This window comes from Alphaproteobacteria bacterium (assembly GCA_033344895.1).
Lineage (GTDB): Bacteria > Pseudomonadota > Alphaproteobacteria > UBA8366 > Aestuariispiraceae > Pacificispira.
This window is the reverse complement of the sequence record JAWPMN010000001.1, coordinates 3,157,558-3,271,649: the sequence shown is the minus strand read 5'-3', so window position 1 is coordinate 3,271,649 and position 114,092 is coordinate 3,157,558. Positions and strand designations below refer to the sequence as shown.

At 62.2% G+C, this 114,092-nt stretch carries 111 protein-coding genes and 1 tRNA gene (1 of these 112 running past the window's edge); 41 read left to right on the top strand and 71 right to left on the bottom strand.

The window, feature by feature from the left end:
- The first annotated feature begins 44 nt into the window (after window positions 1–44).
- Window positions 45–1,016: a class I SAM-dependent methyltransferase gene (locus tag R8L07_15725; protein MDW3206986.1), complete on the top strand. Its 972-nt coding sequence runs from the start codon at window positions 45–47 to the stop codon at window positions 1,014–1,016.
- 10 nt (window positions 1,017–1,026) lie between these two features.
- On the opposite strand, the gene amrS is transcribed toward R8L07_15725, so the two are convergent.
- Window positions 1,027–2,169: an AmmeMemoRadiSam system radical SAM enzyme gene (gene amrS, locus R8L07_15720; GenBank protein MDW3206985.1), complete on the bottom strand. Its 1,143-nt coding sequence runs from the start codon at window positions 2,167–2,169 to the stop codon at window positions 1,027–1,029.
- A 78-nt stretch (window positions 2,170–2,247) separates the two neighbouring features.
- On the opposite strand from amrS, the gene amrB reads away from it, so the two are divergent.
- The 5 genes from amrB (at window position 2,248) to R8L07_15695 (ending at window position 7,592) form a co-directional block, all read left to right on the top strand.
- Window positions 2,248–3,051, top strand: a complete 804-nt coding sequence (gene amrB, locus R8L07_15715) for an AmmeMemoRadiSam system protein B (GenBank protein ID MDW3206984.1) — start codon at window positions 2,248–2,250, stop codon at window positions 3,049–3,051.
- A complete protein-coding gene (gene amrA / locus R8L07_15710; GenBank protein MDW3206983.1) occupies window positions 3,051–3,617 on the top strand; it encodes an AmmeMemoRadiSam system protein A in 567 nt (188 codons plus the stop codon). Before amrB ends, amrA begins: the two co-directional genes overlap by 1 nt.
- 93 nt (window positions 3,618–3,710) lie before the next feature.
- The gene (locus R8L07_15705) at window positions 3,711–6,065 is read left to right on the top strand and encodes a xanthine dehydrogenase family protein molybdopterin-binding subunit (protein ID MDW3206982.1); all 2,355 of its coding nucleotides are present in this window, start codon (window positions 3,711–3,713) and stop codon (window positions 6,063–6,065) included.
- Between the two features lie 8 nt (window positions 6,066–6,073).
- Window positions 6,074–6,862: a 3'(2'),5'-bisphosphate nucleotidase CysQ gene (gene cysQ, locus R8L07_15700; protein MDW3206981.1), complete on the top strand. Its 789-nt coding sequence runs from the start codon at window positions 6,074–6,076 to the stop codon at window positions 6,860–6,862.
- A 211-nt stretch (window positions 6,863–7,073) separates the two neighbouring features.
- Entirely contained in the window at window positions 7,074–7,592 is a 519-nt protein-coding gene (locus tag R8L07_15695; protein ID MDW3206980.1) for a nucleoside 2-deoxyribosyltransferase, read from the top strand.
- On the opposite strand, the gene R8L07_15690 is transcribed toward R8L07_15695, so the two are convergent.
- Together R8L07_15690 and R8L07_15685 are read right to left on the bottom strand one after the other, a co-directional pair.
- Window positions 7,593–8,375: a class II aldolase/adducin family protein gene (locus R8L07_15690; GenBank protein MDW3206979.1), complete on the bottom strand. Its 783-nt coding sequence runs from the start codon at window positions 8,373–8,375 to the stop codon at window positions 7,593–7,595.
- A gap of 30 nt (window positions 8,376–8,405) precedes the next feature.
- Window positions 8,406–9,236, bottom strand: a complete 831-nt coding sequence (locus R8L07_15685) for a phytanoyl-CoA dioxygenase family protein (GenBank protein MDW3206978.1) — start codon at window positions 9,234–9,236, stop codon at window positions 8,406–8,408.
- Between the two features lie 80 nt (window positions 9,237–9,316).
- On the opposite strand from R8L07_15685, the gene R8L07_15680 reads away from it, so the two are divergent.
- Genes R8L07_15680 through R8L07_15670 form a run of 3 tightly spaced genes read left to right on the top strand, consistent with a single transcriptional unit; the run spans window position 9,317 to window position 12,065 of the window.
- Entirely contained in the window at window positions 9,317–11,113 is a 1,797-nt protein-coding gene (locus tag R8L07_15680) for an adenylate/guanylate cyclase domain-containing protein (protein MDW3206977.1), read from the top strand.
- A complete protein-coding gene (locus R8L07_15675) occupies window positions 11,110–11,322 on the top strand; it encodes a DUF2007 domain-containing protein (GenBank protein MDW3206976.1) in 213 nt (70 codons plus the stop codon). Before R8L07_15680 ends, R8L07_15675 begins: the two co-directional genes overlap by 4 nt.
- Entirely contained in the window at window positions 11,319–12,065 is a 747-nt protein-coding gene (locus R8L07_15670; GenBank protein ID MDW3206975.1) for a methyltransferase, read from the top strand. The genes R8L07_15675 and R8L07_15670 overlap by 4 nt, the downstream gene beginning before the upstream one ends.
- A gap of 23 nt (window positions 12,066–12,088) precedes the next feature.
- Here R8L07_15670 and speB read toward each other — a convergent pair whose 3' ends face one another.
- Window positions 12,089–13,054 carry an agmatinase gene (speB, locus tag R8L07_15665; protein MDW3206974.1) on the bottom strand — a complete coding sequence of 322 codons (966 nt, stop codon included), beginning with the start codon at window positions 13,052–13,054 and terminating at the stop codon, window positions 12,089–12,091.
- 50 nt (window positions 13,055–13,104) lie between these two features.
- Window positions 13,105–13,527, bottom strand: coding sequence for a helix-turn-helix domain-containing protein (locus tag R8L07_15660; GenBank protein ID MDW3206973.1), 423 nt, complete (start codon window positions 13,525–13,527; stop codon window positions 13,105–13,107).
- A 94-nt stretch (window positions 13,528–13,621) separates the two neighbouring features.
- Here R8L07_15660 and R8L07_15655 point away from each other — a divergent pair, with 94 nt between their 5' ends.
- Window positions 13,622–13,909 carry a hypothetical protein gene (locus R8L07_15655; GenBank protein MDW3206972.1) on the top strand — a complete coding sequence of 96 codons (288 nt, stop codon included), beginning with the start codon at window positions 13,622–13,624 and terminating at the stop codon, window positions 13,907–13,909.
- Between the two features lie 4 nt (window positions 13,910–13,913).
- On the opposite strand, the gene R8L07_15650 is transcribed toward R8L07_15655, so the two are convergent.
- The 8 genes from R8L07_15650 to rpoZ form a co-directional block, all read right to left on the bottom strand.
- Entirely contained in the window at window positions 13,914–14,672 is a 759-nt protein-coding gene (locus R8L07_15650; GenBank protein MDW3206971.1) for an RNA methyltransferase, read from the bottom strand.
- Window positions 14,669–15,583, bottom strand: coding sequence for a GTPase Era (gene era, locus R8L07_15645; protein ID MDW3206970.1), 915 nt, complete (start codon window positions 15,581–15,583; stop codon window positions 14,669–14,671). Before era ends, R8L07_15650 begins: the two co-directional genes overlap by 4 nt.
- Window positions 15,576–16,271 carry a ribonuclease III gene (rnc, locus tag R8L07_15640; GenBank protein ID MDW3206969.1) on the bottom strand — a complete coding sequence of 232 codons (696 nt, stop codon included), beginning with the start codon at window positions 16,269–16,271 and terminating at the stop codon, window positions 15,576–15,578. The genes era and rnc overlap by 8 nt, the downstream gene beginning before the upstream one ends.
- Window positions 16,258–17,040 carry a signal peptidase I gene (lepB, locus tag R8L07_15635; GenBank protein MDW3206968.1) on the bottom strand — a complete coding sequence of 261 codons (783 nt, stop codon included), beginning with the start codon at window positions 17,038–17,040 and terminating at the stop codon, window positions 16,258–16,260. Before lepB ends, rnc begins: the two co-directional genes overlap by 14 nt.
- 101 nt (window positions 17,041–17,141) lie before the next feature.
- A complete protein-coding gene (gene acpS / locus R8L07_15630) occupies window positions 17,142–17,579 on the bottom strand; it encodes a holo-ACP synthase (GenBank protein ID MDW3206967.1) in 438 nt (145 codons plus the stop codon).
- Window positions 17,576–18,088, bottom strand: a complete 513-nt coding sequence (locus R8L07_15625; protein ID MDW3206966.1) for a DUF2062 domain-containing protein — start codon at window positions 18,086–18,088, stop codon at window positions 17,576–17,578. Before R8L07_15625 ends, acpS begins: the two co-directional genes overlap by 4 nt.
- A 71-nt stretch (window positions 18,089–18,159) precedes the next feature.
- Complete coding sequence (locus R8L07_15620; GenBank protein ID MDW3206965.1) at window positions 18,160–20,322, bottom strand: bifunctional (p)ppGpp synthetase/guanosine-3',5'-bis(diphosphate) 3'-pyrophosphohydrolase; 2,163 nt, start codon at window positions 20,320–20,322, stop codon at window positions 18,160–18,162.
- A gap of 191 nt (window positions 20,323–20,513) precedes the next feature.
- Window positions 20,514–20,909 carry a DNA-directed RNA polymerase subunit omega gene (gene rpoZ / locus R8L07_15615; GenBank protein MDW3206964.1) on the bottom strand — a complete coding sequence of 132 codons (396 nt, stop codon included), beginning with the start codon at window positions 20,907–20,909 and terminating at the stop codon, window positions 20,514–20,516.
- A 365-nt stretch (window positions 20,910–21,274) separates the two neighbouring features.
- Between rpoZ and R8L07_15610 the strand changes: the two genes are divergently transcribed.
- The 3 genes from R8L07_15610 to R8L07_15600 are packed head-to-tail and all read left to right on the top strand — an operon-like array spanning window position 21,275 to window position 23,545.
- Complete coding sequence (locus R8L07_15610; GenBank protein ID MDW3206963.1) at window positions 21,275–21,970, top strand: NYN domain-containing protein; 696 nt, start codon at window positions 21,275–21,277, stop codon at window positions 21,968–21,970.
- A gap of 17 nt (window positions 21,971–21,987) precedes the next feature.
- Window positions 21,988–22,647, top strand: a complete 660-nt coding sequence (locus R8L07_15605) for a uracil-DNA glycosylase (GenBank protein ID MDW3206962.1) — start codon at window positions 21,988–21,990, stop codon at window positions 22,645–22,647.
- Between the two features lie 25 nt (window positions 22,648–22,672).
- The gene (locus R8L07_15600; protein ID MDW3206961.1) at window positions 22,673–23,545 is read left to right on the top strand and encodes an S-methyl-5'-thioadenosine phosphorylase; all 873 of its coding nucleotides are present in this window, start codon (window positions 22,673–22,675) and stop codon (window positions 23,543–23,545) included.
- Here the strand turns inward: R8L07_15600 and R8L07_15595 are convergent, their stop codons facing one another.
- From R8L07_15595 to R8L07_15525, 15 genes are all read right to left on the bottom strand, one after another.
- Complete coding sequence (locus R8L07_15595) at window positions 23,546–25,306, bottom strand: monovalent cation:proton antiporter-2 (CPA2) family protein (protein ID MDW3206960.1); 1,761 nt, start codon at window positions 25,304–25,306, stop codon at window positions 23,546–23,548.
- 127 nt (window positions 25,307–25,433) lie between these two features.
- Window positions 25,434–26,519 (bottom strand): S-methyl-5-thioribose-1-phosphate isomerase, encoded by a 1,086-nt coding sequence (gene mtnA / locus R8L07_15590; GenBank protein ID MDW3206959.1) that lies wholly within the window; start codon window positions 26,517–26,519, stop codon window positions 25,434–25,436.
- A 3-nt stretch (window positions 26,520–26,522) separates the two neighbouring features.
- The gene (locus R8L07_15585; GenBank protein ID MDW3206958.1) at window positions 26,523–27,194 is read right to left on the bottom strand and encodes a class II aldolase/adducin family protein; all 672 of its coding nucleotides are present in this window, start codon (window positions 27,192–27,194) and stop codon (window positions 26,523–26,525) included.
- The gene (gene cimA, locus R8L07_15580) at window positions 27,191–28,780 is read right to left on the bottom strand and encodes a citramalate synthase (GenBank protein ID MDW3206957.1); all 1,590 of its coding nucleotides are present in this window, start codon (window positions 28,778–28,780) and stop codon (window positions 27,191–27,193) included. The genes R8L07_15585 and cimA overlap by 4 nt, the downstream gene beginning before the upstream one ends.
- Before the next feature lie 44 nt (window positions 28,781–28,824).
- Entirely contained in the window at window positions 28,825–30,192 is a 1,368-nt protein-coding gene (cysS, locus tag R8L07_15575; GenBank protein MDW3206956.1) for a cysteine--tRNA ligase, read from the bottom strand.
- Window positions 30,193–30,638: 446 nt separating this feature from the next.
- The gene (locus R8L07_15570) at window positions 30,639–31,340 is read right to left on the bottom strand and encodes an ABC transporter ATP-binding protein (protein MDW3206955.1); all 702 of its coding nucleotides are present in this window, start codon (window positions 31,338–31,340) and stop codon (window positions 30,639–30,641) included.
- Window positions 31,341–31,342: 2 nt separating this feature from the next.
- A complete protein-coding gene (locus tag R8L07_15565; GenBank protein MDW3206954.1) occupies window positions 31,343–32,092 on the bottom strand; it encodes an ABC transporter ATP-binding protein in 750 nt (249 codons plus the stop codon).
- Window positions 32,092–33,066 carry a branched-chain amino acid ABC transporter permease gene (locus tag R8L07_15560; GenBank protein MDW3206953.1) on the bottom strand — a complete coding sequence of 325 codons (975 nt, stop codon included), beginning with the start codon at window positions 33,064–33,066 and terminating at the stop codon, window positions 32,092–32,094. Before R8L07_15560 ends, R8L07_15565 begins: the two co-directional genes overlap by 1 nt.
- Window positions 33,067–33,089: 23 nt before the next feature.
- Window positions 33,090–34,013, bottom strand: coding sequence for a branched-chain amino acid ABC transporter permease (locus R8L07_15555; protein ID MDW3206952.1), 924 nt, complete (start codon window positions 34,011–34,013; stop codon window positions 33,090–33,092).
- 164 nt (window positions 34,014–34,177) lie between these two features.
- The gene (locus tag R8L07_15550; protein MDW3206951.1) at window positions 34,178–35,371 is read right to left on the bottom strand and encodes an ABC transporter substrate-binding protein; all 1,194 of its coding nucleotides are present in this window, start codon (window positions 35,369–35,371) and stop codon (window positions 34,178–34,180) included.
- A 294-nt stretch (window positions 35,372–35,665) separates the two neighbouring features.
- On the bottom strand, window positions 35,666–36,364 hold the full coding sequence (locus R8L07_15545) for a fumarylacetoacetate hydrolase family protein (protein ID MDW3206950.1): 699 nt from the start codon (window positions 36,362–36,364) through the stop codon (window positions 35,666–35,668).
- A 61-nt stretch (window positions 36,365–36,425) separates the two neighbouring features.
- Complete coding sequence (locus tag R8L07_15540; protein ID MDW3206949.1) at window positions 36,426–36,779, bottom strand: ArsC family reductase; 354 nt, start codon at window positions 36,777–36,779, stop codon at window positions 36,426–36,428.
- Between the two features lie 20 nt (window positions 36,780–36,799).
- Window positions 36,800–37,834 carry a gentisate 1,2-dioxygenase gene (gtdA, locus tag R8L07_15535; protein MDW3206948.1) on the bottom strand — a complete coding sequence of 345 codons (1,035 nt, stop codon included), beginning with the start codon at window positions 37,832–37,834 and terminating at the stop codon, window positions 36,800–36,802.
- A gap of 27 nt (window positions 37,835–37,861) precedes the next feature.
- Window positions 37,862–39,439 carry a benzoate-CoA ligase family protein gene (locus R8L07_15530; protein MDW3206947.1) on the bottom strand — a complete coding sequence of 526 codons (1,578 nt, stop codon included), beginning with the start codon at window positions 39,437–39,439 and terminating at the stop codon, window positions 37,862–37,864.
- A complete protein-coding gene (locus tag R8L07_15525) occupies window positions 39,436–40,575 on the bottom strand; it encodes an FAD-dependent monooxygenase (GenBank protein MDW3206946.1) in 1,140 nt (379 codons plus the stop codon). The genes R8L07_15530 and R8L07_15525 overlap by 4 nt, the downstream gene beginning before the upstream one ends.
- Window positions 40,576–40,674: 99 nt before the next feature.
- Here R8L07_15525 and R8L07_15520 point away from each other — a divergent pair, with 99 nt between their 5' ends.
- Window positions 40,675–41,433, top strand: a complete 759-nt coding sequence (locus tag R8L07_15520; protein ID MDW3206945.1) for an IclR family transcriptional regulator — start codon at window positions 40,675–40,677, stop codon at window positions 41,431–41,433.
- Here the strand turns inward: R8L07_15520 and R8L07_15515 are convergent.
- Both R8L07_15515 and R8L07_15510 read right to left on the bottom strand, forming a co-directional pair.
- A complete protein-coding gene (locus R8L07_15515) occupies window positions 41,430–41,864 on the bottom strand; it encodes a CBS domain-containing protein (GenBank protein ID MDW3206944.1) in 435 nt (144 codons plus the stop codon). The two genes, R8L07_15520 and R8L07_15515, sit on opposite strands and share 4 nt — an antisense overlap.
- Window positions 41,865–42,054: 190 nt before the next feature.
- Window positions 42,055–42,612, bottom strand: a complete 558-nt coding sequence (locus R8L07_15510; GenBank protein ID MDW3206943.1) for a DUF924 family protein — start codon at window positions 42,610–42,612, stop codon at window positions 42,055–42,057.
- 190 nt (window positions 42,613–42,802) lie between these two features.
- On the opposite strand from R8L07_15510, the gene R8L07_15505 reads away from it, so the two are divergent.
- The 3 genes from R8L07_15505 (at window position 42,803) to R8L07_15495 (ending at window position 44,056) form a co-directional block, all read left to right on the top strand.
- Window positions 42,803–42,879 (top strand) — tRNA-Pro (locus R8L07_15505).
- Between the two features lie 58 nt (window positions 42,880–42,937).
- A complete protein-coding gene (locus tag R8L07_15500) occupies window positions 42,938–43,120 on the top strand; it encodes a hypothetical protein (protein MDW3206942.1) in 183 nt (60 codons plus the stop codon).
- Between the two features lie 171 nt (window positions 43,121–43,291).
- On the top strand, window positions 43,292–44,056 hold the full coding sequence (locus tag R8L07_15495) for an AAA family ATPase (GenBank protein ID MDW3206941.1): 765 nt from the start codon (window positions 43,292–43,294) through the stop codon (window positions 44,054–44,056).
- Window positions 44,057–44,123: 67 nt separating this feature from the next.
- Here R8L07_15495 and R8L07_15490 read toward each other — a convergent pair whose 3' ends face one another.
- From R8L07_15490 to pdxY, 5 genes are all read right to left on the bottom strand, one after another.
- Window positions 44,124–45,557, bottom strand: coding sequence for an alanine/glycine:cation symporter family protein (locus R8L07_15490; GenBank protein MDW3206940.1), 1,434 nt, complete (start codon window positions 45,555–45,557; stop codon window positions 44,124–44,126).
- A gap of 137 nt (window positions 45,558–45,694) precedes the next feature.
- Window positions 45,695–46,201: a PAS domain-containing protein gene (locus R8L07_15485; GenBank protein MDW3206939.1), complete on the bottom strand. Its 507-nt coding sequence runs from the start codon at window positions 46,199–46,201 to the stop codon at window positions 45,695–45,697.
- Between the two features lie 55 nt (window positions 46,202–46,256).
- Window positions 46,257–47,495: an amidohydrolase family protein gene (locus R8L07_15480; protein ID MDW3206938.1), complete on the bottom strand. Its 1,239-nt coding sequence runs from the start codon at window positions 47,493–47,495 to the stop codon at window positions 46,257–46,259.
- Between the two features lie 101 nt (window positions 47,496–47,596).
- Window positions 47,597–49,141, bottom strand: a complete 1,545-nt coding sequence (locus R8L07_15475; protein ID MDW3206937.1) for a trimethylamine methyltransferase family protein — start codon at window positions 49,139–49,141, stop codon at window positions 47,597–47,599.
- Window positions 49,142–49,305: 164 nt separating this feature from the next.
- On the bottom strand, window positions 49,306–50,163 hold the full coding sequence (gene pdxY / locus R8L07_15470) for a pyridoxal kinase PdxY (GenBank protein MDW3206936.1): 858 nt from the start codon (window positions 50,161–50,163) through the stop codon (window positions 49,306–49,308).
- Window positions 50,164–50,332: 169 nt separating this feature from the next.
- Here pdxY and R8L07_15465 point away from each other — a divergent pair, with 169 nt between their 5' ends.
- The 4 genes from R8L07_15465 to R8L07_15450 all read left to right on the top strand — a co-directional run bounded on the left by R8L07_15465 (window position 50,333) and on the right by R8L07_15450 (window position 55,403).
- Window positions 50,333–51,250: a DMT family transporter gene (locus tag R8L07_15465; protein MDW3206935.1), complete on the top strand. Its 918-nt coding sequence runs from the start codon at window positions 50,333–50,335 to the stop codon at window positions 51,248–51,250.
- 72 nt (window positions 51,251–51,322) lie between these two features.
- Window positions 51,323–52,216 (top strand): CoA ester lyase, encoded by an 894-nt coding sequence (locus tag R8L07_15460; protein MDW3206934.1) that lies wholly within the window; start codon window positions 51,323–51,325, stop codon window positions 52,214–52,216.
- 115 nt (window positions 52,217–52,331) lie between these two features.
- Window positions 52,332–54,332 carry a peptidoglycan-binding protein gene (locus tag R8L07_15455; GenBank protein ID MDW3206933.1) on the top strand — a complete coding sequence of 667 codons (2,001 nt, stop codon included), beginning with the start codon at window positions 52,332–52,334 and terminating at the stop codon, window positions 54,330–54,332.
- 24 nt (window positions 54,333–54,356) lie between these two features.
- Complete coding sequence (locus R8L07_15450) at window positions 54,357–55,403, top strand: MaoC family dehydratase (protein MDW3206932.1); 1,047 nt, start codon at window positions 54,357–54,359, stop codon at window positions 55,401–55,403.
- A 216-nt stretch (window positions 55,404–55,619) separates the two neighbouring features.
- On the opposite strand, the gene R8L07_15445 is transcribed toward R8L07_15450, so the two are convergent.
- Window positions 55,620–55,895: a hypothetical protein gene (locus R8L07_15445; protein ID MDW3206931.1), complete on the bottom strand. Its 276-nt coding sequence runs from the start codon at window positions 55,893–55,895 to the stop codon at window positions 55,620–55,622.
- A 46-nt stretch (window positions 55,896–55,941) separates the two neighbouring features.
- Window positions 55,942–56,262 (bottom strand): hypothetical protein, encoded by a 321-nt coding sequence (locus R8L07_15440; GenBank protein ID MDW3206930.1) that lies wholly within the window; start codon window positions 56,260–56,262, stop codon window positions 55,942–55,944.
- Window positions 56,263–56,953: 691 nt separating this feature from the next.
- Here R8L07_15440 and R8L07_15435 point away from each other — a divergent pair.
- Complete coding sequence (locus R8L07_15435; protein MDW3206929.1) at window positions 56,954–58,450, top strand: CoA-acylating methylmalonate-semialdehyde dehydrogenase; 1,497 nt, start codon at window positions 56,954–56,956, stop codon at window positions 58,448–58,450.
- A 59-nt stretch (window positions 58,451–58,509) separates the two neighbouring features.
- Here R8L07_15435 and R8L07_15430 read toward each other — a convergent pair whose 3' ends face one another.
- Together R8L07_15430 and R8L07_15425 are read right to left on the bottom strand one after the other, a co-directional pair.
- Window positions 58,510–59,196, bottom strand: a complete 687-nt coding sequence (locus tag R8L07_15430) for a putative 2OG-Fe(II) oxygenase (GenBank protein ID MDW3206928.1) — start codon at window positions 59,194–59,196, stop codon at window positions 58,510–58,512.
- Between the two features lie 117 nt (window positions 59,197–59,313).
- Window positions 59,314–60,081 carry an SDR family oxidoreductase gene (locus R8L07_15425; protein ID MDW3206927.1) on the bottom strand — a complete coding sequence of 256 codons (768 nt, stop codon included), beginning with the start codon at window positions 60,079–60,081 and terminating at the stop codon, window positions 59,314–59,316.
- 96 nt (window positions 60,082–60,177) lie between these two features.
- On the opposite strand from R8L07_15425, the gene R8L07_15420 reads away from it, so the two are divergent.
- Window positions 60,178–61,095 (top strand): DUF1835 domain-containing protein, encoded by a 918-nt coding sequence (locus R8L07_15420; GenBank protein MDW3206926.1) that lies wholly within the window; start codon window positions 60,178–60,180, stop codon window positions 61,093–61,095.
- Here the strand turns inward: R8L07_15420 and parA are convergent.
- The gene (gene parA, locus R8L07_15415) at window positions 61,092–61,727 is read right to left on the bottom strand and encodes a ParA family partition ATPase (GenBank protein MDW3206925.1); all 636 of its coding nucleotides are present in this window, start codon (window positions 61,725–61,727) and stop codon (window positions 61,092–61,094) included. The genes R8L07_15420 and parA overlap by 4 nt on opposite strands.
- A 147-nt stretch (window positions 61,728–61,874) precedes the next feature.
- Here parA and R8L07_15410 point away from each other — a divergent pair, with 147 nt between their 5' ends.
- The 5 genes from R8L07_15410 (at window position 61,875) to R8L07_15390 (ending at window position 65,146) form a co-directional block, all read left to right on the top strand.
- A complete protein-coding gene (locus R8L07_15410) occupies window positions 61,875–62,834 on the top strand; it encodes an L-threonylcarbamoyladenylate synthase (GenBank protein ID MDW3206924.1) in 960 nt (319 codons plus the stop codon).
- A 97-nt stretch (window positions 62,835–62,931) separates the two neighbouring features.
- Window positions 62,932–63,486, top strand: a complete 555-nt coding sequence (locus R8L07_15405; protein MDW3206923.1) for an EF-hand domain-containing protein — start codon at window positions 62,932–62,934, stop codon at window positions 63,484–63,486.
- Window positions 63,487–63,523: 37 nt separating this feature from the next.
- Window positions 63,524–64,183 carry a sigma-70 family RNA polymerase sigma factor gene (locus R8L07_15400; GenBank protein ID MDW3206922.1) on the top strand — a complete coding sequence of 220 codons (660 nt, stop codon included), beginning with the start codon at window positions 63,524–63,526 and terminating at the stop codon, window positions 64,181–64,183.
- 46 nt (window positions 64,184–64,229) lie between these two features.
- Window positions 64,230–64,682, top strand: coding sequence for a hypothetical protein (locus tag R8L07_15395; protein MDW3206921.1), 453 nt, complete (start codon window positions 64,230–64,232; stop codon window positions 64,680–64,682).
- Entirely contained in the window at window positions 64,679–65,146 is a 468-nt protein-coding gene (locus tag R8L07_15390; protein ID MDW3206920.1) for a periplasmic heavy metal sensor, read from the top strand. The genes R8L07_15395 and R8L07_15390 overlap by 4 nt, the downstream gene beginning before the upstream one ends.
- A 5-nt stretch (window positions 65,147–65,151) precedes the next feature.
- Here R8L07_15390 and R8L07_15385 read toward each other — a convergent pair whose 3' ends face one another.
- From R8L07_15385 to ffh, 9 genes are all read right to left on the bottom strand, one after another.
- Window positions 65,152–65,511 carry a VOC family protein gene (locus tag R8L07_15385; protein MDW3206919.1) on the bottom strand — a complete coding sequence of 120 codons (360 nt, stop codon included), beginning with the start codon at window positions 65,509–65,511 and terminating at the stop codon, window positions 65,152–65,154.
- Between the two features lie 147 nt (window positions 65,512–65,658).
- Window positions 65,659–66,279, bottom strand: coding sequence for a 3-isopropylmalate dehydratase small subunit (gene leuD, locus R8L07_15380; GenBank protein MDW3206918.1), 621 nt, complete (start codon window positions 66,277–66,279; stop codon window positions 65,659–65,661).
- Window positions 66,280–66,297: 18 nt separating this feature from the next.
- Window positions 66,298–66,468: a hypothetical protein gene (locus R8L07_15375; protein MDW3206917.1), complete on the bottom strand. Its 171-nt coding sequence runs from the start codon at window positions 66,466–66,468 to the stop codon at window positions 66,298–66,300.
- Entirely contained in the window at window positions 66,465–67,871 is a 1,407-nt protein-coding gene (gene leuC, locus R8L07_15370) for a 3-isopropylmalate dehydratase large subunit (protein MDW3206916.1), read from the bottom strand. Before leuC ends, R8L07_15375 begins: the two co-directional genes overlap by 4 nt.
- Before the next feature lie 395 nt (window positions 67,872–68,266).
- Window positions 68,267–68,677 carry a 50S ribosomal protein L19 gene (gene rplS, locus R8L07_15365; protein ID MDW3206915.1) on the bottom strand — a complete coding sequence of 137 codons (411 nt, stop codon included), beginning with the start codon at window positions 68,675–68,677 and terminating at the stop codon, window positions 68,267–68,269.
- A 33-nt stretch (window positions 68,678–68,710) separates the two neighbouring features.
- A complete protein-coding gene (trmD, locus tag R8L07_15360; protein ID MDW3206914.1) occupies window positions 68,711–69,421 on the bottom strand; it encodes a tRNA (guanosine(37)-N1)-methyltransferase TrmD in 711 nt (236 codons plus the stop codon).
- Between the two features lie 4 nt (window positions 69,422–69,425).
- Window positions 69,426–69,971 (bottom strand): ribosome maturation factor RimM, encoded by a 546-nt coding sequence (rimM, locus tag R8L07_15355; GenBank protein ID MDW3206913.1) that lies wholly within the window; start codon window positions 69,969–69,971, stop codon window positions 69,426–69,428.
- A 27-nt stretch (window positions 69,972–69,998) separates the two neighbouring features.
- Window positions 69,999–70,448 carry a 30S ribosomal protein S16 gene (gene rpsP, locus R8L07_15350; GenBank protein ID MDW3206912.1) on the bottom strand — a complete coding sequence of 150 codons (450 nt, stop codon included), beginning with the start codon at window positions 70,446–70,448 and terminating at the stop codon, window positions 69,999–70,001.
- Window positions 70,449–70,514: 66 nt separating this feature from the next.
- Window positions 70,515–71,990, bottom strand: coding sequence for a signal recognition particle protein (gene ffh, locus R8L07_15345; protein MDW3206911.1), 1,476 nt, complete (start codon window positions 71,988–71,990; stop codon window positions 70,515–70,517).
- A gap of 327 nt (window positions 71,991–72,317) precedes the next feature.
- Between ffh and R8L07_15340 the strand changes: the two genes are divergently transcribed.
- The 4 genes from R8L07_15340 to ftsY all read left to right on the top strand — a co-directional run bounded on the left by R8L07_15340 (window position 72,318) and on the right by ftsY (window position 75,859).
- Entirely contained in the window at window positions 72,318–72,707 is a 390-nt protein-coding gene (locus tag R8L07_15340; protein MDW3206910.1) for a helix-turn-helix transcriptional regulator, read from the top strand.
- 128 nt (window positions 72,708–72,835) lie between these two features.
- A complete protein-coding gene (gene dapF / locus R8L07_15335) occupies window positions 72,836–73,639 on the top strand; it encodes a diaminopimelate epimerase (GenBank protein MDW3206909.1) in 804 nt (267 codons plus the stop codon).
- Window positions 73,636–74,892 carry a tRNA (N(6)-L-threonylcarbamoyladenosine(37)-C(2))-methylthiotransferase MtaB gene (gene mtaB, locus R8L07_15330; protein MDW3206908.1) on the top strand — a complete coding sequence of 419 codons (1,257 nt, stop codon included), beginning with the start codon at window positions 73,636–73,638 and terminating at the stop codon, window positions 74,890–74,892. The genes dapF and mtaB overlap by 4 nt, the downstream gene beginning before the upstream one ends.
- A 43-nt stretch (window positions 74,893–74,935) precedes the next feature.
- A complete protein-coding gene (ftsY, locus tag R8L07_15325) occupies window positions 74,936–75,859 on the top strand; it encodes a signal recognition particle-docking protein FtsY (GenBank protein ID MDW3206907.1) in 924 nt (307 codons plus the stop codon).
- Between the two features lie 17 nt (window positions 75,860–75,876).
- Here ftsY and R8L07_15320 read toward each other — a convergent pair whose 3' ends face one another.
- Window positions 75,877–76,353 carry a GNAT family N-acetyltransferase gene (locus R8L07_15320; protein MDW3206906.1) on the bottom strand — a complete coding sequence of 159 codons (477 nt, stop codon included), beginning with the start codon at window positions 76,351–76,353 and terminating at the stop codon, window positions 75,877–75,879.
- 152 nt (window positions 76,354–76,505) lie between these two features.
- Here R8L07_15320 and R8L07_15315 point away from each other — a divergent pair, with 152 nt between their 5' ends.
- On the top strand, window positions 76,506–78,260 hold the full coding sequence (locus tag R8L07_15315) for a methyl-accepting chemotaxis protein (protein ID MDW3206905.1): 1,755 nt from the start codon (window positions 76,506–76,508) through the stop codon (window positions 78,258–78,260).
- Between the two features lie 93 nt (window positions 78,261–78,353).
- On the opposite strand, the gene ilvC is transcribed toward R8L07_15315, so the two are convergent.
- The 10 genes from ilvC to R8L07_15265 form a co-directional block, all read right to left on the bottom strand.
- Complete coding sequence (ilvC, locus tag R8L07_15310; protein MDW3206904.1) at window positions 78,354–79,373, bottom strand: ketol-acid reductoisomerase; 1,020 nt, start codon at window positions 79,371–79,373, stop codon at window positions 78,354–78,356.
- Between the two features lie 163 nt (window positions 79,374–79,536).
- On the bottom strand, window positions 79,537–80,604 hold the full coding sequence (locus tag R8L07_15305; protein ID MDW3206903.1) for a response regulator: 1,068 nt from the start codon (window positions 80,602–80,604) through the stop codon (window positions 79,537–79,539).
- 134 nt (window positions 80,605–80,738) lie between these two features.
- A complete protein-coding gene (locus tag R8L07_15300) occupies window positions 80,739–80,927 on the bottom strand; it encodes a hypothetical protein (GenBank protein ID MDW3206902.1) in 189 nt (62 codons plus the stop codon).
- A 127-nt stretch (window positions 80,928–81,054) separates the two neighbouring features.
- The gene (locus R8L07_15295; protein ID MDW3206901.1) at window positions 81,055–82,047 is read right to left on the bottom strand and encodes an MDR family oxidoreductase; all 993 of its coding nucleotides are present in this window, start codon (window positions 82,045–82,047) and stop codon (window positions 81,055–81,057) included.
- Window positions 82,048–82,084: 37 nt separating this feature from the next.
- Window positions 82,085–83,194: a dimethylsulfoniopropionate demethylase gene (locus R8L07_15290; GenBank protein MDW3206900.1), complete on the bottom strand. Its 1,110-nt coding sequence runs from the start codon at window positions 83,192–83,194 to the stop codon at window positions 82,085–82,087.
- A 95-nt stretch (window positions 83,195–83,289) separates the two neighbouring features.
- Window positions 83,290–85,434 (bottom strand): HlyD family efflux transporter periplasmic adaptor subunit, encoded by a 2,145-nt coding sequence (locus tag R8L07_15285; protein MDW3206899.1) that lies wholly within the window; start codon window positions 85,432–85,434, stop codon window positions 83,290–83,292.
- A gap of 3 nt (window positions 85,435–85,437) precedes the next feature.
- On the bottom strand, window positions 85,438–86,817 hold the full coding sequence (locus R8L07_15280) for an HlyD family efflux transporter periplasmic adaptor subunit (GenBank protein MDW3206898.1): 1,380 nt from the start codon (window positions 86,815–86,817) through the stop codon (window positions 85,438–85,440).
- 60 nt (window positions 86,818–86,877) lie between these two features.
- The gene (locus R8L07_15275; GenBank protein MDW3206897.1) at window positions 86,878–87,642 is read right to left on the bottom strand and encodes an HlyD family efflux transporter periplasmic adaptor subunit; all 765 of its coding nucleotides are present in this window, start codon (window positions 87,640–87,642) and stop codon (window positions 86,878–86,880) included.
- Window positions 87,642–89,126 (bottom strand): TolC family protein, encoded by a 1,485-nt coding sequence (locus tag R8L07_15270; protein MDW3206896.1) that lies wholly within the window; start codon window positions 89,124–89,126, stop codon window positions 87,642–87,644. Before R8L07_15270 ends, R8L07_15275 begins: the two co-directional genes overlap by 1 nt.
- Before the next feature lie 156 nt (window positions 89,127–89,282).
- Complete coding sequence (locus tag R8L07_15265; protein ID MDW3206895.1) at window positions 89,283–96,449, bottom strand: DUF4347 domain-containing protein; 7,167 nt, start codon at window positions 96,447–96,449, stop codon at window positions 89,283–89,285.
- Window positions 96,450–96,988: 539 nt separating this feature from the next.
- Between R8L07_15265 and R8L07_15260 the strand changes: the two genes are divergently transcribed.
- From R8L07_15260 to R8L07_15245, 4 genes are all read left to right on the top strand, one after another.
- Entirely contained in the window at window positions 96,989–97,384 is a 396-nt protein-coding gene (locus R8L07_15260; GenBank protein MDW3206894.1) for a hypothetical protein, read from the top strand.
- 79 nt (window positions 97,385–97,463) lie between these two features.
- Window positions 97,464–98,084, top strand: coding sequence for a tail fiber protein (locus tag R8L07_15255; protein MDW3206893.1), 621 nt, complete (start codon window positions 97,464–97,466; stop codon window positions 98,082–98,084).
- Window positions 98,085–98,152: 68 nt separating this feature from the next.
- Window positions 98,153–98,773, top strand: a complete 621-nt coding sequence (locus R8L07_15250) for a tail fiber protein (GenBank protein ID MDW3206892.1) — start codon at window positions 98,153–98,155, stop codon at window positions 98,771–98,773.
- Between the two features lie 123 nt (window positions 98,774–98,896).
- A complete protein-coding gene (locus R8L07_15245) occupies window positions 98,897–99,232 on the top strand; it encodes a hypothetical protein (protein MDW3206891.1) in 336 nt (111 codons plus the stop codon).
- Between the two features lie 24 nt (window positions 99,233–99,256).
- Here R8L07_15245 and R8L07_15240 read toward each other — a convergent pair whose 3' ends face one another.
- From R8L07_15240 to R8L07_15210, 7 genes are all read right to left on the bottom strand, one after another.
- Window positions 99,257–99,805, bottom strand: coding sequence for a GNAT family N-acetyltransferase (locus R8L07_15240; protein ID MDW3206890.1), 549 nt, complete (start codon window positions 99,803–99,805; stop codon window positions 99,257–99,259).
- Window positions 99,806–99,913: 108 nt separating this feature from the next.
- The gene (locus R8L07_15235; GenBank protein ID MDW3206889.1) at window positions 99,914–101,245 is read right to left on the bottom strand and encodes a pitrilysin family protein; all 1,332 of its coding nucleotides are present in this window, start codon (window positions 101,243–101,245) and stop codon (window positions 99,914–99,916) included.
- Complete coding sequence (locus R8L07_15230) at window positions 101,242–102,600, bottom strand: pitrilysin family protein (protein MDW3206888.1); 1,359 nt, start codon at window positions 102,598–102,600, stop codon at window positions 101,242–101,244. Before R8L07_15230 ends, R8L07_15235 begins: the two co-directional genes overlap by 4 nt.
- A gap of 128 nt (window positions 102,601–102,728) precedes the next feature.
- On the bottom strand, window positions 102,729–103,328 hold the full coding sequence (locus R8L07_15225) for a DUF3035 domain-containing protein (GenBank protein MDW3206887.1): 600 nt from the start codon (window positions 103,326–103,328) through the stop codon (window positions 102,729–102,731).
- Between the two features lie 76 nt (window positions 103,329–103,404).
- Complete coding sequence (gene lspA / locus R8L07_15220; GenBank protein MDW3206886.1) at window positions 103,405–103,878, bottom strand: signal peptidase II; 474 nt, start codon at window positions 103,876–103,878, stop codon at window positions 103,405–103,407.
- A 1-nt stretch (window position 103,879) separates the two neighbouring features.
- Window positions 103,880–106,762: an isoleucine--tRNA ligase gene (ileS, locus tag R8L07_15215; protein ID MDW3206885.1), complete on the bottom strand. Its 2,883-nt coding sequence runs from the start codon at window positions 106,760–106,762 to the stop codon at window positions 103,880–103,882.
- Between the two features lie 315 nt (window positions 106,763–107,077).
- Window positions 107,078–107,959 carry a LysR substrate-binding domain-containing protein gene (locus tag R8L07_15210; protein MDW3206884.1) on the bottom strand — a complete coding sequence of 294 codons (882 nt, stop codon included), beginning with the start codon at window positions 107,957–107,959 and terminating at the stop codon, window positions 107,078–107,080.
- A gap of 194 nt (window positions 107,960–108,153) precedes the next feature.
- On the opposite strand from R8L07_15210, the gene R8L07_15205 reads away from it, so the two are divergent.
- Window positions 108,154–108,480, top strand: a complete 327-nt coding sequence (locus R8L07_15205; protein MDW3206883.1) for a hypothetical protein — start codon at window positions 108,154–108,156, stop codon at window positions 108,478–108,480.
- Between the two features lie 15 nt (window positions 108,481–108,495).
- On the opposite strand, the gene R8L07_15200 is transcribed toward R8L07_15205, so the two are convergent.
- On the bottom strand, window positions 108,496–109,503 hold the full coding sequence (locus R8L07_15200) for a succinylglutamate desuccinylase/aspartoacylase family protein (GenBank protein ID MDW3206882.1): 1,008 nt from the start codon (window positions 109,501–109,503) through the stop codon (window positions 108,496–108,498).
- On the bottom strand, window positions 109,500–110,105 hold the full coding sequence (locus tag R8L07_15195; protein MDW3206881.1) for a peroxidase-related enzyme: 606 nt from the start codon (window positions 110,103–110,105) through the stop codon (window positions 109,500–109,502). The genes R8L07_15200 and R8L07_15195 overlap by 4 nt, the downstream gene beginning before the upstream one ends.
- A gap of 156 nt (window positions 110,106–110,261) precedes the next feature.
- Between R8L07_15195 and R8L07_15190 the strand changes: the two genes are divergently transcribed.
- The gene (locus R8L07_15190) at window positions 110,262–110,813 is read left to right on the top strand and encodes a PAS domain-containing protein (GenBank protein MDW3206880.1); all 552 of its coding nucleotides are present in this window, start codon (window positions 110,262–110,264) and stop codon (window positions 110,811–110,813) included.
- An 81-nt stretch (window positions 110,814–110,894) separates the two neighbouring features.
- Complete coding sequence (locus R8L07_15185) at window positions 110,895–111,437, top strand: PAS domain-containing protein (GenBank protein MDW3206879.1); 543 nt, start codon at window positions 110,895–110,897, stop codon at window positions 111,435–111,437.
- Window positions 111,438–111,450: 13 nt separating this feature from the next.
- Here the strand turns inward: R8L07_15185 and betA are convergent, their stop codons facing one another.
- Entirely contained in the window at window positions 111,451–113,148 is a 1,698-nt protein-coding gene (gene betA, locus R8L07_15180) for a choline dehydrogenase (protein ID MDW3206878.1), read from the bottom strand.
- Window positions 113,149–113,285: 137 nt separating this feature from the next.
- Here betA and R8L07_15175 point away from each other — a divergent pair, with 137 nt between their 5' ends.
- Complete coding sequence (locus R8L07_15175) at window positions 113,286–113,678, top strand: DUF1761 domain-containing protein (protein MDW3206877.1); 393 nt, start codon at window positions 113,286–113,288, stop codon at window positions 113,676–113,678.
- A gap of 1 nt (window position 113,679) precedes the next feature.
- Here the strand turns inward: R8L07_15175 and hmgA are convergent, their stop codons facing one another.
- Window positions 113,680–114,092, bottom strand: the 3' portion of a protein-coding gene (gene hmgA, locus R8L07_15170) for a homogentisate 1,2-dioxygenase (GenBank protein ID MDW3206876.1). It continues 889 nt past the right edge of the window; 413 of the gene's 1,302 nt are visible here — the last part of the coding sequence; its start codon lies off the right edge, out of view — the gene reads right to left on this strand; the stop codon is at window positions 113,680–113,682.

Sequence of the window (114,092 nt, the reverse complement as noted above, 5' to 3'; positions counted from 1 at the left end):
CACTGCATGGTTATGCGGGTTGGGCATGGTGGGGAACCCTCGCGGTGAATGCGATCTTGACAAAGAAGCGTACGGAAGACGGCTACATACCCTTTCACATTCGGTTTCAGGCCTGGTGGGAGGGTGAGGACCCGAATGCGCTGCTCATACGGAAATACGGCAACACGCCCGACAATCCTTTAGCCATTCAGGTGGATGACGAAGCGGAGGAAGACGAGTCCGGCCGAACCTGGCCAAAGGGACGCGTCAGCTTCTGTAGGCGCCTCTGGGAACTGGACGAAAAGGACGAAGTCGTTCATCCGGGCGGCGCTGATTATACGTCCTGGCTGATGAAGCCGATGAATCTGAACCATGAGATGAGCAGCATCGACCTTTCGGCCGGGCTGGGCGGCGGCACGCGCAAGACCGCGAAAAACCTCAGCACCTATATCGATGGCTATGAGGCCGATCCGGAACTCGCCGACCTGGCGCAGGCCCTGTCGGTTCAGCACGGCATGGAGCGGCGGGCACCGGTCAGACTGTACGATCCCGAACAACTGGATTTGCCCGAACGGCGGTTCAGCGGCGTCCTGTGCCGCGAACGTGCCTATCGGTTCCGCCGCAAGGATCTGTTCCTGCAGACCGCCTTCAACAGCCTGCGACCGCGCGGCCACTTCATCCTGACGGATTACGTGGTGGTCAACGAGTCGGACGCGGACCATCCTACCATCGGGGCTTGGATGTCCCGGGAGCCGGGTGAGTTCAACCTCTGGACCGCCGAGGACTACCGCAAGTTCATGGTCAATCTGGGCATGGACATGCGCATCACCGAGGATGAGACGGAGCAGTACCGTGCCATGCTGCTGCAGGCCTGGTCCCGCTTCGTCGCCGGCCTGTCCAAGCAGGACCTGACCCGCGACTTCATCAACGACATGATGCGCGAGGCGGAATACTGGCTGATGCTGATCCGGGCCCTGGAATCCGGCAAGCTGCGCTATTACCGCTATCACGCGATCCGCGGGATCGAGAGCGCCTGACGGCTCCACGTCATTGCTGCTGCGTCCGGGCCGCCTGCCATTTCCGGGCGAATTCGGCGAGGCGAACCGGCTTGCGCTGCCGCCCCCAGCTGCCCGGCTTCGGTTCGAACCGTCCGGCGATGGGCGTGCTGCAGGACGTGCAATGGCCGCCCTGCCCCACCTTCCAATCCGTCAATTGATGCCAGTCCCGGCCGATCACCTTGGTGCCGCAGCCGGGACAATAGGTCGACCCGGTCGGCTCATGATGGATGTTGCCGGTATAGACATAGTTCAGCCCGGCCTGCCGTCCGATGCGATGGGCCCGCAGCAGCGTCTCCGGCGGCGTGCGCGGTTTGTCCGTCATCTTGTAGTCGGGGTGGAAAGCCGTGAAATGCAGCGGCACATCCGGTCCCAGCGCCTCGTAAACCCATTGCGTCAACGCCTCCAGTTCCTCGTCCCCATCGTTCTCGCCGGGGATCAGCAGGGTCGTCAGTTCGACCCAGGCGTCGCGTTCCTTCACCAGATAGACCGCCGTTTCCTTCACCGATTCCAGCGACGCGGTGCAGAGCTTGCGATAGAATTCCTCGGTAAAGGCCTTCAGGTCCAGATTGACCGCGTCCATCCGCCGGAAGAAGTCCTCCCGCGCCCCTTCCTTCACATAGCCCGCAGTCACCGCGACATTGGCGATACCCGCCGCATGGCAGGCCTCCGCGACATCGGTCGCATATTCCAGAAAGATCACCGGGTCGTTATAGGTATAGGCAACGGACCGGCAGCCGGTCTGCCGCGCCGCCTCCGCAATCGCGCCGGGCGGCGACTGGTCCATCAGCCGGTCCATCTTTCGACTCTTGGAAATGTCCCAGTTCTGACAGAACTTGCAGGTCAGATTGCACCCCGCCGTCCCGAAACTGAGGACAGGCGTGCCCGGCAGGAAATGGTTCAGCGGCTTCTTTTCGATAGGGTCAATACAGTATCCGGACGCCCGGCCATAGGTCGTCAGGACCAGTGCATCCCCGCGCCGAGCCCGGACGAAACACAGGCCGCGCTGCCCCTCATGCAACTTGCATTCGCGCGGGCACACTTCGCAGCGGATACGCCCGTCCTCCAGCACCGCCCAATGCCGGGCCGGCACGCCTTCAATGACATCCTGTTCCAGTGTGACGCCTTCGGTCATGGGAACGCGGGCTCCTTCTATCCGTAGGACGACTGCGTTACACTAGCAGAAGATATGGTTTGAAGGGACGAAGGATTCATGGCCCTGATCCGACCGCCCGCCGTGGCGGGCATGTTCTATCCCAACGATCCGCGCGGACTCACCGGGGCGGTGGCGGAATTCGTGAATGCCGCCGTCAACGCGGCGGGGATCGGCAAGGATACGCCGGCGCCGAAGGCCATCATCGCGCCGCATGCGGGCTACAAGTATTCCGGGGCCTGCGCGGGCGAGGCCTATGCCCGCCTGATGCCGGACCGCAGTCGGATATCCCGCATCATTCTCATGGGGCCATGCCACCGGGTTGCTGTGCGCGGACTGGCGACCACGACGGCGGATTACTGGAAGACACCGATCGGCGCGGTGGAGATCGACCGGGCGGCCCTGGACGGTCTGTCCGACCTGCCACAGGTCCTGGCCCATGACGGCGCCCACCAGCAGGAACACAGCCTGGAAGTCCATGTGCCCTTCCTGCAGATCTGCTTCCCGCATATGAAACTGGTTCCCTTCGCGGTCGGACAGGCATCGGCGGAGGATGTCGCGGAAGTGCTGGCGCGGCTGTGGGGCGGGGACGAGACGCGGATCGTGATCTCCACCGATCTCAGCCATTTCCTGGATTACGATGCCTGCAATGCACTGGACGCGCAGACCGCCGAGGCGGTGGAGCGCTTCGACCACGCCGCGATCGGCCGCGACCAGGCCTGCGGCCGCATCCCGATGTCGGGCCTGCTGCATCTTGCGAAGGAACGTGACATGAGCATTGAGCGTGTCGGCCTGTGCAATTCCGGCGACACGGCGGGCGACAAATCCCGGGTCGTCGGCTATGGCAGTTGGGTGCTGCGCTGATGAACACGGCGGAGATTGCGGAGAAGCACGGGCCGCTGCTGCTGGATTTCGTGAAGCGAACCCTGGCCCATGGCGTGACCCAGGGGAAACCGCCTGATGTGACGGTCGACAGCTTTCCCGAAGAGTTGCGGGACCCGGGGGCGACCTTCATCACCATTGAGAAGCGCGGCAAGTTGCGCGGCTGTATCGGGTCGCTGCAGGCGCACCGCCCGCTGGTCGCCGATCTGGTGGAAAACGCCTTCAAGGCCGGGTTCAAGGACCCCCGCTTCCCGCCCCTGACCCGCGAGGAGATGGGCCAGATCAGTTGGTCGATCTCCCTGTTGAGCGAGCCGGAGCAGATGCTGATCCGGGACGAGGCGGACCTGCTGCGCCAACTGGTGCCGAAGGTCGACGGGCTGATCATCGCCGACAAGGGACGGCGGGCGACCTTCCTGCCCCAGGTCTGGGATCAGTTGCCTGATCCCGTGACATTCCTGTCCCACCTGAAACGCAAGGCGGGTCTGCCGCCGGACCATTGGTCGCCGGACTTCACCGCATCGCGCTACCGGGTCGTGAAGGTCGGTTAAAGCACCTGCGCCGGGGCGTGAATTGACCCCTGCGCAGCGGGCACTATGATCTGGTGCAACCCACCGTACCCATCCCGTAAACGAGGGCTATTTATGACGAAGTTCGGTATCGGACAGGCCGTACGACGCACGGAAGATTTGCAGCTATTGACCGGCGCCGGCCAGTACACGGCGGATGTCGACTGGCCGCAACAGACCTATGCGGTGGCCGTGCGCTCTCCATATGCCCATGCCCGTATTCTTTCGATGGATACGGCGGACGCCGAGGCGGCGCCGGGCGTTCTGGCGGTGATCACCGGGGCGCAGATGCGCGCCGACGGCGTTGGACCGATGGCCAGCAACATCGTCGTGACCCAGCCCGACGGATCGCAGATGGTCGACCCGCCGCGCTATGCCCTGGCGGAAGGCAAGGTGCGCCATGTCGGCGACCCGGTCGCCTTCGTCGTAGCGGAAACCCTGGACAAGGCGCGCGACGCGGCCGAACTGGTGATGGTCGATTACGAAGACCTTCCCGCCGTCACGGATACCGACCTGGCCGACGCCGATGGCGCGCCGCTGGTCTATGACGAGGCACCGAACAACCGCTGCTTCACCTGGGAGTTCGGTGACGAGGCCAAGGCCGATGACGGCATGGCCAGGGCCGCGCACACGGTCCGGCTGAAGCTGATCAACAACCGCATCGTCGTGAATTCCATGGAGCCGCGCGCCGCCTTGGCCGCCTATGAGGGCGACGCGGAGACCGGGCGCTATGTCCTGCACACCCCGACTCAGGGTGTCCATTCTGTGCAGCGCCAGCTGGCCCAGGACGTGTTCGGCGTCGAAAAGTCCCGTATGCGCATCCTGACCGGCCATGTCGGCGGCGGATTCGGCATGAAGATCTTCCTGTATCCGGAACAGGTCTGCGCCCTCTATGCCGCGCGCAAGATCGGCCGCCCGGTAAAATGGGTCGCCGAGCGGTCCTATGACGGGTTCACGACCGACAAACAGGGCCGCGACCATGTCAGCGACATCGAACTGGGGCTGGACGCGGATTACAGGATCACCGGTCTGAAGATCACGCTGAAGGCAGCGATGGGGGCCTATATCTCCGGGTTCCAGGCCTTCATTCCGACCATGGCCAGCGCCAAGATGTATTCCGGCGTCTATGCCATCCCGGCGGTGCATCTGCGTGTCCACGGCCTGTTCACCAACACGACGCCGGTCGACGCCTATCGCGGTGCCGGACGGCCGGAGGCGGCCTATCTGCTGGAACGCCTGATGGACAAGGCGGCGCTGGATCTGGGTCTCAACCCGGTCGACCTGCGCATGCGCAATTACATTCAGCCGGATGCCATGCCCTTCCCGACCGCGACCGGCCCGACCTATGATTCCGGGGACTTTCCGCGCCTGACAAACATTGCGCTGGATCGCGCCGACCGCGGCGGGTTCGAAGCCCGCCGCGCCGAAGCGGAAGCGCGCGGCAAACTGCGCGGCATGGGCATGGCCTATTACATCGAATGCTGCGGTGCCGGACCGGGTGAGCAGGCGGATATCCGCGTCGACGATGCCGGCCGGGTCACCCTCTATATCGGCACGCAGGATAACGGTCAGGGCCACCAGACCGCCTACAAGCAGATCGTGTCGGACCGCCTCGGGCTCGATCTCGACCGGATCACCGTGGTCCAGGGCGATACGGATCTGGTGGAACGTGGCGGTGGCACCGGCGGATCCCGCTCCATCCCTGAAGGGGGCGTGGCGGTGCGCAATGCCGCGGACGGTGTCGTCGACAAGGGCAAGGTCATCGCCGCCGGCATTCTGGAAGCCGCGCCGGGCGATATCGAATTCGCCGACGGGCACTTCACCATTGTCGGCACGGACCGGCAGGTCGGTTTCGAGGACGTCGCCCGCGCCGCCCACGATCCGTCACGCCTGCCACCGGATATCGAACCCGGCCTGGATGTGAAGGTCCGCCACAAGGCGGAAGTCCAGACCTATCCCAACGGCTGCCATGTCTGCGAATTGGAAATCGATCCGGATACCGGCGATCTGGAGATCGTGAATTATGTCGTGGTCGATGATTTCGGCACCGTGGTGAACCCGCTCATGCTGGCCGGACAGGTCCATGGCGGAATCGCCCAAGGGCTGGGACAGTCGCTGCTTGAGGAAACCGTCTACGACAAGGAATCCGGTCAGCTTCTGTCCGGGTCCTTCATGGATTATTGCATGCCGCGCGCGGACGACATCCCGACCATCGATTTCAGCTATGTCGACGACATCCCCTGCACGACGAATCCGCTGGGAATCAAGGGCGCCGGTGAGGCCGGAGCCATCGGTGCGCCGCCCGCATCCATCAATGCCATCGTCGATGCATTGAAAAAGTTCGGCATTCATCATATCGACATGCCCGCAACGAGGCACAAGATCTGGGCCGCCATCCAGGCAGCCCGGCAACAGCAAGCTGCGGAGTGATCCATCCCGTGACCCTGATTTCCGATCCCGCCCAACTTCTGCCCGCCATCGAAAAGGCCGCGCGCGACGCCGGGGCCCGGATCATGCAGATCTATGCCACCGATTTCGAGGCACGGACAAAGGACGATGCCTCCCCCGTGACGGAGGCCGACGAGGCGGCGGAAGCCCTGATCCTGCCGATGTTGAAGGCTTTGACGCCGGACATCCCGATCGTCGCGGAGGAAGCGGCTGCGGCAGGCGATGTCCCCGATGTCGGCGACGGCCCGTTTTGGCTGGTAGACCCGCTGGACGGGACCAAGGAGTTCCTGAAACGGAATGGCGAATTCACGGTCAACATCGCTCTGATCCAGGACCGCGAACCTCTGGTCGGCGTGGTGTTCCTGCCGGCGAAGGGCGTGATGTATTCCGGCATTCGCGGTGAAGGCGCCTGGCGGACGCTGGAAGACGGCGCCCGCAGCGCGATTGCGGTGCGGCAGCCGCCCGAGGAAGGGCTGACGGTCATCGGCAGTCGCAGCCATGGCGACCCGGCGGAGATGGAAGCTTTCCTCAAGGGCCGAACCGTCGCCGAAACCCTGTCCGCCGGCAGTTCGCTGAAATTCTGCCTCGTCGCGGAAGGGAAGGCGGATGTCTATCCACGTCTGGGCCGTACCATGGAGTGGGACGTCGCGGCAGGTCATGCCGTGCTGGCCGCCGCCGGCGGCATCGTCACCCTGACCGACGGCACGCCCTTCGGCTATGCCAAGAACGCGATTTTCGAGAACCCGCATTTCGTGGCATGGGGCGGCGCCCGGCCGTGATGCGGACCGCCCCGCGCGCCGGCGACAGCAACACTCATCGGGTGTCGGCGGTAGAGCGGGGAGTTGAGAAGGTTCCTGCTTTCGCAGGAACACGGTGGCGGATAAAGCCAGTTGCGTGCTCCTGCGAAAGCTGGAGCCTTCGTAACGCCGGCTCGCTGGGTGACCTATCAAGTGTTTCTGTTTTCATTGGCACACGGTGTGAGATAAAGCGATGACCCGCGTCTATCTGGCCGGACCCGACGTTTTCCACCCCGACGCCGTCGCTCTGGGTCGCCGCAAGAAGGCGATCTGCGCCGAGTTTGGCCTGACCGGGGTCTATCCGCTCGACAACGAACTGCCATTGGACGGCCTTCCGCCGCATGCGCAGGGCATGGCTATCTATCATGCCAATATCGCACTGATGCAGGGATGCGACGCCGCGATCGCCAACATGACCCCTTTCCGCGGACCGTCCTGCGATGCCGGGACCGCCTTCGAGATCGGCTATATGCGGGCGCTGGGCCGCCCCGTCTTCGCCTACAGCAACGTCGCGGCAACCTTTACCGAACGATCAACCGGCCTGGACGGGTACACGGTCGAGCGCTTCGACATGACCGACAATCTGATGCTGGACGGCGCTGTGGTGGACAGCGGTTCCCGGCCGGTCGCCGGACAGGCCGAGGATGCGTTCACAGATCTGTCCGTGTTCCGACGTTGCGTCGAAAGCCTGCGCGACGCCCTGGACCGATAATCAATCGCGGAAGCTGGGGTCCTTGCGGTCCAGCATACGCAGATAGGCCGGCCATTCCGGCAATTCCCTGGCCCGCATGCCCTCGATCCCGTCGTCCCATTGCTTGGCGGTGTGCTCACAGACTTCATGCGGCGGCATGTTGATCTTGCCGCCGGACTGCATGACCTGCAATTGGACACGACAGGCCTGCTCCAGATAGTAGAGCCGCGTGAAGGCGTGGCTGACGGTCTGCCCCAGCGTGAGCAGCCCGTGGTTGCGCAGGATCATCGCCCAGGAATCTCCCAGATCGGCGACCAGCCGGTCCCGCTCTGACAGGTCCAGCGCAATGCCTTCATAATCGTGATAGGCAAGCCGGTTGTAGAACTGAAAGCCGCCCTGCGTCATCGGCAGGAACCCGTCCTCCAGACAGGACACGGCAGTGCCCGCGTCGGAATGGGTATGCAGCACGCAGACCGCATCGTGCCGTGCGCCGTGAATGGCGCTGTGAATGGTATAGCCCGCCGCGTTGATGCCATAGCTGGACCCGTCGACGACATTGCCGTCCAGATCGATCTTCACCAGATTCGAAGCACAGACCTCGTCATAGGCCAGACCGAACGGGTTGATCAGAAAGTGCTCCGGCTCGTCCGGAACGCGGGCGGTGATGTGATTGTAGATCTGATCGCACCAGCCATGGGCATGGATCAGGCGGTAACAGGCCGCCAGATCGACACGCATCGCCCATTCGGCCTCCGAACAGTCCAGGCTACGGCGGATCGGAAGCTTTGATGCGACATTCGACATGACGGACTCCTCCGGATTTTCCTGCCCGGTCTACTCCGCCGCCCGTGCCAGGGCATGCAAGGCGTCGTCGTCGCCCGGCAATAGCGGAGAACGGTCCGGGTTATTGTGATACCATGCCCGATTGTTCCCGCCCGTCGGTTGGTTGTCGACGGCGTTATAGTTGAAATACATGATCCCGCGGGGCCAAGGACTGACATTGTTGGCCGAACCGTGCACCAGATTGCAGTGAATGAAGGCGACGGTTCCAGCCGGCCCCATCAGCGGCACGATGCCGTTCTGATCGGCATAGCCCCGCACTACATCATGGTCGATCTGCATAACGGTGTAGCCGGTCGAGTCCTCCTTCGACACCGCGTCGACAATGCCGTGGCGCTGGGTTCCGGGCAGTACCATCAGCGGCGAATTCACCGGTGACGCATCGTCCAGGAAGATCGCGGTCATGACGCAGCGTGGTTCGGGCATGCCGTCTTCGCGGTGCCAGGTACCGAAATCCTGATGCCAGTTCCACGCACCGCCCGAAAATCCCTGCTTGGGATTCAGGCGGCTCTGATGAATGTAGGCGTCTCCGCGCAGCAACTGCTGCACCGGATTCAACAGGCGCGGCATGACGGACAGTTTTGCGAACGGGTCGCTGAAGGCATGGCCGCCGTAAACAAGACGAATGCCGCCCCCGTCGGCCTCCCGCACCACTTCGGGTCCGTCACGGCCGTAAAGCGCGGGGCTTGCCGCCTTCAGCACACGGGCTTCTTCTTCGTCCAGCAGTCCCGGAAACAGGAGGTAGCCGGTACGGTCGAATTCTTCGATCTGAGCGTCTGATAGATGCATGGCCGGGAGCGTAACGGCGAACTTGCCGGTCGCCAAGCCGCCATTTCTCTTTCACCGGACGGAGGCCTCCGGCAGTATGCTCGGCATTTCGAAAAGTGCGGGGAAATGGGCATTCCGTGAGCGTATCTATCCGCTTTGTCATGATTTTCGGGTTCTGCGGGCTGCTGGCAATTTCGGTCGCGGCCGTGATCATTACCGGCGTGGCCGGGGCCCTGGGCAACACCCTGACCCTGATGGCCCGCGATTCAACCCAGATGGTTGAGGAGGCCCGCCGCAATCTGGAAACGGAACTGGCACCGATCGAGAACCAATCCGCCTATATCGCCGATCAGTTCGCCCAGGGGCGCCTTCGGTTCAACCACCCGAACCGCCTGACCATTGCGCTGGAATCTTCCATGGCCGCCCTGCCCGATCTGGCCGGCATGCTGGTTCTGGACACGAAAGGGGTCGGCTTCAGAATCCTGGGCGAGCGCCGAGGCGGAAAACTGCCGGCCGTCACCGTCGGGAACTTCCAGAACGAGCCGGGTCTGGCGCGGGCCATCGATCTGGCGCGTCATGCCAACCGCCCGGTCTGGCGCCGACCTGTCTGGGTTCCGGAAATCCAGCAGACCGTGATCAACCTGCACACGCCCTTGTATCACGACGGGGAATATATCGGCCTGCTGATCCAGGGGAAGGCAATTGCAGATCTGTCCGGCCGGTTGCGCGATCTTGCGGATGACGACGGAAAGATCCCGTTCCTCCTCTATGGCGAGGGCCTGGTCCTTGCACATCCCGGTCTCGCCGATCTGGCTCTGGACGTCACGCCGGACGATCCATTGCCGACGGTGGCGAATTTTCAGGACGCCATTCTCGCCGAGTTCCCGCAGCTCGAAGAGGTCATCTTCGAAAAATATGCCGAGGCGGATGACCTGAGAATGGGGCGCACCGAATTCGCAAACCGGTCGTATCTGTTTTCCTACATTGAGGTGAACGGCATCGCCGCCGATCTTCCCATTGTCGTCGGATTGTATGTCGACGAGGAACGCTATCAGGATTTTCGGGACCGGTTGCGCAGCATGATCCTGGTCGGAATCGGAGTTCTGATCCTGTCCGGCATCGTCGCGCTGCTGATGGCCAAGGCGACCGTGCGCCCCATCCTGGCCCTGTCGGAGGCCTCCGCCAAAATCGCTGCTGGAGAGTATGACGATTTGCCCGTTCTGCCGAAAAGCCGGATGCGCGAATTGCGCGATGCCTCCCGGGCCTTCGAAGAAATGGTGCGCGGGTTGAAGGAACGCGCCCGTATCCTGGACCTGTTCGGTCGGGTGGTACCGGAAAAGGTTGCCGAACGCATGCTGAGCGTCCCGGACGAACTGGCGCCGCAAACCGTCGAGGCTACCGTCCTGTTCTGCGATTTGGCCGGTTTCACCCATATGACGGAAGAGTTGGGGCCGGCCAAGGTCGTCGCGGTACTGAACGCCTATTTCACGGATATCGTGGATGTGGTCCACAGCCATGGTGGAATTGTCACGCAGTTTCAGGGCGACGCCATTCTGTCCGTCTTCAACCTGCCCATCGCAGACCCGGCCCATGCGGAAAAGGCCGTGTCCGCCGCGCGGGAAATTCAGGCGCACCTGGCCAGCCGCCATTTCGAGGGACGGCAGCTTTCCTGCCGCATCGGCATCGCCACCGGCCCCCTGATTGCCGCCAATGTCGGCGCCAAGTCGCGGATGAACTACACTGTCCATGGCGATACGGTGAACCTGGCCGCGCGACTGGAGCAGTTGAACAAGGAACTGGGCACGACCGTCCTGGTCGCCGCCTCTACCGCCGCCCGCGTCCGCAAGGGAACCCTGCTCTCCCTCGGAGAGCGCTCTGTTCGCGGCCTGGACAACCCCATCGAGGTCTACGCCCCTCTGGAATCGAAGTCATGAAAGAACTGCTGCGTACCAACGACCCGGTCCGGCTATCCTTTATCGGGTCCGTATTGAGGGATTCCGGCATCGAGAGCGTCGTCTTCGACGAGCATACCAGTGTGCTGGAAGGGTCCATCGGGATCCTGCCGCGCCGGCTGATGGTCCTTGACGAGGATTACGATGCGGCCCGTCGGCTGCTTCGTGAGACCGGCCAGGAAGACGAATGACGGCCCCCGATATCGTCAGCGACAAGTTTCTGGACGGCCGCCTGATACTGGCGCAGCCCCGGCACGGCTATCGTGCGGCCATGGACCCGGTTCTGCTGGCTGCTGCGGTCCCCGCAGTGCGTCCGTCGGAGAAAGTCCTGGAATTGGGCTGCGGGGTGGGAACGGCGCTGTTCTGCTATGGCACGCGGGTACCGGACGCGCATTTGACCGGTCTGGAAATCGACGCCGATACGGCCGATCTGGCCCGATCCAATGCGGCGGCAAACGGCCTGTCCCCGCGTACCAGCCTTCAAACCGGCGATATTCTCGCCCTGCCCAATGGCATCGCACCGGGCACCTATCATCAGGTCTTTGCCAATCCGCCCTACATGACCGCCGGGGCCGGCGATGCATCCCCTGTCGAAGGGCGTGCCCGGTCAAATGTCGAAGGGGCGGCCCGCCTGAAGGACTGGATCTGGGCCCTGCTGAAATGTGCCCGTCCCAAGGGCGGTATCGCCCTGATTCACCGCGCCGACCGGGTCGACGAAATCCTGTCCCGGCTGCACGGAAAGGCAGGGGACATCACTGTGATTCCGTTGTGGCCCCGTATCGGGGCCCCCGCCAAGAGGGTCATTGTCCGCGCGCGGAAGGGCGTCCGCGGCGGCGCGATCCTGCATCCCGGCCTCGTCCTGCATGGAGACGGCGATACGCGCTACACCGACGCCGCCTCCGCGATCCTGCGGAACGGAGCCGCCCTGACCTGAAGCCGCGGTCGGCACCGTCCGGTTCAGGCGGATTTCCCCTGAGCATGGAAGATGAAACCCAATACGTTCATCAGAAGCTGTGCCGCCAGGAAAGCGGTCGATCCGGACTGATCATAATCCGGCGCCACCTCGACCAGGTCGATTCCTACGATCTCGCCCTTCTCCGTCAGCCCCTGCAGGATCTCCAGCACTTCGTAGTAAAGGAAACCACCATGGCTCGGTGTGCCGGTGCCGGGCGCAATGGACGGGTCGAAGCCGTCGATGTCGATGGTCAGGTAGTAGCGCACGCCGTCCGGCACCTTCGCCAGAACGCCGTCGCGCCCCAGGTCGCGGCAATGCCGGACCGACAGAATTGTCGATCCCGCCCGCCGAGCCGCCTCGTAATCCTCGCGGTTGGAGGATGATACATTGCGAATGCCCAGCTGCGTGAAACCGGTGACATGGCTCAGCTCCGACGCCCGCCGCAGCGGATTTCCATGGCCGTATCGCACGCCATGCCGCTCATCGACAAAGTCCAGATGCGCATCGATATGGACGATGTGCACCGGCTCCTGGTCGTCGAATGCGCGGATACACGGAATGTGAACCGAATGGTCGCCCCCCAGAACTACGGGCAGTGCACCGGCCTTCAGGATCTTCCGCACCCCGAATTCGATGTTGTCGTGGCTGCGGATCGTATCGGTATGAATGATGTCGGCATCCCCGATATCGACCATTCGAACCTGATCGACCGGCAGATAGGTCACATCGTCCTCAAAGTCATACGCACCGTCATGACCGAAGGAAAACAGCGTCGACGCCTCACGAATTGATCGCGGGCCGAACCGGGCCCCGGCCCGATACTGTGTTCCCATGTCGAAGGGCGCCCCCAACACGGCAATATCGGCATCGATCGCGTCCCAGTCCAGACAGGCAGGCTGCTTGCCGAATGTACAATGTCCGACGAAGGGCAGATTCAGCCGCCCGCCTTCATAGCCGTGTTTCGCCATGGCGAATGCCCCCGGTAATGCGAAGTATGACTTAAGCCCGGAGCCTAGATTTACCCGGCAGCGATGGAAAGGGCCCTTTCGCGGATCTCCCTCAGCAAGCCTTCACGATCCGTCTCGATCCGTTCGGCGAGCGCCGTCCGCGACTCGTTCATTGCGAAATGCCGCCCGCTCCAGCGAATGATCTCCAGCATCAGCGGCGCGAGGTCGAGCCCCTTATCCGTCAGCCCGTAATGGAAACTGCGCCGGTTCTGGGGATCCTGACGCCGCCAGATGATCCCCTCCTCCTCCAGAGTCCGAAGACGGCTCGCCAGAATGTTGGTGGAGATCCCCTCCCCGGATTCCATGAACTCTCCAAAGGTCTTTCGCCCATGGAGCATCATGTCCCGCAGGACCAGCAGGGTCCAACGATCCCCGAAGATGTTGGCGCCCAGAAAGACGGGACAGCCGGTCCCGGACGTTGCTGTCGTTACCATGTTCCCAATATGAATTTTTAACTTGCAATGTGCAAGTCATATCACCAATTAACCACTTGCATAATGCAAGCTACCTATTCTGGAGACCAACGAAATGCACACGTATCGAAACGCCTTCCCCCTGCCCTCGGGGCCGGCTCTCCCCGGAATTCTTGACTCTCTGCGCATGGCGGTCGCACCGGTTGCCCGGCATCTTCACCGGCCCCGCAACCCGGTCGTCGGGATCGCAGAGGAAATGGATCGTCTGACAGAAGCCATGACTGACGATGAGAGGCGCGCCAGCGGGCCGGATGCCATTGCCCGCCGTCTGCGCAGCCACGCCTATCGCGCGGCCGTCGCGGGTCTTGTCGGTGGATTCGGAAAGGTCGGCAGCGGCGGTTGAGGACTTACCCGCGCTCGGGACCGGCCCGGCGCAGGGATTCCACGATCCCGTGCAGGGTCCGGATATCCTGATCGCTCAGATCCGCGCGTTGAAACAGGTTGCGAATGTTGCGCATCACGGTCGGACGCATGTCGGGCGACCGGAAGAAACCGCCGCTGTCCAGACCGCGCCCCAGCCGCTCGATATAGATATCGATTTCCTGACGCGTGGCGGGGCGCGACTCGCCAATATCCAGGGCACGATCCGGCGTATCGTCCCCTGCAATGAACCATTCGTATCCGACCAGAAGGACGGCCTGTGCCAGATTCAGTGACTTGAACTCGGGGTTCAGGGGCACGCGCAGAATGACATCGGCCTTGGCGACATCCTCCGTCGTCAGACCGGACCGTTCCCCGCCGAACAGGACACCGCATCGTTCCAGCCCTGTCGCCTCTCGCGCGCGCATGTCTGCCGCTGCGGCACGCGGGGTCATGACGGTCTCCACCATCTCGCGCTTGCGCCCGGTTGTGGCATAGACACGGGTCAGATCGGCCACCGCGTCCTCCACCGTGTCGTGCAGTGTCGCGCCGTCGATTACTTCCAGCGCACCGGACGAGGCATCACGCGCCTTCTGGTTCGGCCAGCCGTCGCGCGGCCGCACGATGCGCATCTTTGTCAGGCCACAATTCAGCATGGCGCGGGCGCACATGCCGATATTCTCACCCAGCTGGGGGTCGACCAGTACGATGACCGGTGACGTGTCGTTGGAATTCTGTTCCGTCATGCCTGAAAATCGAGGTTCCAGATTCGATAGCGTTCCGGGTCGTCCTGCCAGCGGTCCCGCACCTTCACATAGAGGAAAAGGTGGACCTTGGTTTCGAACATGTCCTGCAGTTCCTCGCGGGCCAGCTGCCCCACGGTCTTCACCTTGGAGCCGTTCTTGCCCAGAATGATGGCGCGCTGGCTCTCGCGTTCCACATAGATGACCTGTTCGATGCGGATCGAGCCATCCTTGCGCACATCGTAGCTCTCCGTCTCGACGGTCAGCGCGTAGGGGAGTTCCTGGTGCACGTTCAGGAACAGTTTTTCCCGCGTGACCTCGGCCGCCAGCAACATCTGCGGCATGTCCGACAACTGGTCCTCCGGGAACAGCCAGACACTCTTGGGCATCCGGCCCGCCAGATGCGCCATCAGGTCGTCGGTCCCGTCAGCCCGGGTCGCGGAGATCATGAAAATGTCGCTGAATAAGCCGGTGGCATTCAGACGGTCCGCCAGTTGCAGCAGCGATTCCCGTTTCACAAGATCGATCTTGTTGAGGGCCAGGATAGCCTTACCGCCACTGTCCTGGAGCCCTTTGAGAATGCCGTCGACCTCCTCCGTCACGCCGGTCTGGGCATCGATCAGGAGGATCGTCGCATCGGCATCCTGCGCACCCTGCCACGCAGCCGATACCATCGCCCGGTCCAGCCGGCGTTTGGGTTTGAAAATGCCGGGCGTGTCGATGAAGGCGATCTGGGCCTCACCGTGAAGCGCGATCCCCAGCACCCGGGTCCGGGTTGTCTGGACCTTATGTGTGACGATCGACACTTTCGCGCCGACCAGTTGATTGACCAGGGTCGATTTGCCGGCGTTCGGCGCACCGATGATGGCCGCGAAACCGCAGCGGCTGTCCTGGCTGCCTTCATTCTCATTCATTGTCGTGTTCTTTCTGCAGACGGCGCAGCAAATTACCGGCGGCGGTCTGTTCCGCCTGCCGTTTGGCGCGGCCTTCGGCCTCTTCCGCACCGAAATCCGGCACGGAAACCCGCACGGTAAAGACCGGCGCATGATCCGGTCCGCTGCGGGAAACCTCCTCATAATGCGGCAGCCCCAATCCGCGGGCCATGGTCCATTCCTGCAGCCCCGACTTGGCGTCGCGCGGCGGCGTCGGATTGGCATCCAGCAGCGGTTCCCATTGCGCGGTAACGAATCTGGATGCCGCATCCAGACCGGCATCCCGATAGATCGCCGCGATCAGGGCTTCGCAGACATCGGCCAGAATTGCCGGATTGTCGCCGCCCTCCGCCTCCTCCGACGTGCCGAAACGGATTTCGCCCCCCAGATCCAGGCTGCGGGCGACCTGGGCCAGGGTCTCCTGACGCACCAGGGCATTCAGGCGGCGCGAAAGGTGCCCTTCCGGCTCCTTCGGAAACCGTTTCAGCAGCATGTCTGCCACCAGAAGGCCCAGGACACGGTCGCCAAGAAATTCCAACCGCTCATAACTGCCCTTGCCGGCCTGAGACAGGCTGCGGTGTGTCAGGGCCAGTTCCAGCAGACGGCGGTTTGCGAAGCTATGTCCCAGTCGGGCCTCCAGCGCGGCCCGATCCGGCTCACTCGACGACATTGAAGAAGCGCTCAAACCGGATGCCGGGATCGCCGATCGAGAAGAAGATGATCGTCGCCTCGCCGATGAAATTCTCAAGCGGAACGAAACCGACATTCTGCAGCACACGGCTGTCAGACGAGTTGTCGCGATTGTCGCCCATCATGAAGAAATGGCCGGACGGCACGGAGAACTCCACGGAGTTGTCCATCGGACCGGTATCGCCGTTCTCTTCGATGATCGGATGCTCCACGCCGTTCGGCAGCGTTTCGATGTACTGCTTCACCCAGGGCGACATGCCTTCGGACGGCTCCGATCGGTAATCGCCGACCGGGCGACGAGACACCGGTTCTCCGTTGATGTGCAGGATTCCGTGACGCATCTGAATGGTGTCGCCGGGCAGGCCGACCACGCGCTTGATGAAATCGGTGTCGGGTGCGGACGGATTGCGGAACACTGCGACATCGCCGCGCTCCGGCAGGCTACCCGCGATCCGACCCGAGAAACTGACCGGACTGAAGGGGAAGGAATACTGGCCGTAGCCGTAGGAAAATTTCGATACGAACAGATAGTCGCCGATCTTCAGCGTCGGCAGCATCGATCCCGAGGGGATATTGAACGGCTCATAGGCGAACACCCGGCATCCGACCGCGATGATCGCCGCCCAGAAGATGGTCTGCGTCGTATCCAGGAAGGATGCGACATAGGGATGCTTCAGCCACTTTTTCAGGCGCGGCATCATGCCAGCGGGCATATCGCTCTCCGAATCCTGCGAGGTCTTGTTACTCATGCGGCGCGCTTGTCCTGATCGTGCTCTGCATTGCGCGGGATATGGCCCGGCGGTCCATAAAGTGTCAACCCTGCCCGGGGGCGGCACACGGCCTCATGCGGTCATCGTTCCCGATAGGTCGTGGCCAGATCGGCCAAAGCCTCATCAACCGCCGACAGGATGACCATCGCATGGGCCAGCCCCGCCTCATCGGTCAGGGATACGTCCAGCAAGGGTGCATATCCGGGCGGCATCAGATACGCCGCCCGCGCCTTGGCCCCGCCATGCAGGATCAGGCGCGGCTTTCCGCTGGACAGCGGTACAACCTCCATGTCGCGCCAGAAGACTCCTTCGCGCAGTCCGGTTCCCAGTGCCTTGGAGCATGCCTCCTTGGCGGCAAACATCTGGGCATAGCGGTCGGCGCGCTTCGCCTTCTTCCGCTCCGCCCGGGCCCGTTCCCGATCGGTGAAGCAGCGCTCGGTGAAGCGGTCGCCGAACCGTTCCAGCGACGCGGCAATCCGGGAAATCTCGCATAGATCAGTGCCGGTGCCGATGATCATGCCGGATCCTGCCCGACCGCCTGTCCGGGTACGGCCATTTCCTTCGACCGTTTCCGAAGGCGGCGCTCGAAGCGCATCTTGCGGAACCGCTCGATGCCCCGGGCGAGCGGAAAATAGAACAGCGGCCAGACAATGACCGACAGGATCGCGCCCCCCAGCATCATCGGCAGCAGGACATCGCCGATATGGTTCCAGAGATAGGTCAGCGACAGGTCGTTGAGCGGAACCCGGCTTTCCGAATCCAGCATGATGGCCGCGCCGACCTTGTAGATCGCCACCCAGATGAAGGGAAAGGTCCAGGGATTGCCGACAAGGGTGCCGAGCGCCGATGCAATCAGGTTGCCGCGCAGCGCCCAGGCGACAAGTGCGCCCAGCAGAAAATGAAACCCCATGAATGGCGTGAAGCTGACCGCCGCGCCGGCCGCGAATCCGGCGGCGATGCTGTGCGGTGTCCCCGGAAGACGCGCCATACGGCTCTTGTAATAGCCCAGCACCCGCCTGAAGCTCATGCGGGGCCAAATCAGTTCACGGAACCTGGAAAGTCGGGTCGGCGGATTTCGGCGGCGAAAAAGCATGTCGGTCAGGCGCGCTCCACCGAATTGACGTGTTTGGACGCGCGCAGGGCAGCCAAAATGTTGTTCAACTGTTTGGCATCGACGACTTCTATGTCGATCAGCATCTCAAAAAAATCCGCGCTTCTGCTCGTGAACTTCAAATTCGATATATTGCCGCCGTCCCGGCCGATCACCCCCGTCACCTCGGCCAAGGCACCCGGTTCGTTCAACAATACCGCCCGAATACGACCGGTAAAGGCCGATCCGTCCACGGCGTCCTGATCCCAGGAAACATCCAGCCAGCGCTCCGGCATGTCAGAGAAATTCTCGAGGGTCGGGCAGTCCATGTTGTGAATGGTCACGCCCTTGCCGGTGGTCACGATCCCGATGATCCGGTCCCCGGGGAGCGGGTGACAGCACTTCGCGAAATGGATCGCCATATGCGGGATCAGGCCGCGGATCGGGATGGCCCCGCCGGAGGTCGGATCGATCTGTTCCTTGGCGGCCCTCGGGCGCGGCGCCTTCTTTTCTTTCTCTTTCTCCTTCGCGCCGGGATAAGCGGCGTACAGGACGTCCCGTGCGTTGATCCGCCCCTCGCCGACACCGGCCTGGATGTCCTCTGCATTCTCGGCATCGAAGCGCTGGACGATGCCTTTCAGCGCCTTTTCCGTAGCCTCGTAGCCGGCCCCTTTGAAGGCCCGATCCAGAATCTCTTTCCCCAGCCGGACATATTGCTCGCGCTGAACGGAGCGAACGAACCTGCGGATGCAGGCCCGTGCCTTCCCGGTGACGACAAAGTTCTCCCAGGCCGGCGATGGCGTCTGTGCCTTGGAGGTCACGATTTCGACCTGATCCCCGTTGCGCAACTCAGTACGCAGCGGCACCAGACGACCATTCACGCGGGCAGCCGTACAGCGATTGCCGATATCGGTGTGAACGGCATAGGCAAAATCGACGGGGCATGATCCGCGCGGCAGGGCGTGAAGATCGCCTTTCGGCGTGAAGATGAACACCTGATCGGAGAACATCTCCATCTTGGTGTGTTCCAGAAAATCCTCGGGTCCGGAGGCGTTCTCCAGAATCTCCAGCAATTCGCGCAGCCAGCGATACTGCCGTCCCTCGGTAGAGCCCTTGCCTTCCTGGTCCGGCTTGCCGGTCTGCTTGTAGCGCCAATGGGCGGCCACCCCCAGTTCCGCGATCTCGTGCATGGCACGGGTACGGATCTGGATTTCGATGCGGCGGTTTTCCGGCCCGATGACCCCGGTGTGAATCGACCGGTAGCCGTTCGGTTTCGGCAGCGAGACGTAATCCTTGAAGCGCCCCGGCACCATCGAATACTTGCCGTGCAGGGCGCCAAGCGCCTTGTAGCAGTCCTCCAGGGAGTCCACGACGACGCGGAAGGCCATGATGTCCGACAGTTGCTCGAAGCCGATATTCTGACGCTGCATCTTGCGCCAGATCGAATAGGGCCGCTTCTGTCGGCCCGATACCTCCGCCTTCAATCCGGCCTCGGTCAGGTTCGTCATCAGGGCCGAGCGAACGCGTTCCACCACGTCGCCACCGGATTCCGCCAGGAATTCCAGCCGTGCGACGATGGAGGCACGGGCATCGGGGTTCAGTTCCTGGAAGGCAATATCCTCCAGTTCCTCCTGCCAGTCGCGTATGCCGATGCGTTCGGTCAGCGGCACATAGATGTCCATCGTTTCCCGGGCAATGCGACGACGCTTTTCCGGGGCCTTGATGAAGTGCAGCGTGCGCATGTTGTGCAGCCGGTCCGCCAGCTTGACGATCAGGACACGGATGTCCTGCGACATGGCCAGCACCAGTTTGCGGAAGTTTTCCGCCTGCTTCGTCCGGTCCGACTGCAGTTCCAGCTGCGACAGCTTGGTGACGCCATCGACCAGCGCTGCCACTTCCTCACCGAAGATCTCGTTGATATCCGGGATGGTGACTTCGGTGTCTTCGACGGTGTCGTGCAGCAGGCCGGTGATGATCGACGCGCAGTCCAGCCGTTTGTCACTCAACAGGCCGGCAACCTCGACCGGATGAGAGAAATACGGGTCGCCGCTGGCCCGTTTCTGATTGCCATGCGCCTTGACGGTAAAGACATAAGCCTTGTTCAGCGCGTCTTCATCCGCGCCTGGCTCATAGGCCTTAACCCTCTCAACAAGTTCGTACTGGCGCATCATGGCCGGGAAAAATGCCTCTTCGAAGGACGTTAATCAGTCAATATAGGCACAGTATGAATGCCGCGCCGGATGAAAAGAAAATTTGCATCTTTCGCCATATAAACAAGACCCAACGGGCAGGGTCCCGAAACGCAAAGAGCCCGGCTCTGTGGCCGGGCTCCGGGTCAACTCGCGGTCAGTCCGACACCGGATCAGTCGTTGGCGTCGACATCCTCGAATTTCGGCATGTTCAGCGGGCGGTCCTCATCGCCGGGAGCAGCCGGGATCGGGCCCGGATCCGGCATGGACGGCATTTCCTGGCCGCCGATCATGGCCTGCTCATAGACCTGGACGTCATCGTCTTCTTCCGGCTCGTCCGTGTCGATGAAGCGCTGCATGCCGCGGATCAGCTCATCCTGCAGTTCTTCGACGTCGACCTTGGATTCCGCGATTTCGCGCAGGCTGACGACCGGATTCTTGTCATTGTCGCGATCGACCTGAATCTGCACGCCGTTCGAGATGTCGCGGCTGCGCTGGGCGGCCATCATGACCAGTTCGAACCGGTTCGGAACCTTCTCGACGCAATCTTCTACGGTAACGCGGGCCATATCGCTTCGTCCTCGCAATCCAGTGGCGGCGTTTCGGGCGGCAAACGGGACTGTGGAAGCCTCTGACTTCCGAAGCCGGCATGCCCTGCCGAACGCACAAAAAGCGCTAGGCGCTATCGCGGGATAGCGCCGGGAGGTGCGATATACGCTCCCTGCCCCCGGATATCAAGTCCGCAGAGCCGCAAAAGGGCCTACCAAATGGGTGGTATCCGATACAATTGCGCTTGAAAGCGACATGGACCCTCGCTACCAATTGCGCCAATGGGGTGCCGCCGGGAGCAACATCGAATTCTCGTTGCCCTTTCGGCGCCTGACGGAATTTCGCCAAGTCATTTCATTCGGAGGATACTGCCGTGAAGCTCGGTATTTACAGAGAAGAGAAGTTTGCCATTTTCATCGACGGAGCCAACCTCTACTCGGCGGCCAAGGCGCTGGGCTTCGACATCGATTACAAGAAGCTCCTGAACTCCTTCAAATCCGAAGGCCGACTGATGCGCGCCTTCTACTATACCGCCCTGTTCGAGGATCAGGATTACAGCCCGATCCGGCCGCTGGTCGACTGGCTGGACTACAACGGCTACACGATGGTGACGAAGCCGGCGAAGTCCTACACCGACTCCCAGGGCCGTCAGCGCATCAAGGGCAATATGGATATGGAACTGGCGATCGATATGCTGGACATGACCCAGTATCTCGACCACGTCGTCCTGTTCTCCGGTGACGGCGATTTCCGCAGCCTGGTCGAAGCCGTGCAGCGCCGCGGCGTCCGGGTCAGCGTCGTCAGCACGATCAAGTCTCAGCCGCCGATGATCGCAGACGAACTGCGCCGTCAGGCCGACAATTTCATCGAACTGTCCGATCTGGCGGAGACCATCGCGCGGAACTTCCATGACGCCCAGCGTCCGCAGGCCCCGACGGCGCCGCGCCGCTCCGTTCGCGGCCCGTCGGCGGATTTCGAGGGCGAGGAGGATTATGACGAGGACGAGGAATACGACGACGAGGACGATTACGCCGGCGTCGAAGCCATCGTCGAGCGCACGGACCGTTCGGGCAATCGTTGAGCCCGGTCTGACGAACCGTGAGTGTACAGCCCTTCAAGAACCCGCCGCGCGATTGCCCGCTCTGCCCGCGCCTCGTCGCCTTTCGGGAGGACGCTCGCGCGGCCAACCCCGATTGGTGGAACTCCCCCGTTCCCAGCCTGGGACCGATCGATGCCCCGCTTCTGGTCCTCGGTCTGGCCCCCGGAATGGGCGGGGCGAACCGGACCGGACGTCCCTTCACGGGCGATTGGGCCGGTGACCTTCTTTATAAGATCCTGGTGGAGGAAGACCTGGCGGTCGGTGAATACGATCGCCGCCCGGATGACAGCCTGAAACTCACCCGATGCCGCATTGCGAACGCCGTGCGCTGTGTCCCGCCCCAGAACAAGCCGATCGGTCAGGAAATGAACACCTGTCGGGAGTTCCTGGTCGCCGAACTGGACGCGATGACGGAGTTGAGAGCCATCTTCACCCTGGGCCGTATCGCCCATGAGGCCGCCCTGCGTGTCCTCGGCGTGAAACCCTCCGGCATCAAGTTCGCCCATGATGCCGTCCACGACGTCGGGGCGCTCGGGGGTAGGAATATTCAGGTAGTCAACAGCTATCACTGTTCGCGCTACAACACGAATACCGGTCGGCTGACGGAGGAGATGTTCCGGACGGCGGTCCGGACCGCCAAACGCGCGGCCGATCTATAGTCAGTCGGAAACCGGGGGGTACAGGATGTCGGAACGGATACTGGGAGTGATCGGCGGCAGCGGCCTGTACGCCATGGACGGGATTGAGGGGGCGGACTGGACCACGGTGGAAACGCCCTGGGGGGCGCCCTCAGACGCGGTGCTGTGCGGGACATTGCAGGGCACGAAAGTGCGGTTCCTGCCCCGTCACGGGCGCGGCCATATCCAGACACCGTCCTCCATCAACTACCGCGCCAATATCGATGCGCTGAAGCGGCTCGGCTGCACGGACATTCTTTCCGTCTCCGCCTGCGGCTCCCTGAAAGAGGAACTGCCGCCCGGCCATTTCGTGATCGTGGACCAGTTCATCGACCGGACCTTCGCGCGGGAGAAGAGCTTTTTCGGGCCGGGCTGCGTCGCCCATGTCTCCCTCGCACATCCGGTTTCAAGCTGGCTCGGCGATCTGTGTGAGGATGGGTTGAAGGCCCTGGGCATCCCCCATACCCGTGGCGGTACATATCTGGCAATGGAAGGTCCGCAATTCTCCTCACAGGCAGAATCCGAGCTGTATCGCAGTTGGGGCTGTGCCGTCATCGGGATGACCAACATGCCGGAGGCAAAGCTGGCCCGCGAGGCGGAGCTGCGCTACGCCACAGTCGCCATGGTCACGGACTACGATTGTTGGCATCCGGATCATGATCATGTCGACGTCGAAATGGTCATCAAGACATTGCTGGAAAACGCCGATCATGGAAGGGACCTGGTGCGCCATGTGGCATCGGTCCTGAACAGCTGGACCAGCGCGCCGGATTGTGGCTGCGACACCGCCCTGGAGAATGCCCTGATCACCGTGCCCGATGCGCGCGATCCGGACATGGTGGCGAAACTGGACGCCGTTGCCGGCCGCGTTCTGGGCTGATCAGGATTTGTCCAGACGGAAGGTGTTGCCGTCATCCGCGGTGGCATAGATGCCCTCAGCCTTCTGGCGCGCCAGCCTTTCGCTGTCGGCCCGCCGGAATTCCTCGATCAGGATCGAGATTTCCTCCTGATCCACCTCCAGTCGGCGCAGCCCTTCTTCGGCCAGCTTGATCGAACTCTCCAGGGTATCGCGGATCAGGAAGTCGGCGCCGCTGTCCATCAGGTCGAGGGCGTGCAGCCGGTCATGTGCGCGCGCCATGATCCGCACCGCCGGGAAGTTGTGTGAAATCAAGTCGATCGATTTCGTGCAGGCGGCCGCATTGTCGATTGTGACATAGACGAGGTCGGCCTGCGCCATGCCGGCGGCGCTCAACACATCGACACGTGTTGCATCCCCGAAATAAACCTTCGTGCCGAACCGTTTGGCGGCCTCGATCCGTTTCGGGTCCGCATCGATGGCGGTGACGGGAATCCCCTTCTGCCGGAAGATCTGACTGACGATCTGACCGACCCGCCCGAAACCGAGCACGATGACATTATTGGCCTCGATGCCCTCTCCCGGGATCGGCAGATGTTCCACAGGATCCTGCCACAGCCTCGGCCGAAGGCGCTCGAATGCCATGCGCAACGGCGGGGTGAGAGCCATGGAAACGGTAATCAGCGCGGTCAACATCCCGGAATCGGTCGCACTCAACAGGCCGAGCGACACACCTTCCGCCACAACCACGAAGCCGAACTCGCCCCCTTGCGGCAGTGTCGCAGCAATCCTCCCTGCCTCCGGTCCCGTCGACCCCGAGGCCCGACAAAGACCGAACAGGATTGCCCCCTTCGCCAGAAGCAGCAGCAATGCCCCGCCAAGCACGACGGCCCATTCCTGGAATACCACGGGCCAGTCCACGGACATGCCGACCGCGATGAAGAACAGTCCCAGCAGCAATCCACGAAACGGCTCGATATCCGCCTCCAGCTGATGGCGGTATTCGCTTTCAGCCAGCATCACACCGGCGATGAACGCGCCCAGTGCCATGGACAGGCTGAACAGATGCATCAGCAACGCCGACCCGATCACCAGCAACAGGGCGGCCGCCAGGAATATCTCGTGGGAACGGGTCTGCGCGATGATCCGGAAAATCGGATTCATCAGGAACCGGCCGGCGAGTACCAGTCCGACGACCGCCCCGACGCTTTCCAGCGCATCGGTCCAGTCCCCGCCTGCCTCTTCAATGCTTGCCCCCAGGGTCAGGAGCGGCGCCAGGGCCAGGATCGGGACGATCATGATATCCTGCAGCAGCAGGATAGAGAACGCCCTGGTCCCGTGAGGCGTCGTGAATTCCCCGCGTTCCTGCATCAATTGCAGCGCAAACGCCGTGGACGACAGGGCCAGGGCCATACCAACCAGAACCGCCGCCTGCCACACCGCGCCCAGGGCAAATGTCCCGAACACCGCGACCGCGGCGCCCGTAAGCAGGACCTGGGCGGAGCCGAGGCCGAAAATGTCGGCGCGCAGGGCCCAGAGTCTGGAAGGCTTCAACTCCAGCCCGATCAGGAACAGCAGCAGCACGACGCCGAATTCGGCAAAGGCAAAGACGCTTTCCGTATCCCCGACCGCGCCCAGCGCATGGGGCCCGATGATCGACCCGGCCGCGAGATATCCCAGAACGGATCCCAGTTTCAGACGCTTGAAGATCGGCACGGCGACGACGGCGGCCGTCAGATAGATTGCGGCGTCTTCCAGAAATCCCAATTCCCCGCCGGCAGCCATGATCGTCCTTTCGTGCTTTACCCCTTCACGACAGGGTTCCACATCTCAGGGTCGGACCGCAACGGTGTCCCGTGAAAGTACCTGCAAAGGCGGACACTTTCACCGAATTTCACTTCTTGTCAGTCAGTCAGTCGAACAGCGACTTCAGACCGTCCTCGCTGGCCGCGCAGGTACCACGCTCGGTGATCAGGCCGGTGACCAGCCGTGCCGGGGTCACATCGAAGGCATCGTTACGCGCGGTGACGCCCTCCGGCGCGATGTCGACGGTGACGACATCACCGTTTTCCATCCGCCCGGCGATGCGGGTCAGTTCCTCGCCCTTGCGCTGTTCAATCGGGATTTCACGGACGCCGTCATGGACGGTCCAGTCGATCGTCGTCGACGGCAGCGCCACATAGAAGGGCACGCCGTTGTCCTTTGCCGCCAATGCTTTCAGATAGGTGCCGATCTTGTTGCAAACATCGCCGCTGGCCGTCGTCCGGTCGGTGCCGACGATGCACAGATCGACCAGCCCGTGCTGCATCAGATGCCCGCCGACATTGTCCGCGATCAGCGTATGGTCGACGCCGTGCCGCCCCAGTTCCCAGGCGGTCAGACTGGCACCCTGGTTGCGGGGGCGCGTCTCATCGACCCAGACATGAACCTTGATTCCCTTCTCGTAGGCCATATAGATCGGCGCGGTCGCCGTACCCCAATCGACGGTCGCCAGCCAGCCGGCATTGCAGTGGGTCAGGACGTTGACGGCCTCGCCCTCGGCTTTCTCAGCCGCGATCTTCTCAATGATTTCCAGCCCGTTGCGGCCGATTGCCTTGCAGATCTCGACGTCGGAATCGCAGATCTCCGCCGCCCGCTCCCAGGCCAGGGCCGCGCGCTCTTCCGGCGCACGGTTGTCCAGCAGGGCGCGCATCTCATCCAGGGCCCAGCGCAGATTGACCGCCGTCGGCCGCGTCCGGTACAGCCGGTCGTAGATCGACTGCACACCGGCATCGCTGGAATCCGCTTCCAGGCCCAGACAGAAACCATAGGCCGCCGTCGCCCCGATCAGCGGCGCCCCGCGCACGATCATGTCCTCGATCGCCACCGCCGCCTCTTCCAGAGAGGTCAGGGTCAGCGTCTCGAACCGATGCGGCAACTTTGTCTGGTCGATCACCCCGACCGATTTGCGCGGTTCCTCGACCCAGATGGTGCGATAGGGTTTGCCGTCGATTTCCATCGCCTATGCCTTCCCCGGCTGCTTGCCGTATGTCTTGAACTTCTCCAGCACCTCGGCCATCTCGACATCGCTCAGGATTACCGGCTCGCCGAGTTGCCGTGCGTGGTGATACTGGCGGGCCAGACCTTCGACCTCAATGGCAAGGCCCAGGGCCTTCTCAAGCGTCGTTTCGAAACAGATCATGCCGTGGTTCGCCAGGATGCAGGCCTTCCGGTCGCGCAGTGCGGCGACCATCGTATCGGAAAGCGCCTGCGTGCCGAAGGTGGCATAGTCGGAACAGCGGATGTCCGTCCCGCCCGCAACCGCGACCATATAGTGGAAGGCCGGGATGCCGATCCGCTGGCAGGCCAGCGCCGTGCAGAAGGTCGGATGGGCATGGACCACAGCCTGCGCCTCCGGACGGGCACGGTAGATGTCGGCATGCATGCGCCATTCGCTGGACGGCAGAAGCTGCCCGTCCTCGACCGGTGTGCCGTCGAGCCCCAGCAGGACAACATCCATCGGCTTCAGCGCGTCATAGGAAACACCGGACGGCGTCACCAGCATCGCGTCGCCGAAGCGCGCGGAGACATTGCCGGACTTGCCTTGGTTGATGCCCGAAGCGTTCATGGCCAGACAGGTGTCGACTATGCGCCGGCCGAGTGCCTGACGTTCGTTCCGGCCCGGAAGCTTCATCGAATGCCGTCCCGCATCAGTTTGTAGGCATAGGCATCGTAGAGGGCGATGACGGAGGCGTCGATAATGTTCGCCGAGACGCCGACCGTGGTCCAGCGGTGTCCCTGTTCGTCCTCGCTCTCGATGGTCACGCGCGTCACGGCATCCGTCCCGGTCGACCCTTTGGGCGGCGGCAAGATGCGGACCTTGTAGTCGACAAGCTGCATGTCCTTCAGGTCGGGATAGATTTCCAGCACCGCTTCCCGCAGAGCCGTATCAAGCGCATTGACCGGCCCGTTGCCCATGGCGACACGCATGACCTGGCGGCCCTGGACTTCGACCTGCACCGTCGCCTCGGATTCGGTGATCAGCTTACCGACCGCGTTGTGGCGACGTTCGTCCATGACACGGAAGCGGCTGATGTCGAAATAGTCCGGAACATCGCCCTTGGCGTGATGCGCCAGCAGTTCGAAACTGGCCTCGGCCCCGTCATAGGCATAGCCCTGGAACTCCCGGTCCTTCACATCCTCCAACAGGCGGCGCAGCGCGGCTTCTTCCATCTCGATGCCGCTTTCCTCCAGCCGGGCCAGAACGTTGGACCGTCCGGCCTGATCGGAGACCACAATGTGCCGGCGGTTTCCAACCGTCTCCGGGGGGATGTGTTCGTAGGTTCTAGGATCCTTGGCGACGGCAGAGACATGAAGCCCGCCCTTGTGGGTAAAGGCCGCCTCCCCGACATAGGCCTGATGACGATTGGACGGGCGTTCCAGCCGTTCGTCCAGCAGGCGCGACAGATGGGTCAGTTCCTTCAATCCGTCATGCGAAACGCCGGTCTCGAACCCCATCTTCAACATCAGGGACGGGATCAACGAGCAGATATTGGCATTGCCGCAGCGCTCCCCCAACCCGTTGATCGTGCCCTGAACCTGACGCACTCCAGCGCGGATCGCAGCCAGGGAATTGGCGACGGCGTTTTCCGTGTCGTTATGGGCGTGAATGCCAAGGCGGTCACCGGGGATATGCTCGGCCACCTCACGCACGATGGCGTCGACTTCATGCGGCAGGGTTCCGCCATTGGTGTCACACAGCACGATCCAGCGTGCCCCGGCCTCATATGCCGCCATGACACAGGACAGGGTGAAGTCCCTGTTGGCCTTCCAGCCGTCGAAGAAATGCTCGGCATCGTACATCGCCTCCGACTTGCGCTGTCCGGCAAGGCGGATCGAATCGGCGATCATCGCGACGTTTTCCTCATGCGGAATTTCCAGCGCGACATCGACATGGAAATCCCAGCTCTTGCCGACCAGGCACATCGCCTGGGCCTTCGAATTCAGAAGGGGCGCGAGGCCGGGGTCATTCTCCGCCGACCGTCCGGGCCGTCGCGTCATGCCGAAGGCGACCAGTTTGGCGGTGTGAAGATCCGGCGGGTCGGTGAAGAAGGCATCATCCGTCGGATTGGCCCCCGGCCAACCGCCTTCGACATAGTCGATGCCGATACGATCCAGCGCCTGGGCGATCGCGACCTTGTCGGCGACGGAAAAATCCACCCCCTGGGTCTGCGCCCCGTCCCGCAGGGTCGTGTCGAACAGATAGATGCGCTCGCTCATAAAACTCGCCTCATTCCAGTTCCCCCACTAACTCGAAAGCGGGGTCATGCTCGCCGCCATTCGGTGACGCCGCCGGGCTTGTCTTCCAGCACGACGCCGCGTTCCTTCAGATCGTCACGGATCCGGTCCGCCTCGGCGAAGTCCTTCGATGCCTTGGCGGCCTTTCTGGCTTCGATCAGGCCTTCGACTTCCTCGGCCGACGGACCGTCCGACCCGCCCTTGAACCAGGTTTCCGGATCGCCCACAGCGATGCCCAGCAGATCAAGCGCCCCCAGGAAACGCGCCGCCCCCGACGCATCCGTGACCGTATCGGTCAGTTCATGCAGCTTTGCCAGGGCAAGCGGTGTATTCATGTCGTCCATCAGCGCCGCATGCACGGCATCGTCCCGCGCCGGACGTGCCCCGGTTTCCAGCGCCGTCTGCTTCAGGCGGTACAGTCGGTCCAGCGCCGCCTTGGCTTCCCGGCATTTGTCCTTCGAGAAATCCAGCGGCTGACGATAGTGGGCCTGCAGAATCACCAGGCGCAACGCCTCGCCGGGAAACTCCTCCAGAAGTTCAGCGACCGTGTAGAAGTTGCCGAGACTCTTCGACATCTTCTCGCCTTCACTCATCAGATAGCCGTTATGCATCCAGTGGCGGGCAAAGCGGTCCTGCTGCGCATCATGCGGATGGGCGCAGCAGCTCTGGGCGATTTCGTTCTGATGGTGCGGGAAGACCAGATCGATCCCCCCGCCATGGATGTCGAAATCCGGGCCGAGATACTTCTCGGACATGGCGGAACATTCGATATGCCAGCCGGGACGCCCCTTCTCACACCAGGGGCTTGGCCAGCCTGGGGTCTCGGCATCGGATGGTTTCCACAGCACGAAATCCGCCGGATCCTTCTTGTAACTGGCGACGTCGACCCGGGCGCCGGATATCTGTTCGTCGCGGTCCTTGTTGGCAAACCTGCCGTAATCCGGCCAGGACGGAACGTGGAACAGCACATGACCGTCGTCCAGCGCATAGGCATGTCCGTTTTCGATCAGACGCTCGATATGGGCGACCATTTCCGGAATTGTCTCGGTTGCGCGCGGTTCAACATCCGGCGGCGCGCATTTCAGTTCCGCGCAGTCTTCGCGGAACCGCGCGACCGTCGTTTCCGTCAGGTCGCGGATATCGATGCCGCGCTCCTTCGCGCGGGCGTTAATCTTGTCGTCGATATCGGTGATGTTTCGGACATAAGTCACCTCGTCATAGAGCGTCCGCAACAGGCGTGCAAAGACATCGAAGACGACAATGGGACGGGCATTGCCGATATGAATCCGGTCATAGACCGTCGGGCCACAGACATAGAGACCGACCTTCCCCGGCACACGGGGTTCGAAGGAAATCTTCTGTCGTCTGCTGGTATCGTAGATCATCAGGTCCATGGCCGGTATCCGCTCTCAATCTGCTGCAAAACTGAAAACCCGCGGTAGGGTCGTGCCTGCCGCGGGGTCGATGGTGTCGCTGTTCTATGTCCGGGGTTCCGGATCAGCACCGCCAACGGCCGCCGCGCGCGCGACAGCCGCAGATAATCCCGATGATGTCGATCGTAAAGGCCATGCCGCCCGATCCGCCGGATTGATGCCGAGTTCGTTGCCCGCACTATAGCCGCCGCAGCAGCGCTGGCAAGGCCGCCTGTCGCACCCGTCGCCGGTCGACGAGCAATAACGGTCATTGCAACTTTTGATTCCGGAACAACGACATAGACGCCGGTCCTGAGGGATTCTCGCACCCCGCTGAATCGATACATAAAGACCAAGCCCCCTCTCCTGATGGAGAGGGGGTCTTGGTGAGGCGGCAGGGCTTTCGCCCTCAACTCAATGATTGGGGCTTACACGCCCATATAGCGATGCATCAGTTCCTCGTCGGCCAGCAGCGCGTTGCTGTTGCCGGTCCAGACAACCTTGCCCTTTTCGACGATGTGATGCCGGTCGGCGATCCGGGCGAGGTCCTTCACATTCTTGTCGATCACAAGAATGGAGAGGCCTTCCGACTTCAAGGCTTCCAGGCTGCGCCAGATCTCGTCACGGATCAGCGGCGCAAGTCCTTCCGTCGCCTCGTCGAGAATCAGCATTTTCGGATTGGTCATCAGCGCCCGACCGACCGCCAGCATCTGCTGTTCCCCGCCGGACAGCAGGTTCCCCATGCTGCCGCGCCGCTCCGCGAGGCCCGGGAAAAGGTCGTAGACACGTTCCGCCGTCCACGGATCGGATCGGCCGCCCCAGTTCGCGGCGGTGGCGATCAGGTTTTCATGGGCCGTCAGGTTGGGGAAAATCTGGCGCCCTTCCGGAACCAGGCCGATCCCCCGCCGCGCGACGGCGTAAGGGGCGAGCCCGCGAATGGCCTCCCCTTCAAAATGGATGTCCCCGGAATTCGCCGGCACGATCCCCATGATGGAATGGACAGTGGTCGTCTTGCCCATGCCGTTGCGGCCCATCAGCGTGGCGACCTCGCCAGCCTTCACCTCCAGCGACATGCCGAACAGGGCCTGGCTGTTGCCGTAATAAGTCTTCAGTCCCGAAACGCTCAACATGATCAGGCAGCCTCCTCGCCCAGATAGGCCTGGCGGACGGCCTCATTGTCGCGGATCGCTTCCGGCGTATCGGTGGCGATGACTTCGCCATAAACCAGAACGGAAATCCGGTCGGCCAGGGCAAAGACCGCATCCATGTCGTGTTCGACCAGCAGCATCGTCTTATGTCCCTTGAACCGCTTCAGGATCTCGATCATGCGCTGGCTTTCCTCCGTTCCCATGCCGGCCATCGGCTCGTCCAGCAGCAGCATCTTGGGTTCGGTCGCCAGCGCCATGGCGATTTCGAGCTGACGGTGTTCGCCGTGTGAAACCTCACGCGAAAGAACATGCGCCTTATCCTGCAGCCCGACTTCCTTCAGGTAGGTCATCGCCTTGGCATTCAGGGCCTCGTCGCGGCCGGCATTGGCCCAGAACCGGAAGGAATGACCGTCATGCGCCTGAACAGAGACCGAGACGTTTTCCAGCAGGGTCATGTCCTGGAAAACGGTCGTGATCTGAAACGACCGGGCGATGCCCATATGCGCACGCGCCGGGCCGGAGGCACGGGTGATGTCCTTGCCGGCGAACCGGACACGTCCGGAATCCGGCATCTGCTCGCCGCAGAGCTGGGAGATCAGGGTCGTCTTGCCGGCACCGTTCGGGCCGATGACGGCATGAACCTCACCTTCCAGCACATCGAGGGACACGTTCTTGGTTGCATGTACCCCGCCGAAGCTCTTCTGCAGGTCGCGTACTTCGAGAAGTGTCGTCATTATCGGTTCCACCTGTCGAGAAGCCCGTTGATCCCGCCGCGCACGAACAGAACGATCAGCACAAGCAGAATGCCGAATGGCAGGTGCCAGTAGATACCGGCGCCATCGGCGAACAGATCCATGATGTCGGGCAGGAACTCCTCCAGAAGCAGGAAGGACAGCACGCCATAGATCGGGCCCATGACGCTTCCAGAGCCGCCGAGAACGACCATGAAGATCAACTCACCGGACCGGGTCCATCCCATCATCTCCGGGCTGATGAAATTGGTGAAGTTCCCCATCAGCGCGCCCGCGTAACCGCAGATCGCACCGGAGATGACATAGGCCGTCAGCTTGTAGCCGTAGGTCGGATAGCCCAGCGCCTTCATCCGCTTGTCGTTCGACATCGAGCCCCGAATGACCCGGCCGAAGCGCGAATTGACGATGCGATGCACCAGGTAGAGCACCCCCATCAGCGAAATGAAGCACAGGTAATAGAAGGTCGTCGGATCGTCGACATCCAGGCCATCGACGAATTCGCTGTCGGACCAGATCAGCAGACCGTCGTCTCCGCCATACTCCTCCAGAGAGATGAACAGGAAGAAGACCATCTGCGAGAAGGCCATGGTGATCATGATGAAGTGCACGCCCTTCGTGCGCAGGCTGATCGCGCCGGTGATCAGCGCATAGAGGGCGCTTACGGCGATTGCCAGCGGGAAGTGCAGCCAGCCCGAATACAGATCGTAGTAGATCGGAATACCGACGGCATAGGCGCCGATCCCGATGAAGGCCGCATGACCGAAGCTGACCATCCCGCCATAGCCGAGGATCAGGTTCAGGCTGACCGCGGCGATCGCGAGGATCAGAATTCGGGTGGCGATATCAAGGTAGAAGGCCTGGTCCGTGATGTTCGTGAGGATGGGCATGACACCCAGCAGCACCACGATCAGAACCGCGATCAGACCCTTGGGGGTGAGAATGTCGGAAGCGTTCATCGTTGTCGTCCTTTCGCTTCCGCTCAACGTACGCGGGGCGGGAACAGACCCTGCGGGCGCACCGCCAGAATCACCGCCATCAGGATGTAGATCAGCATGGCGGAAACCGCAGGTGCCGCGGTTTCGGCATTCTGATCCGACATGAAGAGTTTCATCAGCTGGTCCAGATAGGATCGGCCCATCGTTTCGATCATGCCGACGATCAGCGCACCGACGAAGGCCCCTTTAACGGAACCGATGCCGCCGATGATGATCACGACGAAGGCGACGATGATGATGTCATTGCCCATCCCGATCGATGCCTCGGTGATTGGGGAGACCATCATCCCGGCCAGGCCGGCGATGGCTGCGCCGGCCGCGAAGACCAGCGAGAACAGCCGCTTGATGTCGACGCCGAGCGCCTGAACCATGGTGCGGTTGGATGCCCCTGCCCGGATCAGCATCCCGATCCGCGTGCGGGTCACCAAAACGTAAAGGCCGAGGGCGACCGCAAGGCCAACAAGAATGATGGCAACCCGGTAGGTCGGGACCAGAATTGTCTCGCTGAGGGCGATCTGTCCGTTCAGCCAGTCGGGCAGCGGAATCGCCATGCCCTCGGCGCCCCAGAACAGATGCACCACCGTGTCGAAGATGAGGATCAGGCCGAAGGTCGCCAGAACATGGTCGAGGTGGTCGCGAGCATAAAGCGTTCGCGCGACGATCAGTTCCGCGACGTAGCCCACTGCCAGGGTCAGCGGAATCGCCAGAAGCACCCCCAGAACGAAGCTGTCCAGCAACGCGACCAGGGTCCCGCAGATATAGGCGCCGACCATGTAGAAGGAGCCATGCGCCAGATTGATGAAGTCCATGATCCCGAAGATCAGGGTCAGTCCCGCCGCCAGCAGGAACAACAACACGCCGAGTTGCAAACCGTTGAGCAACTGCGTGATGAGGAGCGCCGTATCCATTCACTCATCCCCGCCCCATCGATCCGGCCCGCGTGAGCCGGACCGGTCGAGGCACTATCCCGTATCCCAAAAAAACCGTCCCCACGGATCGTGCCCGACTTCTTGTGGGGAAAAACAGCGGGGCGGACCGTCCATGGCCCGCCCCGCCGGAAACTTCTGCGCGATTACATACCGCAATCGGCGGCGTGCGGATCCTGGTGATCCTCGTACACCGTCGAAACGACCTTCGTCGTCCAGCGCCCTTCCGAATCTTCAACCGCTTCACGCAGGTAGAAGTTCTGGATCGGGAAGTGGTTGTTACCGAACTTGAAGCTGCCGCGGGTCGAGGCGAAATCGGCCTTGGCCATCGCCGCACGCACCGCGTCCTTGTCGGACAGATCGCCGCCAACGGCATCAACCGCCGACTTGATCAGCATCATCGCATCGTAGGCCTGCTGGGCGTAGAAGGACGGGTAGGTACCGTGCTTCGCCAGGAAATCGCCCACGAACTTCTTGTTCGCGTCATTGTCCAGATCCGGCGACCAATGCTGCGTCGCGCGGCTGCCCAGCACGCCCGTCAGACCGGCGTCCTTCAGACGCGGCAGCGAAAGGGCGTCCACCGTGAAGACCGAGTAGAGCGGCAGGGTGTCCTGCAGACCGGCCTGGGTGTACTGCTGAATGAAGGCACCACCCGCCTTGCCCGGGTAGAAGACCCAGATCGCTTCGGCGCCCGAAGCCTTCGCCTTGGCCAGTTCCGCCGAGAAATCGAGCTGCGCGTCGGCACCCCATTTCGTCAGGTCCTTGCCCTTGATTTCGCCTTTGAAGGTGCGCTCAACGCCGGCGACCATGTCCTTACCGGCGGCATAGTTCGGCGCCATGATGTAGACGGAATTGACGCCATTGGCATTCAAGGCTTCACCCAGCGCCATCGGCGTCTGGTCATTCTGCCAGGAAACGGAGAAGAAATTCTCATGGCAGCCCCGGCCGGCCAGCTGGGACGGGCCCGCATTGGCGCTGATCAGGAACGTGCCGCTGTCCAGGACAGACTTGGACGACGCCAGCAGAACGTGCGACCAGATGAACCCGGTGACGAAGTCGACCTTGTCCTGCTTCACCAGCTTATCGGCAGCCTGCTTGCCGATTTCCGGCTTGAAACCGTCATCTTCATAGATGACTTCGACCTTGCGGCCGCCCATCTCGCCGCCGATATGCTCCAGCGCGAGATCGAAGGCGTTCTTCATGTCGTTGCCGATCACCGCGGCCGGTGTCGTCAGCGTGGTCACGAAGCCGATCTTCACCGGCTCCCCATGGCTGGCACCGAAAGCCGGCGCCGCCATCATTACGGCGCCCAGTGCGGCACCCAGCAACGTTTTCTTCATACCCATACCTCCCTGATATTGGGACATCCGAAGGGCGGATGCCCATCGCGTCGAAACCCATGGGTCAAGGAGAACGCGGAAGCGCATACGGGGTCAAGCGCCCGCTTGGTCAACTTCCGACTTACCATCCTCACCCATCGGCCTTGCTGCACTATAGTGCACCCACACTAATCCGCAATGTGGATTTCTGCGCTATGTTGCATGCAATCCCATCATTATATTTCAAGCTTCAACTTTTTAAGCCTAAATCATTTCGTCCCTTTGCCGCAAGGAGAAACGATTCATCATCTCCGCCTACGGCTTCACAATCCGGACAGAGAGAGCACCGACACCGTCTGCCGATCCTTCCATCACATCCCCTGGAACGACCGCGCCAACGCCGGCGGGCGTTCCGGTGAAGATCAGGTCGCCGGGATAAAGCGTGTGGAACCGGGACAGATCCTCGATGGTCTCCCGAACATCCCAGATCATCTCATCCATTTCGGCATCCTGACGCATCTCGCCGTTCACGGACAGGCGGATGCGACCCTTGGCAATCTCGCCCGTCTTCGACATCGGAACGATTTCCCCGACCGGACCGGCCTGAAAGAAGCTCTTGCCGTTGTCCCAGGGACGGCCCTTCTCCTTGGCGGCGCCCTGAAGGTCGCGCCGCGTCATGTCCAGCCCGATGGCATAGCCATAGATATGTGCCGGGGCATCGGCCTGGCTGATCCGAAACCCTTCCTTGCCGATCGCGACGACGAGTTCGATCTCATGATGCAGATTCGATGTTTCCGGCGGATAGGCGATATCCGTCGTCGCGTCCGGCGGGCAGTAGACGATGGCATCCCGGCATTTCGTGAAGAAAAACGGCGGATCGCGATCCGAAACGCCCATTTCCTCGCGATGCGCCCAGTAGTTTCGACCGACGCAATAGATGTTGCGCACCGGGAAATCGCCGCCCCCCTGAACAGGCACGGCAGTCACGGGCGGCGGCGGCAGAACATAACTCATGGTCATTCAATCCTCTGTGGCGGCCTCTCGGCGCGGTTTCCCTTTTGGCGGCTGACCGCCGTCACTTTCCGAAGATTTCGGCGTAGCGGTCCGGCTTGAACCCGACCTCGACCGAGCGGTCCCCGGTTTCCAGAACGGGGCGTTTGATCATGGACGGCTGGTCGACCATCAAGGCGATGGCCTTATCCTGATCCAGATTCGCCTTTGCCTCATCCGGCAGCTTCCGGAAGGTGGTTCCAGCCTTGTTCAGGACCTTCTCCCATCCGGCCGCATCGCACCAGCGCGTCAACGCCTCACGGGTCACGCCGGCTTTCTTGTAGTCGTGGAAGTCATAGCCGACCCCCTGCCCGTCCAGCCAGGCGAATGCCTTCTTCATCGTATCGCAGTTCTTGATGCCGTAGATCGTGACGGACACTGTCTTTCCTCTCGCCTTCGTCAGATGCGCTCTTCGCGCCAGATGCCGAGAGAGTCCTGCATGCCCTTGTCCGAGAAGACAAACAGAACGAGGTCCTCTCGCGCCTCGAAGGCCTGCCTGTGCCAGGGCGGCACGACGAAAACGTCACGCGGCTTCAAGTCATAGACCGCCTCTCCGACGACAACACTGCCGCTGCCTTCGACGACAGTGCAGACCATGGCATCCGTCGCCCGGTAGGTCTTGGTGGAGAACCCCTTCGGCAGCAACTGGACGAACCCGGAAATCGTCGGCATCATCGGGCCACCGGTCGACGGATTGATGAATTCCAGCTTCAGTCCCTGATGCGGGTCCCATTCGGTTGACCCCTTCATGTCCTCCAGCGCCTGCCGGTATTCGGCATAGGGATAGTGGAAGACAGGGCTGGTCTTCGGCGCGTCGAACCCGACGGGCAGCATGTTGCGGCCGAACTGCGCGCGGCTGAACCCCGGCGGGCGCCGGTCCAACTGGTATTCGTCATTACCCTGCTGGGCGAAGCCGGCGTCGAAAAATCTCAGGGTCGGAATATCCAGCCCGTCCAGCCAGACCATCGGCCCGTCACTGTCATTGCCGTGGTCATGCCATTGCCAGCTGGGTGTCAGGATCAGATCGAACTCCCGCATCACCGCGCGCTCACCATCGACGGCGGTATAGGCGCCGTCTCCTTCCATCACGAAACGCAGCGCGGACTGGGTGTGCCGATGGCAGGGCGCGATCTCACCCGGCAGGATCAACTGCAATCCGGCATACAGCGTGCCGGTCGCGGCGCTTTCCCCCGGACAGCCCGGATTCTCCAGGATCAGAACGCGCCGCTCCGCCTCCTTGGCCGTGATCAGGCTGCCGCTTTCCATCAGAAAGGGACGGACATCGTCATACCGCCAACGAACCGGTTGAACCCGGGTCGCCGGCTGCTTCGGCACCAGGGCGTGCAGCACCTCCCAGAGCGGCGTCATGTTCAGCGGTCGGATCTCGTCATAGAAGGCCTGGCGTTCGGCGGTGATCGGCTTGGTTTCGCTCATGATGACGTTCCTCTCATCGACAAATGGTCAAGCATCTTCCAGCAACAGACGCTTGCAGGCCTGCCGGTCGATCTTGTCGGTTCCGGTCTTGGGCAGACTGTCCAGATAACGGATCTGACGCGGATACTTGTATGGCAACAACTCGGACTTCACATAGGCTTTCAGTTCCTCGCCCAACGCATCACCGCCGTCCACTCCCGGCATCGGCGCAATCACCGCCGCCAGGGTGGTTCGTCCGTCGGCCATGGGCAAGCCCATGACGGCGCATTCCAGAACCTTCGGGTGCTCAATCAGGCAAAGCTCCACCTCCAGCGGATAGACCCACTGGCCGCTGACCTTGATCAGATCATCGGCCCGGCCGCGGAAGAAATGGAACCCGTCCTCATCGACCGTGAACCGATCCCCGGTCCAGATCCATCCACCCCGCATGGTCTCCGCCGTCTTGTCCGGGCGGTTCCAATAGCACGGTGCGGAGGACTGGCCGCGAACCCAGAGAATCCCCTCCTCCCCCGGGGGCACTGCCCTGCCCTCGCGGTCGGTCAGCTTCAATTCATAGCCTGGAACCCGCAAACCGGCAGAGCCGAGACGCTTCCTGTCCACCGTGTTTGACAGATAGATATGCAGGACCTCCGTCGACCCCAGACCTTCAACGATTTCATGACCAAACCGGTCTTTCCAGGCATTGAAGACGTCGCCCGACAGCACCTCCGCCGCGGAAATGCACAACCGGACAGAGCTCAGATCGGCGGTCGCGGCTTCGGCGCTCTTGATCAGCGCCGTATAGACTGTCGGCAGCGCGAACAGCAGGGTCGGGCGGCAAGCACGGATCATATCGAAGATCCGCGACGGGGTCGGACGATCGGGCAGAAGGGCCGTGGCGGCGCCGACCGCGAAGGGGAAGGTGATCGAATTGCCGAAGCCGTACGCGAAGAAGATTTTCGGTATCGAGAAGCAGACATCGTCCTCCCGAATGCCCAGGACATTCCGGGCATAGCTCTCGACCGTATAGGCCATGTCGTGATGCAGATGGACGACGCCCTTGGGCCGCCCGGTGGAACCGGACGAATACATCCAGAACGCCATGTCGTCCCGATGGGTGTCGGCCACGGCCAGATCGGCAGATTGCCCATCGACCCAGGTGCGCCCTGCATCCCCGTCCAGGGCGATCAGATGCGCCACGTCCGCCCCATCGAACAGGGCCTGATGTTCCGAATGGATTAGGGCCACGCGGGCACCGGAATCGGCAACGAAATAGGCAACCTGATCCGCCGGTGACAGCGTGTTGACAAGGACCGGAACCAGGCCGGCGCGCAGCGCCCCGAAGATTGCGGCCGCATAATCCGGACTGTCGTTCAGAACCAGCATGACCCGCTCACCGCGCTGACAGCCCAGCCCCAACAAGCCGTTTCCGATGCGGCAGGCCCGTACGCACAGATCGGCATAGGTCAGGGCGCCGGATTCGGTCAGGATCGCCGGCCTGGCACCGCGCCCCGCGGCAAGATTGTCGAACAGGATCGACGCCGCGTTGTAGCGTTCCGGCACCGAGAACGAGACCTCCCGTGCACCGGGGCAGTCATCGGCAACCAGATCTGTGTACTCACTCATGCGCCCGTCCCCTCCGTCGCGCGATGGGCGTCCAGCCCGGCCATGAATTGCGGCGCCAGTTTGCGCAAGCGGTCATCGTCGATCCGTCCCGCGCGGCGAATATAGCTGTCCGCGAAATCCCAGACAGGCAGGTCCATTCTTGCGGCAAAGCCTTCATACCAGTCGGCGCTGCGGTTGGCGGCGGTGACGATCTTCTTCACGATCGGCTGGCGCGCCGCCTGATAGGCCGCCAGCCCGTCCCGAACAGCGCCCGGATGCTCCTTCAGCGCACGTATCAGGGCGATGGCATCCTCCATGGCCAGACGGGTGCCCGAACCGATCGAAAAATGCGCGGTATGCAGGGCATCCCCGATCAGGACCTTGTTGTCCTGATGCCAGGTGTCGCACCACAGCTTCGGGAAGTTCCGCCAATGCGACTTGTTTGCGACCAGCGGCGCCCCTTCCAGAACATCGGCAAAGATCTCCTCACAGACAGCGCGTGCCGCGGGCTCCTCCATACCGTCGAAACCGGCGGCCTCCCAGGTTGCTGAATCGGTCTCGACGATGAAGGTGCTCATGCCCGGCGCGTAACGGTAATGATGGGCATTGAAGCGTCCCAGGCGCGACTCCCGAAATGATTGGGTCAGTGTATCGAAAGGCCGTTTCGTGCCGTACCAGACGAACTTGTTGTCCAGGTATTCCAGCGTCACACCGAAATCAGCCGATTGCCGGACCAGCGAATTGAGACCATCGGCGCCGATTATCAGGTCATAATCCCGAAAGCGGGACAGATCCCCGATATCCGCGCCGAACTGTGGCGCCAGCCCGACCTCCCGCGCCCGGGCGGTCAGCAGTTGCAGAAGATGCAGACGACCGACGGCCGCAAAACCGACACCGTCAATCGATACGCATTCCCCCAGCACATCGAGGGTCAGGTCGCGCCACATTTCCATATGGGGCACGATGGCATCATGGGTTTCAGGATCATCTTCGCGCAGAAAATCCAGCGCCGTATCGGAAAACACCACCCCGAAGCCCCAGGTCACATTTTCCGGATTGCGCTCGAAAATCTCGATATCGCTAACGGGAAATTCCCGCCGCAACAGCGTTCCGGCATACAGACCCGCCGGTCCCGCGCCGATGATGGCTACGCGCATTGGTGTCCTCCTCGATCCGGTGCTTTGCCCGTTTCATTTTTCACGAATATACAGTACATTCACCATTAGACAATAACAGTATCCACTGAGGGTCATCGAATGCATCAGGAATCGGAGGATCGTCGCGGCATCGGTTCGGTCGACACGGCCATGACGGTGCTGAAGGTATTTGCCCAGGAAACCGGCCCTCTGTCCCTGAAGGAAGTCAGCGAGCGCACCGGCATGTCGGCCAGCAAACTGCACCGTTACCTTGCCAGCCTCGTGGCCCAGGGCATGCTCAGTCAGAAATCCCGCTCCGGCCGTTACGATCTCGGCCCATTCGCAACGGAACTGGGTCTGTCGGCGCTGACCCGGACCGATTTCGTCAATCGGACGGCGGATGTTCTGCCGGACCTCGTCGCGGCAACCGGCCATACGGCCATGCTGTCGGTCTGGGGAGCAACCGGCCCGGTCATCGTTCGGTGGGAGCGCGCGCGAAACCATATCGTGACGGCGCTGGGGCTCGGCACGGTCATGCCACTGACCACATCGGCAACCGGCCGCGTCTTCCTGGCTTTCGCACCGGACGGTCTGACCGCCCCGCTGCTTCGGACCGAAGGGGCCCAGAAGGCGCAAAACATTCCGTCATTGAAGGAAACCGTGCGGCAGGACGGATTTGCCAGCGTCGGCGGTGACTTCATTCCGGGACTCTACGCCCTCGCCGCGCCGGTTCTGAACTGGCAGGGAGAGGCGGAAACGGTGATCACCCTCATCGCAACGGACGAAAAGCTGATTGATCCGGACGGACCGGCCATAGGCGCCCTGCTGCGGACCTGCCGGTCCGTTTCCCTGCCGTCGGATGACGCGGGAACGAACTAACCCGTCGTGATATAGTCCCGCATCGCGTTGGCTTCCTGTTCCAACGTGGTGATGCGGTTCTTGACCACATCCCCGATCGAGATCACGCCGACGAGCTTGGTGCCCTCGGTCACCGGCATATGGCGGAACCGGCCATCGCTCATCCGCCGCATGATATCGTCCGCGGCCTCCGAAGGCGTGCAGGTCTCAACCGGCGCCGTCATCAGATCGGCGACCTTCTGTGTCATGACCGACGCACCGCGCGCGGCCAGCCCGCGCACGATATCGCGCTCGGACAGGATACCGACGACACGGTCCTTGTCTTCCGTGACCACCACGGCGCCGATCCGGTGCTTGGCCAACAGTTCCGAGGCCTCCCGAATCGAGGTCTCGGCGGACACCGTAATGATAGAATCGCTGGGTTTCTTGCTCAGCAGGGCGGCGACGCTCATCTTTCCGTTCCCTTCATTTGGAAGGGCGCGGGGGCCATACCGCGTGGGGGCGGTCCCCCACCCCTTCTGGATCCCGGCAATCGCGTCGGCGAGCGGCGCGAACCGCCGTAACTACACCTGTTGAATCAAGTATCTGCCGATTTGCGCGCGGATTTCAATCCTGTGACAGTGCGGCGCAGCATTTATGCCGTCAGAACGACGATCCCGGCTCTTTCAGGAAGGCCGCCTCTTCGGGGGTCGTTTCACGGCCCAATGCGGCGTTGCGATGCGGGAACCGACCGAAACGGCGAATGATCACACGGTGCCGCTCGGCGTAGTCGGCGAACATCGCGTCGCCGATGACCTCACAGAAGGCACAGCACCAGTCCTGATCCGCGAGGTTTTCGCTGTGCTCGAACGGCAGAATGAAGAACTGGCCGGCCATCTCCGGGAGGTCCGGATCCAGGTGCTGGCCGCGTACGATGGCACGGCGCGCAATATCCCGGGCCAGGGGATCGGCGGCAAAGGCTTCCGCCGTGCCGCGATGCAGATTGCGCGAAAACTGGTCCAGCACAATCAGCACCGCCAGCGCACCCTGCGCCGTCTCGGCCGCGGCGAACGCGGAATCGGGATCGCCGGCCAGACGTTCGCGCAGGGCGCCGAACCTCTCCCGAATCGTCTGATCGACGGTTTCGTTCACCTCGAACCAGTCATTCCGCGTCAATTCCCCGAACCAGTAGGAAATCACCGCCTTCGCAAAATCCGTCATCGCCGTCACCGTCCGATCTTTCGTTTTCCCCTGAATGGCGCGCAGACTAGGCGCATCGCAGGAAAATGAAAATTCCGTGTTTCGTGAACAATCCGTGTCTTGCGTCGGGGCAATCGGGGCGTTATAAGCCGATCCGCTTCGGCAAGGGACGGACCCGACCGCCCCTCTCGAAAATGCCGATGCACCACGCCGGAGTGTAGCTCAGCCTGGTAGAGCACTGTCTTCGGGAGGCAGGGGTCGTTGGTTCAAATCCAGCCACTCCGACCAATAAAAACCCCGCAAACTCAATGAGTTGCGGGGTTTTTTATCGGTCGATCAAGGCCTAATGAGCCAAATCGCTCCAACCGACGGAAGCCTTCCGGATGCAAGCGGCGACTGCAAGCGGATCCTGAAATCCGGATCATGGGCACAGGTCCAGAAATATCTGATCGTGGATCGACGCCTGTCCTATGCGCCGGACCGCTGGAACGCCCTTACCGGCTTCAGGGTGGTGCGGGAGTCGAGATGACGAAACAAGGCTGACCACCACCTGGGCCCCATTCCGCCGCGCCTCGACAATTTTTTGCATTTGCTTGATTTGTTCTGTTTTAATCATGTTTTGTTCTGTTATAGTTCCTGCTCAATGCCAAATGGCGTTCGGGCGCGCCGCGCGGCAATAGATGCATGAAGCGGTTTAGAGATGGCGACAGACAAATTCGGGCTCGGTGCCCCATTCCTGCAACGTATGTACTTCCGGGAGCCGCCGAGGGACAGGCTGGACTACCCCTTGAACCTTCCACTCGTGGACGGCCTGGATTTGACCTTCTCGACTCCGGTGACGATCCTTGTCGGTGAGAACGGGTCCGGCAAGTCGACGATTCTGGAGACGATTGCCCACCATTGCGGCTTCAATGTCGGCGGTGGCAGCCGTGACCACAACTACAATCAGACTGTCGATGTGGAGCCGCTGGCAAAGGCGCTGACCTTTTCATGGCGCCCCAAGGTCACGCGGGGTTTCTTTCTTCGGGCGGAAAGCTTCTTCAACTTCGTCGGCTATCTGGACGAGTTGTCCGACGAGCCCGGTCAGGCTGCCAAAAATTCCTATAGCGAATTGTCCATGAACAGGCAGTCCCATGGTGAGGCATTCCTGTCGCTCTTCGAGGACCGGTTCAACGGCAAGGGAATCTACATCATGGACGAGCCGGAGGCGGCGCTGTCGCCCCATCGTCAGATCCAGCTTCTCGCCATCCTGCATGCGCTGGAGGAATCCGGAGAAGCGCAGGTCATCATGGCAACGCATTCGCCGATCCTGATGGCCTATCCGAATGCCGATCTGCTGTATCTGGAAGGGGATACGATCCGGAATGCCGATTACCGCGAAACAGCGCATTACCGTATAACCCGGAGGTTCCTGGAGAACCCCGATGCCTATCTCCGTGAAATCTTCGACCGGTTTGATCCCTGACCCGATCCGCCGAAAAGCAAGGGGCGCCGAATGACGCCCCTCGCCTGCTCTAACGATTTATGAGGGCCTAGTTCTTGGGCACCTCCCCGGTCCAGGCCGTTCGGTCGATGTCCAGATCCGGGAAGTCGTCCGGATTGAGTACCGGCCTCGCCACACCATTGCGCAACTGCTTCTGGAAATCCTGCAGCAGGCGCAGGCAGGTCGGCAGCAGCATCATGATGGCGATCAGGTTGACCAGCGCCAGAATGCCCATCATTGGATCAGAGAAGAAGAAGACCGCCGTCGCGCCGGGGGCAACCGCACCCAGGAAGACAATCCCCATGATCACGACACGCAGCACGTTCAGCGCCATCGGATGTTCCGTGATCGTGGTGAGGGCGTTTTCCCCCAGATAGTAGTTGTAGATGATCGAACTGAAGGCGAAGAGCAGGATGATGAAGGTCAGGAAGTACTGCGTCCACTCACCCAGGTGATAGACCAGCGACTGCTGGGTCAGCACGATGCCGTCGATCGCCTCCTCACCCGGCGCATAGACCTCGCCCAGCAGGATGACGAAGGCCGTGCAGGAGCAGATCAGAATCGTGTCGATGAAGACCGAGAAGGACTGCGTAATTCCCTGGCTCACCGGGTGACGGACATCTGCCGTCGCCGCCACGTTCGGGGCGGAGCCGAGACCTGCTTCATTGGAGAACAGGCCGCGCCGCAGACCCTGCGCGATCGCCGCGCCGACCCCACCGCTGACCGCCTCTTCGAAGCCCAGTGCATTGGCCACGATCGACCAGATGACGCCCGGCAGATCGCCGATATTGATCACGATGATCAACAGCGCCATGGCGATATAGGCAAGCGCCATGATCGGAATGACGATATCGGCCACCTTGGCAATGCGCCGAATACCGCCGAAGACGACGAAACCGGCGATGATCGTCAGCAGGCCGCCGGTCCAGTAGCGGTCGATTCCGAGGCTTTCCTCCGCCGCGCCGGCGACGGTGTTGCCCTGGAAGGCGTTGAACCCGATGGCAAAGGCGGCGATCAGGCAGATCGCGTAGAGCATCGCCAGCCATCGATAGTTGGCGCCGAGCCCGTGGATAATGGACCGTGCCGGGCCGCCCCGAAACATGCCGTCCGCCTCGCGCCGCTTGTACAACTGCGCGAGGGAGCATTCGACGAGGCTTGTCGCCATGCCGACCAGCGCGATCACCCACATCCAGAAGACCGCGCCCGGCCCGCCCAATGTGATGGCTACGGCTACGCCGGCGATATTGCCGCCGCCGACGCGCCCGCCGACCGACACCAGCAGCGCCTGACGGGCGGAGATGGCATTCGGATCACCGCTCTGATTCTTTGACGACAACACGCGGAACATGCGGCCGAAGAACCGGAACTGAACGAAGCCGGTCAGACAGGTAATGAAAATACCAAAGACGACCAGGATGGGAATAAGCGACCAACCCCAGGTGAAATCGCCGATGGCCCCGAAGAGCCCTTCGATGAAAGACATACTCCACCTCCAAATCGTTATTATGTTTTGGCGCCGGCCGCCCTTTCGGCTTATCGCCGGCAGGTGGGTAGTAAACTAACAAACCTATCGGTTGTGTCGTGACAAATTTTGTCCGCCCGCCAAAAGGCGAACCATGGTCAGGTTTCGAAATCGAGAAAGCAGAGAATGCGACTTACGGCGCCGGTTTCATCGCGAAACGGCAGTCCCAGACTGCAATAATGGGACCGGTGGCGATATTCCTCGACATGCCAGGTCAATGGAATTCTGGCGAAGTACGGTATGCGATATTCCGTGACGGCGGTCAGGCGCCGAATGCCGTCCACCATGTCGGCCTCATCCAGATAGGTTCCTTTCAGATCGTGGCCAACCGCATTGATGACGGCGGTCCCCCAGAGCCGTATCTGGAACCGCAAAGGATCGCGTTCGACATCGATCAGGTCGGTCCAGGGCAGCGCGGAAACCGGGATTCTCAATGGATCGATCGCCGAAATGTCGGGCAGAAGATTTCCACATTCGCGGACATCGACCCAATACGTCAGAGCATCCGCAAGATGCGCGGCCGGAAATCCGTTTTCCCGCAGATAAACTCGATCTTCTTCGGACTCGACCCAAAGCGGCGAGGCCGGAATCTCGTTGAAAATCATCCGGCCTTAATAGCCCAGTTCGCACAGTGCGAGTATCCCCAAAATTTCCGGCGACTTAGAGGTCCCGGCTGTGGAGCAGCCTTCCCCCCTTGAAGACGGACGCGATATGGCTCTCCGGCTGGGCCAGGCAGGTGATATCACTGGTCGGGTCGCCGTCCACGACGATCAGATCGGCATCGTATCCCTGTCTTACCTGACCAATCCGGTCCGCCATGCCGAACAGCTGACCGGCATTCAGGGTTGCCTGACGGACGAGGTCCGCGGGCTTCACCACCTCGCTGCGAATGGCGAATTCCTCGGACTGGCGTCGGTGCATCTGCCCGAGAAGATCCGAACCGTAGGCGATATGGACACCGCCGCGATAGGCCTTTTCCAAGGCCGTCAGTCCGGCATCGAGCACGTCCCAGGTTTTCTGAACCAGTTCCGCGGCCAGCCCGGCGGCCTCTCCTTCCTCCACCAGCGAGCGATAGATGATCAGGGTCGGAACCAGCGTAGCCCCATGGGCGTTCAGTAGCCTGACGGATTCGTCATCCAGCAGGTTGCCGTGCTCGATGGAGGTGACGCCGGCCCGCACCGCGCGGTTGATGGCACGCGCGGTATAGGCATGCGCCATGACCGGAATCAGCGCGGCCTCTGCTTCACCGACAATGGCCCGCAGTTCGGATTCCGAGAACTGTGTGGAGGTGATCCTGTCCGTCGGCGACGACACGCCCCCCGAGGCCATGATCTTCAAATGCGTTGCGCCGCGACGGATTTCCTCCCGTGCCGCACGCAGGACTTCCGGCACGCCATCGCAGACATGTCCCAGTCCGGCACAGCAGAAACACTGATCCAGGCCCTCCTCGCCCGGTCCACGCAAATCGCCGTGACCGCCCGTCTGCGACAGGGCATGGCCGCAGAACAGCACCCGCGGACCATCGATCAGCCCCTCATCGACAGCCTTGGCCAGGCCCCAATCGGCGCCGCCGGCATCCCGAACAGTCGTAAACCCGCGACTGGCCATGCCGCGCAGAATCTCCGCGGCGCGCGCGGCAACATAGAAGGGAGAGGTCGCTTTCAGTTTTGCAAAATCGGCGGTAAAGGCCGTGACGTGGACATGCGCGTCACACAGGCCGGGCATCAGCGTTCGGCCCCGCAAATCGATGACCTCCGCCCCATCGCGCCGAATGTCGCCCTGCGTGATCTCCGCAATACGTCCGTCGTGCAGCAGGACGGAATGGTCGCCGCTCAGGGTCCCCTCGACAGTGTCGAGAATGTTGGCGTTTTTCAGGACGATATCATGTGAAACGGTCACGGCGGCTCCCCCTCGGCTACAACAGGCTGGCACGACCCCTGGCAGGGTCGCGACGATCTAAACACCTGACAGACGGGTGATCCAGACCTGTGACGGGACCTTCAGGAATCCGGCGGCGCCCCGCCCTGGGCCGTGCGGGCCGCGATGAAGGCGTCGACGCGGTCCGCGGCCTCAGCGCAACCGGGCGGCCCCTCAAAACCGGCGAGGACACTTTGCCAGATATCGGTCGCACGTTCCGTCGCGGTCAGGCCGCCAGCCTCGCTCCAACTGCCGAAATTCGACAGATCCGCCACCAGCGGCGCATAGAAGGCGGTTTGATAGCGCTCCATCGTATGAGCAGTTGCGAAGAAGTGCCCGCCGGGCTGGACATCGGCAATGGCGTCAAAGCCGATTTCGGCGGGGTCTCCACCCGGCGGCACGCAAAGCTCGGCAAAGGTCTGAAGGGATTCGACATCGTTGATGAACTTCTCGTAGCCGAAACTCAATCCACCCTCCAGCCAGCCCGCCGCGTGGACCGTGACGGTCGCATTGGCAAGAACGGCGCCCCAGGCGCTCATGATGGTTTCGTTGGCGGCCTGCGCATCGCAGACATTGGCTGCCGATCCCGCCGCGCCGCGCCAGGGCAGCCCGATATGCCGCGCCAGCTGACCCGTACCCAGCGCCGCCTTGATATGCTCTGGCGTCCCGAATGCGGGCGATCCGGACTTCATGTCGACATTGGATGAGAAGCCGCCATAGGCGACCGGCGCGCCCGGTCGAACGAGCTGTGCCAGCGCAATCCCGGCCAGGGCCTCCGCATGCTGCAGGGTCAAGGCGCCCGACACCGTAATCGGTGCCATCGCCCCGGCCAGACAGAACGGCGTGATGACGGACAGTTGATTATGCCGCGCGAAATCGATGATGCCCTGTGTCATGGGACGATCCAACTGGCGCGGTGAATTGCTGTTGATGATCGTCGTCGCCCAGACGCCGTCTTCGAAGGCAGCCTGGTCCAATCCGCGGGCACGTCGGATCATCTCGAAGCAATCCATGACCTGGGGCGTGCCGCGCGAATAAATGAACATCGGCTTGTCCGACAAGGCCAACTGCGCCCGGGTCATCGCATAGTGCCGCACCGCGACGGGAACATCCTGCGGCTCGACCGACGGGCCCAAGACATGGATCACGTCGAAGCTCTGCTGCAGGATCAGGGTTTCCTCGAAATCCCGCAGCGATCCGGGGCGGCGTCCGCGCAGCCTGTCGGTAGCATGAGGACACCCCGCCCCGGCCATGAACAGCATGGCCCCCAGTTCAAAGACCTGCTGACGTTCCGGATTGCCGGCCCGCAACCGAAAAGACCTAGGCGCGACCGCCAGGGCGTCCGCCACGATATCACGGCCGATGAACACCATCTGGGTTTCGTCGTCGACCCGCGCCCCGGCGGCGCGAAAGACATCGCGGCCTTCCGGCAGAAGAACCTTTATCCCCAGTTCCTCCAGGACACGCAGGGCCGTATCATGCATGGCGGCGACAGCGTCTTCGCTGAAGGCAGTCTGCGGCTGAAAGGGGTGGCGCAGATGAACATAGTCTGGCTTACGCAAGGGAGTGGCGTCCATCCCGCCCCGCCGTCGTCCTCGTCGCCCCGCAGTCTCGCGAATTCTCGCCATCGCGCACGCTCCCGTACCGGTTTCCGCCAGTCTCCCAGCAGGTCCGCCAAAGCCGAAACGAAAATTTTCGATGTCAGAACCGGAAATCCGCGTTGGCCATGATCGGTCCGGGCAAGCCAGGGACACACGACCCGAATTCAGCCCCCCGACAACCGTATGACGGATCAGGAAACCGAAACGGCCTCGAACAGCACCGGTGGGGCTACAAAGGCGTTCTGGGCATCCAGGATCGCCAGTTCCCGGGTTCCTGCCTTTTCCGTTGCATCGAACACGGCATGGATCGACGCCGCTGTCCGTGACAGTGCCTGGGCACAGGACAGGCCATCCAGCAGGTTGGCAAGAAACAGGGCGGCCGTCAGGTCGCCTGCCCCGTTCGGGGATGGGTTCAAATCCAGCTTGGGCGTCGCCACACGCCAGGCGCCGGCATCGGTGACCGCCAGCATCTCGATCATGCCTTCCGGGGTGCCGTCGCGTTCCAGGGATGTCAGCAGCACCGTGGACGGCCCCGTATCCCGCAGCGCATGACAGGCTGTCAGTGCGTCCTGGAGGGTGACGATCTTGCAGCCGGTCAGCAGCTGCATCTCGAAGGCGTTGGGGGTGGCTATGTCCGCCGAGGGAATGGCCCGGTCGCGCATGAACCCCGGGATGTTGTCCCGAACATAGATGCCGGGCTCCTCGTCGCCCATGACAGGATCGCAGCAGAACAAGGCACCGGGATTGTGGCGGCGTACCCGCGCGACCGCATTCAGCACCGCCTCTCCAAGACCCGCATCCCCCAGATATCCGCTCAACACCGCCTGGCATTCGGACAAAAGTCCCAGTCGTTCCAGCCCACCGACGACTTCGCGGATCGTTTCCGGCGAGAAAATCGGACCGGCCGGCGGACCGTAGCCCGCATGCGCCGAAAACATGACCGTGTGAACCGCCCACACGGTACGTCCCATTCGCTGCAGGGGAAACGCAGCCGCGGCATTCCCGACATGACCGAAGGCGACATGGGACTGAATCGATAATATGGCCATGAACAGGAACGCTTTCTGAGTCTTCCGGCGAATGTCGGCGCGGCATCCGTTTCACTTGATCGATGCGATCCAGGCGCACTATCAAGGGACGGACGGCGGCACTCTAGTCATCCCGCGTCCGACAGTACAAGCTGCACCTGCTGCACAAATCCTTCCCGAAAGGCCGCACGTGTCCCGACCCGAAGCTACATTCGTGCCGCCGAAGCCGGACAATATCCGCGGCGCGTTCTACGTCGTTCTCTGTTGCATGCTGCTGGCCGGGACCACCCTGATTGCCCGGTCGCTCGGACCTCAGATTTCCGGCGACGATGCCCTGCATCCGCTTCAGATCGGTTGGGCGCGCTTCTTCTTCGGCGCTTCCGTTGTCGTTCCACTGGCGCTAGCCCGCCATCATTCCTTTCGGCATGCCGCCTACGGCCTGCACGCGGGACGGGTCGCGACGGGATATGGTGGGGTCATCGGCCTGTTCACGGCTGCCGGGTTGATGCCGCTTACGGATGCGACGGCGATCAGCTTCCTGAGCCCCCTGTTCGCCATGGTTTTCGCCGTCCTGTTTCTGAAGGAATGGGTCGGGCTCTGGCGGTGGGGCGCCGCCGGAATCGCCTTCATCGGCGCTTTGGTCCTGACCCGCCCCGGTACCGAGACCTTTCAGCCGGCCGCCCTGATCGCACTCGGCGCCGCGGCCTTCATGGGCGCGGAACTGATCTTCATCAAGGCCTTGAGCGGACGCGAGCCGCCGCTGAAGATCCTGGCCATCAATAACGGCATGGCCGCCCTCGTCGCGACGATACCCGCCATCCTTTTCTGGCGTCATCCGACCGCGGAACAATGGGCGATGTTGGCCCTGTTGGGTGTGATGATGATCTCCGCACAGGCAATGTTCCTGAAGGGCATAGCCCTTGCCGAAGCCAATGTCGCGGCACCGTTCTTCTACACGACGCTGATCTTCGCGACGCTTTATGGCTGGCTGCTGTTCGGCGAAGCACCGGGCACGATCACCGCACTGGGTGCAGGGCTGATCGTACTGGGCGCGCTGATCCTTACCTGGCGAGAGAACCTGGCAAGAAACCGGCAAAAAGAGAATTGAGATTTCCGACAAGCGGAATATATTTCGCCCAATGGAAATTATTTTCAATTCGAGTTGCTGAAGAGGTTCACGATGGTTGCTGACGCCCGCCCCCGCCGTTCGGTTCTCTACATGCCCGGGTCGAACCCGCGCGCCCTGCAGAAAGGCCGCAGCCTGGCGGCAGACGCGCTGATTCTGGATCTGGAAGACGCCGTGGCGCCGGACGCAAAGGCGGAGGCGCGGTCCAACATTGCCGACGCGCTCGGCGAAGGCGGGTACGGCAAACGGGAAATCCTGGTTCGTGTGAATGGACTGGAGACCCCCTGGGGCCGGGACGACCTGTCCGCCCTGGCAGTGGCGGGGGCTGACGGCATATTGCTGCCCAAGGTCGAAAGCGCGGACAGCGTCCGGAAGGCCATCGCCGTTCTGGACGCCGCGGGCGGTCCGTCGGATCTTGCGATCTGGTGCATGATCGAAACGCCGATGGGCGTACTCCACGCGGAGGAAATCGCCGCGGCCTCCCCACGCGTTACAGGTTTCGTCATGGGAACCTCCGATCTGGCGAAGGAACTGCATTGCCTGCATACACCGACGCGCCTGCCCTTCATGACCAGCCTCAACCATACCATCCTGGTGGCCCGCGCCTATGGGCTGGCGGCACTGGACGGTGTCCATCTGGACCTGGCCGATGACGACGGTTTCGCGGAAAGCTGCCGTCAGGGGCTGGAACTGGGCTTTGACGGCAAGACGTTGATCCACCCCAAGACGATCGGCATGGCCAATGACGTGTTTGGCCCCAGCGAGCAGGAAGTCGCGCGCAGCAGGGAAATCATAACGGCGTTCGAAGCCGCACAGGCCGAAGGCCGGGGCGTCGTCGTCCTGGACGGGAAGCTGGTCGAGAACCTGCATGTCGAGAATGCAAAGCGGATTCTGGCCCTGGCGGAACGGATCGAAGAATTGGCGGCGGATCAGAACGCGGCCGCCTAAGTCGCGCCGGTATCGGGAAAATTCGGCCCGGCGCTTCCATACCCATTCGGAACTGGCTAGTCTTGGCGAACCGGACCACCTCCGGCGCCATCCCGGAACCGGTGGGAGATTTTCGATGACGCTATCCGGCCCCGGACCGAGTATCCGGACTGTTCTTACGGCCCTGCTGGTCGCGGTGCTTTGCCTGACGGCAGATCCGCCATCGTCGACGGCGCAAACACCCTATGATCGGGGTTACAACGCCTTCCAGACGGGCGACTATGTGCGCGCGGCCAGAATTTGGTCGCGCCTCGCGGTCGCGGGCAATGCCCAGGCCCAGAACAGTCTGGCCTATCTGTTCAAACGCGGCTGGGGCGTTCATCAGAGTTATCAGGAAGCCGTCTACTGGTACGAACGGGCCGCCGAACAGGGTCGGACGGAAGCGATCTACGATCTGGCCGTCATGTATGATGACGGTCTGGGCGTGCCACGCGATATCAGCCGGGCGCGCGAACTCTACCGCAAGGCCGCGCGCAACGGATTCGCCCCGGCCCATAACAATCTGGGAATCATTCTGGAAAAGGGACGCGGGATCGAAAACGATCGCCGTGCCGCCTATTTCCACTATGCCATCGCCGACAGGATCGGCGGTGCGGACCATGCGGCGACGAACCGGCGAGAGCTGGCTGCGCGGCTCCCCCGGCATGAGGTCGACATCCTGGACCGGATGGTTGCCCGTTCCTCGAACGGGACACTCTATCCCGGCTGGCCCGGCGGCACGTCCTGGACCCGGCCGCAGTCGAAGGCCGCGCCGCCACCGGCGGATTCCCCGATCGCACAACCGACCGCAATCGGCCCGCCGCCCGTGACCGTGGCGGAGATCCGGACGCTGCAGAGGAACCTCGGGCGGCTCGGCTACGATCCCGGGCCCGTCGACGGCATCATGGGCCCTGCGACACGGCGGGCCCTGCGCGCCTATGAAAGCGCCAGGGGCCTGCCGGTTACCGGCAATGCGACGCCCGACCTGCTGGATGCCGTGGCGCAGGACGTCGCCGCCCTCCCCCCGGCCCCCGAGTTTTCACTCACCGTGGCAGAGACCGTCACGGGTAAGACGCCGTTTCTCAAGGTCCAGGGGCAGGTATCGGGGGCCGGAGACACGGTCACGATCGACGGGGAGGCCGTCCCGGTCGGGCAGGATGGCCGCTTCAGTCACGGAGTCTATGTGATCGATGGGGAACGGGTCGTAACCGTCACCGCCCAAGGCGAGGACGGTATCACCCTGTCGAAGACGGTGACGCTTCGCAGAGAGCGGGAAGAGATCGACGACCTTGCCGCCCTGGCCGTGGATCTGATTCCACTGAACCCGATCCGAACGCCGACCCGCACCAATCCGGACGCCGTCGCCCTGATCATCGGAACGGAGACCTATCGATCCCTGCCGGATGCAACCTATGCCGACCGCGATGCCAAGGCGTTTGCCGATTATGCCCAATATGTGCTGGGCGTCCCGCCGACGCGGATCAAGACGCTGGTCGGCGAAGAGGCCGGCTTCGGGTCGATCCGCAAGGCGCTCTCGCTCTGGCTGCCCAGTCTGGTGGAGACCGGAAAGTCCGATGTCTACGTCTTCTTCGCCGGACATGGCCTGACCGATGGCGATGCGACCGGTGCCTACCTGCTTCCCTATGATGGTGATGCCGAGCTGCTGCAGTTTCTGGCGATACAGCGCGGTGACCTGATCGAGGAACTCGCCGCCCTGAATGCCCGGTCCGCGACCGTCGTTCTGGACACCTGTTTTTCCGGCCCCGGGCGCGCCGACGACATGCTGGTCGCCTCCCGCCCGGTCTTCTCCGTCCCCTCGCCGACCGTGCCGGCGGGGGTTGCGGTCCTGTCGGCGGCAAGCGGGCGGCAGACGGCGGGCACCTTGCCTCAGCGACGCCACGGTCTGTTCAGCTATTTCCTGATGCGCGGGCTCGAAGGTGAAGCGAATGCGGACGGCGACGACGTCCTGACCCTGGGTGAACTGTCGGCCTGGGTCTCGGACAAGGTACGCCGTGCCGCCGGGATACTTGGAAGACCGGCCCAGACGCCACATCTGGAAGGTGACGGAAATGCCATATTGGTGCGATACCGTTCCTGAACCAAACGACGGAGAGGACCGACGATGACCGCGAGCCTTGCATCGAAATCCACCGCCGGCCGATTTTTCGAAGATTTCGAAATGGATCAGCAGATCGATCACGCATCGCCGCGCACGATCACCGAAGGCGATGTCGCGCTGTATCATGCGCTGACCGGAAACCGCTTCACCCTGCAGACATCGAACCAGTTCGCGCGCAATGTCGGCTATCACGCCGCCCCGGTGGACGACCTGTTCGTTTTCAATGCGGTATTCGGACTGTCGGTCGCGGATGTCTCGATCAATGCGGTGGCAAATCTGGGCTATGCCGGTTGCGATTTCCTGGCCCAGCTTTATGTCGGCGAGACCATCCGGGCCCGGTCCACCGTGATCGGGTTGCGCGAAACCTCCGACGGCGGGAAAGGCATCGTCTATGTCCGCACCGAAGGTCTGGACCACCGCGACGTGCCGGTATTGCGCTTCGTGCGCTGGGTCATGGTGCCGAAACGCAATCCGAAAGCCAAAGGATCCGGTGTTGACCGGATACCGGATCTGCCCGACGCCGTGCGTCCGATCACGGTGCCGCGCCATCGGCTGAACCGGCATTGGGACGATGTCAGTGCCGGGTCCGTGCACCGCTGGGACGATTATGCCGAGGGCGAGAGGATCGACCATATCGACGGTGTCACCATCGAGGAAGCCGACCACATGACGGCGACACGGCTGTTCCGGAACGCCGCCCGCGTTCATTTCGACGCCCATGCCATGTCCGAGACATCGTTCGGCAAGCGCCTGGTATACGGCGGACATGTCATCGCGACCGCCCGGGCGCTCAGCTACAACGGACTGGCAAATGCCTGCATCGTGTCCGCGATCAATGGCGGGCGCCATGCCGCACCGGTCTTCGGCGGCGACACGATCTATGCCTGGACAGAGGTGATCGAGAAGACCGCCCTGGAGAAACGGGACGACATCGGCGCCCTGCGGCTGCGGACGCGGGCCGTCAAAAACCGAAACTGCAGCGACTTCCCGACGGAGGGTCCCGATATCGCCCTGGACCTCGACTACACCGTCATTCTGCCGCGACGCTGAACGCCAGGTCGATGGTAAGCGGACAGGAAGATGGTGCCTGAATAGGAGTGGCCACGGTTTTCGGTTCCAGGCGACATAACGCGTGTGAACTGACACACACTATTGAAACAGCGACGCAAAGAGCGGAAAGCCCCGTAAAGTTCGCTGAGCCATGCCCATTGTTGCTGGCGGCACGATACGGATCAGTCTGCAACGGAAGCATTATGCTTTTAATGATTATTCCTCCTCTATAATTAGATCGCACGGCTTGCCAATGTAGCCGTCTCCCTCATCGCCTGAATCGCTTACGGACGCATAAGAAATCCGTACCAAGCCGTTCAGCCCGCCCGTGAAACGCCAGACGTCTTGAAACTCTTCTCCTTCGTAACTGTAACCGTTGCCCTGCTTTGTCAGTTCGCCTGTAGCCAACAGGTGGTTCAACTCCTTCTGAGAGAGTAATAGCTCAACATAAACATCATCATCCCCCCACCAAGCCCCTAGCTTAAGAGACATTTTCGCCCCCCCGTAAACTTTGACGCGCGAGTGCCCCTACACTGCATCATAATTCATTCCGAATTATTTCGGCTATCTCGTTACGAAGCTCATCTTTTAGTGCCTGCCAATCTGTCGCCATTACTTTTACGTATCGGTCGCTTCCGGTCGCAAAACCATCAACTTCAAAATCTGTTATGATGTCGGCCTGAGCGCAGCGTTCTAGTACATTGAGAGCGGAGAATTCTTCATGGAATCTTTCTTTTTGCTCTTCAGAAAGGTTCTGCACGCCGCACCAATGAATAATGTCCACGTCTTTACCGTCGGGGTCCGTCAACCCATTCAAAAGACTTCCTGAAAAAAGGAGGTCGCGTTCGTCGACGGCCATGTCGTCTTAATCCTTGCCACTTCACCAACAAACAAGTGCAGGGCGGTATGCACTTCATTTCTGCTGCCCATAAAAACGGGGCGACAGGCGTTTAAGAAGGGTATCTTATCACAAGGGATCAATGTTCTAGTATCAGACAAATCAACTCTCGAACGGTCGTCTTAGAGCGGGTAAGCACAGAGTTGTAAGCTCATGTATAGAAAATTCCTCCAGACGATACCGCTTCTCTCTGGGCCACTCACCACGGTACTCGATAACCGGCGTTATTAGGGTACCTCACAAACCTCTATCGAGCCCGTTGCTGACTACGTCGGCCCATTGGGCTGATCGACCCGGATGTCCGCTGAGCGCCTGGACCCGGGCGGCACTGATCCGAGGCGCTCCGTAGGCATGAAACAACTGTCCAGCGGGTTGCGTCACGGACGTCCTGCGTCATGTCATAACACGGGCGCCGAAAGGATAACCTTCGAACTGGCGGAACAGGTGTTTCCCGTGCCCCCTTTAACGGGGCCCGCTGAAGAGAATACGGTCCGTTTCAGGCATCGGACGAAGGCGGCGGGCCGACCGGACGAACCGCGGACTTGAGCCGCCGCGCCAGACCGCCTAGAACTGGCACCGGAATTCATCCGATAACCAAGAATGGCGGGCTTCAACGCGCCCTGGCGCCCCCGCCCACGGGAGAACAGTCATGGTGGAAACCATCTCGCATTTCATCGGCGGTCAAAAGGTGGACGGGAAGAGCGGCCGCTTCGGCGACGTCTACAATCCGGCAACCGGTGAAGTCGCCGCGAAGGTCGCCTATGCCAGCCGCGACGAAATCAACGGCTTTGTCCAGAACGCGCTCGCCGCCCATGAGGTCTGGTCCAACACGCCGTCGCCGAAACGCGCCGCGGTCATCTTCCGGATGCGGGAGCTGATGGTCGCCAACAAGGACCGCCTAGCGGAAGAGCTGTGCAAGGAACACGGCAAGACGCTGGCCGACGCCGCGGGTGAAATCCAGCGCGGCATCGACGTCGTCGAATTCGCCGCGGGCGCGCCGCATCTGATGAAGGGCGAGTTCAACCACAATATCGGCGGCGGGATCGATCTGTATTCGATCCGCGAACCGGTGGGCGTCATCGGCGGCATCACGCCGTTCAACTTCCCGGTCATGATCCCGCTGTGGATGGGCGCCATGGCGATCGCCTGCGGCAACGCCTACATCAACAAGCCGTCGGAGCGCGATCCGTCCGCCCCGATGATGCTGGCGGAGCTGTGGAAGGAAGCCGGCCTGCCGGACGGTGTCTGGAACGTCGTGCACGGCGACAAGGAAGCGGTGGACGCCCTGCTGGAACACCCGGACGTCCCGGCGATCAGCTTCGTCGGCTCCACCCCGGTCGGCGAATACATCTATCAGCACGGCAGCGCCCACAACAAACGGGTCCAGGCCTTCTGCGGCGCCAAGAACCACATGGTCATCATGCCGGACGCCGATATGGACCAGGCCGCGGACGCCCTGATCGGGGCCGGTTACGGTTCCGCCGGCGAACGCTGCATGGCAATCTCGGTCGCGGTGCCGGTCGGTGAGGAAACCTCCAAGGCGCTGGTCGACCGCCTGATCCCGAAGGTCCAGGCCCTGCGCATCGGCCCGTACAACGACGCCGAAGCCGACATCAACCCGCTGATCACGCGGCAGGCGAAGGAGCGGGTCGAAAGCCTGATCCAGCGCGGCGTCGACGAAGGCGCCAGCCTGCTGGTCGACGGCCGGGGCGCGACGCTTCAGGGCTATGAAAACGGCTTCTTCGTCGGTGCGACCCTGTTCGATCAGGTCACGACCAACATGGAAATCTACAAGACGGAGATCTTCGGCCCGGTTCTGTCCGTCATGGCCCCGTCCGGCTATGACGACGCGGTGCAGATGATCAACGACCATGAATACGGCAACGGCGTTGCGATCTTTACGCGGGACGGCGATACGGCCCGCGCATTCTCGAATGCGGTCGATGTCGGCATGATCGGCGTCAATGTGCCGATCCCGGTGCCGATGGCGTTCCACAATTTCGGCGGGGCCAAGCGGTCGAAATTCGGCGACACGCAGATGCATGGTCCGGAATCGGTGCGCTTCTTCACGAAGATGAAGACGATTTCCAGCCGTTGGCCGTCGGGCATCAAGGAAGGCGCGCAGCTGGCCTTCCCGACGAACAACTGATCGTCGCCTGAACGACGGAGTTCGAAACGCCCCCGGCCGCCGCGCCGGGGGTTTTTCGTTCAGGCACCCTGCCCTGGGAGAAGCGCCTCGTCCTCCGGCCGTCCGGGAATGACGTTGCGGTCGATGTTCCAGGCGATGCTGATGCGGTGGCCCTCCCCCATATGCGGCGTGACGTAATGCGTCACGAAACTGGGAAAGAGCACCAATGTCCCCGGCTCCAGCGGAGGATAGACCTGCGACGTCACCAGACCCTGCTTGGTCGGACAGCAGCGCTGCACCCGCGGGTCCGAGATTCCCAGCGCGCCGTTGAACTGTTCCCTTTCGCCGGGCTCCGGCGGCAGCAGATGATAGACCGCACTGACTTCCGTCCGGCGATGACCGTGCGGTCCGATATACTCGCCCTTACGGGATACATTGGCCCAGACATCGTCGATATGCGCGGTCTTGGCGCCGGTAATCTTCATGAACGCCTGTTTGACGCGTTCATTCAGCAGCGTGATGGTCGGGCACTGCCATGAACCGAAATCGCGGATCTTCGCACCGCCGCCGCCGATCCAACGGCCCTGTTCGCTGTCCTGTGCCCGGAATTTGGCCTCCGCCTGCAGCAGAGGCTCCTCCAAGAGCTTCAGGATCCGGTCATTGTCCGGAAAGATCGCGACACACACCAAAGGGTCGATATGCTGCAAAATCACATTCTTCGGCCAGACGTCGACCTGCGTCGGCCCGATCGGTACTGTCTTCCTCACCCGTTCCCCCCCGGTCAAGAAGCCCTTATGTTTCGGGCAATATGACCAGCGACCGGCGGGAGGATCAACTATTTGTGATCATCCCGCCGATCCAGAGGGGCATCGCTGCGCCGGCGGCTATGTCCGGTTGATGGAAATCCCGCCATCCGTGAGATATCCGGCCCCGGTCAGGAAACTGGCCGAATCGGAGACGAGGAAAAGCGCCGCATTGGCGATTTCTTCGGGCGATGCACTCCGCTTCAGGGCATGCAGGCCCCGCACGAAATCCAGAACCTCCGCCGAGCCGCCGGTACTCTGTACCGCCATCTCGGTATCGGTCGCTCCGGGAATCAGCGCGTTCACGCGGATGCCCTTCGGTCCGTATTCCGCTGCCAGAACCCGGGTCAGCGCCAGCAGGCCCAGCTTGGCGGATCCGTACGCCGCCATGCCAGGCAACCCAACCGTGTGCCCCGCCACCGAGGAGGTGAACAAGAGCGATCCGCTCCCGGCCGCCTCCATTACCGGAAGCTGATGCTTGGCGCACAGAAAGGCGCCGGTCAGGTTCACTTCCAGCGTATGCCGCCAATCCGCAACCTTCATGTCGGCCGCCGGCCCGAGATTGCCCAGAATACCGGCGTTGTTGAAGCCGATATCCAGCGCACCGAACGTGTCTGTCGCGGTCCTGACCAGCGCCTCGGCGAAGCCTTCGTCACAGACATCGCCAGCCACGAATGCAGCCCGACCGCCGTCCTCACGGATTTCATCCACCAGATCGGACAGTTCCTTCTCCCGGCGGGCGCCGACGACGACGGCGGCCCCTTCCTCCGCAAACAGACGGGCGGCCGCGCGCCCGATCCCGGAGCTCGCCCCGGTGATCACCGCGACCTTTCCTTTCAAACTCGACATGGATAATCCTCCTGATTGATTGATGCGGCGGAGACTGCATGGTTGGCTTCCGGTTCCCCACCCGCTTCTTGCGGGGTTCAACAGAAAGGCGATGCCATGCCGCGGACTGCCCATATCCGATGCGGTTCCGATATCCGCGACGGCCTGATCCAGGCCGGCGTGCCGGGCGACTTCCTCGAATGGAGTGATCCGCTGTGCCGTGGCCCCGTTCCGGCGGGCCTCGACAGAGCCGCCCTGCGGCGGCTCCGGGCCGAATGGATCGCCACACATTGGGAAGCGGATTTCGATGACACTCTGAAGAAGCTGGTGGATCAGGACACCGCTCTGGACCAGCTCGACCGGTACGACCGGGTCATCCTGTGGTTCGAGCACGACCTCTATGATCAGGCGACACTGATGGGCCTGCTGGATCTGATCGGTCATCGGCCGAACCTGTATCTTCTGTCGACCGACCGGCACCCCAATCACGCGCATTTCATCGGATTCGGACAGCTTCACCCGTCCGAGCTGGCGGCCATGACCGGCAGCGAGAAACCGGTTACCCGGCGTCAGATCGACGTCGCTCGGGAAGGCTACGGCCTGTACCGGGCGGCGGACCCGGCCGCGCTGAAGACCTTTGCGGAGCATCGGGAGACCGCCACAGCCATGCCCTTTCTGCCGAAGGCCATCCTGCGGCATCTGGCCGAACTGCCCGGGCAGACGGATGGCCTGTCCCTGACGGAACGCCTGACATTGCAGGCCCTGAAAGACGGAGCGGCGACGCCGGGACAGTGCTTCCGGGATCTGGTCCGGAAACTCGACCCTCAGCCCTTTCTCGGCGACCTGATGTATTGGGAGGACATAACGCGGCTGGCAAAAGCGCCTGAACCCGCCCTCGCCCCGGTCCCGGAGGATTGGCACAGCCCGGTTTCCCTGACGGCCTTCGGCAAGGCGCTGTTGAGGCGGGACGCGAACTGGACCGAGCGGAATCCGCTGGACCGGTGGTGGGGTGGCCGGCGGCTCGCCGCTACCTAGACTGCCTTCGCCAGTTCGTTGGCCAGCGCCCGGATCTCCTTCGCCGCGACGGATGCGCCCTTGGTTTCCAGCGCCGTCCTGCCGCTGACCATGGCTTCGGCGAAGGCGACGCGATTGCCGATCGTCGATTTGGCGACCTTGACCGGATAATCACCCAGCCTTGTGATCATCTGGGCAGTGAGATTGGCGCGCGGCGGCACCCGGTTCAGAACCATGAGTGCGGTGGACTTCTCCTTCGCCGCCAGTTCCAGCGTCGGCTGTGTCGCCCAGACATCCAGCGGGCTGGGTTGCGCGGGGACCAGAACGATATCCGCGGCCCGTACCGCGACACGGGCGTCGGTATCGGCATGCGGTGGGCTGTCGATCAGGATGAAATCGTGAGATTCCGCCAGTTTCTCGACGACGCGCGCGGCACGCCATCCTGTCATGGCCTCGAAGGTCAGACCGGTCCGGTCTTCGCCGAAATGACGTTCCCGTGCCGCGTACCACGCGGCCAGGCTCTGCTGCGGATCGATATCCACCAGCGCCACGGATTTGCGCTTGAGGACCCAGGCAAGGGCCAGATGGGCCGCCAGCGTCGATTTGCCGGCGCCACCCTTTTGCTGGGCAACGGTAAAGATCTTTGCGGTCATGAAAGGCTGACTCCCCCAAAGGCTGGACCGTCCAAGCGTGACATGAATGATCCGGTCCAGGCAAATCCATTTCGCAGGTGCGAAATGACACGACCGGCCCGACCGCCCGGACTTGTCAGCGGTGCCGCCCGGCGGCATAAGCCGGTCATGAGCATTGAACCACGCAAGACAGAGACGATTGCCCTGGACGAAGCTGGCCTGGACCGTGCGGCCAGGACCTTGCGGCGCGGCGGTCTGGTCGCCTTTCCCACGGAAACCGTCTACGGGCTGGGGGCGGATGCGACCGATGATACGGCGACGGCATCGATTTTCGCGGCAAAGGGACGGCCGCAGTTCAACCCCCTGATCGTTCATTTCGCCGACGCCGATGCCCTACGACGGCATGTCGTCGTAACAGACCTGGCGCAGCGACTGTCAGACCGATTCTGGCCCGGGCCATTGACCCTGGTCCTGAAACGGCGTCCGGACAGCGGTCTGTCCCGCCTGGTCAGCGCCGGCCTCGATACCGTCGCAGTGCGGATGCCGGCCCATGGCGGTGCCCGCGATCTGTTGCGCCTGACCGGGCGCCCCATTGCAGCCCCCAGCGCCAATGCGTCGGGGCGGCTCAGCCCCACCGCCGCCGATCATGTCGCGGCCTCCCTGAACGGGCGGGTCGATCTGATCCTGGATGGCGGCGCCTGCAAGGTCGGCGTCGAAAGCACCGTACTGGATGCGACCGGTGAGGCGCCGGTGCTGCTGCGCCCCGGCGGGCTGGCAGTCGAGGCTGTTGAGGAACTGACAGGACGGCGTGTCGTACACAGCCTGCATGAAGAGAACGCGCCGAAATCGCCGGGAATGCTCCTGAGCCATTATGCACCCGGCCTGCCGCTTCGCCTGAATGCCGAGACGGCCAAACCGGGCGAGGCACATCTGGGGTTCGGCGACATCCCGGGGTTGGTCAGCCTCAGTACCGACGGCGATCTTCTGGAAGCTGCTGCGAACCTGTTCCGCATGCTGCACGACCTGGACGTGCCGAGCCGCTATGCCGGGATCGCCGTTGCGCCTGTGCCGGAACGAGGACTGGGACTGGCAATCAACGACCGGCTGCGCCGGGCTGCGACGCGATAGCGATTTTTTCCGACGGAAGCGCGCCGGAAACGCGTCCTTGGGGTCACGAACGGGATGGATCCCCCTCCTCCCCCCTGACCCTGAAGGAGCAACGCGCATGAAGGTTTCCAAGACCAAATCGATCCTGATCGCTGGCGGTATCGGCATGGCCGCGCTGGTGGCCGGCGCCGGCGTCGGCATGGCCAAGAGCGGCCCCGGCGGCTGGGGCGGCTGGGGCCATCACGGCCCGCACGGACATGGCGGTCCGCATTTGGAGCGGATGATCGGGCAGATCGATACCAACGGAGACGGTAATCTGACCGTCGAGGAAATCGCTTCCTTCCGCGACGCTCGGTTCCAGGCCATGGATGCGGACAGCAATGGCGAACTGACGCCGCGCGAGCTGACCGAAGGATTCCGGGCGCTGCATTTCGCTGCGATGGATTCCGATGGAGACGGCCTGATTTCCCAGGACGAGTTCATGGCGGCCGGCAAAGATCGCAACTGGGGCGGCAAACGCTTCTCCTGGATGGACGAAGACGGCAACGGCCGCTTGAACCCCGCAGAAATGGCCGCCATGTCTGAGCGCTTGATGTCTCGCCTCGATGCCAATGAAGACGGTATCATCGACGCTGACGAACTGCAGCAGATGCGCGATCGGCACCACCGCTGATCGGGTGAAATTGCGGATCGGACGGAGACGGCGCAGGATGACACATGATCGGTCACAGGCCCTGTTTCCGTCCGACCGTTTCGCGCATGGTTTGGGATATGGCATGACGGTCAAACCGACCGACACAGCCTCGGCGGAGGCGGGCGACGGAGACCTTCTGGCGGCGGCGGCGCGCGGCGACGGCGCGGCCTTTCGCTACTTGCTCGACCGCTATACCGGACGCGTCTTCGCCAATTGCTATCGTGTCCTGGGGGAGGCCGACGAGGCCGAAGACGCGACGCAGGAAAGCTTCGCACGCCTTTGGAAGGTGCTGGGGCGAAAAACCGGCGCCTCCGCACCGGATCGCGACGCGGGCGGCTGGCTGATGCGCACATCGCGCAACCTGTGCATCGACCGCCTGCGTCGGCGCAAGCGCTGGACGAGCGACGAAAGAGTGCTGGAAATGCAGGCTGATCCGACACCGGGTGCCGAAACGCGGCGCCAGACCCGCGACATCGGTACGCGCGTTCGTGAGGCCCTGAACAGCCTTCCCGACCGCCAGCGCGCCGCCATCGCCATGGTTCATTTCGAAGGATTGCCGCAAACCGAGGCCGCCGTCGCGATGGGGGTCTCTGTCGACGCGCTGGAATCGCTGCTGGCACGCGGGCGCCGCACATTGCGTGCACGGCTGGAACCGGACAAGGCGGATTTGATATGACTTTCGATAACGTACCGGGTCTTCAAGCCGAACAAGGATGGAAACGATGACCGAAGACCGCATCCTGGAACTGATCGCCGCCTATGGCGCCGACCCGTTGCGCTGGCCTGCGGAAGAAAGGGTCGCGGCGCAGAGCCTGATGGCCGCGACCGACGACCCGCGCTTGCGTGCGGCCCTGGCTGAGGCCCGGGCGCTGGATGATCTATTGGCCCTGGCAAGCGTGCCGGACATCAGCCATGAGACGCAGGAGCGGCTGCGCATCGATGCGGCGGCCCCCGTCTCCCCCATCGCCCGGCTGCAGCGCCTGCTCGACTGGCCCGGGCCGATCTGGCAACCGGCCGGCGCGCTCGCAGCCGCTCTCGTTCTGGGTATCTGGGCCGGTGTGGCCAATCCGGACGCCTCGGCCGACATTGCCCGTCTGGGAAGCAGTCCGGCGTCGACCGAAACGACGTCCGGCGAAGGATTCGAACCCTTCATCAGCATGGAGGACAGCCTGTGAGCACCGCACGCAAGTCTTCTCGGATGCGTTGGCTGCTGATCGGGTCGCTGGCGCTCAACCTGTTCCTGATCGGCTTTCTGGCCGTCGGAGCCCTGCGTCATCACTGGCATGACGGGCCGCACCACAAGCCGTTCCGGGAAATGATGCATTTCATGCGAGACCGCGGGCCGGAGCAGCGATTCCTGCGCCACCTCGGTGATGCCGATGCAGCCATCATGATGGCGCTGAAGGAGCGTCACGGCCCTGCCCTGTCCGACGCCTGGCAGGAAAGCCGGAATGCCCGGGACGCCGTGCGGGACCTCATGCGCGCCGGGGAACGCGATCCGGCGGTCCTGCAAGCCGCCATGGAACGCGCCCGGGACAGCCGCAACGCCGCATTCCTGATCCTGGAAGGGCTGATGCTGGATATCGCCGCGCAGCTCTCCGACGAAGGCTACCGTTCCCTCGCCGGCGAGCCGCGATAGGCCCCCTACGCGGCGGTCCAGACGGCCAGTTCGTAGCCTTCCGGATCCGAAAAATGGAACCGCCTGCCGCCGGGGAACTCAAAGGTCGGTTTGACGATCTTGCCGCCCGCCGCCTCGATCGCCGCCTGGCAGGCCTCCAGGTCAACGGCATACAGCACCACAAGTGCGCCGCCCGTCGGCTGCGGCTCGCCCTCCGCGAAGCCACCCTTCATATGCCCGTCGTCAAACTCACAATACGCCGGTCCGTAATCCGTGAAGGTCCAGCCGAACGCCCCGCCATAAAATGCCTTCATCTTGTCGATATCTCGGGTCAGGAACTCGACATAATTGATCTTGCGGTCCTGCGGTTCACGCGCATCCGACATGGTATCCTCCTACCAGCGAAAAGAACATTATAGGGGCAAATTATCAGAACATTAAGGGGGTAAAAAGAGACAATTGCAAAAACAAACGCCCCCGAAGACCGGTTTTCGGGGGCGCGGTACCAGTATACTGATACAGATTTATGAATTTCAAGCGGCGTCGGGCGTCACCCAGGGCGCGGTTTTGGCGCGGGCCGCCTCGAAACTGTCGATTGCTTCGCCCTTCTGCAAGGTCAGTCCGATATCGTCGAGACCGTTCAGCAGGCAGTGTTTGCGGAAGGGATCGACCTCGAACGACACCTCTTCGCCATCCGGATCGACTACGACCTGGCGCTCCAGATCGATGGTGAACATCGCGTTCTGACCGCGATCCGCCTTTTCCATCAGCACATTGACGGTTTCCTCCGGCAGACGGATCGGCAGAATACCGTTCTTGAAGCAGTTGTTGTGGAAGATGTCGGCGAAACTCGGCGCGATTACGCAACGGATGCCGAAATCCTCCAGCGCCCAGGGCGCGTGCTCACGGCTGGATCCGCAGCCGAAATTGTCGCCGGCGATCAGGATCGACGCGTGCCGGTAGGGCTCGCGGTTCAGCACGAAATCGGCCTTCTCGCTGCCATCGTCATTATAGCGCATCTCGTCGAACAGGTTCTTGCCCAGGCCGGAGCGCTGAATCGTCTTCAGGAACTGCTTCGGGATGATCATATCCGTGTCGATATTGATCAGGTTCATCGGCGCGGCGATGCCGGTCATTTCCTTGAAAGGTTTCATGGATCCGTTCTCCTTTTCTTACCGCCCGCGCCGCTTCAGCAGCGACAGGATGAAGGACGGGTCGACGATGTTGATCAGGTCGTCATCGTTGGCCGGGGCCGGGACGTCGACCCGCCAGCCGGCGCTGCGCAGGTCACGGCCGAACAGGCGATCCAGGTGATCTTCGGGAAGTGTGGTTTCGGCGATCATTTCAGATACTCCCGGACGTCCGCCAAGGTGCCCTTGAGCGCGGCGGCAGCGGCCATGCCCGGGCTGACCAGATGGGTTCGCCCACCCCGGCCCTGACGGCCTTCGAAGTTGCGATTGGAGGTCGACGCACAGCGTTCCTGCGGCTTCAGCTTGTCCGCATTCATCGCCAGACACATGGAGCAGCCCGGCTCGCGCCAGTCGAAACCGGCCTCGGTCAGGATGCGGTCCAGCCCTTCCTTCTCCGCCTGTTCCTTCACCAGGCCGGAGCCCGGTACGACCATGGCGTGGATCCCGTCAGCGACCTTGCGGCCCTTTGCGACCGCGGCGACTTCACGCAGATCTTCGATCCGGCCATTGGTACAGGAGCCGATGAAGACCTTGTCGATCTTCACATCGGTCAGCGGCATGCCCGCCTTCAGGCCCATATAGTCCAGGGAGCGTTGCGCCGCCTCGCGCTTGCCGCCTGCGAAACTTTCCGGCGATGGGACGGTGCCGGTGATCGGCGCGACGTCCTCAGGGCTGGTTCCCCAGGTCACCTGCGGCGGGATGTCGGCCACGTCCAGCTCGACTTCCTTGTCGTAGAACGCGCCCTCATCGGACGGCAGCGTGCGCCAATAATCGACGGCCTGTTCCCAAGATTCGCCCTTCGGTGCCATGGTGCGGCCCTTGAGATAATCGAAGGTCTTCTGATCCGGCGCGATCAGGCCGGCACGGGCGCCTCCTTCGATGGTCATGTTGCAGACCGTCATTCGGCCTTCCATCGACAGGTCGCGGATCGCCTGACCGGCGAATTCGATGACATGACCGGTGCCGCCGGCCGTGCCGATCTTGCCGATGATGGCGAGGATCAGGTCCTTGGCGGTCACGCCGGTCGGCAGGGCGCCGTTCACGGTGACGCGCATGTTCTTGGCCGGCCGCTGTTGAAGCGTCTGGGTCGCCAGGACGTGTTCGACCTCCGACGTGCCGATCCCGAAGGCCAGCGACCCGAAGGCGCCGTGTGTCGCCGTGTGGCTGTCACCGCAGACAATGGTCATGCCCGGCAGGGTGAACCCCTGTTCCGGGCCGATGATGTGCACGATGCCCTGGCGGATATCGAACATGTCGAAATAGGGGACGCCGAAATCCTTGGCGTTCTTCGCCAGGGTTTCGACCTGAATGCGGCTTTCCTCGTCGGCAATGCCGCCGGCGCGGTTTTCGGTCGGAACGTTATGATCCGGCACGGCCAGCGTCATTTCCGGACGGCGCACCTTGCGCCCGGCATTGCGCAGCCCTTCGAAAGCCTGCGGGCTGGTCACCTCATGCACCAGGTGACGGTCGATGTAGATCAGGCAGTTGCCGTCGTCCTGACGGTCCACAACGTGGCTATCCCAAATCTTATCGAAAAGCGTCTTCGGCTGGCTCATCCCGGCTGACCTCACATCTCCACCACGAAATTCTGGCAGGCGGATACATCAAATGCCGGGATTTATAAAGGGCATTCCGCATCTTAGCGCGGACGGACGCCCATCAGACGTGGCAGCGGCCTGAAATGACGTCGCGACGAAAACGGCGGCCACGCCGGGAAAACATTGTAATTCTTACACTTGCCCCGATAGGGACGCCGCTAATCTCGGACGGTTGCGTCCATGACGATCAAACTGTGTTGCCGCGACAGAAACGCCTGGCGAAGCAGCATCTGAGGCAAGGATAGTGGTCGCAGCACACCATATCGCCCTGGCCCCGGACACAGAAAGGCGCATCGGGAGGCCTTGCGGCTTCCCGATGCGCGCCCTGTCACGAAGCGTCGTGTAGGACGGTCTTAGGCGTCCGTCTTGTCGCCGACGTAACGGCCGTTTTCCATGCCGCGGCCGGTGGTACGCTCAACGATACGGGCCGACTTGCCGGCGCGGCCGCGCAGGTAGTACAGCTTCGCGCGGCGGACCTTGCCGCGACGCACGACGTCGATGCCTTCGATCCGCGGGCTGTACAGCGGGAACACGCGTTCCACGCCTTCGCCGTAGGAGATCTTGCGGACGGTGAAGTTGGAGTTCACGCCGGCATTCTTGCGGCCGATGCAAACGCCTTCGAAGGCCTGGACACGTTCACGCGTGCCTTCGACGACCTTCACGCGGACACGGACGGTGTCACCCGGAGAGAATTCCGGCACCGCTTCGCCCGCGGCCAGCTGTTTTTCAACCTGCTCGGCATTCAGCTGTTCGATAATGTTCATGACTGGGTTCCTTTCCTGCAAAAATCCGTGCGTTCAGCACGCAACGTGTTTCGACCCGGTATGGCGGGCCCAAAGATCCGGCCGGCGCCGCTGTGTGACGGCTTCGGCCTGGGCCCGTCTCCAGGCCCGGATATTCTCGTGATGACCGGACAGCAGGACTTCGGGCACCGCCCGTCCGTCCCATTCCGCCGGCCGCGTATATTGCGGGTATTCCAGCAACCCGCTTTCGAAGCTTTCCTCGTCCAGGGATTCGCGCGACCCGAGATAGCCCGGCAAGAGACGCAGCACCGCGTCCAGCATCGCCAGGGCCGCCGGTTCGCCGCCGGAAAGAACGAAATCGCCGAGGCTGACCTCCTCGATCTCCCACTTGTCCAGCACCCGCTGATCGACGCCCTCGTACCGACCGCACAGGATCTTCAGCCCCGGCCCCTCGGCCCAGTCCCGCGCCGTCGCCTGGTCGAAGACCCGGCCACGCGGCGAGAGATAGACCATCGGGCCCGGACGGTCCGACACGGCGGAGATCGCCGCATCCAGCACGTCCGGCCGCATCACCATGCCGGCCCCGCCGCCCATCGGTGCATCGTCCACCGTCTGATGACGGTCGGTGGCGAAGCCCCGAATGTCCACGGCGTCCATCTGCCAGACTCCCTTCTCCAGCGCCTTGCCGGCAAGGGATTGGCCGAGGAACCCGGGGAACATTTCCGGGAACAGGGTCAGGGTCGTGACGGTCCAGGGAGCGGTCATGGCTTTACGCGGCCCCCTCTTCGTCGTCGACCGAAACCGGCGGCACGACCGTCAGCCGCCCGGCGTCGAGATCGACCTCCGGCACGACATCCAGAGTGAAGGCATAGAGTTCGGCCCGGCCTTCGCCATCCACGATTTCCAGCATGTCGCCACTTCCGAATTCGTAGATTGCCCGCACCGTTCCCAGCGCCTGCCCTTCCGGGTCGACCGCGTCGAGCCCGATCAGGTCGGCATGGTAGAACTCGCCCTCTTCCTCCGTCTCCGGCAGGAGATCGCGGTCGAGATGCAGTTCCGTCCCGCGCAGCGCCTCGGCGGCATTGCGGTCGGAACAGCCGGCGATGGCGGCCAGGATCTGCCCCTTTACCTCACCCTTGACCGTCAGGTCGAAGGTCACGGTGCCCGACGCGTCGGTCAGCGGCCCATAGGCGGTCAGGTCGGCGGGATCGGCGGTGAAGCTCTTCACACGCACGAGGCCGCGCACGCCATGTGCGCCGGTCACGACGCCTACGACGAGTTTGCGCTTCGCCATCATTCCGATCCCATCCGGCATGATCCGTTCCGTCCGGTCGCGTCGACCTTACGAGGCAGCTTCTTCGGAAGCAGCTTCTTCAGCCGGGGCTTCCTCGGCCGGAGCGGCAGCAGCTTCAGCGGCTTCCGCCTCAGCGGCGGCGGCAGCTTCAGCAGCTTCGCGGGCTTTTTCTTCGCGCTCGCGGATACGCTCCTGCTCTTTCGCCTTCGGCTGGTTCTTCTTGGTCTGCGCCGGAATGGCCGGCTTTTCCAGGACCCCGGCTTCCGCCAGGAAGCGGTGCACACGCGGCGACGGCTTGGCGCCGACCGACAGCCAGTGACGGGCACGGTCGAGGTCCAGCTTCAGACGCTCATCGTGGTCCCGGTCGACCATCGGGTTGTGGAAACCGATCTTCTCGATGAAGCGGCCATCGCGCGGGGCACGGGAATCCGCGACCACGATGCGGTAGAAGGGGCGCTTCTTCGCGCCGCCACGGGACATCCGGATCTTAAGGCTCATATGTGTTCTCCAGTTTACTGAAACGTCATACTCGGTTGTCGTAAGGTCGAAATCGCGTTCGACCGGCTATTTCTTCGGGAACCCGGGGGGAAACCCGCCCATCCCGGGAGGCAGGTTGCCGCCCCCCAATCCACCGCCGGGACCACCCAGCCCCGGGAGTTGTCCGCCGCCGGGCATGCCGCCCTGGCCGCCAAGAAGCGCGCCCATGTCTCCCATGCCGCCGGGAAGCTTGCCCTTCTTCCCCATCTTGGAGACCTGCTTCATCATCTTGGACATCATCTGATGCTGCTTCAGCAGCTTGTTCACATCCTGCACGCTGGTCCCGGAACCGGCCGCGATACGGCGCTTGCGCGAGGCATGCAGCACCTTCGGCTGGCGCCGCTCCTGCGGAGTCATGGAGGAGATGATCGCCTCCTGCCGCAGCAGCGCCTTCGGATCGACATTCGCGCCGGCCATCTGCTTCTTGATCTTGGCCACGCCCGGCAGCATCCCCATCAACCCTTCCAGACCGCCCATCTTGCGCATCTGCTTGAGCTGAGACGCCATGTCCTCAAGGTCGTATTCGCCCTTCTGCATCTTGCGGGCGATCTTCTCGGCCTCTTCCTGCTCGATCGTCTCGGCGGCCTTCTCGACCAGGGAGACAACATCGCCCATGCCCAAGATACGGCCGGCAACGCGATCGGCACGGAAGACCTCGACCTCGTCCATCTTCTCGCCGGTGCCGAGAAACTTGATCGGCTTTCCGGTGACATGACGCATCGACAACGCCGCCCCGCCACGGGCATCGCCGTCGACACGGGTCAGCACGATACCCGACAGGCCAACGCGGTCCTGGAAACTCTTCGCAACCGTGACGGCGTCCTGACCGGTCATGCTGTCGGCGACCAGCAGCGTTTCACGCGGCGCGGCGGTATCCCGCACTGCGGCAACCTCGGCCATCAACTGCTCATCGACATGCAGACGACCGGCAGTATCCAGGAAGACCACATCATAACCGCCCAGCCGCGCGGCATTCAGCGCGCGCTTGGCGATATCGACGGGCTGCTGACCGGCCACGATCGGCAGGGTCGCAACACCGGTCTGCTCACCCAGGATCTTCAACTGCTCCTGCGCCGCCGGACGATAGACGTCCAGCGAGGCCATCAGAACCTTCTTCTTGTCCTTTTCCGTCAGGCGCTTTGCCAGCTTCGCCGTGGTGGTCGTCTTACCCGACCCCTGCAGACCGACCATCAGGATCGCGAAGGGCGGCTCGCCGATCAGGTTCAGGTCCTGATCGTCCGTCTGCAGCAGATCGACCAGGGCGTCGTGGACGATCTTGACGACCTGCTGTCCGGGCGTAACCGATTTCAGGACCTGCTCACCAAGGGCCTTTTCCTTGACCCCGTTGATGAACTCCTTGACCACCGGCAGCGCGACATCAGCTTCCAGCAGTGCGATCCGGATGTCGCGCATGGCGGCATCGACGTCGCTCGCCTTCAGCGAACCACGCCGTTTCAGGGCGTCGAATACACCCCCCAACCGATCTGACAGCGACTCGAACATCCGTACCCTCTATACCGAACCAAACCCTGTGCGCATGCGGATCAGACAGGTCACAACGCAAAACGCGCCGGTGCGCGAAACTCGCGGACCGGCGGGGCCCCTCGGGACCGAGTGCTTCAGCACTGCCTGATATGGCGCGGGTTCTAGGCCCAAACCGCCGCGGCGTCAAGCCCGCGACGGGACACTGGTCCCGGATTGCCGCCTACCGCCGCCGGAACGCGCCCGGGCCATACACCGAAAATATGCAAAAAAACAGATTCACTATTTCGCATTGCACTGGCGCGGACTCGCGGGTGATACTCGGCCAGATTTAATCGGGAATCCAATATGTCTACGATTAGTAGGGTTAATGCCCGTCAGCCCACCGATATCGACCGGCATATCGGCGCGAACCTCAAGCGCATCCGGCGGCAGCGCCGCCTGACCCAGGTCGAACTGGGGGAAGCCGTCGGCTTGAGCTTCAAGCAGATTCGAAAATACGAATCCGGCGAGAACCGGATTTCGGCGGGCGTGCTCTATCTGGCCGCGGAGACCCTAGGTGTCGATATCGAGGATTTCTATGCCGGATTGCCGATGATCCATAGCGACGGCGCCGCCCCCCGGGACAGCGAAGCGGTGGAACTCCGTCGGCTGTTCCTGCAGATCCGGGACCCGCGCGAACGACTGAGCTATCTGCGACTGATCAAGGAAATCGGCGACAGCGGTCTGTTCCGGTAACAGCCAGGGACGACAGAGTGAAATTGCGCGAAACGCCTCGCGCCCCTATAAGACGCCACGGCTCGCCCCATATAGGGGGCCGACATTGTAAAGACCGGTGGAGCGCGAACGTGCTGGCGTTTCGGAAAATGCATGGATTGGGGAACGACTTCGTCGTGCTGGATGCACGGACGGAGGCCATTGCATTACCCGAAGCACGGGTCAGGCTGATCGGCGACCGACGACGCGGCATCGGCTTCGACCAGCTACTGGTGCTGGAGCCGCCTCGGGACGGCAGCGCCGACGTCTTCATGCGGATCTACAATCCGGACGGCAGCGAAGCCGGCGCCTGCGGCAACGGAACCCGCTGCGTTGCGCATCTGCTGATGGAGGAAACCGGCACGGGCTCCTGCATCATCGAAACACGCCGCGGATTGCTTTCCTGCCGCCGCCAAGGTGAATTCATTTCGGTCGATATGGGGGAAGCACTGCTGGACTGGCAGGACGTCCCGCTGGCCGAGGAGACCGACACCCTGCATCTGCCGATTCAGCAGGGTCCGCTGCGTGACCCGGTCGCTGTGGGTATGGGCAACCCCCATTGCATTTTCGTCGTCGACGACGCCGAAGCCCCCGATCTGGAGTTGCTGGGACCGATGGTCGAGCATCATCCGATGTTCCCGGAGCGGACCAATGTCGAGGTCGCGTCCCTGCGGCCGGACGGATCCCTCCGGCTGCGCGTCTGGGAGCGCGGGGCCGGCATCACCCTGGCCTGCGGGTCCGGGACCTGCGCCACGGTTGTGGCGGCGCACCGTCGCGGGCTCGTCAACGCCCGGGACACCGCAGTGCAGGTCCACGTCGATGGCGGCCTGCTGGAAATCCAGTGGCGCGACGACGGCCATGTGATCATGACCGGCCCGGTTGCAACAGCGTTTCACGGTGAGGCGAACCTGTGAGCGCCGGACCCGAAATCGTCACTTTCGGCTGCCGCCTGAACGCCTTCGAGTCCGAGGCGATCCGGGAACTGGCGCAAGATGCCGGTCGCGAAAACCTGATCGTCGTCAATACATGCGCGGTCACGGCCGAAGCCGAACGACAGGCGCGCCAGACGATCCGAAAGCTGCGCCGTGAACGCCCCGACGCGGAGATCCTGGTCACCGGCTGCGCCGCGCAGATAACGCCCGACGCATTTGCAGCCATGCCGGAAGTGACGCGCGTGGTCGGCAACCGCGAGAAGCTGCAGGCGGAAACCTATGGCGGGGTGGCCGAAGAACGGGTGCGTGTCGATGACATCATGTCGGTCCGCGAGACCGCCAACCACCTGATTTCAGGCTTCGGCGGCCGGGCCAGAGCCTTTGTTCAGGTTCAGAACGGCTGTGATCACCGCTGTACTTTCTGCATCATTCCGTACGGCCGCGGAAACAGCCGTTCCGTCCCTGCCGGCGAAGTGGTCGAACAGATCCGGACCCTGGTCGAAGGCGGTGTGAAGGAGGTCGTACTCAGCGGCGTCGACATCACGTCCTACGGCGCCGATCTGCCCGGCAAGCCAAGTCTGGGACTGCTGGTGCGGCGAATTCTGAAGCTCGTGCCGGAACTGCCGCGCCTGCGCATCTCCTCCATCGACTGCATCGAGATGGATCCTGACCTGATCCGGGCGGTCGCGGAAGAGGAGCGCCTGATGCCCCATCTGCATCTGTCACTCCAGGCCGGGGACGACATGATCCTGAAACGCATGAAGCGCAGACATTCCCGCGACGACGCCATCCGGCTGACCGATACGTTGCGGGACCTGCGTCCCGGCATCGTCTTCGGGGCCGACCTGATCGCGGGGTTCCCGACCGAGACCGACGCGATGTTCAAGAACACGCTGCGTATCGTCGAAGAATGCGGTCTGACATGGCTGCACGTTTTCCCCTATTCCGAACGCCCCGGTACGCCGGCCGCGCGCATCCCGAAACAGGTTCCCAAGGCGGAACGCAAGGCACGCGCCAAGGCATTGCGTGAGGCCGGGCAACGGGCCGAAGCCGCCTATCTGGCCGGTCTGGACGGCGGCGAAGCAACCGTGCTGATCGAGCAGGACAATTCCGGTCACAGCGAAGGTTTCGCACCGGTTCGGTTTACCGACACGGTTCGCGACGGCAGTCTGATCCGCGCCCGTCTGCGAACCGGCCGTGACGGCCGGGTGACCGGCACGGCATTGGCCGCCTGACCACAGAACGGATCGTCACACTTCAACGCAAATCGGTAGGTTCATGGCCCTCAACTGGTTCCAGAAGATCAAGCAAGGCCTGACGAAGACGTCGTCACGGCTGACCGATGGTGTCGCCAGCATCTTCACCGGCAAGCGACGTCTGGACGATGCGGCGTTGGAGGAACTGGAAGACGTTCTGATCGCCGCGGATCTGGGACCTGCGATGGCTGCGCGGATGACGGCGGAGCTGGCCCGTAACCGGTTCGACAAGGAAATCACCGATCAAGAAGTGCGCGAAGCCTTTGCTGCCCACGTGACCGCGGTTCTGGAGCCGGTTGCGAAGCCGCTGGAACCGGTGCCGGACAGAAAACCGCACGTCGTGCTTGTCGTCGGCGTCAACGGCTCCGGCAAGACGACGACGATCGGGAAGCTGGCGAAGCGCTATCGGGAACAGGGCCTTTCGGTCATGCTGGCGGCCGGCGACACGTTCCGTGCGGCCGCAGTCGAGCAGCTCAAGGTCTGGGGCGACCGCACGGGCGTTCCGGTCGTTTCCAGGGAAACCGGCACCGATGCCGCCTCCCTCGCCTTCGAGGCCCTCAAGGAAGCCCGGGAAGCCGGCGTCGATATTCTGCTTATCGATACGGCGGGTCGCCTGCACAACAAGTCCGACCTGATGCAGGAATTGCAGAAGGTCGTACGGGTCATCGGCAAGCAGGATGAAAGCGCCCCGCACGATACCGTCATGGTTCTGGATGCGACCGTCGGACAGAACGCCCTGCAGCAGGTCAGCGTCTTTGGCGACATGGTCAAGGTCACGGGCCTCGTGCTGACGAAGCTGGACGGCACGGCAAAGGGCGGCGTGCTAGTCGCGCTGGCCGACCGGTTCGGCCTGCCGGTCCATGCAATCGGTGTCGGGGAGCAGGCCGACGATCTTCGGCCCTTTGAGGCGCGGGACTTTGCCCGCGGTCTGATGGGGCTCGAATAGATCCGACAGAACGCCCTTCAGTTGCCCGGGATACGGTAAACCATCATCGGCAGCATGCGTCCCGGAATGACTTCCGACGGGGCCTCACCGACCCGGCGCGCGCCCATCCGCTCATAGAATGCCTCCGCGTCCGGATCGGACTCGATCACCATGCTCTCGCACCCTGCGTCGGCGGCCGTCTGCGCGGCCCAATCGAAAAGGGCGCGGCCGACACCCAACCCCATCACCTGCGGGTCGACAAACAGCTTCTCCAGCGAGGCATGCCTGCCGAGCGAAACGACTTCACAGACACCGAACAGATCATCCGTTCTGTCACATTGCGCCGCCATCACCTGGCCGTTCGCTATTCTCTCCGGCGTAAAGGTCAACGCCTCAACGCATTTGGCCATGAAGTCCGGACCGTAGCCCCAATGCGCCTTGGATCTCAGCATGAGTTCGGACAGATCGGCGCTTTCATCCGGCCTTGCCGGACGCAGTCTGAACGGCGCTGTCATCGCAACATTCCCGTAGTTCATTCCCTAACCGCCAAATATGTCGCTGCGGCAACAATATCCAGTATCGATGAAATGGATTAGCGTTTTCTTAATATGGTAAAGATAAGGTCAAACACTGGACTTGTGCGATCTATTGAATATTGGGGGGATGCATGGCGGACACATCGGCTGACGCCGCTAAAGCCAATGACGTCGAGGACGGGGACGGGGAAAAAATCAAGAAGGCACCGCGCAGCCAGTCGGTTGCCCAGCCATTCTGGCTGGTCATGGCAGCTATCCTGCTGCTGGCCGCGGTGATCGGCGGAACGTCGGTTTATTCCAACAGACAGCTCAGTGCCGCCCTGACCGAAATCGTCGATGAGCGCTATGAGAAAATCGTCGTCGGCATGGAGTTCGAACACGCATTGACCCGTGTGAACCGGACCGAGAAAAGCCTGATCCTCGCCATCTCTCCAGTCCATCGGGAAAAGAACCTGAAGGACAGCGAGCAGGAGTTGGCCTCCGCGCGGGACCTGAAGGATCGCTTCGCGGCGATGCTGTCACCGGAAGAAGCAGAAATCTTTCAGGAAGTTAACGACGATTTCGATTCCTGGGTTTCCGGGCATGAAAAGGTCGTCGAATCCGTCATGGAGGACAAGGTCAAGCGCGCGACGCGCGTCTCTGACGGGAAAAACCAGAAACTCATCGAACGCATGGCGGAGATACAGGCGGAACTGCTTGCCGCAAACCGTGTCGCGATGGACGAGTTGCGGGCAGAGGCCGCTGAACTGGGTCGCCTGGCAATTCGTGGCACCATTGCCGTCGCCGTCGTCGGCACGCTGGGCGTCTTCTGTTTCATCCTGTGGATCCTGCGTCAGCGCGTGCTGCGTCCGATCAAGAGCATGACCGGCGCCATGCAGACGCTGGCGGATGGCGACACCAGCCAGGAGAGCCCGCGCTTTGGCAGAAATGACGAGTTCGAGAAGATGGCCGGCGCGCTGGACCGGTTCCGCGAGTCGATGATCCGAACCTCGGATCTGACGCGGGCGGCGGAAACCGAAAGCGCCCGGCAGACCGCCCGTGCCCGCGATCTCGAAGCCGCCGTAGCCACCTTCCGCGATCAGGTCGGCAAGTCCCTGACAGCGCTCGGTACCTCCGCTGCGGGCCTCGACAGTTCCGCACAGAAACTGTCGGAAAGCTCCACCCGCTCCAACACGGAATCCAGCGTCGCCGTGGAGGCGGCGGACCGTGCCAATGCCAGCGCCGGTTCCGTCGCGGCGGCGATCGAGGAGATGTCGGCCGCCATCAAGGAGGTCAACCGGCAGGTACTGGATGCCAGCACCGTGACGGATGGAGCCGTGACGGATGTGCACAAGGCGGCGGAAACCGTCGGCGGCCTGAAGGATGCATCGCAAAAAATCGGCGAAGTGGTGAAACTCATCACGGATATCGCCGAACAGACCAATCTGCTGGCCCTGAACGCCACGATCGAGGCTGCCCGGGCCGGTGAGGCCGGCAAGGGTTTTGCTGTCGTCGCCGAAGAGGTGAAGTCACTGGCGACGCAAACCGGCCAGGCGACGGAACAGATCGCAAGGCAGATCGAGGACGTTCAGTCCCGAACCGGCCAGGCTGTGGAGGCGATCGGCAGCATTTCCAGCGTCATCGAACGCGTGAACAGCATTTCCTCCGCGATCGCGGCCGCGGTCGAGGAGCAGGAGGCGACGACCACCGAGATTTCCCGGTCCGTCCAGGGGGCTTCGGAAAGCGCCGCATCGGTCTCCGAACACATCGCCGCTGTCCGGGAAGGTGCCGCATCGACCGATGCAGTCAGTCAGGAATTGCTGCAGGCAGCGGAGACACTCAACGCCCAGACCGAAGCCCTGAACGCGGATATCGAGGCCTTCCTGGGCAAGATCGAACGCAGCTGACGGTCTCCCCCCGGCTCATCGGGGACCAACGCCATCAAAAAACCCCTCTTCCAACCGGAAGAGGGGTTCTTTTCAGGCGACCTGAGATCAGGCTCAGTTCTTCGACTTGTCGACCAGAGCCTTTTCCGAAATCCAGGGCATCATGGCGCGCAGCTTCTCGCCGACTTCCTCGATCGGGTGGGCATCGTTCAGGCGACGCGTCGCCTTGAAGCTGGTCTGATTGACCTTGTTCTCCAGCATCCAGTCGCGGGTGAACTTGCCGGTCTGGATATCGTTCAGCACCCGACGCATTTCGGCTTTCGTCTCGTCCGTGATGATCCGCGGGCCGGTAACGTATTCGCCGTATTCCGCCGTGTTGGAGATCGAGTAGTTCATGTTCGCGATGCCGCCTTCATAGATCAGGTCGACGATCAGCTTCACTTCGTGCAGGCACTCGAAATAGGCCATTTCCGGCGCGTAGCCGGCTTCGACCAGGGTTTCGAACCCGGCGCGGATCAGCTCGACCAGACCGCCGCACAGGACGACCTGCTCACCGAACAGGTCGGTTTCGCATTCTTCCTTGAACGAGGTCTCGATGATGCCGGCCTTGCCGCCGCCATTGGCGCAGGCATAGGACAGGGCGATTTCCAGCGCATTGCCGGAGGCGTCACGGTCGACCGCAACCAGGGTCGGGACCCCGCCACCGCGCAGATATTCCGAACGCACGGTGTGGCCCGGGCCCTTCGGCGCGATCATGAAGACGTCCAGGTCGGCGCGCGCTTCGATCAGGTTGAAATGGATGTTCAGGCCATGCGCGAAGCAGATCGCCGCGCCTTCCTTCATGTTGCTGTGCAGTTCGTCGCGATAGATATCGCCCTGCAGTTCGTCCGGTGTCAGCATCATGACGACATCGGCCCAGGCCGCGGCTTCCGACGCGGTCATGCACTTGAAGCCGGCCGCTTCGGCCTTCTTGCGGGTGGCGGAGCCTTCGCGCAGCGCGACGACGATGTCGCTTACGCCGCTGTCCCGCAGGTTCATGGCATGGGCATGTCCCTGGCTACCGAAGCCGACGATGGCGACCTTCTTGGTCTTGATCAGATTAACGTCCGCATCGCGGTCGTAATAGACGCGCATGGTTGAGCGCTCCCCTCTGGTGTGCGTATGTCGATTTTCAAAAACGGCGGCAGACCCGCCAAAACCGCGTCTCTCTAGCGGTCTTGAACGGATGGATCAACGGCGGAATTCATTTGTTGCGTCAAAACGCCTATGAAATTTACGGAAAGAATGTCCGCATCCATCAAACCGAAAATTTCTTCTTTGCCTCGGAAAGACTTTTCAGCAATTGCTGGCCGACGGAACCGCCGTCCCCCTTCACCTTCTGCTTGGTGACGACCTTGATCAGATCGATATGCGCATCAATCAGGTCCAGTAGTGGTGCGGATATCTGCGCTTCATCCCCGGTAACGTCATAAAGCGACTTGCCGAACTGCGTCATCAGCGGATACCCGAAGATCCCGCCCTGTCCGCGCAGCTCGTGGGCGATATCGTTGATCGTCTTCAGATGGTGAACGCCGCGCTCCGGCTCCTCCAGCGCCCGGTGATGAGCCTGGGTCAGTTCCTCGATGGAGTTTGCCACCCAGTCCGCATAATCGCCCTCCATGTTGGCGATCTTCTGCTCCGCGGCCTCGATGAGGCCCGGATCGAAGGCGGGCTCGTCCGGATCGCCCGTCGACGCGCCGGCGAGTTTTCGCTTCAGACCACGGGGGATTCGGAACTCCCAGACCATCTTGGTGCTGTTCTTGAGGGCCGACATTTCCTTGCCGGAATAGACGGTCTCAATATCGTCCTTGCTCAGAACCCGCCGCTCGCTGTTGACCGGTTTGCTGCGGCGTCGACGGTCGGGTCCGAAGTAGCGCGGCGTATAGATATAGGGACGCGGATGTTCGATCACGGCGGCCAGCCGCTGGGCCAGTTTGTCGGCGGAAAAGGGTTTCGCCAGGAACTCATCCACCCCGGCATCCCGCGCGGTGAACAGGACTTCCAGATCCGCCGCGGCCGAGACCATGATGGTCGGCAGGAACCGATCCGGCGATCTTTCAGATCGCCGCAGCCAGCGCATGAACATCGCGCCGTCGACGGTCGGCATGAAATAGTCGCAAATCACGACATCGATGCCGGACATGCCGACCATCTGCGCCTTGGAACCTTGCGACGGCGCCATGATCTTGATCGCCTGCTCGCCGTCTTCAGCGATAATCAGACGCTCCACCCCCAGGGCCCGAAGGACGTTGATGAAAATAGAGCGCATGAATGCGCTGTCTTCGACCACCAGAACCGAAAGCTTAGAAAAATCCAGCCGCGCCATATACCGTTCCCTGCCTCACCCGATGCCCCACAGCGACCTATAGTTAGGCGAAGGGTTCTGAATAATTTCTTTAAACGCAAGTCAGAATATGTGATCCGGCCCTGACCGCCGCTGCAAACCGCATGTTTCGGCTATCAAACCAGAATATTCAGATAAAATCCGCGCATGCGGACATCCTGTCGCGGGCCCCCATCACCGTCGAATGCCAGCAGGGTGCGCAGACGCTGCATCGCTCCTTCCAGTTCCGCCGATCCGTCCGGCGCCCCGCCGCTGCCTTTCGCGCCGGCACGACCGCCACGGCCGGGCGCCAAGCCCTGGGCCATTCCGCTACCGGGGCGGGGTTGAATGCGGGAATTGGATGGGGAACCGATATCCGTCATGGCCCGATTGTGAACTGCATCGTTTCAGGATGCAATCGGTGCCACGGCGTCGCGGTCAGCGGCTTCGCAATCAGGCGTTCACGTCGATTACGGCACGCCCGCGGACCTGCCCCTTCAGGATCGCGGGCCCGAGATCAAGGACGTCCGAAAGACCGTGTTCGACCACCATCGCATCCAGCTTTTCCATCGGCAGGTCCGTTCCGACACGTTTCCATGCCTCGACGCGGTCGTCATACGGTCGCATGACACTGTCGATCCCCAGAAGATTCACCCCACGCAGCAGGAAGGGAATAACGGTGGCAGGAAGCTTGGCGCCTCCGGCCAGCCCCACAGAGGCAACGGAACCGCCATAGACGATCTGTGTCAGGACCTTGGCCAGCATGGCGCCGCCGACAGCATCCACGCAACCCGACCAGGTTTCGCGTTCCAGCGGCTTGCCGGACGGCTCCGCCAGGTCGTCACGCGGAACGATCTGAGATGCCCCCAGTTCCTTCAGATAATCTTCCGTTTCCGGTCGTCCGGTGACGGCAGCGACCTCATACCCCAGATTGGCCAGGATGGCCGTTGCCACGGACCCGACGCCGCCTGCAGCGCCGGTGACCAGCACGGGGGCACCACCGGGCCGCAAGCCATGTGCTTCAAGTGCCATGACTGCCAGCATGGCGGTAAAACCGGCGGTACCAACAGCCATTGCCCGACGTGTCGTCAGCCCATCAGGCAACGGCACCAGCCAGTCCGCCTTGACCCGCGCCTTCTGGGCATAGCCGCCCCACCAGACTTCACCGACCCGCCAGCCCGTCAGGACAACCTTGTCGCCCGGCTTGTAGCGCGGGTCGTCCGACGCTTCGACCGTCCCGGCGAAATCGATACCCGGCACATGCGGAAAGTTCCGCACCAGGCCGCCGCCTCCGGTAACACACAGGCCGTCCTTGTAGTTCACCGTGCTGTATTCGACGGCGACGGTCACGTCCCCATCGGCGGGAAGCTGCGCTTCATCGAGCTCCTTGACCGCGGCAGAGACCGCCCCGTCATCGGACTTTTCGACCAGTACGGCTTTGAACATCGCTTTTCTCCTGCAAGACGTCGTTCCAGGCCGGACCTCACTCAAAAGGCAGATCGACCACTTCCGCCGGGCGCGGACCGTCCGGCGTCGCGACCGTGACGGCAGTCCCCGCGTCCCAGAACTCCCGTTCGATCATAGCGATGGCAACCGTTGTCTCAAGGCGTGGCGACCAAGCCGCGGACGTCAGTTGCCCGGCGGCCTGCCCCTGTACCGTGATCGGCCAGGGTTCGACGGCGAAGGGCAGTCCGCGCGCATCCACCCGCAAACCGCGGATCTGTCGCTGCGGGCCCTCCATGATCACCCGGATCAGGGCATCGCGACCGATACAGCCGATCGCATCGGCCGTCTGACAGAAGCGACCCAGTCCGCATTCATGGGGGGTATTCTCCCGCGTCATGTCGTTGCCGTAGGACAGCAATCCCCCCTCGATCCGCTCGATCAGATTTGGCCCGCCGGCCCGAATGTCGTGCGGCGCCCCGGCTTCGACGATCGCATCCCACAGGGCTTCCCCATGGGCACTGTCCTGCAGATAGATCTCGAAGCCGCCCTGTTTCGAATAGCCGGATCGGGCAACGATGTATTCCTGATCGCCCAGCAGCATCGGCTCGAAGCGGAAGAATTTGATCGACCGAACCCGGTCACCGAACACCGCGGCGACGGTGTCCTCCGCCTTTGGTCCCTGAACCGCCAGGGGGGAGACGTCCGGTTCGATGACGGCAACATCCAGGCGCATGCCGGCGGCCAGCCCCTTGACCCACAACAGAAGGTCACTGTCCGCGATCGAGACCCAGAAACGGTCTTCCTCAAGTTTCAGAGTTACCGGGTCGTTCAGCATGCCGCCGGTTTCATCCACCATCGGCGTGTAGAAGCATTGACCAACCTGCATGCCGGAGAGATCGCGCGGCGTCAGAAGCTGTACCAGACGCGCAGCGTCCGGCCCACGCACCTCGACCTGGCGCTCACAGGCAACGTCCCAGATCTGCACCGCTTCCCGAAGGTGATGATAATCTTCCTCAAGCGACCGGAACACGGTGGGCAGAAGCATGTGATTGTACACCGTGTAGGCCTTCACCCCGGCGGCAGCTACACGGCGCGTGAAAGGTGTCGTTCGGGTGCGGCGGGAAATGGAAAGCAGCGGTGCGCTCATGAAACCTCCGTGCCGGGCTGGGTTTATCGTCGCGGCGTACTGAACACGGGATCGCTCGCGGATGCCATCCGATAAAATTCACCGGATGGTCAATTCTAGAAACCGGACTCCCGCACCAGCACGGCCCCGACGGACCGCCAGACCCGCGTCACCAGGCTCTGCGGCGGTGCCTCGATCTGCGCGGTTCCGCGCAGTGGACGATCAAGGGTCAGGGCCTCATTCAGGGCAATCTCGATCCGATAAACGGCGTTGAGCGGAACCCATTCCCGGTCCTGCGCCTGCTGCCGCGCTGCGACTCCGCCCCCGAAGGACGCCGAAAAATGCGCGCTGGACAGTCTCTCCGCGCCCAGCCCGTCAATCCGCCGGACCGTACCGCCAATCGATGCACGAGAAGGATCCTCCGGAATGAACCGAACCTCGGCACCTTCGCGAAGGCGCGGCAGATCGGCCTGATCGGCATAAGCCAGCATCCGGGCATCGGAGGACACGACCCGCCCCAGCAAGGTCCCGCCCGCAATCCATTGTCCCGGCATGAGCCCTGCAGGGAGGTCGCGGAACACCCCATCCCCGGGGGCAGAGACCGTTAGACGGGACATGCGGGCCTCAATCCGGGATCGCGACGATTGCAGGCCGCGCAGTTCCTCTTCAAGGCGTGCAACGTCACCACGGCCCTCGTCGGTCGTACGGGCGCGACCCAGTTGCAGAGTAACGGCCTTCTGACGTGCGGCATTGGCGGACAGCGCCGAAAGCAGCATCGGCGATTCCAGAAGGACAAGCGGCTGACCGGCAGTTACCGCCTGCCCTTCCCTGATCTCAATCGATCGAACACGGGCCGGAATGGCATTCAGCACTTCGGAGCTGACACGGGATTCAACCAATGCCGGCGCCGCCACTTCCGTCTGCCATGGCGTGACGAAAAGCCAGATCAGGAAGCCCAGAACCGAAAGGGAAACCACGATGTTCACGGTCGGTCTGGCATGGGATCGCAACTGTCCCCACGCCCGGATCTCCTTAATGATCGGCAGCAGGATAAAATACACGATCTCGATTACGAAAAGGACGATCCCGATAACCTTGAAGAACAGGTGATAGACCAGCAGCGCGATCCCCAGAAACAGGAAGAAGCGATAAATCCAGGTACCGATGCTGTAGGCAATCAGCAATCGGCGTGTCGACCGTGCAAAGGGCTCCGGCATCGGAAGCCCGAACCCGAACAGCACCTCGCGCAGCCACCATCGCGTCAGCGCAAAGGCCCGGGGCTGAAGATTGGGAATGTCGAGCCAGTCCGACAGAATGTAGTACCCGTCGAACCGCAGAAACGGACTGAGGTTGATCAGCAGCGTGGAAATCCAGGTCGCGCTCGCCAACAGGAAGACAGCGCTTCGGACCGGGCCGTCCGGCAGAAAGGACCAGAGAAAGGTCGCCAGCAGCGCAATTGCCAGTTCAACCCGAATTCCTGCCGTCCCAATCGCCAGACGGGCCCTGCGCGACGTCATGCGCCAGGCATCCGATGTATCGGTATAGAGCACTGGATAGAGCACCAGAAAGGCCAGTCCCATGGTCGGCACGCGACCGCCATAGCGGGTCGTTGCGTAGGCATGCCCCAATTCGTGAAGGATCTTCGTCAGGGTGAGTGTCAGGGCGATCGCAACCGCGCCCTGCCAGTTCAGATATCCCAGGAAGGTCGTCACGAAGGCATCCCACTGACGGCTGACAAGGAACAGCCCCAGCACACCCAACGCCAGAATTGTGTACCGGACGGCCGAACAGGCGACGAAATCCGCGATGGGCTGGGTCGCCCGCAGGAATTGGGTCGGCCGAACCAGCGGGATCCGAAAAAACAGATAGTTGTGAACCGCACGCTTGTACCAGGCCTGCTGTCCGGCCTCGGCAATTCGACCGAAGGATGCGGCGACATCAGAATCCGCCCGCACCAGCAATGCATTGCTTTGCAGGAAGGCGATCAGTTTTGACACCGCCCCCTCGTCCGGGGCATAGACCGATTGTGTCCGGACCATTTCCACAAGCCGGCCGACACTTCCGACGGACCAGCGGATCAGGCACTCGAAAGCTTCCGGCCCAATTCTGAAGTATCGGTTGCGTACCGGATCGAAGATCGTCCAGGCAGGCTGTCCCGACCTGTCCGGCGCTGCAGGCAGCAGTTTCAGGTCATCGCGAAGCGGCGGCAACCGGTCGTCGGTGTCGCCCGCCGCTAGCCCTGCGGAGTCGGCGATTGCCATCGGTCACACCCCCAGGAACTGACGCACCGCCGACAGCGGTTTGCGGAACAGAAACAGTCCCAGCGGCACAGGATCACCGAAGATCCGCGCCGTACCGTACAGGCCGATCCGCGGGACCTCCTCCCCATCTTCCAACCCGGCGGAGGCGCGATATGCGAGAACGCCATCACCGGTCTCCTCCGCGCCATAGGCGGCCCGTTCAAGCCGGGCCGACAAGGGCCGCAGGGGATCGACATCCAGAAAGACCGAGACCTCGGCGCCTTCATCCATGGCGACGGCATCGGCCACGGGAACATCGATCTCGACACGCACGGCCGCCGGATCGGCGATCTGCATGATGTGCATGCCGGTCTGAACCGGCCGGCCGCGCCATCGTGCGGAATCGGCAAAGATGGCCACACCTGCCGCGCCCGCCTGAACGGCAACCTGGGACAGCAGATACAGGCCGTAATCCCGCTCTACCTCCTTGAGGGCCAGTTCCGCCTCCTTCAGCGCAACTTCTGCCTTGCTGCGGGGGTCGCCGAAAGCCTGCTGTCGCGCACGGCGCAGATCGGCCTCCGCAGCATCGACTGCGCGTTCCGCCACTTCCAGACCGGCCTCCAGCTCAGCCGAAACATAGCGCAGTACAACGTCGTCCGGCCCAACCGGCTGATTGGGTTCAACGGTTACGCGCTCGATAACGCCGTCCATTGGTGCGGCGATCACGACTGGATCCCTGGCGACGATGCGGGCCGGTGCAATCACCGACTGCGGTACCGGGATTGCCAGCGAAGCCAGCGCCACGACGGCCATACCCCAGCCAATGGCCCGCTTCATCCGGCGCCGACCATCCCCCTTGCCACGAACCCTGGACAGCATGTCCCAGGCATGGGCATGGCAGTCGGACAGGCTCTGAAGCAGCAGGCGTTCGGGGTCGGCCCAGGGCTGCGCGGTGCGACGCAGCAGGAGGCCGCCGATCAGCCGCCCTTCGCGAATCCAGGGCACCCAAAGCACATGGCCGGGGAAGAATTCGCGCAGCCCATCACGATCCCTTGCCTCGAAATCCTCCGGCGCCAGAGTTCGCGGCTTGTCCTCCTCCGGCCTGTTGAGGCCGGCGCGCCGGGCGGCGCTTTCCAGCCAATCGACGAAAGGCGCGTTTCGGTCGAGAACGGCGACATTTGAAACGGCCCGAACCCGCAATCTGCGCCCCGCGGCGACCAACAGCACCGCCTGATCGTAGACTAACAGGGTGCGCGTACGATTGACGGCGACGAAGGCCAGCGTATCGGATCGGTCGGCCGCCCGCGCCTCCTTTTCCAATTGCAGCAGAATTGCCGTAGTCCGGGCCGCATTGCTGCCCGGTGACGCAGTGTTCTTTTGTTCGGGGCCAGCATCGACGCTCATGACCTAAAGGATTCCTTCCCGTCAGGCGTTAAAAAGCAGCAACCAGCCCAAGCAGTACCGTCAGCCGCTTTCGGGAAAGGCGGCGCTGCCACTCATCCCCGGCAGCAGATCGTCCGGCGAATCTGCAAAGGTCGCACGGATCGCCACGGTCTGGCTGACCGGATCCACTTCGGCTCCGATTGTCGTGATCGTCGCGTCATAGCGCTTGCCGGTCTCGTCCACGGCAACGGTCAGGGGCAGTGCCGGCTTCAACCAGGACAGCCACCCCGACGGAACGATCATTTCAATTTCCAGGCTGCCGACACGAACAATCTCGATCAGATCCTCTCCGGGATTGGCCACTTCATGCGGATTGGCATGCCAGGCGACGATCCGTCCGCCATAGGGCGCCTGAATACCGCAACGATTGACGTCGGACTGGTACAGGCGCTGCTGCGCCTCCGCCTTCGACAATTGGGCAGCGGCGATTTCCACCTCCAACTGACCGGCCGCATTCAGGCTACGAAGCTTCTCCACCGATTCCAGACTCTTCCGGGCAGCCGCAACGTCACCGGCCGCGACATCGCGCTGTGCCACGAAACGGCTGCAGTCGAACCGGACCAGACGATCCCCCTGATCGAAGGCATCGCCGGGCCGAAACGGCATGTCCGCAATCCTGGCGGCGATTTCGGCCGACAGGACGGCGCGATCGCGGGATACGACCAGCGCCCGCACCTGTGGGGCATCGACCGCTGACATCGCATCGGAAGCAGACTGCGCCCAGACAGGCGGAACAGTGGCCAGGCATGCCGCCACCATACCCGCCGCGGGAAGGATGCGGGCCATCACGACGCCCCGTCGTCTCCGGTCCAGCGGGCCGGTGCTTTGAACTCACCGTTCTCCCAGTCCTGAAGGGCCCTGCCGACTGCGCCTGCAAGAACCATCAGGCCGTCGCTCTCGTTCACGCCCTGAATCTGCGGATCCGCACCGGACGCTGCAACGACGCGTCCGAAAGCGGCCTGCAGTTCGGCATAGGCCAGGTTGCGCCGCAATTCCGTCAGGGCGGTCAGAACGTCGGCCTGAATGACCTCCTGCCCGGTCCCCGTCGATGCCTGCTGGGAATTGGAAACCTGCGTCCGGATGCGCTCCTGCACCGTGGCAATATCGTCGGCCAGTTCAAAGTCGCGTTTGGCGGAGTTGAACCGCAGTTGAGCGACATTGACCTGGGCGATCACAGCCATGCTGAGCGCCAGCCGGCGCACTTTGGACATCTCCTGCTTGGTCTCGGCCAGTTCGATGTTGGCGGGTCCCTGAAACAGACTCATGACGTTCCAGGCCAGCGCCATGCTGGCGTCGTACCAGCGCTGATTGGCCTTGTAGCTGTCGGATGTATAATTGATGCCGGCGCTGAAATTCAGCCCCGGGATCATCTGCAGCATTGCGACCCGGGCCTCCTCTCGATTGATCCGCAGCTGATAGGCTTCGGACCGAAGTTCGGATCGGTTGCGCAGGGCCGCGAGTTCGAGTTCCTCGGCATCGAAACTGAAATTCACAACATGGCCGGGCAATGCGCCTTCTGCGTCGGAAATCGTGAATTCCGAATCCGGATGGACGTTCATCAGGACCGCCAATTCGGCGCGTGCGGCCTGCATGTCGCGTCGCAGGGCTTCCAATTGGCGAAGTGTCTCTAGCAGGGTTCGCTTGTAGACCAGTCCCTCCATCAGGTTGACCTGGGCATCCACCTGGGCTTCGACATCGTCCAGGGCAGAGCGAACGCGGTCCATCAGCGGGCCAAAGGTTCTCAACGCCCTCTCGGCCGCGGCCGCCCGCCAATACGCCTCGCGCGTGTCCTGCAGGATGTTGTGAATGACCTGGCGGCGCCGTTCCTCGACGATCAGCGCCATGTCGGCCTGTTGCTTCGCGCGGATATAGCCGATGCCGAAATCCAGCACGTTCCAGGAAATGGTGAGATCAGCGGTCTTGACCCGCTTGTCCGACGTGGTGGAGGTCGATGTGCGCGCCTCATTGAATGTGGTATCGGCATGCGATCGGGCGTCGTATCCGGCATTGGCGGCGACGGTCGGCAACAGACTCATCCGTGTAACGTCAAGCTCCCGGACCCCGACCGCCCGTTCCATCAGTTTCAGTCGATGGTCGAGGTTATAGGTTAGGGCCCGCGCGATCGCTTCTTCCAGCATGATCGGTCCCGAAATCCGCTCCTGATCGGCAAACAGGGCGTTCAGGTCGGATTCAACCCGCGCCGCATTTTCTTCCGGCGTAAAGGGCTTTAGATCCACGGAACAACCTGCCAGGACAAGACTGCCCGCCAACACAACAATTCCGACCACCCTACTCGGAACTCGACCCATCAACCTACCCCTATCTATTCCCTACCACCGCATCGCAGCTGTCTTCGGTGGTCACTCACGATTTCAACCTGTGTGCGATCACCGCAATCGCGCACGAATCTTCTGGTCCATCCATCTCTATGCGGCCGGCGGCAGATATTCATCCAACGCTGTTACAATTTCGTCCAGCGTCTGCCCCTTCCCGGCGGCTTGCAGCAATTCGCCAAGGAAGCCCGGTTCGACCAGCGCCCCGACCGGAACGCCTTCGTCACTCTGTGCCGCTTCCCTGGACTGGGCAATCCGCGTCTCGGATGCGGCATCCCGATCGTCGGGCCCGGCATCGGCCTGCTCACCGCTTCCTTCGCCTTCACCCGGGCTGTTCGAAGGCGGCGCGTTGGAATCAGTCTCATCCTGGAGCCCGTTGATGCCGGACCCGAAGCCTCCACCCTCAGTACCACCGCCCAGGCCATTACCTCCCAGACCGTTACTTCCCAGACCACCACTTCCCAGACCACCGGCGGCACCGCCTCCAACGTTGCCACTACCGCCGGCGCTGCTGAAGCTGCCTACGGCCCCGCCTGTGCCCCCGGCCGGCTGTCCGGCGCCGGAATTCTGGACCAATCCGTTTCCGGCCCCCATGACCGAAACGCGGACAGGCGTTCCGGTATTTTCGATAGCACTCCGTGCACCAAGCCCACCGGTCACGGCACTGCCGACGCGGCCGTCATTCTGGGCCGGCCCATTTGGGTTCAGCCCACCATTTCCAGCATCTCGGACGGGTGTATCGGCCGGTGGCTGCGGCGGCGGGGTCAGCGGCAGCTGCGCCGTGGGCGGCGGGCCGGGCGGGGGTGTAGGCGCTGGCGGCGGCACGAAATCGTCTGCCGGCGGTGGCGGCGCCAGGGATGCCGTCAAAGTCTGCGTCGTACCGGCCAGCGCCCCGTCATTCGCTGTAATATTGATTGTGACCGGGGATGTGGGAGCCACCGCATTCGTGGCATAGGTCACGTTCTGCACGACCTCATTCACCAGCGCGGCCGTCGCGGTCGTTCCATTGCCGCTGTCGAAGGTGATGACCAACTGGCCGGCCGTTGTCGTGTTCAGGGTCGCGATCGTATTGCCGCCTGCCTGAAGATTGTTGCCGACCTTGGTGACATTTGCACTGCTCTTGACGTTGAAGAGGTCGTTCGCATCCGCGCCCCCCGACCGGACAATCGTGACCGAGAGGCCGTCAAAATCGCCGGCCGCCGCCAGTTCGGGATCGGTCACCGTCATATCACCATCGAGCACGACCGGCGTGCCGCCGGACGGATTGAAGACGACGGTATTGTTTGCACCGACGATCTGAGGCGCATCGTTCACGGCCGTCGAATTGACGTTCACGGTTCCGATGGTCGGCGTCACCGTGCCGTCACTGGCGGTGATGGTGATTGTCGCCACCGCATTGCCCGCCGCGTTCGATGCCGTCGTGTAGCGAATGTTGGTCGCAGTATCGAGATAGGTGCTGATATCCGCAGCACTGCCGACCAGCGTCATGGTCGTTGCATTGACCAGGGTTTCCGTAACACCGGCACCGACACCCGCCCCGTCCGCGGGCGTCGCGAAAGTGCCGGCCGAAGCCGTTAGCGTCACCGTCAGACTGTCGCCGTCGACATCGGAGAACGTGATAGCCGACAGGTCCACATTGCTGAGTGTGTCTTCGGTCACTGTGACCGCGGCCGGACCCCCCGTTGCCGACGGCGCATCGTTCACCGCCGTCGAATTCACCTGGATCGTACCCAAGGTCGGATTGACCGTACCGTCATTCGCCGCGACGCTTATCGTCGCGACATTGTTGCCTGCTGCATTCGCCGCCGTCGTGTAACGGATATTGGTTGCCGTATCGAGATAGGTTGCAATGTCCGCCGCGCTGCCGGCCAACGTTATGGTCGTCGCATTGACCAGGGTTTCCGTAACACCGGCACCGACAGCAGCACCGTCCGCGGGCGTTGCGAATGTGCCGGCCGAAGCCGTCAGCGTCACCGTCAGATTGTTGCCGTCCAGATCTGCGAAACTGACAGCGGATAGGTCGATATTGCTGAGAACATCCTCCGTTACGGTGACCGACGCCGGAATGCCGGTCGCGGTCGGTGCATCATTGACCGGCGTGATCGTCACAGTCACCGAGTTATCGCTGTCCGATCCGGCACCGCCGCTGCCCTGGGAGCCGCTGTTCCCGTCGTTGAACACATAGTTGATCTGCGCATTCGCGGGCGGCGTGTCACTGGTATTGGTGTAGGTGATCTGCTGGATCGCGCTATTGACCAGTGCCCGCGTGGCACTGCTGTTGAAGGTCAGCAGCAGGGTCCCGCCGGAATTCGTCGTCACCGTGCCGATCGTCGTGCCCCCGACCGTCAGGTTACCGCCCTGGGTCAGCGCCCCCAGTGTCCCGGAATTTGAGAACGCATCCTCCGCATTGGCTCCGCCATTGCGCGACAATGTCAGTGTCGCACCGCTGTAGTTGCCGGCGCCGCCATTCAGGGCGTCCAATTCCGCATCGGCGACCGTGGCATTGGAATCCAGCACCACCGCCGTCTGCTCGTTGACCGTCGGCGTTCCATCAAGCCCGGTAAAGACTGGAGCGTCGTTGACGGCGGAGATCGAAACCGACGTGGAACTGGTTGCGCTCGTCAGCCCGTCATTGTCGGTCAAAGTCACCGACACGGTTCGGGTGGTGGTGGTTGGCGCGTCGCTGGCATTGTTGTAGGCAATAGCCTGTACCAGCGTCTGAACCCGCGCCAATGTCGCAAAGCTGTTGAGATTGACGACCAGGTTGTTCCCGGCCGCAATGCTGTTTGCCAGGGTACCGATCACGGTTCCGCCGACCGAGACATTCGACCCCGCCGTGGTACCGGCCAGCGCAACAGTACCGGCGGTGTTCAAGGTCAGGATATCCTCCGCGGCGACCGCGTTGGCGGAGACGGTAACCGTAAGATTCCCGCCCCCGAAATTGGCTGGATTGTCGGCATCGGTCACGGTGGCGTCGCCGCCGCTGTCGATCACCGCGGCGCCGCCGCCTTCGGTGAAAGTCACGCTGTCGCCGTTGAGATTGGCGATCGCGGGCAAGTTGCCCACCGTCATCGTGAAATTGGCGGTCGTATCCTGATCGCCCCCATTCGCGGTACCGTCCGCATCGTTCAGCGTTGCCGTGAAGGTCTGGGCGCCGCTGCCCGCCGCCGCACCCCAGCGGAGATTCTGTATCAGAGCCTGCACACGTTCGTTTGTGGCATTGACATTGAAATCTATCTGAAGCGTCCGGCCGCTCTGTCCATCATTTGTGGCGTGAACCGTTCCGATGTTCACCCCGCCCACCAAGATCGTTTCACCCGCCGAAATCGTAGTATCGCCGCCGGATGTGACATTGGTACCGTCGACCGAGAAATTTCCATTCGCGGTATTGTTGGCGTTGGTATCCGAAATGATCAGTGATCCGCCATTGTAATTGGTGGAATCCGCATTGGTGACCGTGACATTGCCGCCATTGTCGATATTCGCGACATTGCCGACCTGCAGCGCCGTGCTGTCGCCTGCCAGATTACCGATGACAGGGGCGTCATTCACGGCCGTCAGCGAAACCGTACTCTGCACATTGGGTGCCGCCGAATTGCTGCCGCCATTCGCCGTACCGCCATTATCCGTGATGCCGGTAATGGTAACGACCCGGTTCCCGCTGGTTGTCGGATTGTCGGACGCATTCCGATAGGTCAGGCTGTCAACCAGCGTCTGGAACTGCGCCGAACTCAAGGTCGCGCCGGTGAAGCTGACCGTTGCCGTACTGCCGGTCACGGACACATTGACGGTCAGGCCGTTTGTCGCTGTTACGACTGAATTCCCGTTGGTCAGCGCCACGTCCGTACCATCGAAGGCAAGAATCTCGCTCGCCCCGTCCGAGACATTGGTGACCGTCATCGTCATGGCGCTGATTCTGTCTGCGGCTTCGATCGTAGATCCCGTGACGGTGTTGAACAGATCCTGGGCGCCGCCGTCTTCAGTAAAGGTCGGATTGCTCCCGGTTGCGGTCAGGGTCGGCGCGTCGTTGACATTGGTGATCGAAACCGTTGTCGACCCGCTGGCCGTTCCCGGATTGTCGCCGGTTCCCTGGCTGTTGCCGCTATTGCCGTCGGAGAATGTCCAGTTCAGCTGTACCGAGGCGGCCGGATCGTTCGCGGTGTTGGAATAGCGAACCGCCTGCATCACCTCGTTGACCAGCGCGGTTGTCGGGATCGTACCGTTATTTTGGAAGGTGATCGTCACTTGGCCGGCGGACGATGTATCGAAACTGGCGATGACATTGCCGCCCGACGAGATGTCGCTGCCAGCGACGCTCAGATTCCCGCCAGTGACAATGGAAAAGGCGTCGGCCGCATTCGCTCCGCCATTTCGCACGATCACCAGGCTTGCCCCGGCAAAATTGCCATTGCCGCCATTCAGCGCGACGAGTTCGACATCGGTCAGGGTGACATTGCTGTCCAGAACCACCGCCGAGCCGCCTTCCGTAAAGGCAGGGGTGCCGTCCAGACCGCTGAATGCCGGGGCGTCGTTCACGGCGGTGACATTGACCTGCACCGTGCCGGCCGAGACATTGCCGCTGCCCTGACCGTCATTCACCGTGACCGTGATGGTCGCCGCACTGTTCCCACTGGCATTGGACGCCGAAGTATAGCGGATGTTGGAAGCGGTATCGAGATAGGTGTTGATGTCCGCCGCAGCGCCGACCAGCGTGATCGTCGTCGCATTCACCAGGGTCTCCGTGACCCCGCCGCCCACACCTGCCCCGTCCGCCGGGGTCGCGAAGGTCCCGGCCGAGGCCGTCAGGGTGACGGTGATCGTGTCGCCGTCGACATCGGCAAAACTGGCCGCGGACAGATCGACATTGCTCAGCGTGTCTTCCGTAACCGTTACCGTGGCGGGCACGGAGCCGGTCGGATTGTCGTTTACGGCGGTCACGTTCACATTGACCGTGCCCAGCGCGACATTCCCCGAGCCGTCGCCGTCATTGGCGGTGACGGTGATGGTCGCCGCCGCATTGCCGCTGACATTCGACGCCGGCGTATACTGGATGTTGCTTGCCGTATCCAGATAGGTGCTGATATCCGCAGGGGCGCCGACCAGCGTGATCGTGGTCGCGTTCACCAGGGTTTCGGTCACGCCGCCCCCGACGCCCGCACCATCGGCCGGCGTCGCGAAGGTGCCGGCGGATGCCGTCAGTGTGACGGTGATCGAGGCGCTGTCGATATCGGCGAAAGTCGCGGCGGACAGATCAACATTGCCCTGCGTGTCCTCCGTCACAGTGACAGAGGCCGGGAGGCCCGCAATCGTCGGATTGTCGTTTACGGCGGTCACGTTCACATTGACCGTGCCCAGTGCGACATTGCCTGAGCCGTCGCCATCATTGGCAGTGACGGTGATGGTCGCCGCCGCATTGCCACTGACATTCGACGCCGGCGTGTATTGGATGCTGCTAGGCGAATCCAGATAGGTGCTGATATCCGCGGGAGAGCCGACCAGCGTGATCGTGGTCGCACTCACCAGGGTCTCGGTCACGCCACCGCCGACGCCCGCACCATCGGCCGGCGTTGCGAAGGTACCGGCGGATGCCGTCAGCGTGACGGTGATCGAGGCGCTGTCGACATCGGAGAAAGTGATCGCCGACAGATCGACATTGCTCAACGTGTCCTCGGTCACGGTCACCGAAGCCGGCACACCCGTCGCGCCCGGATTGTCGTTAACCGATGTAACATTGATCGTGACCGTGTCCGCGGTACCGTCGGTTGTCCCGTCATTCGGCGTCACGGTCAGGGTCGCGGAAGCCGTGCTGTTCGATGCGGTCGTATAGCGGATCTTGCTGGTATCGTTCAGATAGGTGTTCAGATTGGCGGCGGTGCCCTGCAAGGTCATGGAACCGCTTCCCGAACTGGCGACCGTCACCCCCGAAGTCGTACCGTTTCCGTCGACGGACGCGATCGTCCCGGCGCTGACCGCAAGAGTCAGCGTAATCGTATCGCCGTCACTGTCGGAGACATTGTAGGCGGACAGATCGATTGCCGTCGCAACGTCTTCGGTCACCGTCACATCCGCCGGCGTCCCCCCAAGCGACGGCGCGGCGTTCGCGGCGCTGAAGATGATGTTGTCCACCAGCGGGGAAATCGCATGTCCGGCATCGGTGTGATCGATGGTAAAGGACGTCACACCCGTCCAGTTCAGGGACACGACCGAGCCGCTGGAGTAATTGGCACCGGAAACCACGACAGACGTGTTCCCGCTGCCATCCGTTACACTGATGGTTACTTCGGAGTTCTGACCGGACAAGCGCCCGAGATGCAATGACGTGATGTCGACTGCGCTACTGAACGAAACAGTGAACGGGTTGGTGTTGCTGGCATTGCTGAAGACGACTTCGCCGGACGATCCGGCAAGGCCGCCGCCATTGGCAACGTCGATATTCACGCCCGAGTGGGAAAAGGTCGCGGTGACACCGGAAACCAGCACATCCACTGTGTTTCCGTTATCTGTCACACCGGACGAAAAATCCATCGTCGCCAGCACCGACGAGAACGCCGCCTGCCCTTCAGCGGAAACCGCAATCCCGCTTTCGATGTCACCGACCGCCGCTTCAAGCACCCAATCACCGCCGAGCGCCGCGGCCCCTGTTGCATCGGACGATGCGGCAACATCCGCGCCGGTCGCACTGGCGAGTGCGGTCAGGAACGCCTCGCCGCCCCCATCCGCACCGACATTGCAGCCATAAAGCAGCAGGTCGCCGTCCACGGAAAGCGCAGCGCCGATGGTGCGCAATGCGTCGGCATTCGCCTCCAGCGTATCGAGAGACAATGTCTCCCCGCCCAGATTGAGGGAGCCGACACCGCCATGGCTGATCAGGTGGACAGCATCGATCCCATTTCGTCCGTCAAGGGCCGACGCCACATCCGAAACCGTCGCCCCCTCATTCAGGATGATGATCTCGACATTCGGATCCATGCCCGACAGCAAATCCTGATAGGAGGCGACGGAAGGATCGACGATGACGACTTCCTTTCGCCCGTCGGACGGCACATGACCTTCGATTGCATCGGCAATCGCGGCAGCATCGTCCCCTACCGCACCATCCGACGCCCCCTGGTTGGCAGCTTCCGCTTCCGCAACAGCATCCTGGGCGGCATCCGCGCCGGTCGCGGCGCCCGCGGCGTCAAACATGAAACGGGGCTCAAGCGCCAATGGCATCGCAGCCGTAGCGGTCGCCTCCGACGCGGAACGGACGGGTGAGTTCATCAGAAATCTTCGGAGACGTCGCACAACCCACCCTCTAAACGATTTTGCCTGTTTCGAGATACACGGGCGCCGGAAACTACAACCGATTGCCGAAATCTCACCTCAGGTTAACGCAGCCGCTTCCATGCGGAAAGAACCATATCGAGGATCATTCGACTATACAATGTATTTTAGATAAATATAATACGTTCTCTTTATATCGACGCAAAATTCGTTGAATTTCAGCGCTTAGCGATGTGTGGCGATCACCAATTCGCCCTAAACATCTGAACAAGAAGCACTGTTTAAGGCTGTGCTAAAATTTTAATAAAAATTTATGGTCGATCCGGGAATCAGCCTGCTATGCTCGCAAAAGGATAAAAATGATGGAATCAAAACTAGGATCGTCTTCAAGGCATCCACCACGCCCGATAGGGGCAGGCGGTCTTCTCCAATGATTGGGCATGGGCGTCCGCTCGGACTCGGTGGCAAGAACGCCGGCCCGATCGGTTCCGTCCGGACCGGTCAGGCGGAAACAGCAACATCGGGAGGAGTCCGATATGGCGAGCACGAAACGGTTGGAACTGCGGGATGCCACCCTGGAGTTGTTCAAATCCCACATCGGCAGCAAGTTCGAGACTACCCTTTCCGCGAGTAGAACCGAATCTGCGGGCAAGAGCGACGACGGCGCCCAATCCGACGAGGTTCTGGTCGAACTGGAACTGATCGAGTGCCACGACCAAGGGACGATTGACTGTCCGGACAAGCCGGACAGCGACACTCTGCTGACACGTCACCGCTTTTGCGTGGTCTTCTCCGCGCCGGACAACCTCGCGCTACACGATGGTGCCTATGACCTCCGGCACGCGGAACTGGGTCAGATATCCGGCATCTCACTGAGCCGCGATGTCGGCAAGGACGGAAAGGCCGCCTTTCTGACAGCGGTATTTTCCTGATTCCGGCGGGCACGGTACTTGGTCGCGCGTCGGGCATATCACTCATACACACGCAAGTTGGAACCGGGGGAGTAAGAAAATGGAAGCGTTTTGCGGCATGATCGCCACTTTCGGGTTTACCTTTGCCCCACGCGATTGGGCGTTCTGCAGCGGCCAGTCAGTGGCGATTTCACAGAATCCGACGCTCTATTCGCTGATCAGCACCTTTTATGGCGGCAACGGTCGAACAGATTTCAAATACCCAGATCTGAGGGCCCGCATGGCCGTCGGCTCTGCCTCCATGGGCCCCCCGCTGGGCCTAACTTTTTCCTATCCGTTGGGCGAGTTGTATGGGTCTCAGATACAGAGGCTCAATGTGAACAACCTGCCCAGTCACGATCATGTGGCGGTCTTCACGCCTACCAGCAGCACCATGAACATGGCCGTCAAGGCATCAACCGATGCGGCGACGAAGCGTGCCCCGGACACGGGTGATTATCTCGCCAGCCAGCCACAATTGGGCACTTTCCCGGATATGTATGTCGACGGCAACGCAGTTGGCGCCTCGGTTTCCCTCGGCGGAGTATCCGCATCTTTAGGACTGGCGGGGGAGGTGAGCGTCGGCAACACGGGCAACGGGACCCCTTTTGAGATCGTCAATCCCTTGCAGGCCGTCAATTTCTGCATCTGCGAGGACGGCCTCTATCCGTCTCGGAACTGACAGCCGATCCAAGGCCGGCGGACCATAACGCCGGGGCGCGCAAGCCAGATTGAAGGGGGAGTGATACAATGGATGCATTCTACGGAATGATCGCATCGTTCGGATTTAACTTTGCGCCTGTGAACTGGGCGTTCTGCAGTGGCCAGACTGTATCCATAAGCCAGAATCAGGCTCTGTATTCGCTGATCGGGTCATATTTTGGTGGCGACGGACGGGCCACTTTCGGTTATCCCGATTTGCGGGCACGGGTGCCGGTGGGCTCAAACATGATGGGCGCTGCTGCGGGACTAACTTCATTTCCGCTCGGCACGCGCTACGGCATTCAGACCCAAGAATTGTCGACGGCACATATTGCGGTCCACACACATCCCGCTACATTCGAGGCAACTGGCTCCACGATCTCCGTAACAGTGGATGCGTCCATCGATCCGGCCACGAAACGCGTCCCTGCGGACGGCGACTATGTCGGCGGCCAGCCCGCTCTGGGAACCTTCCCGGACATGTATGTCGCCAATAATGAAGTGACTGGTTCCGTTCCGCTTGGCGGGGTCTCAGCCTCCATCAGCAACGTGACAGGCACCGTCGCTTTGGAAAAAACGGGCAGCAACCTGGATTTTCAAATCGTGAACCCGCTTCAGGCCGTGAACTATTGCATTTGCGAGAATGGCATCTACCCGTCGCGCAATTGAGCGACGGTTATTCTGAGGCTTCTAGTCCGGGCAATGGTGGAACCGAACTTTCCGATACGCCCGACTATCCTATCCCGGCGGCCACCATCATGGCGATGCCCCAAATGACTTTGCGAGAATGAGATGACTGACAGAGAACTGGAAATGGGCGCGGTGGTACCGGAGACCTTCGAAGCGCATATCGGCGAAACCTTTCGGGTCTACAATGAAGGCGGCGAGATTCAGGCACGTCTGGTCCATGTCCGGGTTTCGGGCGAACCCATTCTCGGGCTGAGGGAGCGCCCGTCCTTCTCGGCGATTTTCATGACCGATCTTGTGCCGCCATCGGGCGAATCGATCTGCGTGACCCTGGAAAACGAGGGCTTCGGCATTCTGAAAAATGTGACGATCACACCGAATTGCGGCGTCCCGGCGCCGGAATGGGGCGACGGGCAACGCTGGTCGGTCGTTTTCGGCTGAAACCAGGCCGCCGCGACCCGGTCCCTATTTAGACGCCTGCGTCATGGCGCCGGGCTGGCCAGCCATTGCGTCACCGCCCGGATACCAGATCAACATGTGATGTGACCCGCCGTCCGGCGCGTCGGCGACGACGAAACCATGGGCCAGAAGCCACTGGTAGAGCGGAGGATTGTTGATCGCGACAGAGACCGCAAGCGGGCACTTGGATGGGCCGCAGGCTGCCAGCAGCGCCATGATGACGGACTGACCAAAGCCTTTGCCGCGCGCCTTCTTGACGAACCCCAGGTCGATGACCCGCGCTTCCGTCCCGCCCCAGTCCAGTGTCAACTTCCCGATCAGATCCCCGGTTTTCTCGATCACAAAGTAAAGGGCATTGGGAAAGGCGCCGCCGTAGCCGGATGTCTGGGCCCGCAACTGCATGTCCAGCAGTTCCTCGATATAGGCCCGGTCCGCATCGACCATCTTCAAGTCCTCGCGTTGATCGCGATGAAGTTTCTCGAGAAACGGCTTGTCCGCGGGCCGCGCCGGGCGGATGGACAGACCGTTCGGCATCGTGGCGAGCCCCTGAAGCATCGGAAGTTCCCTTTCTCTGTGCGTTACCCGCCAGAGTATAAAATTTCCGACATCACCGCTTCCAGACTATTTTGCCGGGAGCATGTGAATTAATGGGAACGCCTGGCTTCAGCCGCCAATCCCTTCCGGCTTCCCGACCACGACGAACAACAGGTTGTCCGGGTCAAGCCATTCACCGGCCAGTCGGTTCACATCCTCATCGCTTACCGACTCGACCTGCGCATTTCGCGTCTGGAAGTAGTCGATCGGAAATCCGTGGTACTGCATTGCGTCCAGTTGCGAGGCGATCTGCGAGGAATTGGTAAAGCGCAGCGGGAAGGAGCCGGTCAGGTAGGTCTTTGCATCGGCGATCTGCTCCGTGGAGACACCGTTGTCGCGGATGTCCTTCAGGACAGATCGAATCAGGCCGATCGTTTCGCCCACCCGCGCGTTCTGGGTCGCCGCACCGCCGCGCAGCAGCGCCGCGTGGTCCATCGGATGCAAGAAGGAATAGACAGAATAGACCAGCCCTCGTTTGACGCGGATTTCATCCGTCAGGACCGAACTGAAAGATCCTCCGCCGATCACGTAGTTCAGCACCATCCCGGCATAGTATTGTGGATCATCAATCTGCAGGCCCCGCTGCGCAAACAGGATCGTGCTCTGCGGGATATCCATCTCCACCACGACCGTCTTGCCCGTGATCTCCGGATCGATATCCGGCGTCGGATCCGCCCGGCCGGTTTCGGGCAGGGCGCCGAACACCCTGTCGAGTGCCGCGCCAAGCTCCAGCGGCTCAATATCACCGACGACGCCGATCGTCAGCCTGTCCCGGGTCAATGCCTCCCCCAGGAAACGGCGCATATCGTCTACGGAAATCGCCGCCAGACTGTCCTCTGTTCCCTCCACCGGATCGGCGTAAGGGTGATCTCCGAAGATGGCTTCCCGCAAGGCCTTTCCTCCCCGGCTTTCCGGGTCGCTCTCGGATTGACGGATGCCGACCATGATCTGGCTTCGGATACGCTCCACCGGCTCCGAATCGAACCGCGGTTCGGTCAGCGCCAGACGCAGAAGTTCCAGCGCATCGTCCCGATACCGGTTCAGCGTGTAGAAACTGCCGGAGAATGCATCGCGTCCTGCGCTGAAGGAGATGCGGATCGACTGATCGGCCAGCCGTTGCTGATAGGTCTTGCTGTCATAGGGGCCCGATCCCTCATCGATTGTCGACGCGACCAGGTTGGCGGTCCCTTCCTTTCCTTCCGGGTCGAGACCGGCGCCGCCGCCCTTGAAGGAGAATTCGATGGCCGTGACCGGGACCGTATCGTCGCGCACCAGCCAGGCCGTGATCCCGCCCGGGCTGACGACCTCCTCGACCTGGACCTCCGCCTGGGCAGGATGAACGGCCCCCAGCGTCAGGACGGCCAGAACAATGAGCACAAAGGCAACGGGGCGGCCGGTCATTGGCTTTCTCCCTTCGGGCCGTCGGCGGGCAGGAGGCGGCTGACGACCTCGCCCGGCCGGGACAGGTATTTGCGGGCGGCTTCGTTCACCTGGTCTGTCGTCACCGCGCCGATGCGCTCCGGCCAGGTCTCGACATCCTCCAGGCTCTTGCCGGTCGCCAGGGCCCGGCCGATGGTCATGGCTGGCCCGCTCAGGCTGTCGCGCGCGGTCGCCGCCGCATCCTGCAGCCGGACAATGGCGCGCTGGACCTCGGATTCCGTAACGCCGTTTTCAAGCAGTTTTGCGATTTCCTCGCGAAGCGCCGCCTCTGCGGCGTCCAATGTCGTACCGTCCGCCGGGCTGACGAAGAAGCCGATCGTACCGGGACCGCGACCGTCGCCGTCATACCAACCGCCGGCGCCGACCGCGACGCCGCGATCGATGACCAGGGCACGATAAAGCTTCGACGTGTTGCCGCCACCGATGATCTGGGACAGCACGTCCAGCGCATAGGTTTCGGCTTTGTCCGTCGCTGTATTCCAGGACGGCGCCGGTTTCCGGATCGAAACACTGGGCTGCCGGACGCGCGGATCACGATAGGTCACTTCGGTCGCGACGGTCATCGGCGGTTCGCGAAACTCCGGCCGATCGGGGATCTCGCTTGGCGCAATCACGCCGTAATACTTTTCCGCCATCGCGAAGACCTCATTCGCCTCGACATCGCCGGACACGACCAGGATTGCATTGTTGGGGGCGTAATAGGTCTTGTAGAACTCAATCGCATCTTCCAGCCGCAGCGCCTCGATTTCGTGACGCCAGCCGATCACCGGATTGGCATAAGGATGGTTTCGATAAACCGCCGGTGCCGTCTGCTCCCAAAGGATCGACGACGGCTCCGTATCGACGCGTTGACGGCGCTCCTCGAGAACGACCTTCTTTTCCGGCTCGAAATGGTCCTGTGCGATATCCAGATTGGCCATCCTGTCGGCCTCGAGCCGCATCACGAGATCGAGTCGATCACTGGCGACCGACTGGAAATAGGCCGTGAAGTCCTGGGAGGTGAAGGCATTTCCCTTCCCGCCATTACGCGCGACAATCGCCGAAAACTCGCCCGGTTCCAGGGTGTCGGTGCCCTTGAACATCAGGTGCTCCAGAAAATGCGCGATCCCGGAGCGGCCAGGAGGCTCGTCCATCGCGCCGACGCGATACCAGACCATATGCGTTACGACCGGGGCCCGATGGTTTTCCACGACAACGACCTGCATGCCGTTGTCGAGAAACGTCTCCTTCGCATTGAAGACTTCGGCCTGCGCCGACTGAAACACGGCGAGCAGCACCAGTGCCGCCGCGCCGATCGAGGCTTTCGAGGACCGCATCCGCTACCCTTCTTAATCGATGTTCTGTGACCAACGATTACGCAAATAGGAAGGACGGCGAAAACATCCACCGTTCGACACAGAAATTCCCAATTATGGAAACGAAATCAAGCGGGCCTTGAACGCGCTTAGAACGGCCACTCGAACCAGGATTTCTCGCCTTCGCGGGTGATGATCGGCGTCTGGCCCTCGGTTACCGGCACGCCCAGCGCGGAATTGCCCTGAATGCGACGGGTTTCCTCATTGGCATCGATCACGTCACCGGATTTTTCCGCTTCACGCCAGAAAACCAGGTCATCCACGAAGGATTCCTGTTCCGCCGCAAGGGCAGCTGTTTCCTCATCCACCACAAGGCGGATTTCCGGGCTGGCCTCAATAGCACCTGTGCGGTCCAGCAGCGTCATTTCGCCCGGCGTCACGCCGGCCCGGCGCAACTGGGCCTCTGTCTCCAGGCGACGCTGAACGGCTTCTTCGCCGAATACCGCACGCTGGGCATCCAGTTGCGGCTTCAGATCCTGAAAGCGTTGACCATTGGGATCGGGCGGACGAAGGCCATATTCCGGCGGCAGCGACAGCGGCGCACGGGACACAACGGCGAACTCGTCCGGCGTCGTCTTTTCCAGCCCGAGAATTTTGCCGGTGTCAGCCGAACAGGCCGTCAGCAGCATCGTCCCGCCCAGCAGGCCGATCGTTACCAGTCTTCCACCCAATTTACGCGGTCCCGTCATTGTCGGTCCCAAATCCGTTCGTTTATGGAACGCTGCCATGTCGCCGACAGTATAACATACTTGCCGACACCCCTCATCATGTAAGGGGTTTCGCCTTTCCGAACAAGCCGTCAGCGGCAACCAGCACCGCACCCACGACGATAGCACAATCGGCGATGTTGAAGGCCGGCCAGTGGTACCCGGCGACATGAAAGTCCAGAAAATCCACCACACCGCCATATAACAGGCGGTCCAGAGCATTGCCGAAGGCGCCGCCGACGATCATGCCACAGGCGACGGCCAGGTATCGGCCCGTCGCCTTGCGCAGCAGGAACCACCAGATCCCAAGAGCGATTGCCACGGCCAGTCCCGCAAGAATGTATGGCCCGTAGGCCGAATCATTGCTGAACAGTCCAAAACTGACGCCCCGGTTATACACCAGCACCAGATTGAAGAACGGCGTCACTTCGACCGGACGCGCGCCACCTTCGAAAACGGACAGAATCCAAGGTTTGGAAACCTGATCCGCCACGAAGACCAGCGCGGCAATGACGAGACCCAACCGCTGCATCTTATTCGGCCGCTTGCACCGCACCGGCCACGGCGTCGGCACACCGGCCACAGGCGCCGGGCGCATCGGGCCGCTTGCCGACATCGGGCAGAACCTTCCAGCAGCGTTCGCATTTCTGGCCATCCGCGCGACGGAACACGACCGCTACACCAGGCACGTCCGGGAGGGTGAACGCCCCTTCCGGCGCATCCGACAGCGTGATTTCGGCACCCGATGTGATCAGGATATCCGCGAGATCCAGCCCCTCGAAAGCGGCCTTGAAATCTGCGTCGGCATGGATGACCGGCGCCGCGTCCAGGTTGGCGCGGATTTCCTTCTCGTTGCGCTTCTGCTCCAGCGCGGTCAGGACCACCCGGCGCAGTTTGCGGACTTTCGTCCAACGCGCAGCCTCCGATTCCGACAGGGCCCAATCAACCGGCACCTTCGGCATCTGGCGCAGATGCACCGAATTACCGGCATCCGTACCGGTTCTGGCCAGCCAGGCCTCCTCCGTCGTGAAGCTGAGGATCGGCGCCAGCCAGGCCGTAAGGCTTTCGAAAAGGATGTCGAGCACCGTCAACGACGCCAGGCGGCGCGGGCTGTCCGGCGCATCGCAGTACAGCGCATCCTTGCGGATATCGAAATAGAAGGCCGAAAGATCGACCGCGCAGAATTCATGAAGTTCGCGGAAGATCAGGGTAAAGTCGTAGGTCTCGATCCCCTTGCGGACCAGCTTGTCCAGTTCCGCGATGCGGTGCAGGACCCAACGCTCCAGCTCCGGCATGTCCTTCGGTTCGACCCGCTTGGAAGGATCGAAGTGGGCGAGCGAGCCCAGCAGCCAGCGGAGTGTGTTACGGAAGCGCCGATAATAGTCCGTAAGCTGCTTCAGCATGCTTTCGCCGATGCGCAGATCGCCGGAATAATCTTCCGACACGACCCACAGCCGCAGGATCTCGGCGCCGTATTTCTCGTTCACTTCCGCCGGGACGACGACATTGCCCAGCGATTTCGACATCTTTCGGCCGTCTTCGGCCATGACGAAACCGTGGGTCAGCACCGCGTCATAGGGCGCACGGCCGCGCGTACCGCAGCTCTCCAGCAGTGAGGAATGGAACCAGCCGCGATGCTGATCCGACCCCTCCAGATACAGCGACGCCGGCCATTGCAGATCTTCCCGCTGCTCCAGGCAGAAGGCATGGGTCGAACCGCTGTCGAACCAGACATCGACGACATCGCGAACCTGCTCGTAATCGTCGGCCTCGTAATCGTTGCCCAGGAAGCGCGACGGATCGCTGGAGAACCAGGCATCCGCCCCTTCCTCCCGGAAGGCCGCGACGATGCGATCGACGACCGCCTGGTCACGCAGCGGCTCGCCGCTTTCCTTGTGCACGAAAACCGGGATCGGCACACCCCAGGCACGTTGACGGCTGATGCACCAGTCCGGACGCTCCTTGATCATCGAATGCAGGCGCGTCTTGCCCTGCTTCGGATAGAATTCCGTATCGTCGATGGCCTGCAGGGCGACGTCGCGCAGACCATGGCTCTCCATCGAGATGAACCACTGCGCCGTGTTACGGAAGATCAGCGGCGCCTTCGACCGCCAGCTATGCGGATACTGGTGGCGCAAGGAGCCCTTGGCCAGCAGCTTCCCGGCAATCGCCAGTTCGCGCATGACCGACGGGTTGGCATCGCCTTCCTTGCCGTCCTGCGTGATGACGACCTTACCCGCCATGACCGGCACGAAATCGTAGAAGCTGCCGTCTTCGCCCACGGTCTGGGGGATCTCGATCCCGTGCTTGCGTCCCAGATGCCAGTCATCCGCACCGTGGCCCGGCGCGATATGCACAAAGCCGGTACCGGATTCGTCGGTGACATAATCCGCGTGATAGACCGTGACGTCGAAATCGTAATGGCCGTTCGCTTCGGCATGGCCGCGCCAGGGATGCGCACAGACAGTGCCCTGCACCGCCGCGCCCTTCAGCTCGGCGACGATCTTGTGGCCGGTGATCTTCGCCTGCGCGCAGGTCGCGTCGACCAGCGCCCTGGCGACTGCCAGCTTCTCACCCACTTCCACGCCCTTGGCGCCGTCGCCCAATTCCGTCACTTCCAGCACGACATAGTCGAACTCCTCGTGACAGGCGATGGCGCGGTTGCCGGGGATCGTCCAGGGCGTGGTCGTCCAGATGACGACCGACGCGCCGTCCAGCTCCGGACTGGCAGGCTTCACGACCGGGAACTTCACCCAGATCGTCGTCGAATTGTGTTCCATATACTCCGCTTCGGCCTCGGCCAGCGCGGTTTTCTCCACCGCCGACCACCAGACCGGCCGCGCGCCCTTGTACAGGCTGCCCTGCATCAGGAATTTGCCGATCTCGGCCGCGATCTGCGCCTCGGCATCATAGGACATGGTCAGATAGGGGTTTTCCCAATCGCCCAGCACGCCAAGGCGTTTGAACTCCTCGCGCTGGATGTCGATCCACTTGTCGGCGAAGTCGCGGCATTCCTTACGGAATTCGGCGACCGGAACGGCGTCCTTGTCCTGACCTTCGGCGCGGTATTTCTCTTCGATCTTCCATTCGATCGGCAGACCGTGACAATCCCAGCCCGGCACATAGCAGGCGTCATAGCCGGTCATCTGGCGCGACCGGTTGATGATGTCCTTCAGGATCTTGTTCAGCGCATGACCGATATGCAGATGGCCGTTCGCATAGGGCGGGCCGTCATGCAGGATGAACTTCTCGCGCCCTTTGGCGTCCGCGCGCAGACGGGACCACAGGTCGGTCTCCGCCCAACGCTGCAGGATTTCCGGCTCGCGCTGCGGCAGGCCCGCGCGCATCGGGAAATCGGTCTGGGGCAAGTTGATCGTGTCTTTGTAATCGACGGGTTGCGTCGTATCGGCGCTCATGGGTCAGCTTCCAGTCACGTGAAAATCGAGATTCCGGATCGGGGCGGCGCCCGGAACGGCCTTTTCGGCCGAACCGACACCAGTCTTATCCCGACACCCGCGCGCCCCGGCCCGCAGGGGTCGGGCCGATAATTCGTATGGGCGCCGCAAAGCGCGCCTGGACTTGGGTCATACCGGATTTCATAGCGGCGCGACTTTATGGGCAGGGCGCCCCTGAATCAAGCGCGCGATACCGTGGTCGCCCCTGGAATTCGCATGCGAGAGGCCAGCCTGATGGCGATCATATCGGGACAGACCGACGGCGTAACGCCCCACTCACATTGCCGCCGGGTCGGCCAGCATTTCCGCAACAGCCATGGCGGCGCGGATGGTGGCCAGGCGGCAGCGGTTTTCCAGGCAGACCACGGCATAACGAACGGTCAGATCCGCACCGGCGATCTTGATCCTGCGCAGTCCCGCATCCCGGCCGAATTCGCTTTCAAAGACGACACCGACCCCCAGGCCCGCGACGACGGCTTCCCGAATCGCCTCCCGGCTGCCGATTTCCAGATGCGGCCGTAGTTTCAGTCCGCGGGCGGCAGCGGCGGCCTGCAGCACGTCGCGCGTCACCGACCCGGCTTCGCGCAGGATCAACCGTCGCTCCAGCAATAACGACAGTGGGATCGGGGCGTCCCCTTCCGGTTCTGACGCCGGCGCGATCGCCACCAGCCGGTCACGCCGAAATGGAACCGCGAACAGGTCCGGCGCGTCCGGCGGGTTTGAAAGCACCGCCACGTCGCAGCGATACTCCCTTAGATCTCGCAAAACGGAACGCGCCCCGCCAACCGAAACGGACAGGACCAGCCCGTCATGCCGGGTCTTCAATCCGGCCAGGAACGTCATCGCGTGGTGCGGCGATTCCGTGCCGATCGCCAACGCTCCACGGGCCGGATCCCGTATTCCGGACAGTAAAGCCTCCGCCTCCCCTTCCAGTGCGAAGACCTGCTCGGTCACGGCCAGCAGGTCCTGCGCCAGGGGTGTCAGGGCAATGCGACGACCGCGCCGGTCGAACAGGCGGACGCCGTATCCGTCCTCCAGCGCCTTCACCTGCGCGGACAGGGTTGGCTGGGACACGCCCAGAGCCTGTGCCGCACGGGTGAAACTGCCCTCATTGGCGACGTGATGAAATGCACGAAGTTGACTATGGTTCACGGACATGTCGGCCCCTCCCCTGAATCCCTTGGCCAGTCTGTCACATAATCAAAATCTATCTAACAGATTAATATCATGGGCTGGACGCATGAAGGATCGTACCTTTGCTTACCGCCCCCTGGGCATCCATTTACCGCGTGTTAACAAAGCCTGCCTAGAATCCTCACATTCCCAATGGGAATTTTGCGGATCGGGTCACGATGGTTGTCATGGAAATGTATCAGAATGAAGCGCAGAAGATGGATCGCCGCGAGGAACTGCGGCTGACGACGGTTCTGCCGACTCTGGAACTCGATGGGCGGCTGCGTTCATTGCAGGATTTCAGTTCGAACGGCTTCCGTGCAATCCTGCCCGAGGCCTATCGCCATGTCGGCGCGAGCGGCGAGGCGAACCTGCACATGCAGGCAGCGGGCTACAGAATCCGAAAACGCATAGCCTTCGAAGTCCGGCATGTCGAGGGCGACTCCGTAGGCGTCCATTATGAGACGCTGGAGACAATCGACGAAAGCAGCACCGTTCTGTTCTGATCAGCCCCGCGCCGCTTACACCATTTCCGCATGTCCGATGTGAAACAGGCCGTCGCCGCGCACCACCCGCGCAGGCACGCGGTGGGCAAGAATATAGCCGCCGCGGGGCAGGATGACATCCAGTGGCGGCTTGTCCGGGGTTTCCGGAAAGTGAATTCGCGCGACAAGCTGCCCCGACTTTACCGTGTCGCCAGCATGGGCAAGCGGTTCATAGAGGCCCGGCTCCTGGGCGGAGAGGAGGCTTTCATCCCTGAGTTCCGGCGGATGCGGCGGAATCGGCCCTGCCGCCATTTCGTCATCATAGCTGCCGACTGCACGAAGGGCGCGCAGCACACCGTTCTGCGCAGCCTTGCGAATGTCAGGGTCGACCGTCCCGCCGCCACCAAGTTCCAGCGTGAATCCGGCCGCGCCCGCACGCCAGGCCGCGGAACTGGAGTACCAGCCATCCCCGTCCGGGGCATGGTACAACGCCACCTGCAATCCAAGCGCCGCCATGACACGGCGGCGTAGATCGTTACGCGCATTGCCCTCCACCCAGGACGTCATGCCGAAGGGCACGCAATACAGCGAGCTGCCGCCCGAATGAAGGTCGATGACCAGATCGGTTCCGGCGATCAGCCGATGTTCGATGAAATGCGCCAGCATTTCCGTCGGCGTACCGCGCGGTTTTCCCGGAAAGGTCCGGTTCAGGTTGCCACCGTCCGCAGGCGATGTGCGTGTACCGGCCTCCGCCGCCGGAAAGTTCGCCATCGGCAGCAGGGTCAGTCTGCCGTTCACCCGTGCGGGATCCAGTTCCCGGATCAGGGTCGACAGGATCACCTGCCCCTCATACTCGTCCCCGTGATTGCCCGCCATAAGCAGCACGGACGGCCCCTCATTTCGACCGACGAAGGATGCGATCGGTACCGGGATATGGCCATAGGCGGACCGGTGCACCGAATGCGGCACGGTCAGAAATCCACAATTGCGGCCCTGTGCCGTGAGGTCGACCGTGCAGGCGATCGGATTGGACGTGTCGTTCATTCGTGCTTCCAGTTGTCAGGATCGGCGTCATTGCCCGGAGACCGCCCCAGAACGTCGCCATCCATGTCGACCCCCAATCCCTGAACGGTGCGATTGGCATAGGCGAAATACGCGGTAACCTGGTTGATCTCTAAAATCTGACCATCCTTGAACCCGGCCTCCCGCAGGGCTTCGATGTCAGACTTCGAAACCTTGCGCGGGTCGAGGGTCAGTTTCTCGGCATAATCCAATGCCCTTGCCGTCTGGCGGTCCAGGGCCTCGTATGGTCGGCGTGCCTCCAGCGCCTCCCGGATGAGCCGCGCGCGCTCCTTGTCGCGCATCAGTCGCTTCAGGCCCGCATAGTGATGCTCGGCACAATAGGCGCAGCCGTTGAGCAGGCTGACATAAATGCCGATGACCTCCAGAATCCACTTTGGGAGTTCGTTGTCGTAATGGTGCAGGACCGCCTTGTAGAGGGTCATATGCCCCTCCAGCGTATGTGGCCGCAGGGAATGCGCCATCATGATGTTGTCGACATTCTCGTCCGGTCCCGACACCCGGTCATACAGGGGTTTCAGGTTCTCCCCCGCATCCCGATAGGCGACGGTCTTGATCCAGGCCATCGTAGTCCCTCCGATCCGTTCGCGTCGAAGTGGATCACGACGGCCCGCCTTCGCCAAGGGTCGAAACCTCGGAATGTCTGATGACATTGTCATCGGTCGTGGTATCCATGTTTGAAGGTAACTCGAATGTTCGCCCAATCGCATTGAGGATCGGGAATGCCGGGGCAGGTCACAGCACGGAAACAGAAGCTATCCGAACTTCCGGACCCCGACGCGCGGATCATGGAGTTGCTCGACGCCTGGAAATCCGTGCGCGGTGAAAGCATTGTCCCGAGAAAGCGGGACTTCGACCCCCTGAGTGTTCCGCGTCTCTTGCCATTGATCTGGCTGTATCGGCTGGACCCGGAAACCGACGACTTTGTCTGCAAGCTGGCAGGCGAGGACGTGAACCGCTCCTGGGGCTACAGCATTGCCGGCCATAAGGCACGCCGGATCCTGGGCGACCAGGATTACATCGTCGTCACGGAAATCTGGCGAAAGGTCCTGAACACTCCGCTCATTCACTACGGCAAGGGGGAACGTCTTCTCGAGAACCGCCTGTATTCGGCGGAGCGCCTCGTCCTGCCAATCATCGGCGAAGACGCAGTGGATGCCCGGCCGGACCATGTTCTGGGCATCAGTCTTTACCAGTTCGGTGATGTGGACGATACCCCTCCTCAAATTCTCCTCCAGAACGGATATCAGGTCCATTGTGCCGACATTGAATAACGGCACTTGGCCCGTCGCTATTTACAAATCTTGTAATATGTTGGACATAGCGCAGCCGCTTGTCCGGGAGACCAGTACCGCATGACCAAGATCGCTCCATTGGGCGCTTCTGTGGAAGCGCGGCTGGCGGGCGCGGACCCACGGATCTTTGTCTTCCTGCAGGCATGGCGGGAGGCGCGGGGCGATGCCCTGATCCCAAAACGCAGCGCTTTCGACCCAATGGCGGTACGAAGCCTGCTTCCCTTCCTCTGGATCTATCGCTTCGAGACGGAGCGGGACGATTATGTCGTCCGCCTGGCCGGGGAGGAGATCAACAATGCCTGGGGCCGCAGCATCAAGGGCATGACCATGCGGGAAGTCGTCGGGGATGCCGACTATCCGGTCATGCGTGAGCGATGGGACAACATCCTCGGCGTGCCGCTGATTCACTATGGTGCCAGCAGCGAGCGTCTATCCGCCCTCGACACGCGACGTGCGGAACGGATGCTGACACCATTGGCGGACAATGACGGCAACCCCAATCATATCCTGGGGATCAGCCTCTACGAGATCTCGCCGACCGACAGCTCGCGCCCGTCGCTGGAACCGGAAGACATTACCCAGATCCCCTGCTCCGAGGTTTGAGATCGGCGCGGACCTATCGCACCGCCGTACCCTCGCGCTGCTTCGTTTCCCAATCCGGAGCGATCCAGACCGGCGCGTTTGACGCCGGCAGCGGATCGCGTCCCCGGATGATGTCGGATGCCTTCTCCCCGACCATGATTGTCGGGGCGTTGAGGTTGCCGTTCGGGATCGTCGGAAACACCGAACTGTCGACAACGCGCAGATTGCCGATACCACGCACGCGGCATTCGGGATCCAGGACCGCCATCGGATCGTCGTCCGCCCCGATCTTGCAGGTACAGGACGGGTGATAGGCACTTTCGGCGTTCTGGCGCACCCAGGCGTCGATCGCTTCGTCGTCCCGAATGTCCTCGCCTGGCTGGATTTCCGGACCGCGATAGGGATCCATTGCGGGCTGCGCCATGATCTCGCGGGTCAGTCGAATGCAGGCACGGAAGGCTTCGATGTCCTCCTGTTCCGTCATGTAGTTGAACAGGATGGAAGGCTTCGCCGCCGGATCGGCGGAATTGATGTGAATATGGCCTCGGCTCTTGGGCTTGTTCGGTCCGACATGCACCTGGAACCCGTGTCCGTCAAAGGCCGCATTGCCATCATACCGCATGGCGGCGGGCAGAAAATGGTACTGGATATCCGGCCATTTCAGGCCAGCCTTTGAACGGATGAAGGCGCAGCTCTCGAAGTGATTGGTCGCACCCAGACCCGACTTGAAGAAGAACCAGCGCGCACCGATCAGGAACTTGCTGAACAGATCCAGCTTGCCGTTCAGCGTAATCGGCTGCGTGCTGCGGAACTGGAAATAGACTTCCAGGTGATCCTGCAGGTTGCTGCCGACACCCGGCAGGTCATGGACGACCTCGACACCGGCCGACTTCAGAACATCGGCAGGCCCGATTCCGGACAGTTGCAGCAATTGTGGAGAGCCGACCGAACCGGCGGACAGGATGACCTCCCGCACTGCCGTCGCATCGACAATCCGACCGCCGACCTCGTATCGCACACCGACCGCCTTCTTGCCTTCCAGCAGGACCTTGTGTGTAAGTGCCCCGGTTACGACCGTCAGGTTGGACCGGCTGCGGGCCGGCTTCAGATAGGCATTCGATGTCGACCAGCGCACACCGTCCTTCACGGTCATATGCATCCGGCCGAACCCTTCCTGACGGTGGCCGTTATAGTCTTCCGTAACGCCATAACCGGCCTGCTCACCGGCATCGATCCACGCCTTGTAGAGCGGGTTCTGCATTTCATTGCCGTTGCAGGTCCCCAGCGGACCGTCGCCACCGCGGTATTCATCGGCGTCCCGACCGTCCGGATCCTTCCAGGTTTCCGCCCGGCGGAAATAGGGCAGACAGTTCCGGTAGGCCCAGCCCTTCGCGCCATGCTCCTCCCATTCGTCGAAGTCGCAGGCATGGCCACGAACATAGACCATACCATTGATCGACGACGATCCGCCCAGCACCTTGCCGCGCGGGGTGTGCATGCGGCGATTGTCCATGCCCGGTTCCGGCTGGCTCTCGAAGAACCAGTTGAATTTCTTCATGTTCATCGGAATGGACAGAGCGGTCGGCATCTGAATGAAGATGGAGGAATCGCTGCCCCCCGCCTCGATCAGCAGAACCCGTGTCTCCGGGTCTTCCGTCAGGCGTGCCGCCAGCACGCAACCGGCCGACCCCGCGCCGACAATGATGTAATCGAAAGTCTGTTGGTCGCTCATCGCTAGTCCTCCCCATTCGGTCATGGAAAAACCGGGACGAGCCCGTTTGGGATATCATAAACCCCTCGTCAAGCTGGACCGCACTACGGTGTTGGCGGATAGTCGCGGAAAGACAAATTCGTGGGGGAAATCGGAAAATGATCGGATCAATCGACTGGTTGGGCGTGCTGGCAGCCGGCATCGCCGGCTACGTATTCGGCGCGGTCTATTACACGGTTCTGGGCACCCGCTGGATGGCCGCCCTGGAGACCACGAAGGAAGAGATCGAGAAACGGAAATCCATCCTGCCCTTTGTCGTTGCCGCCATCGGGCAGTTTGTCCTGGCCGCGACGCTGTCGATCCTGGCAGGCGCGGAAAGCGGGATGGGCCCGACAATCGCCCTCGGACTGCTGCTCTGGATCGGCATCGTCATGACGACCATGACAATCAATCACAGCTTCCAGGGTCACAAGCCGGCGCTGACGGTGATCGACGGCCTGCACTGGTTGGGTGTTCTGGTCTTACAGAGCGTGGTTCTGGCCCTGGTCTGAGTCACCTACCCGGGAACAGTTTTTCGATCCCGGCCCAGCATTCGGCGTAGTCCGTCTGCGGCGGCGCATCTTCGGCCGCAAAACGGGTCGGAAACTGCGGATATCGGGTCTCGAACATGAAGGCCATGGTGTCCGACAGCTTCTGCGGCTTCAGATCGGCGGTGCTGGCCGCCTTGAAGGCGCCGGCATCCGGTCCGTGAGGAATCATGCAGTTGTGCAGGCTCATGGCGCCCGGCGGGAAGCCGTTGGGCTTCGCATCATAGGCACCGCACAAATTGCCCATGAATTCCGACATGACATTGCGGTGATACCAAGGGGGACGGAACGTGTCCTCGGCCACCAACCAACGCTCCGGAAAGATCACGAAGTCGATATTCGCGGTGCCGGGGACTTCCGATGGAGAGGTCAGAACGG

What these genes read in the sequence shown, in the direction of transcription:
- amrS (MDW3206985.1), bottom strand. Translation starts at nt 2,169, where the DNA reads ATGACCGAAGGCGTCACACTGGAACAGGATGTCATTGAAGGCGTGCCG.
- amrB (MDW3206984.1), top strand. Translation starts at nt 2,248, where the DNA reads ATGGCCCTGATCCGACCGCCCGCCGTGGCGGGCATGTTCTATCCCAAC.
- amrA (MDW3206983.1), top strand. Translation starts at nt 3,051, where the DNA reads ATGAACACGGCGGAGATTGCGGAGAAGCACGGGCCGCTGCTGCTGGAT.
- R8L07_15705 (MDW3206982.1), top strand. Translation starts at nt 3,711, where the DNA reads ATGACGAAGTTCGGTATCGGACAGGCCGTACGACGCACGGAAGATTTG.
- R8L07_15695 (MDW3206980.1), top strand. Translation starts at nt 7,074, where the DNA reads ATGACCCGCGTCTATCTGGCCGGACCCGACGTTTTCCACCCCGACGCC.
- R8L07_15690 (MDW3206979.1), bottom strand. Translation starts at nt 8,375, where the DNA reads ATGTCGAATGTCGCATCAAAGCTTCCGATCCGCCGTAGCCTGGACTGT.
- R8L07_15675 (MDW3206976.1), top strand. Translation starts at nt 11,110, where the DNA reads ATGAAAGAACTGCTGCGTACCAACGACCCGGTCCGGCTATCCTTTATC.
- R8L07_15670 (MDW3206975.1), top strand. Translation starts at nt 11,319, where the DNA reads ATGACGGCCCCCGATATCGTCAGCGACAAGTTTCTGGACGGCCGCCTG.
- speB (MDW3206974.1), bottom strand. Translation starts at nt 13,054, where the DNA reads ATGGCGAAACACGGCTATGAAGGCGGGCGGCTGAATCTGCCCTTCGTC.
- R8L07_15660 (MDW3206973.1), bottom strand. Translation starts at nt 13,527, where the DNA reads ATGGTAACGACAGCAACGTCCGGGACCGGCTGTCCCGTCTTTCTGGGC.
- R8L07_15655 (MDW3206972.1), top strand. Translation starts at nt 13,622, where the DNA reads ATGCACACGTATCGAAACGCCTTCCCCCTGCCCTCGGGGCCGGCTCTC.
- R8L07_15650 (MDW3206971.1), bottom strand. Translation starts at nt 14,672, where the DNA reads ATGACGGAACAGAATTCCAACGACACGTCACCGGTCATCGTACTGGTC.
- era (MDW3206970.1), bottom strand. Translation starts at nt 15,583, where the DNA reads ATGAATGAGAATGAAGGCAGCCAGGACAGCCGCTGCGGTTTCGCGGCC.
- rnc (MDW3206969.1), bottom strand. Translation starts at nt 16,271, where the DNA reads ATGTCGTCGAGTGAGCCGGATCGGGCCGCGCTGGAGGCCCGACTGGGA.
- lepB (MDW3206968.1), bottom strand. Translation starts at nt 17,040, where the DNA reads ATGAGTAACAAGACCTCGCAGGATTCGGAGAGCGATATGCCCGCTGGC.
- acpS (MDW3206967.1), bottom strand. Translation starts at nt 17,579, where the DNA reads ATGATCATCGGCACCGGCACTGATCTATGCGAGATTTCCCGGATTGCC.
- R8L07_15625 (MDW3206966.1), bottom strand. Translation starts at nt 18,088, where the DNA reads ATGAGCTTCAGGCGGGTGCTGGGCTATTACAAGAGCCGTATGGCGCGT.
- R8L07_15620 (MDW3206965.1), bottom strand. Translation starts at nt 20,322, where the DNA reads ATGATGCGCCAGTACGAACTTGTTGAGAGGGTTAAGGCCTATGAGCCA.
- rpoZ (MDW3206964.1), bottom strand. Translation starts at nt 20,909, where the DNA reads ATGGCCCGCGTTACCGTAGAAGATTGCGTCGAGAAGGTTCCGAACCGG.
- R8L07_15600 (MDW3206961.1), top strand. Translation starts at nt 22,673, where the DNA reads ATGTCGGAACGGATACTGGGAGTGATCGGCGGCAGCGGCCTGTACGCC.
- R8L07_15595 (MDW3206960.1), bottom strand. Translation starts at nt 25,306, where the DNA reads ATGGCTGCCGGCGGGGAATTGGGATTTCTGGAAGACGCCGCAATCTAT.
- mtnA (MDW3206959.1), bottom strand. Translation starts at nt 26,519, where the DNA reads ATGGAAATCGACGGCAAACCCTATCGCACCATCTGGGTCGAGGAACCG.
- R8L07_15585 (MDW3206958.1), bottom strand. Translation starts at nt 27,194, where the DNA reads ATGAAGCTTCCGGGCCGGAACGAACGTCAGGCACTCGGCCGGCGCATA.
- cimA (MDW3206957.1), bottom strand. Translation starts at nt 28,780, where the DNA reads ATGAGCGAGCGCATCTATCTGTTCGACACGACCCTGCGGGACGGGGCG.
- cysS (MDW3206956.1), bottom strand. Translation starts at nt 30,192, where the DNA reads ATGGACCTGATGATCTACGATACCAGCAGACGACAGAAGATTTCCTTC.
- R8L07_15570 (MDW3206955.1), bottom strand. Translation starts at nt 31,340, where the DNA reads ATGTTGAGCGTTTCGGGACTGAAGACTTATTACGGCAACAGCCAGGCC.
- R8L07_15565 (MDW3206954.1), bottom strand. Translation starts at nt 32,092, where the DNA reads ATGACGACACTTCTCGAAGTACGCGACCTGCAGAAGAGCTTCGGCGGG.
- R8L07_15560 (MDW3206953.1), bottom strand. Translation starts at nt 33,066, where the DNA reads ATGAACGCTTCCGACATTCTCACCCCCAAGGGTCTGATCGCGGTTCTG.
- R8L07_15555 (MDW3206952.1), bottom strand. Translation starts at nt 34,013, where the DNA reads ATGGATACGGCGCTCCTCATCACGCAGTTGCTCAACGGTTTGCAACTC.
- R8L07_15550 (MDW3206951.1), bottom strand. Translation starts at nt 35,371, where the DNA reads ATGAAGAAAACGTTGCTGGGTGCCGCACTGGGCGCCGTAATGATGGCG.
- R8L07_15545 (MDW3206950.1), bottom strand. Translation starts at nt 36,364, where the DNA reads ATGAGTTATGTTCTGCCGCCGCCGCCCGTGACTGCCGTGCCTGTTCAG.
- gtdA (MDW3206948.1), bottom strand. Translation starts at nt 37,834, where the DNA reads ATGAGCGAAACCAAGCCGATCACCGCCGAACGCCAGGCCTTCTATGAC.
- R8L07_15530 (MDW3206947.1), bottom strand. Translation starts at nt 39,439, where the DNA reads ATGAGTGAGTACACAGATCTGGTTGCCGATGACTGCCCCGGTGCACGG.
- R8L07_15525 (MDW3206946.1), bottom strand. Translation starts at nt 40,575, where the DNA reads ATGCGCGTAGCCATCATCGGCGCGGGACCGGCGGGTCTGTATGCCGGA.
- R8L07_15520 (MDW3206945.1), top strand. Translation starts at nt 40,675, where the DNA reads ATGCATCAGGAATCGGAGGATCGTCGCGGCATCGGTTCGGTCGACACG.
- R8L07_15515 (MDW3206944.1), bottom strand. Translation starts at nt 41,864, where the DNA reads ATGAGCGTCGCCGCCCTGCTGAGCAAGAAACCCAGCGATTCTATCATT.
- R8L07_15510 (MDW3206943.1), bottom strand. Translation starts at nt 42,612, where the DNA reads ATGACGGATTTTGCGAAGGCGGTGATTTCCTACTGGTTCGGGGAATTG.
- R8L07_15500 (MDW3206942.1), top strand. Translation starts at nt 42,938, where the DNA reads ATGAGCCAAATCGCTCCAACCGACGGAAGCCTTCCGGATGCAAGCGGC.
- R8L07_15495 (MDW3206941.1), top strand. Translation starts at nt 43,292, where the DNA reads ATGGCGACAGACAAATTCGGGCTCGGTGCCCCATTCCTGCAACGTATG.
- R8L07_15490 (MDW3206940.1), bottom strand. Translation starts at nt 45,557, where the DNA reads ATGTCTTTCATCGAAGGGCTCTTCGGGGCCATCGGCGATTTCACCTGG.
- R8L07_15485 (MDW3206939.1), bottom strand. Translation starts at nt 46,201, where the DNA reads ATGATTTTCAACGAGATTCCGGCCTCGCCGCTTTGGGTCGAGTCCGAA.
- R8L07_15475 (MDW3206937.1), bottom strand. Translation starts at nt 49,141, where the DNA reads ATGGCGAGAATTCGCGAGACTGCGGGGCGACGAGGACGACGGCGGGGC.
- pdxY (MDW3206936.1), bottom strand. Translation starts at nt 50,163, where the DNA reads ATGGCCATATTATCGATTCAGTCCCATGTCGCCTTCGGTCATGTCGGG.
- R8L07_15460 (MDW3206934.1), top strand. Translation starts at nt 51,323, where the DNA reads ATGGTTGCTGACGCCCGCCCCCGCCGTTCGGTTCTCTACATGCCCGGG.
- R8L07_15455 (MDW3206933.1), top strand. Translation starts at nt 52,332, where the DNA reads ATGACGCTATCCGGCCCCGGACCGAGTATCCGGACTGTTCTTACGGCC.
- R8L07_15450 (MDW3206932.1), top strand. Translation starts at nt 54,357, where the DNA reads ATGACCGCGAGCCTTGCATCGAAATCCACCGCCGGCCGATTTTTCGAA.
- R8L07_15445 (MDW3206931.1), bottom strand. Translation starts at nt 55,895, where the DNA reads ATGTCTCTTAAGCTAGGGGCTTGGTGGGGGGATGATGATGTTTATGTT.
- R8L07_15440 (MDW3206930.1), bottom strand. Translation starts at nt 56,262, where the DNA reads ATGGCCGTCGACGAACGCGACCTCCTTTTTTCAGGAAGTCTTTTGAAT.
- R8L07_15425 (MDW3206927.1), bottom strand. Translation starts at nt 60,081, where the DNA reads ATGTCGAGTTTGAAAGGAAAGGTCGCGGTGATCACCGGGGCGAGCTCC.
- R8L07_15420 (MDW3206926.1), top strand. Translation starts at nt 60,178, where the DNA reads ATGCCGCGGACTGCCCATATCCGATGCGGTTCCGATATCCGCGACGGC.
- parA (MDW3206925.1), bottom strand. Translation starts at nt 61,727, where the DNA reads ATGACCGCAAAGATCTTTACCGTTGCCCAGCAAAAGGGTGGCGCCGGC.
- R8L07_15410 (MDW3206924.1), top strand. Translation starts at nt 61,875, where the DNA reads ATGAGCATTGAACCACGCAAGACAGAGACGATTGCCCTGGACGAAGCT.
- R8L07_15405 (MDW3206923.1), top strand. Translation starts at nt 62,932, where the DNA reads ATGAAGGTTTCCAAGACCAAATCGATCCTGATCGCTGGCGGTATCGGC.
- R8L07_15400 (MDW3206922.1), top strand. Translation starts at nt 63,524, where the DNA reads ATGACACATGATCGGTCACAGGCCCTGTTTCCGTCCGACCGTTTCGCG.
- R8L07_15395 (MDW3206921.1), top strand. Translation starts at nt 64,230, where the DNA reads ATGACCGAAGACCGCATCCTGGAACTGATCGCCGCCTATGGCGCCGAC.
- R8L07_15385 (MDW3206919.1), bottom strand. Translation starts at nt 65,511, where the DNA reads ATGTCGGATGCGCGTGAACCGCAGGACCGCAAGATCAATTATGTCGAG.
- leuD (MDW3206918.1), bottom strand. Translation starts at nt 66,279, where the DNA reads ATGAAACCTTTCAAGGAAATGACCGGCATCGCCGCGCCGATGAACCTG.
- R8L07_15375 (MDW3206917.1), bottom strand. Translation starts at nt 66,468, where the DNA reads ATGATCGCCGAAACCACACTTCCCGAAGATCACCTGGATCGCCTGTTC.
- leuC (MDW3206916.1), bottom strand. Translation starts at nt 67,871, where the DNA reads ATGAGCCAGCCGAAGACGCTTTTCGATAAGATTTGGGATAGCCACGTT.
- rplS (MDW3206915.1), bottom strand. Translation starts at nt 68,677, where the DNA reads ATGAACATTATCGAACAGCTGAATGCCGAGCAGGTTGAAAAACAGCTG.
- trmD (MDW3206914.1), bottom strand. Translation starts at nt 69,421, where the DNA reads ATGACCGCTCCCTGGACCGTCACGACCCTGACCCTGTTCCCGGAAATG.
- rimM (MDW3206913.1), bottom strand. Translation starts at nt 69,971, where the DNA reads ATGCCGGATGGGATCGGAATGATGGCGAAGCGCAAACTCGTCGTAGGC.
- rpsP (MDW3206912.1), bottom strand. Translation starts at nt 70,448, where the DNA reads ATGAGCCTTAAGATCCGGATGTCCCGTGGCGGCGCGAAGAAGCGCCCC.
- ffh (MDW3206911.1), bottom strand. Translation starts at nt 71,990, where the DNA reads ATGTTCGAGTCGCTGTCAGATCGGTTGGGGGGTGTATTCGACGCCCTG.
- R8L07_15340 (MDW3206910.1), top strand. Translation starts at nt 72,318, where the DNA reads ATGTCTACGATTAGTAGGGTTAATGCCCGTCAGCCCACCGATATCGAC.
- dapF (MDW3206909.1), top strand. Translation starts at nt 72,836, where the DNA reads ATGCATGGATTGGGGAACGACTTCGTCGTGCTGGATGCACGGACGGAG.
- ftsY (MDW3206907.1), top strand. Translation starts at nt 74,936, where the DNA reads ATGGCCCTCAACTGGTTCCAGAAGATCAAGCAAGGCCTGACGAAGACG.
- R8L07_15320 (MDW3206906.1), bottom strand. Translation starts at nt 76,353, where the DNA reads ATGACAGCGCCGTTCAGACTGCGTCCGGCAAGGCCGGATGAAAGCGCC.
- R8L07_15315 (MDW3206905.1), top strand. Translation starts at nt 76,506, where the DNA reads ATGGCGGACACATCGGCTGACGCCGCTAAAGCCAATGACGTCGAGGAC.
- ilvC (MDW3206904.1), bottom strand. Translation starts at nt 79,373, where the DNA reads ATGCGCGTCTATTACGACCGCGATGCGGACGTTAATCTGATCAAGACC.
- R8L07_15305 (MDW3206903.1), bottom strand. Translation starts at nt 80,604, where the DNA reads ATGGCGCGGCTGGATTTTTCTAAGCTTTCGGTTCTGGTGGTCGAAGAC.
- R8L07_15300 (MDW3206902.1), bottom strand. Translation starts at nt 80,927, where the DNA reads ATGGCCCAGGGCTTGGCGCCCGGCCGTGGCGGTCGTGCCGGCGCGAAA.
- R8L07_15295 (MDW3206901.1), bottom strand. Translation starts at nt 82,047, where the DNA reads ATGTTCAAAGCCGTACTGGTCGAAAAGTCCGATGACGGGGCGGTCTCT.
- R8L07_15290 (MDW3206900.1), bottom strand. Translation starts at nt 83,194, where the DNA reads ATGAGCGCACCGCTGCTTTCCATTTCCCGCCGCACCCGAACGACACCT.
- R8L07_15285 (MDW3206899.1), bottom strand. Translation starts at nt 85,434, where the DNA reads ATGGCAATCGCCGACTCCGCAGGGCTAGCGGCGGGCGACACCGACGAC.
- R8L07_15280 (MDW3206898.1), bottom strand. Translation starts at nt 86,817, where the DNA reads ATGAGCGTCGATGCTGGCCCCGAACAAAAGAACACTGCGTCACCGGGC.
- R8L07_15275 (MDW3206897.1), bottom strand. Translation starts at nt 87,642, where the DNA reads ATGGCCCGCATCCTTCCCGCGGCGGGTATGGTGGCGGCATGCCTGGCC.
- R8L07_15265 (MDW3206895.1), bottom strand. Translation starts at nt 96,449, where the DNA reads ATGAACTCACCCGTCCGTTCCGCGTCGGAGGCGACCGCTACGGCTGCG.
- R8L07_15260 (MDW3206894.1), top strand. Translation starts at nt 96,989, where the DNA reads ATGGCGAGCACGAAACGGTTGGAACTGCGGGATGCCACCCTGGAGTTG.
- R8L07_15255 (MDW3206893.1), top strand. Translation starts at nt 97,464, where the DNA reads ATGGAAGCGTTTTGCGGCATGATCGCCACTTTCGGGTTTACCTTTGCC.
- R8L07_15250 (MDW3206892.1), top strand. Translation starts at nt 98,153, where the DNA reads ATGGATGCATTCTACGGAATGATCGCATCGTTCGGATTTAACTTTGCG.
- R8L07_15245 (MDW3206891.1), top strand. Translation starts at nt 98,897, where the DNA reads ATGACTGACAGAGAACTGGAAATGGGCGCGGTGGTACCGGAGACCTTC.
- R8L07_15240 (MDW3206890.1), bottom strand. Translation starts at nt 99,805, where the DNA reads ATGCTTCAGGGGCTCGCCACGATGCCGAACGGTCTGTCCATCCGCCCG.
- R8L07_15235 (MDW3206889.1), bottom strand. Translation starts at nt 101,245, where the DNA reads ATGACCGGCCGCCCCGTTGCCTTTGTGCTCATTGTTCTGGCCGTCCTG.
- R8L07_15230 (MDW3206888.1), bottom strand. Translation starts at nt 102,600, where the DNA reads ATGCGGTCCTCGAAAGCCTCGATCGGCGCGGCGGCACTGGTGCTGCTC.
- R8L07_15225 (MDW3206887.1), bottom strand. Translation starts at nt 103,328, where the DNA reads ATGACGGGACCGCGTAAATTGGGTGGAAGACTGGTAACGATCGGCCTG.
- lspA (MDW3206886.1), bottom strand. Translation starts at nt 103,878, where the DNA reads ATGCAGCGGTTGGGTCTCGTCATTGCCGCGCTGGTCTTCGTGGCGGAT.
- ileS (MDW3206885.1), bottom strand. Translation starts at nt 106,762, where the DNA reads ATGAGCGCCGATACGACGCAACCCGTCGATTACAAAGACACGATCAAC.
- R8L07_15210 (MDW3206884.1), bottom strand. Translation starts at nt 107,959, where the DNA reads ATGTCCGTGAACCATAGTCAACTTCGTGCATTTCATCACGTCGCCAAT.
- R8L07_15205 (MDW3206883.1), top strand. Translation starts at nt 108,154, where the DNA reads ATGGTTGTCATGGAAATGTATCAGAATGAAGCGCAGAAGATGGATCGC.
- R8L07_15200 (MDW3206882.1), bottom strand. Translation starts at nt 109,503, where the DNA reads ATGAACGACACGTCCAATCCGATCGCCTGCACGGTCGACCTCACGGCA.
- R8L07_15195 (MDW3206881.1), bottom strand. Translation starts at nt 110,105, where the DNA reads ATGGCCTGGATCAAGACCGTCGCCTATCGGGATGCGGGGGAGAACCTG.
- R8L07_15190 (MDW3206880.1), top strand. Translation starts at nt 110,262, where the DNA reads ATGCCGGGGCAGGTCACAGCACGGAAACAGAAGCTATCCGAACTTCCG.
- R8L07_15185 (MDW3206879.1), top strand. Translation starts at nt 110,895, where the DNA reads ATGACCAAGATCGCTCCATTGGGCGCTTCTGTGGAAGCGCGGCTGGCG.
- betA (MDW3206878.1), bottom strand. Translation starts at nt 113,148, where the DNA reads ATGAGCGACCAACAGACTTTCGATTACATCATTGTCGGCGCGGGGTCG.
- R8L07_15175 (MDW3206877.1), top strand. Translation starts at nt 113,286, where the DNA reads ATGATCGGATCAATCGACTGGTTGGGCGTGCTGGCAGCCGGCATCGCC.